The organism is Streptomyces sp. NRRL S-920 (assembly GCF_000717945.1).
Taxonomy (GTDB): domain Bacteria; phylum Actinomycetota; class Actinomycetes; order Streptomycetales; family Streptomycetaceae; genus Streptomyces; species Streptomyces alboniger.
This window is the reverse complement of the sequence record NZ_JODF01000002.1, coordinates 1-113,449: the sequence shown is the minus strand read 5'-3', so window position 1 is coordinate 113,449 and position 113,449 is coordinate 1. Positions and strand designations below refer to the sequence as shown.

The following is a 113,449-nucleotide window of genomic DNA, read 5'->3' as shown; positions in this document are numbered from 1 at the left end:
GATGAGCATGCCGCCGTAGCCGAGCGTCGACGCCCCTGCCCCAGGGAGGTCCGCCGCCCCGCCCCGCAGCAGCGTGGGCGCCGCCGCGGTGACCGCGAGGCCGAGGACGGTGACGCCGAGGCTGAAGGCCGTGTGGAAGCTGGGCATCACGGGCCGCCGCAGCGCGCTCACCAGGTCGACGGCGGCGCTGTTCATCGCGACGCTGATACCGCCGTATACGGCTCCGAAGGCCAGCAGGGCGAGCCCGAGCCGCTCGCCGAGGCGCCGGTCTGTTCCTTGAGGGCGGGGATACGCACGACCCACCCGGCGAAACGAAGCCGTCGAGGGTGAAGAAGACGGTGAGCGCCACGCGCAGACGGCGCAGAGCGGGGGCGGTGGGCAGGCCGTTTCGGGGGGCGGGGCGGGTTCGTGGCGGAACGACGGATGACGCGCGAACGGCGAGGCCGTGTACGGATCATGGGAGACTCGCCCTCATGAACGGCAAGGCTGACCCCCGTGCCGAGGGGGAAGTGACCACGCGTACCCGCCTGGAGCGAGGGCGCGGCGCGCTGGGTCCCGCGCTCGAACTGGTGCACACCGGGCGGGCGCCCACCCGCGCCGTGCTCACGTCCGAGCTGGGCGTCACGCGCGCCACGGCGGGTGCCGTCGCCGCCGAGCTGGAAGCGCTCGGCCTGATCAGGATCGACGCCAAGCCGAGCGCGGCCGCGGGCTCGCAGGGCAGGCCCTCGCACCGCCTCTCGGTCGCGGACGAGGGACCCGTCGTGCTGGCGGCGCAGGTGCACGCCGACGGCTTCCGGGCCGCGCTGGTCGGGCTCGGCGGGCGTACGGTCGCGACCGCGCCCGGTTGCGAGACCGTCGACGCCGACCCCGCGCAGGTCCTCGGTTCCGTGGTCGACGCGGGCGCGCGGCTGCTGCGGGAGACCGGCAGGCGCTGCGTGGGGGCGGGCCTCGCGGTGCCGTCCGCGGTGGCCGAGCCGGAGGGCACCGCCCTCAATCCGCTGCACCTGGCCTGGCCCGCGGGCGCGCAGGTCCGTGAGATCTTCACGGAGTGCGTCCGCGCGGCGGGCATCGAGGGTCCGGCCTTCGCCGGGAACGACGTGAACCTCGCCGCGCTCGCCGAGCACCGCCACGGCGCGGGGCGCGGCGCCAGGGACCTGCTGTGCGTGGCGACCGGCCACCGTGGCGTGGGCGGGGCCCTCGTCCTCGACGGCCGCCTGCACACCGGCAGTTCGGGTCTCGCCCTGGAGGTCGGCCACCTCACCGTGAATCCCGAGGGGCGGCCGTGTTACTGCGGGAGCCGGGGCTGCCTGGACGTCGAGACGGATCCCCTCGCCTTCCTGACGGAGTCGGGCCGCGAGCCCGGACCCGAGGGGCTGCTCGTGCAGGCCCGCGCCCTGCTCCGCGACGCGTACGACGACCCGTCCGTGCGCTCGGCCGCCGAGGCGCTGATCGACCGGCTGGGGCTCGGCCTCGCGGGGCTGGTCAACCTCCTCAACCCGGACCGGATCATCCTGGGCGGCCTGCACCGCGCCCTCCTGGAGGCGGACCCGGAGCGGCTGCGCGCCGTCGTCGCCGACCGCAGCCTGTGGGGGCGCAGCGGCAGCGTACCGATCCTCGCCTGCACGCTGGACCACAACAGCCTGGTCGGAGCGGCGGAGTTGGCTTGGCAGCCGGTGCTGGACGACCCCCTGCGCGCGCTGGGCTGAGTGCCCGCAACAGCCTTTGGGTCAAGCCCACTCGACCCCGAAGGCGCGCCCCGCGTTGAGTGTGAGGATCCGCTGCGTCAGCTCCTCGCCCACGACGCTTTCGAGCCGGGGTCGCGTCCCGCGCAGCAGGTACGGCATTCCGGGCCCACCGCGCACCGACCGTGCCCCCGCCGTGGTCGTGTCGCCGCCGAGAAGCAGGCGGTCCCCGAAGCCCGCGTCGGCCAGGGAGCGCACCGCGTCCGGCATGCGCCAGTCCGTGGCGTGGTGGGCCCGGGAGGGGCCGTCGAAGGCCAGGAAGGCGCCCGCCTCGGCGGCCTGCCGGTGGAGGCGGAGGTCGGGGAAGCGGTTGAGGTGACCGAGGATCACCCGCCGCGCAGGAACCGACAACTCGCCGCAGAGCAGGTCGAGTACGTCCAGCGCGGCGGTGCCCAGCTCCAGGTGGACGGCGATCGGCGCGCCCGTCGCGCGATGGGCCTCAGCCGCGGCGGTCATCGTCCAGCGGGCGTGGTCGTCGAGCCCGTGGAAGCCGCCCGCGACCTTGACCAGTCCGGCCCGCACCCCGGAGTCCGCGATGCCTTGGGTAAGTTCGCGGACGAACAGCTCCGCGAGGTCCCCCGAGCGCAGCCGCGCCAGCAACTCCGGTACGTAGTGGGCGGCTTGATGCAACCCCGTCGCGGCGACGATACGCACGCCCGTCGCCCTGGACAGCTCCGGAAGCAGCTCCGCGCGCCGCCCCATCCCGTGCGGTGTCCACTGCACGACGCCGCTTCCCCCCGCCGTCCGGAACGCGGCCAGCTCCTCGGCCGCCGCCCCGGCCGCCTCCAGCTCCTGGCCGGGCAATTGGGGGCTGCGCAGGAAGAGATGGTCGTGGGCGTCGCAGACTCCGAGGTCCGCCGGGGCGATATCACCGAGAACCGTACGGACCTTTCCGGGGGCGGAGGTCACCATTGCCGCCCCGTCGCCAGTTTCCCGCGCTCGGGCGTCGACAGGTGCAGCACCTGGAAGACGTCCCCCGTCCCCTCGGGTGCCTCGTGCTCCCAGAGGGAGAAGTGCACCGCTTCCCAGGTCCGGGGATCAACGGCGGCGATCGCGCTCACCGCGCCATCCACCCTGACCGACGTCTCGACCCCATGGGCGAGTTGATCGGCCAGCTCAGGCAGCCGCGTGGACTCGGGGATCCTTTGGCGGCGGCGCACCGCCGCCCTCGGCGCGACCGCGGACGGAGTCGAATCCTCGTAGGCGACAGCCGACCAGTGCTGTACGACCGGTCGCCCGAAATCATCGGCGAGCCCCTGGAAGCCCGGCCCCCACAGGAAGGAATTCATGCCCGCTGCGGTGTTCCAGAGGTAGAACGGCGCGTATTGGTTGACGGGCGAGCCGTCCCTGCCGCGTTCGCGCATCAGATAGGCCTTGAAACCGAGTCCCGCGAAGGCGTCCAGGAGGTGCCCCTTCGTCTCGACGCGGTGGCGGATGACGCCCATGTCGTAGTCGGCGGGCAGGGTTATCTCGTACTGCATCGCGTGCACCGCGTACTCCCGTAATGTTAGAGGCAGTTGGGGTAGGTGTCGGCGTCGACCAGGGCGCCCCAGTCGGCGGTCGTGCCGTCCTCGGCGGCCTCGACCACGGCGAGGTGCGTCATGAACGTGCGCGGCCCCGCGCCGTGCCAGTGCGCCTCATCCGGTTCGATCCAGACCGTGTCGCCCGCCCTGATCACCTCGACGGGACCCGACTCGCGCTGCACGAGACCCTCGCCCTCGGTGACGTGCAGGACCTGGCCGTGCGGGTGGCGGTGCCAGGCGGTGCGGGCGCCCGGGGCGAAGTGGACGCTGAACATGCGCAGCCGGGAGGGGGGCGGGGGCGCGGCCAGCTCGTCGAGCCAGACCGTACCGGTGAAGTGCTCGGCGGGTCCTCGCAGGCTGTCGGACCGATCGCGGGTGATGTGCAACGTACGACTCCATGGGCGGTAGTGGCAGTGGTGGTAGGGGCGGCAGTAGCCGGAATGCCGCTAGTGACGGGTGGTGCGCGAAGAAGCGGCGCAGGCGCCGAGCAGGGTGAGCAGGCCGCGTACCGCCGCGTCGAAAGCGGCCGGCGCACCGGACGAGCGGGCGAGGACATAGCCGCCCTGCACGGTCGCGACGACCGTGGACGCGATCTCCCGGGGCACGAGCGCATCGGTGAACTCGCCCTGGGCCACCCCCTCTTCGAGAATCCCCGCGAGCCGGTCGCGCAGCCAGTCGAGGGTCTCGGTGACGGGCGCGCGCAATGCGTCGCTCGCGATGACGTCCGGGTCCATCGTGAGCCGCCCGACCGGGCAGCCCCTCAATACGTCTCGCTCGCGCAGCAGATACGCCTCCACGCGCGCGTACGCCGACCCGGAACCGCCGAGGACCGCCTCGGCGGTGGCTCGCATCTCCTCGGCCGTACGCCGGATCGCGGCGAGCGCGAGGTCGGGTTTGCCCGTGAAGTGGTGGTACATACTGCCTTGCCCCGCGCCCGCGTGCTGCTGGATGGCCTTGGGGCTCGTCCCGACATAGCCCCGCTCCCACAGCAGCTCGCGCGTGGACTCGATCAGACGCTCCGGAGTGCTCATGGAGCCAGTGTACATACTAGTAGGTACACCAATGGTGAGAACGACTCAGCGCCTTCGTGTGCCCCGTTCCGCCGGGGCGGCTCGCGGTGGTCGCGCTGGTGGGCCCGGCCGCGGGAGCCGCGGCGGGCCCGCGCCCCGCTCGGCGGGCGGCACGCCTCGATGCGCTGCGGGGACCGGGGCGACATGCCCTGTCCCGGGAGATGCCGTTCGCGGCGAGGCTGTCACCGCCCGGTCAGCCGGCAACGGCCGACCGGGCGGGAGTCTTCGCGGCCGCCCCCGCCGACCCGGCCGCCCCGTACAGGGGGTACGACGGCACGGTTGCCGAGGGGCACGGCGCGGGGAGCGTGAACCACACGGTCTTTCCCGCGTCGCCCTGCGGGCACACGCCCCAGGACTCGCTCACCGCCGCCACCATCGCGAGGCCGCGGCCACAGGTGTCGAAGGGGTCGGCCTCGTGGACCTCGGGCAGCCGAGGATCGTGGTCGTGGACGGAGACCGTGAGGCGGTCGAGCAGCAGCTTGATCTCCACGGTGCACTCCTTGTCGGGCTCGGCGTGCCGGTGGACGTTGCTGAGCAACTCGGTCACGCCGAGGGCTGCCTGGTCTATCAAGGGATCGAGATGCCAGTAGCGCAACTGCGCAGAGATGATTCTGCGGACCTGGCGGATCCGCGACGGCAGAGCTTGCAGCTCTACCGTGCAATGCCTGCTTGGTTGGCTGATCACGGCTGCGACTCCCCGAATTGAGGTCCGGAAGAAGACGACGTTCGGATCGGAGCAGGGGGCCGCGTGGTCTGCCGCCTGCTGCGTGGCCGGCGGCGGGCTGGTTCTTCAGCGTCATCGCCGGTAAACCCAGAGTGATGTGAGACCAGAGTGACTCAGGGGGTGCGGGCGTGCAACTCGCGGGTGGCGCCGCGTGACCGCCGCTCAGCCTCGCCGACGCCGCTCCGCGGCCCTGCGTACGGCCTCCATGAACCTGCGTACGGTCGGCGGACCGCCCTGGCCCGGCCCCGGTTCACGCTCGCCGAGGGTCAGCCGGTAGCGCCTGCCGTTCACTTCGGCCAGCGCGTGGTCGTCCGCGGCGAACCACGGCTTGCCCGTGCGCACCGCCTGCACCGGCGCGCTGTCGATCTCCTTGCCGTAGCTGGTGAGCAACTCCAGCCTGCCGTCGGCGATACGGACCTGGCCCGCCCGGGTGAGGGAGCGCAAGCGCCGCCCGATCCGCACGCCCGTGGCCGTGAACTCCGGCTCCGCCATGACGTTCCGCCCCCTTGTGCGCTTCGGCTTCGGTGAACCTATGGCTCCGGTGAACCTATGGGCTCCGGTGAATTCGTTCCTGCCGGGACAGGTGCCCCGTGCGGGGCAGTCTGCACGCACGCGGCGTCGAGCACCAGTCCGCACGGAGATGTCCGGACAGGCTGTCGACGCCCTCGCGTGCCCCTTCCCGCAGAGCCTGCCCGCCCGCTGCGCCAGCAGTGTCTTTGAGCCGCTCAAAGGTGTGTTTATGCAGGTGGGGAGCGTGCGAAGGGTGTTTAAGATCGAGGGGTACGGCCGCGCCGAATCGCGTCCGGCACGACGCGAAGGAGCCCCGCCGTGAGCACCCCCCGACAGGATCGAGCCGACGAGCCGATGCCCACACTCGACGTCGACCACAGCGACGAGGAGTACCGCGCCTGGCTCAAAGAAGCCGTCCGCAAGGTCCAGGCCGACGCCAACCGCTCGGCCGACACCCATCTCCTGCGCTTCCCGCTGCCCGAGCAGTGGGGCATCGACCTCTACCTCAAGGACGAGTCGACGCACCCCACCGGCAGCCTCAAGCACCGCCTGGCGCGCTCGCTCTTCCTCTACGGCCTGTGCAACGGCTGGATCAGGCCGGGCCGCCCGGTCATCGAGGCCTCCAGCGGTTCCACGGCCCTCTCCGAGGCGTACTTCGCGAAGCTGATCGGGGTGCCCTTCATCGCGGTCATGCCGCGCACGACGAGCGCCGAGAAGATCCGGCTGATCGAATTCCACGGGGGGCAGTGCCACTTCGTGGACGACTCGCGCACGATGTACGCGGAGTCGGCCGCCCTCGCCGTGGAGACCGGCGGCCACTACATGGACCAGTTCACGTACGCGGAGCGAGCCACCGACTGGCGGGGCAACAACAACATCGCCGAATCGATCTACCAGCAGCTGAGGTTGGAGCGCTACCCCGAGCCCGCGTGGATCGTCGCCACGGCCGGCACCGGCGGCACCTCGGCGACCATCGCGCGCTACGTCCACTACATGCAGCACGACACCCGCATCTGCGTCGCCGACCCGGAGAACTCCTGCTTCTTCGACGGCTGGACGAAGAACGACCCGCACGCCACCAGCGACTGCGGCTCCCGCATCGAGGGCATCGGCCGCCCCCGCATGGAACCGAGCTTCGTACCCGGGGCGATCGACCGCATGATGAAGGTGCCGGACGCGGCGTCCGTCGCCGCCGTGCGCGCCCTGGAACTGGCCATCGGCCGCAAGGCGGGCGGCTCGACCGGCACCGGTCTGTGGAGCGCCCTGAAGATCGTCGCCGAGATGGTGGCCGCGGGCCGCACGGGCAGCGTGGTCACCCTCCTGTGCGACCCGGGCGACCGTTATCTGGACAAGTACTACTCGGACGCGTGGCTGGCCGAACAGGGCCTGGACATCACGCCGTACGCCGAAGCCATCGACACGCTCCTGACCACGGGAGCGTGGCCCAAGTAGGCCGAGTCGGGCCGCGCCGACGCGTCAGCAGGCTCACCAAGTTACGCACCGGCGAGTACGCGCTACGCCTCGCTCCGCGTGAGCCGGCGGTCCAGCGCGGTGACCGCGTCGCGGAAGGCCCGGCCCAGGCCCGCGCGGCCGATCCTCAGCGAGAGGCGGAAGGGGGCGGGACCATCGGCGGCGAACGTCCACCGCACACGGGTGCCCGCCCCGGCCGGGACGAGCCGCCACTCCTCCACGAGCGCCCGCGGACCCGGCGCGTTCGTCTCGTCGACGCGGTAGGCGTACCGTTCCGGCGCGTCGGCCGCGAGGATCGTCTCCCGGAAGCGCGTACCACCCCTGAGCAGGACCTCGCGTCCCTTGCCGCCGTCGGCCGGGCGGCACCGCGTGACCGACGAGAACCACGTGGGCCAGGCCATCACATCGACGGCGAGGGCGTGGTAGACCGCCTCGGGCGGGGCGCTCAGCTCGCGCGTGAACACCAGGCGCAGCGCGGCGGACTCGATGAAGTCGAGCCCCACAGGGCTCAGTCGGCGCATCATCGAACTCTGCCCCCCCCAGCGGAGTAGTTGACCGGGAAAGCTCACCATAGCTGGCGGTTCGTCAGATGTCTGCGGAGTCCTCGTGCCGCTCAGTGACGCCGGGGTCGTCAGTGCCCTCAGTGTCCTCAGTGTCCGCGCTGCTCTCAGGGCCCGCGGTGTCCTCGACGCCCTCGCGCTCGCCCGCCACCACGAGCCGGTTCAGATGCTCGGAGATCTCCGCACGGGCCTCCGCGGGCAGCCCCGCGTCGGTCACCAGCGTGTCGACCTGCGACAGCTCAGCGAACGAACTCAGGCCCACCGTGCCCCACTTGGTGTGGTCCGCGACCACGACCACGCGCCGCGCCGACTGCACCAGGCGGCGGTTGGTCTCCGCCTCGGCCAGATTCGGCGTCGACAGGCCCGCCCCCGGCGATATGCCGTGCACACCCAGGAAGAGCACGTCGAAGTGGAGCGACGCGATCGCCTGATCCGCGACCGGCCCCACCAGCGAGTCCGACGGAGTGCGCACCCCGCCGGTCAGCACGACCGTCGCCATGCCCTGCCGCTGCCCGGAACTGCGCTGCGCGGAGTGGAAGACATCCGCGACCCGCACCGAGTTCGTCACCACCGTCAGGTCCGGCACGTCCAGGAGGTGGTGCGCCAGCGCGTACGTCGTCGTGCCGCCGGACAGCGCGATCGCCGAGCCCGGGACGGCCAGCGACGCCGCCGTCCGCGCGATGTCCTCCTTGGCGGTCGGCTCCAGGCCCGACTTCGCCTCGAACCCCGGCTCGTGCGTGCTCGCCTCGACGACCGGCACCGCCCCGCCGTGCACCTTCTCCAGCACGCCCTGACGGGCCAGCGCGTCGAGATCGCGGCGGACGGTCATGTCGGACACGCCCAGCTTCCGGGTCAGTTCATTGACACGGACCCCGCCCCTGCGGCGCACTTCGTCGAGGATCAGAGCGCGACGCTGCTCGGCGAGGAGGTTCTGATTCTCACTCACGCCCGGCCCGGCCCTTCTGCCTCGTCCACCGACCGCGCCCGACCGGCGCGCAGGGCCTCATCCTCGCATGTGCCACTGACACCGGTGCCACCCCCCGCGCGCGGTTCACGCCCACCCCGGAAGGGGGAGATTACGTGACGAGGGGTGCGCCGGGATCCGCGAGCCGGGATCCTTGTGCCCACACCACGCACATGTCGGGGGAAGCGGAACAGTGGAGCGTGCGACGCAGGACGAGACCGCCCTGGAACTCCTGGTCCATGGAGTCGGGGGCACCACACCGGAAGAGATGCTGGGCGATCCGCGGACCGTGCGGATCTCCGGCGACAACACGGCGGCCCTCTTCCGCCGCACCGAGGACGCCGACGCGGAGCAGCGCCCCGACGACTACCGCGGCAAGCCGGTCCCCGAGGCCTACGTGTGGTGCAACCTGACCTCCGGCAACGGCTCACGCGCCCTGTGGCTCCTGCTGCTGCCCTTCATGGTCGTCAACCTCGCCCACTGGATGCGCCCCACCTCACGCCACCGCCGCCCCCTCGTCCGCACCTACGGCCTCCTGGTACGGCTGACCGGACTCACCCTCACCGTGCTGCTCGTCGCCGCCGCCTGCGAGGTCGCGCTCGACCTCACGGCCTGGCAGTGCGCGGGCACCCCCCGGTGCGCCGCCGACCGCGGCTGGCTCGGCTTCCTCGCGACCGACGAGGCGGGCCGGGGCGGCTGGTGGTCGCAGCCCGGCCGACGGCTCGCCCTCGCCGCCCTGCTGCCCGCCGCCCTCACCGGCCTGCTCTGGTACCTCTCCCACCGCACCTGGAGCGCGTACGAGTCCCAGCAGCCGCTGCCCCACAAGCCCGAGGACGAGGAGGAGGAGGCGACCCGCACCGCACTCAGCAGGCCCGGATTCTGGTACGGCCGCCGCCTCGTCGCCCGGCTGCGCGCCGCCCACACCGCCGCGGGGCTGCTCACCGTCGCCGCGGCCGTCGGCGCCTCGGCCGCCCGCCACGACCGCCGCCCCGGGGGCTCCGCGCTCCTCGACCTCCTCGGCTGGACCGTCGACGCGGCGCTCGTCCTGGGCGGGGGAGCCGTCGTCTGGGTGGTGTGCCGCAGAGGGCGCAGCGAGCGCAGACTCGACCGCCGGCTGGACCGGGCCCTCGTGCGCGGACTCCCCCTGGCCGCGCTGGCCCTGCTCGTCCTGATCCTGGTCTACGCGAGCTGGTCGCGCCCCGGCTGGCGGTCCGAGGGACGGCTGCCGGGCGACGCCACTTTCGGCGGCATCGCGATCGCCCAGGGCCTGCTGGTCGTCGCCCTCGCGGTGGTGGCGCACTCCCTGTACCGCACCTCGCCCGACGCCCGCACCGCCATCCGCGGCCTCGGCGGCCCCGCCGTCGCCATGCTGTCCTGCGCGCTGGGCGGGGTGATGTCCGGCGGCGGCGCACAGCGCGTGGCCGACTGGCTGGACGGCGCCCACGGCTCGATCGACGGACCGCCCGTGCTGCTCACCTGGCAGGCGTCCGTGATCCCGCCGCTCCTCGTCGTCGTCGCCGTGCTGTGCGCCTGGCTGGGCCTGCGCACCCTCCAGCGCAAGCGCCGCGAGATGACGAAGGTGACGCTCGACTACCCCGGCGAGCCCAAGGACTCCGCGCGCACCCGCCGCATCGCGGGCACACGCGCGCGTGCCGCCCTCACCGACCGCGCCCCCCTGCTCGTCGGCATCATCTCCGCCGTCACACTGCTGTTCGGCGCCGGAGCCCTCATCGGCGCATGGCTGACGGAGAAGGTCCCCGCACAAGCCGTCCAGGGCACGCCCGATGTCGTCGAGGGCGCGGGGGAGACGGCCCAGGCACTCGGCTCCTGGCTGATCGGGTTCGGCTTCATACTGTTCGTCACCTGGGGCCGCCGCGCCTACAAGGACGCCTCGGCCCGCCGCACCATCGGCATCCTCTGGGACGTCGGTACGTTCTGGCCGCGCGCCGCCCACCCCTTCGCCCCGCCCTGCTACGCCGAGCGCGCGGTCCCCGACCTTACCTGGCGCATGGCGGCCTGGACCCGTGCCACCAGTGCCACGGGCGGGCGCCTCGTCATCTCCGGGCACTCCCAGGGCAGCGTCCTCGCGGCGGCCGCCGCCTGGCAGCTGCGCCCCTCGGTCCGCAGGCGCGTCGCCCTGCTGACCTACGGCTCACCCCTGGAGCGTCTCTACGGCCGCTGGTTCCCCGCCCACTTCGGCCCGGCGGCGCTCACCTCCCTGCACCGCGAGGTCGACTGCTGGCGCAATCTGCACCGCCCCACCGACCCGATCGGCGGCCCCATCAACCTCCGCGGCGCCTGCGGCCCCCAAGTCGACCGCGCCGCCCTCAAGGACCCCCTGGCCTACGGCCGTACGGAGACCCACCCGCTCCCGGCACCCATCCACGGCCACGGCGGCTACCAGACCGACCCCGCCTTCGCCGAGGAACGCGCACGGCTCCTCGCGCGCCTCAAGGCGGTCGTGCCGCCCCCGAGGCCGGCGGCGCGGGAAGCGGTCACACCAGCTCCGGCAGATCCTCCGGATACAGCAGGGTGAGATCGTCCGTGCTCGGCTCGGGCAGCTGGGCGACCCGGCCCGCGTGCCGCTCCACCATCGCCTCGAACGTCTGCCGCGCGGTGCGGCCGTTGCCGAACGCCGGGCCCTTCGGGAGCGCCGTGAAGTACTTCAACAGCGCCTCGCCCGCGCCCGTGCCCAGCCGGTACTCGTGCTCCTCGGCCTGCTGCTCCACGATCCGCAGCAACTCCTCGGGAACGTAGTCGCTGAAGGTGATGGTCCGCGAGAAGCGGGACGCCACACCCGGATTGACGGAGAGGAAGCGCCGCATCTCCTCGGTGTAGCCCGCGACGATCACCACGACGGCCTCGCGGTGGTCCTCCATCAGCTTCACCAGCGTATCGATGGCCTCACGGCCGAAGTCACGCCCGGAGTCCTCGGGGGAGAGGGCGTACGCCTCGTCGATGAACAGCACGCCGCCCCGCGCCCGGTCGAAGGCCTCCTGGGTGCGGATCGCCGTCGAGCCGATGTGCTCCCCGACCAGGTCGACGCGCGAGACCTCGACGAGATGACCGCTCTCCAGGACGCCGAGCGAGGCGAGGATCTCGCCGTAGAGCCGCGCGACGGTCGTCTTGCCCGTACCCGGCGACCCCGTGAAGACCAGGTGGCGGCGGACGGAGGCGGCCTTGAGCCCGGCCTGCTGCCTGCGGCGGCCCACCTCGATCATGTCGGTGAGGGCGCGCACCTCCCGCTTGACGCTGTCCAGGCCGACCAGCGCGTCGAGTTCGCCGAGGACCTCCTTGGAGGCGCGGGCGCCCTTCTCGGGAGCCGTCGGCTGCGGGGCCTGCTGGACGGGGACGGAGCCGAGCAGCCCGGCGGTCTGCGTGAGCGTCTGCGCGGCGGGCGTCTCCAGCGGCGCCGACCCCGGTGCGGGCACGCCACCGCTCTGGTCGCTCGCGCAGTCCTCGACGAGCGGACCCTCCTCCGAGAACTCGAAGCCGCCGCGCGCGCACCGCTCCGTGCGGCACTTCTTCAGCGTCGTACGGCAGCCGTCGATGACATGGAAGCCGTAGCCGCCGCTGCCGCTGACCCGGCAGCCGTGGAAGCTGCCGCGGCCGCCCGCGGAGACGTAGAAGCCGGCCTCGGCGGGCGAGGTGACCGTGCAGCGCTCGATGGTGGGGTCGGCGCCCTTGGTGACGATCACTCCGGTCTGGACGGCGTCGACCGTGCAGTTGGCGAGCGTGCCGCCGCTGCCGTGGTCACGGAACCACGCGCCCGTGGCCGCCTCGCGGATACGGCAGTCGTCGAGCTGCGCGGTCGCGCCGTCGCTCACCGACACCGCCGTGTTGCGCACCTGGGAGAGGTCGCTGTCGACGACGTCGGCGCGCGAGCCGCGGTCCAGGACGAACAGCGCGTCCGGCACGTCGCGCACCCGGCACGACTCCAGGACGGCCGTCGCCCCGTCGCTGACCCACACCGCCGGATAGTCGCCCGTACTGTCGTGGATCTCGCACTGGTTGGCGTCCACCCGCGTGCCCGGGTCCCACACCGACAGGCCGTTGCGCCCGAAGCGGTGGACCGTGGAGCGCGTCAGCGTGAGTACGGAGCGCGAGCGCAGGTCGATCGCGTTCTCCGGGATGTCGTGGATGCGGCAGTCGGCCAGCGTCAGAACGGCATCCGTGTCGAGCGTGACGCCGTCGGAGGTGGTCCGGTGCACGTCGCAGTCGGTCAGATGCGCCGACGCCCGCCCGGTGACCTGGATGCCCGAGCCCTTGATCTCGTACACCTCGCAGCCGATCGCCTCCAGGCCGGTGTGCTCGCCGGTCACCGAGAGGCCGGCGCCCGAGGCGTGGTGCACCCGGCAGCGCTCCAGGCGGGGGTGCGCACCGCCGCGCACCGCGACGCCGGACTGGCCCGCCGCGACGACCTCGCACTCCTCGAAGACACCGCCGCCACCGTCGAGCACCGCGATGCCGATGCCGCCGGGGTTGTCGACGGTGCAGCGGCGCACCGTGGGACGCGCGCCGCCCCGCACCTCTATGCCGGCCGAGGAGCGGGTCACGACCCGGATGCCGGCCAGCTCCGGGGCGCCGTCCTCGACGAGCAGCGCGGGCGCGGACGAGTCCTGGCCCTCGACGTGCAGATCCTGTACGACGGCGGAGGCGCGCACCGTGAGCGGCACCCCCTCGGACGGGGCGATGCGCACGGAACCGGCGGAGCCCTCGGGGCCGCGCAAGGTCACCGCACGCTGGACGACGAGGTTCTCGCGGTAGGTGCCCGCGGCGACGGTCAGTACGTCGCCGTCGCTCGCGGCCTCCAAGGCAGCGGCGAGCGATGCGTACTCGCCGGTGCGGCGCCGCCACCGCGACGTGCCGGTGTGCGTCACCTGGACCGTGCCCTGTGCCATGGAGTTGCTCTGCCCCCACCTCGTCGTATGCGGGATCTCGCCCCGATGTGCTGCGTCGATGCGCAAGAAGCCGAAGAGTTCGGCCGGTCCACCGTAGCGCGGGTGAGCAGGGCGAGTTGACCCGATCGCCAGGCTCCCGCCCGCGGGGTCCGGCCAACGGGCGGTCAGGAACCGGCGCCGGTCCTGCCCCAGTCGGGGCCGGCCTTGGCCCATGCCTGGTCCAGGCGGGCATGACGCCCCCGCACGATGTGCCACAGGACGAGCCTGCGGGCGCCCTCGATCAGCGCGACGCTCGCCGTGGCCGCGCCGAGCCCGGCGAGGGCGGCGTGCGCGGTCGCCGTCGCGCTGTCCAGCGGGCGGCCGACGACACGGCCGCGCTCGTCGGTCCACAGCCGGAAGCGGTCGCCTGGCCGCGGGGCGTCGAGCCGAGCCACGACGACCCCCGAGCGGTCGGTGCCGTCCGGGGCCGACCAGCGCGCGAGCACGCGGCTGTGGGCGTCGCGCGCCGACGAGGTCTCGGGATCGGGGTCGAGCGGGGGAGCGGAGATTTTCCGCAGGACCGTGCCGACGATCGCGTGGCGGGCCTCGCGCTGCTCGCGCACCGAGGTGAGCAGGGCTTCCCGCGAGCGGTCGGCGGTGAGCGTGCCGATGACGGGGACGGCGACGAGGATCAGCATCAGGGCGACAAGCGCCACCCACGCCTCGGCGAGGTCGGTGCCGCGGCGCAGCGGATTGTGCCGCCAGCGCCACAGTCCGGCGATTGCCCGCACAGACCTGCACCCCCTTCCGCGTCCGTCTTGATCAGGAACGGCACGGCTCGCGCGCGGGTGGCGAGAAGAGAGAGCGAAATTACCGTGTGCGGCCGCCCCGCGAAGTCGCCCGGCGAAGTCGCGCTCCCTTCGCGTTCATGAAACTCAACGTCCTTGCTCCGCCATTGAGTTCCCCATTCGGCCACCGGTCATTCGAGGATCTTGAATGCGTCACCGACGCGGATGACGCCGGTGGATTCGGGCACCAGATTCTGCCCGAAGACGAGCTGGTCACCGACACGGCGGTGGCGGGCGAGCGTGCGCAACGGCTCCTTGCCGCGCTCCGCGGTGTTCTGGTCGGTGGTCGTCACGACACAGCGCCCGCACTTCTTGACGACGCGGAAGACGACGTCGCCTATGGCTACGCGCTTCCAGTCGTCCTCGGCCCAGGGCGGGGTGCCGTCCACGACGACGTTGGGCCTGAAGCGGTTCATCGGCAGCGGGCCCTCGTCCGCGTGATCACCCTGGGCGATCAGGGAGTTGAGGGCGTCGAGCGAGGAGAGCGCGGTGAGCAGCAGCGGGAAGCCGTCCGCGAAGCTGACTGTCTCGCCCTCCTTGCCGTACGCGAGGTCGACCGGGCGGCGCTTCGCGGGGTCGTCGAGGTGGACGAGCCGCACATCCGTGTCGAGGTGGGCACTGAACCAGGCATGCGCGTCAGCGCTCGCGGGCACCGCGTCGACCTTGTCCTTCCAGACCTCCACCGGCACCGTCTCGACGGGGTCGGGCACGGCGATGGTCAGGGCCCTCCTGCCGGGCGCGGACACGCGAAGGCCGCCGCCGGGCAGAAGCTCGGCGGCGACGAGCGCCATGCGTGGATGCGGCCGTTGGGAGACGAACCGGCCGTCCGTGTCCACCAGCATCCACCGGCGGTCACCCGCGAGCCCCCAGGGCTCCACGACGGCTTCGCGGGGGGCGTGCCCCTGCGCCGCCTTGAGCGGGTGGACGTGGATCGACAGAAGTGCTGGATTCGACATGAGGACATCCTGCCAGCAGCCACTGACAGTGATGTCCCCCGGCGTTCGGCCCCCGCGCCCCGGCGAATCAGTACCCGCGATAGGGGCGGTTGTACGGATCCTCGTACGGCGCGGGGGCGGGGCGCGGCGCCGCGGGGCGCATCGCCTCGTACCCCGTACCGGCGGCGGGCCGCTGGGGCTGGGCGCCCGGGTATCCGCGCGGGCCCGCGGCCTGCTGCGGGATGTACGGCGCGGCGGCCTGTTGCAGCGGGGCGGGCTGCTGGGCCTGGGCGTAGCCGTACGACGGCTGGTGATGGGAAGGGGCGGCCGGCAGGGCGGGCAGCGCGGCCGGGAGGGCGGGCAGGTGGCTACCCGTGTCGTACGCGGAGGGAACCCGGATCGGGGCGATCTGAGGAGTGCCCCGCTCTGCGACGAGGGAGTCGTAGATCGGAGTGTCCGTGAAGGACGGCGCGGAGTAGTAACCGCCGCCATAGGTGGAGCGGGGGGAGGTCATGCTCCATAAGTTAAGCCCTAGATGTGTTGGTTGGGGAGACCGATAAGAGGGTTGTTTTCCGTGTCGGCAGTGGTGACGGATCCCCAATGCGAGCGAACTTGGGAAAATCGGTCGCCGAACGGCGTACGGATCGTGTAAAGGCCGAGTTCCTGGCGGGTTACCCAGGGTTGGTCCGAGCGCGGACAGGAGGATCCTCCAGGACGCGATCGTGGGCCTCCCGGTGATCCGGGTAATAGGTTGGCCGCGAACGGAATCGGCGGCCCTGCCGGACGCGGCGACTTGCGATGGGGGCGGACATGACAATGCCTAAAGGATCGAATGTTCCCGTACCGGCGCCCGCCGTGCGGGTCGAATTGGGATGGGGCTCCGGCGCCGGAGTGCCCGACGCCGACGCGTCCGCCCTCTTGCTGGCCTCCTCCGGAAAGGTGCGCTCGGACGCGGACTTCGTCTTCTACAACCAGCCCGCGCACTCCTCCGGAGCGGTGCGGTACGAGGGCAAGCAGCGCTCCGACGGCGGCGTCCGCGATGTGCTGGCGGTCGACCTCGCGCGCGTGGAGCCCGCGATCGAGAGCGTGGTGATCGCCGCGTCGGCCGACGGCGGCACGTTCGGTCAGGTCCCCGGCCTGTACATCCGGGTGCTCGACGCGGCGAGCGGCGCCGAACTCGCACGCTACGACAGCGCGGACGCGACCGTGGAGACGGCGTTCGTCCTCGGCGAGCTGTACCGGCGTCAGGGCGCCTGGAAGTTCCGCGCCGTCGGCCAGGGGTACGGCAGCGGTCTTGAGGGGCTCGCGACGGACTACGGGATCACGGTGGACGAGCCGCAGCAGCGGACACCCGCTCCCGCCCCGCCCGTCACCCGGGCCGCTCCCGCCCCGCCCGTAGCCGCGAGCCCCGCCGCCCCGCCCGTGCCCGCGAGCCCCACCGCCCCGCCCGTGCCCGCGAGGCCCGCAGCCTCGCCCGCGCCCGTGCGCCTCACCAAAGTCACCCTCACGAAGGACGCCCCGTCGGTCTCCTTGACGAAACAGGGCGGCACCTCGGGCGGCATGCGCGTGAACCTCAACTGGCAGACGCGCAAGCAGTTCAAGGGCTGGGGCGCGAAGCTCGGCAGAGCCATGGCCCTGCACGCCGACCTCGACCTGGACCTCTGCGCGCTCTACGAACTCACCGACGGCCGCAAAGGAGTCGTCCAGGCCCTCGGCAACGCCTTCGGAGCCCTGCACCAGCCTCCCTACATGCTGCTCGACGGCGACGACCGCACCGGCGCCGTCGACACCGGGGAGAACCTCACCATCAACCTCGACCACATCAAGGACTTCCGGCGCATCGTCATCTTCGTGACGATCTACGAGGGCGCGCGCAGCTTCGCGGACCTCAACGCCACGGTCACCCTCATGCCCCAGCACGGCGCCCCAATCGACTTCTCGCTCGACGAGTGCACGGTCCCCTCGACGGTGTGCGCCCTGGCCCTCCTCACCAACAACGGCGGCGACCTCGTCGTACAGCGAGAGGCCCGCTACCTCGTGCCGGAGCGCGGCGTGAGCCCGCAGCGCACCATCGACCACGCCTACGGCTGGGGCATGAACTGGACCCCCGGCAGGAAGTAACCGCTCAGCGCCGCTCCGGTGCGGGCTCCGCGACGGTGTCCGGACGCGCGTACGTACGCCCCTTCCACGCCGCGCCCCGCCCCCTGTAGTGCTGCACCGCCGAGTCCATGGTCATCAGGAGGTACAGGAAGGCGGTGACGGGCAGCAGGGGAGCGAGCGGGAGCGGCTGCCGGTAGTAGCGGAGCATCGGCAGATACGTCCCGGTCATCACCAGCCAGGCCAGACCGCCTGCCGTCGCGGCCGGTGCGCTGCCGGTGGCCAGGCCCGCGACCAGGGTCACCGGGGGAGCCAGATACACCACCGCGAGTCCGGCGACCGTGACGACGAGCAGGAGCGGGTGGTACCGCAGCTGGGCGTACGCGCTCCGCGAGACCATGCGCCACAGGTCCGCGAGGCGGGGGTAGGGGCGGACGCTGTCGACCCGCTCGGCCAGCCCGAGCCAGATGTGACCGCCCGCGCGCCGCACCTCCCGCGCGAGCGCGACGTCGTCGATCACCGCGTGCCGGATGGCGTCGGGGATCCGCGCCCGCTCCGCGGTGTCGGCGCGCAGCAGGACGCAACCGCCCGCCGCGGCAGCCGTCCGCGCCCCCTTCCGCCCGATCCGGCGGAAGGGGTAGAGCTGCGCGAAGAAGTACACGAACGCCGGGACCACCAGCCGCTCCCACAGGCTCCGCACCCGCAGCCGGGCCATCTGGGAGACCAGGTCGAAACCGCCCGTGTCCGCGGCGGCCACCAACTGCCGCAGGCTGTCCGGCGCGTGGGCGATGTCCGCGTCGGTCAGGAGCAGATACTCGGGATCCCGCGCGCGGGCGAGACCCATTCCGTGGCGCACCGCCCAGAGCTTGCCCGTCCACCCGTCAGGCGGCTCACCGGGGGAGCCGACGGTCAGCGGCAGGCCGCCGTGCCGCTCGGCCAGCGCGCGGGCCAGCTCGCCCGTGCCGTCCGAGCTGCCGTCGTCGACGAGGAAGACCTCGGCCCGGCCCGGATAGTCCTGCGCCAGCAGCGACGGCAGGCTCTTGGGCAGCATGTCGGCCTCGTCCCTCGCGGGCACGACGACACAGACCGACGGCCAGTGCGCGGGGTCCCTCCGCGGTGGCAGACGCACGTCCGTACGCCAGAAGAAGCCCTGCCCCAACAGCAGCCAGAGCCACGCGGCAAGCGATCCGGCGGCGGTCCACGCAACGGCGCTCATCCGCCGAAGTCTGCCCCATGGGACGGGGCCTGTGGGGCCCATCGACTATGGTGACCGGGTGAAGATCGCGCTCATGGACTCCGGTATCGGACTGCTCGCCGCGGCGGCCGCGGTGCGTCGCCTGCGGCCCGACGCCGATCTCGTACTCTCCTCGGATCCCGACGGGATGCCGTGGGGGCCGCGCACCACGGAAGACCTCACCGCGCGGGCGCTCGCCGTCGCCGAGGCCGCCGCCGCGCACCGGCCCGACGCGCTGATCGTGGCCTGCAACACCGCGTCCGTGCACGCGCTGCCCGCGCTCAGGGCCCGCCTGGAGCCCGGCATTCCGGTCATCGGGACCGTCCCGGCGATCAAGCCCGCCGCCGCGGGCGGCGGACCCGTGGCCATCTGGGCCACGCCCGCCACCACCGGGAGCCCCTACCAGCGGGGCCTCATCGAGCAGTTCGCGAGCGATGTCGCCGTCACGGAGGTGCCCTGCCCGGGTCTCGCCGACGCCGTGCAGTACGCGGACGAGAAGGCCATCGACGAGACGATCGCCGCCGCGGCCGCCCTCACCCCGCCCGATGTAAGAGCCGTCGTCCTGGGCTGCACCCATTACGAGCTGGTCGCCGAGCGTATTCGCGCCGCCGTGCAGCAGCCCCAGCTGCCGCCCCTCGTGCTGCACGGCTCGGCCGGCGCCGTCGCGGCCCAGGCGCTGCGCAGGACCGGAGAGCGGCCCGGCGCCGCCCCCGCGGCCGTCGCCGATTCGGACGCCGCGGCTCCCGGCCTCACCGTGCTGCTCAGCGGGCGCGCGGAGCAGTTGCCGCGAGAAGCGCTCACGTACGCCGAGGGGCGCATGCTCGCGGCGGTCAGCCCCGCGCTCTGATCTCCCCAGGTCCCGGGGGTGGCGGTCACTCTTCGCGACGCGGTGCCTTCGCGCTGGAACCTGAGTAGGCTCGGAGGCATGAAGGACCCAGCCCGTGAGGAACACGGCGAGCGCGCCGTGACCGACGGCCGGCCCGAGGTCTGGACCGGCCGCGCGACCAACCGCGTCCAGTGGCTGCTGGCCAGCGCCGGCGCCGCCTGTCTGGCGCTCGGCATCGCCCTGGCGGTCGGCTCCATGTGGACCTCGGGCTTCGCCCCACTGCTCATGTCCGTCGTGGGCTGCATCGCCGCCGGCCTTCTGATGCTCTTCGGGACCCTCGCCTTCGTCCACGTGGCCGTGAAGATCGACAAGGACTTCCTGGAGGTGCGCTGCGGCCATCTGGGCCTGCCGCGCCGCCACATCCCGCTCTCCCATGTCGTGGGAGCGGACTTCGCGCCCTCGGTCACGCCCCGGCAGTGGGGCGGCTGGGGCTACCGCTGGCGTCCCGAGAAGGGCACGGCGGTCGTGGTGCGGCGCGGCGAGGGCGTGGTCATCAGGCTGGGCGACGGCCACATGTTCACGGTGACCGTCGACGACGCCGAATCCGCGGTCCGCGCGATCCGGGCCCACCTGAAGCCCAGGGCACCCCGCACCGACCCCCGTTGACGGGGCCTGCCGCCCGGGCGACCGCGCTGTCGGCGCCCGGATCACGCGCCGTACACTCCCGGAGTGACCGCCACCACCACTCCCGTAGACGAGCCGGACCAGCTCGATCCGCAGCCCGTACGGGGCTCTCGTGCCGAGCGTGTCCGGCGGGGGCTCGTGCCCGCCGCCGCGGCGGCTCTCTCCGGGGTACTGCTCTACGTCAGCTTCCCGCCCCGCACGCTGTGGTGGCTCGCGCTCCCGGCCTTCGCCGGTCTCGCCTGGTGTCTGCGCGGCCGCACCTGGAAGGCGGGCCTCGGTCTCGGCTACCTCTTCGGTCTCGGCTTCCTGCTGCCGCTGCTGGTGTGGACCGGCGTCGAGGTCGGCCCCGGTCCGTGGCTGGCGCTCGCCGCCATCGAGGCCGTCTTCGTCGCCCTGGTGGGCGCGGGCGTCGCGGCCGTCTCCCGGCTGCCGGGCTACCCCCTCTGGGCCGCGGCCCTGTGGATCGCGGGAGAGGCGGCACGCGCGCGCGTGCCGTTCAGCGGCTTTCCCTGGGGAAAGGTCGCCTTCGGTCAGGCGGACGGCGTCTTCCTGCCCCTCGCCGCGCTCGGCGGCACCCCCGTGCTCGGGTTCGCGGTCGTCCTGAGCGGCTTCGGGCTGTACGAGATCGTGCGCCGGCTCCATGACGTACGCGCCACCCGGGTCCTGCGGCGCGGGGCGGCGGCCGCTGCCGTGCTCAGCGTGCTCGTCCCGCTCGGCGGCGCCCTCGCCGCCCGCCCGCTCGTCAGCGACGAGGCCGAGGACGGCACCGCGACCGTCGCCGCGATCCAGGGCAACGTCCCGCGCGCGGGGCTCGCCTTCAACGCCCAGCGCCGCGCGGTCCTCGACCACCACGTGCGCGAGACCGAACGCCTGGCCGCCGCGGTGAAGGCGGGCACGGTCAAGCGCCCGGACCTCGTGCTGTGGCCGGAGAACTCCTCCGACATCGACCCGTTCACCAACCCCGACGCGCGCCAGGAGATCGAGGCCGCCGTCAAGGCGATCGGGGTGCCCCTCTCCGTGGGCGGCGTCGTCGAGGGGAAGGACGGCAAGCTCTTCAACGAACAGATCCTGTGGGACCCCGAGAAGGGCCCGACCGACACCTACGACAAGCGGCAGATCCAGCCGTTCGGCGAGTACATCCCGCTGCGCGGCCTCATCGGCGTCTTCAGCAGTGACGTCGACATGGTCCGCCAGGACTTCAGCCGCGGTTCCGAGCCCGGCGTCTTCACCATGGCGGGCACCAAGGTGGGCATCGCGACCTGCTACGAGGCCGCCTTCGACTGGGCCGTGCGCGACACCGTGACCGGCGGCGCCCAGCTCCTCTCGGTGCCCAGCAACAACGCCACCTTCGACCGCAGCGAGATGACCTACCAGCAGCTCGCGATGTCCCGGGTGCGCGCGGTCGAACACAGCCGCGCCGTCACGGTCCCGGTGACCAGCGGCGTCAGCGCGGTGATCATGCCGGACGGCAGGGTGAAGGCGAAGACGAAGTGGTTCACCGCCGCCTCGCTCGTCGAGGACGTGCCGCTGCGCTCCTCGCAGACCCCCGCCACCCGCCTCGGCGTGCTGCCCGAGGGCATCCTCGTCCTGGTCGCCCTCGGCGGCCTCGGCTGGGCCGTGGCGTCCACGCGGACCCGGCGGGCAGCGGCGGAATAGCCGCGACGGGGGAGACGGACCCCCGCGCTCGCGCAGAGTGGTGGCGTGACGCCGTTAGGGTCGGTTTATGGCCACTCCTGATTTCATCCGCACCCTCAGGGCCGACGCCGGCCGGCAACTCCTCTGGCTCCCCGGAGTCACCGCCATCGTCTTCGACGACGAGGGCAGAGTGCTGCTCGGGCGGCGCACCGACAACGGCAGGTGGTCGGTGATCGGCGGGATCCCGGACCCGGGGGAGCAGCCCGCGGAGTGCGCGGTGCGCGAGGTGTACGAGGAGACGGCGGTGCACTGCGTACCCGAACGCGTCGTCCTCGTACAGGCACTCGAACCGGTCACCTATCCCAACGGTGACACGTGCCAGTACATGGACACCACCCTGCGCTGCCGTGCCGTCGGCGGCGAGGCGCGCGTCAACGACGACGAGTCGCTGGAGGTGGCGTGGTTCTACGTCGACGCGCTGCCGGACCTGCACGAGTTCTCGATGTCCCGCATCAAGCTGGCGCTCGCCGACGGCCCCACGTGGTTCGAGCCGGCCGACCGGCGGTGAGGCCCGCGGGCTGACCCCCGCGCCCCGTGAGCCCTCCGTTAGCCTGAGGGCACGATGAACCGTTTGAGCACGTCATGGGGCGCGTACGACCTCACCCGCTTCCCGGAGGACCCCCGCGACCAGCTGCGCGCCTGGTCGGCGGCCGACGCCTATCTGCTGCGGCACCTCGCGGGCGAGGAGGGGTCGGCGGCCGTCGACCTCGGCGGTACCGTGGCCGTCGTCGGCGACCGGTGGGGAGCCCTGACCACCGCCCTCGCGGGGCACGCGCGCGTGCCGGTGCAGATCACCGACTCCTTCCTCGCCCAGCAGGCCACCCGGGCCAACCTGGCCCGAGCGGGACACGCACCGGACGCCGCGCGACTCCTGACGACCAGGGACACTCCGCCCGCGCGCATCGACGTACTCCTGATCCGCGTACCGAAGAGCCTCGCGCTCCTGGAGGACCAGCTCCACCGGCTCGCGCCCGCCCTGCACGAAGACACCGTCGTCATCGGCACCGGCATGGTCACCGAGATCCACACGTCGACCCTGGAACTCTTCGAGCGGCTCATCGGGCCGACGAGGACCACGCTGGCCCGGCAGAAGGCGCGGCTCATCCTCAGCACCCCGGACCCGGCACGCACCCCGGGGCCCAGCCCGTGGCCCGGCCGCTATGTGCTGCCCGCCGACTCCGGTGCGGGCGCGGGCCTGACCGTCGTCAACCACGCGGGGATCTTCTGCGCCGACCGGCTCGACATCGGCACCCGCTTCTTCCTGAAGCACCTGCCACGCGCCCGCCCCGGCGCGCACGTCGTGGACCTCGGCTGCGGCAACGGCGTGCTCGGCACCGCCGCCTCCGTGGCCGCACCCGACGCCACGGTCACCTTCATCGACGAGTCGTTCCAGGCCGTCGCCTCCGCCGAGGCCACCTTCCGGGCCAACGCGGCCGAGGGCGCCGAAGCCGGTTTCGTGGCCGGTGACGCGCTCGCCGCCGTACCCGCCGGGACCGTGGACCTCGTCCTGAACAATCCGCCGTTCCACAGCCACCAGGCCACGACCGGCGCGACCGCCCGGCGCATGTTCAGCGGCGCGCGCGCCGCGCTGCGCCCCGGCGGCGAGCTGTGGGTCATCGGCAACCGCCACCTCGGCTACCACGTGAAACTCCGCAAGCTCTTCGGCAACGCGGAAGTCATGGCGAGCGACCCGAAGTTCGTCGTGCTGCGGGCGGTGAAGGGCCGCCGCTGAGGCCCGCCCGTGCCGCACAGCCCCGCGCGGGGCCGGGGCCGGACGGGTCCCCCTCGGGGCCGCCCAGCGTTCGCGGCGGCGCCGGGGCGGTGGCAGCGTCGGGGGAGGAGAGCCGAAGCCGGTCCGTTCCGCACGACTGACCCGGCGCTCCCGTGGAACCCGCGCCCCAGCACGTACCCGCGGATCCCGCGGCACCCCCGACCCTCGCGAGGAGACCTCATGGCGCCCATGGCGAAGGAGGACCTGGCGGCACTCGACGCACACTGGCGTGCCGCCAACTACCTGTCCGTCGGCCAGATCTATCTGATGGGCAACCCTCTGCTGGCCGAGCCACTGCGGCCCGAGCACATCAAGCCGCGCCTGCTGGGCCACTGGGGCACCTCACCGGGCCTCAACCTCGTGCACACCCACCTCAACCGCGTCATCAAGGAGCGCGACCTGGACGCGCTGTGCGTGTGGGGGCCCGGCCACGGCGGGCCCGCCGTGCTCGCCAACGCGTGGCTGGAGGGCAGCTACACACAGAGGTATCCGGCCGTGACCCGGGACGCGGAGGGCATGGCGCGGCTGTTCCGCCAGTTCTCGTTCCCCGGCGGCGTGCCGAGCCACGTCGCGCCCGAGACGCCCGGCTCGATCCACGAGGGCGGCGAGCTGGGCTACTCCCTCGCACACGCGTACGGAGCTGCCTTCGACAATCCCGACCTGGTCGTGGCCTGCGTGATCGGCGACGGCGAGGCGGAGACGGGGCCGCTGGCGGGCTCCTGGCACTCCAACAAGTTCCTCGACCCCGTGCACGACGGCGCGGTCCTGCCGATCCTCCACCTCAACGGCTACAAGATCGCCAACCCGACGCTGCTCGCCCGGCTCCCCGACGCCGAACTGGACGCGCTGCTCAAGGGCTACGGCCACGAGCCCCTGTATGTCGCGGGCGACGACCCCCTCACGGTCCACCACACGATGGCCGAGGCCATGGACCAGGCGCTGGACCGGATCGCCGCCCTCCAGCGGGCGGCCCGCAACGGCGGCGCGCACACCCGGCACCGCTGGCCCGTGATCGTGCTGCGTACCCCCAAGGGCTGGACCGGCCCCCGGGCCGTGGACGGAGTGCCCGTCGAGAACACCTGGCGCTCCCACCAGGTGCCGCTCTCCGAAGTCCGCGAGAACCCGGACCACCTGCGGCAGCTGGAGCAGTGGCTGCGCTCCTACCGCCCGGACGAACTCTTCGACGCGGACGGCGGCCCCATGGAGGACGTCCTGACGTGCGTGCCCGAGGGCGAGCGCCGCCTCGGTGCCACCCCGCGCGCCAACGGCGGCCTCCTCAGCCGCCCGCTGCCCCTGCCGCCGCTGGAGCGCTTCGCCGTCACGGTCGACGAGCCCGGCGCGACCTCGCACGAGCCGACCCGGGTCGCCGGCGAGCTGCTCGCGAAGGTCATGGCCGACACCGCGGGCCGCCGCGACTTCCGTGTCGTGGGCCCCGACGAGACCGAGTCCAACCGGCTCGGCGCGCTGTACGACGCCACGGGCAAGGCCTGGCAGGAGCGGATGCTCGACACCGACGAGCACCTCGCCCGCGACGGCCGCGTCATGGAGGTCCTCTCCGAACACCTGTGCCAGGGCTGGCTGGAGGGCTACACCCTCACCGGCCGCCACGGCCTGTTCTCCTGCTACGAGGCGTTCGTCCACATCGTCGACTCGATGGTCAACCAGCACATCAAGTGGCTGAAGACCTCGCGGTCCCTGCCGTGGCGCGCGCCGGTGCCGTCCCTCAACTACCTGCTCACCTCGCACGTGTGGCGCCAGGACCACAACGGCTTCTCGCACCAGGACCCCGGCTTCGTGGACCACGTGCTCAACAAGAGTCCCGACGTCGTACGCGTCTATCTGCCGCCGGACGCCAACACCCTGCTCTCGGTGACCGAGCACGTCCTGGGCAGCCGCGACTACGTGAACGTGGTCGTCGCGGGGAAGCAGCCCTGCTTCGACTGGCTCTCCCTCGACGCGGCCCGCGCTCACTGCGCGCGCGGCGCGGGCGTCTGGGAGTGGGCGGGCACGGACGACGGCACGCGCGATCCCGACGTGGTCCTGGCGTGTGCGGGCGATGTGCCGACGCAGGAGGTCATGGCCGCCGCGGGGCTGCTGCGGGAGCTGCTGCCCGAGCTGGCCGTCCGCGTCGTCAACGTCGTCGACATCGCCCGCCTGATGCCCCGCGAGGAGCATCCGCACGGCATGCCTGACTCCGAGTTCGACGCGCTGTTCACCCGGGACCGGCCCGTGATCTTCGCCTACCACGGCTATCCGTGGCTGATCCACCGGCTCGCCTACCGCCGCGACGGGCACGCGAACCTGCATGTACGCGGGTACAAGGAGGCTGGCACGACGACCACGCCGTTCGACATGGTCGTCCGCAACGACCTCGACCGCTACCGCCTCGTCATGGACGTCATCGACCGCGTGCCGGGCCTCGCCGTCCGTGCCACGTCCGTGCGGCAGGCGATGACCGACGCCCGTACGCGCCACCACGCCTGGATCCGCGAGCACGGCACCGACCTGCCCGAGGTGGCCGACTGGACGTGGCCGCACAGCAGTGGCGGATGAGCTGTTCCCCCGGGCCCGCACCGACCTCGGTCCGGGGGCCGTGCATCTGCCGGACTGGCTGACCCCGTCGGCGCAGCTGCGGCTGGTCGAGGCGTGCCGGCGGTGGGCGAGGCCGCCCGCGGGGCTGCGGCCGGTCAGGACGCCCTGGGGCGGCACGATGACGGCGCGGCAGTTCTGCCTCGGCTGGCACTGGTTTCCGTACGGGTACGCGCGCGAGGCCGTCGACGGGGACGGGGCGCCGGTGAAACCGATGCCGTCGTGGCTCGCCGCGCTGGGCCGTTCGGCGGCCGAGGCGGCCGGGTTCGCGGGCGAGGAGGCGTACGACATCGCGCTGGTCAACTTCTACGACGCCGACGCCCGCATGGGCATGCACCGCGACAGCGACGAGAAGTCCGGCGCCCCCGTGGTGTCGCTGAGCCTCGGCGATTCGTGCGTGTTCCGCTTCGGGAACCCGCAGACCCCGAAGGCACGGACGAAGCCGTACACGGACATCGAGCTGCGCAGCGGTGACCTCGTGGTCTTCGGGGGGCCGTCCCGTCTGGCGTACCACGGGGTACCGCGGGTGCTGCCCGGCACCGCGCCGCCGGGTCTCGGCCTGACCGGGCGGCTGAACATCACGTTGCGGGTGAGCGGCCTCGGGGAGGACGGGCCCTGACGGCGTCGCTGCGTTGACGGAAGCGTTCCGCTTGTGCGTCGAGCTGTTCGAGATGCCGGCCGAGACGGTCGAGCGCTTGCTCTCCCCGCGGGCCGAGGCCCGTGCGTTCCATTAGGCGCAGGGTATGCAGCAGGGGGCGCAGGACCTGGTCGCGGTGGGTGGCGAGGTCGTAGATGCCGGAGACGGCGATGCGGGCGGCACGGGTGTGGAAGCCGGGGATGCCGTGGCCGGGCATGGTGAAGTCGCAGATGACGTCGGTGACAGCCTGGGTGAAGAGGTCGGGTGCGAGGTCGAGACCGTCGGCGCACAGGTCACGGTAGAAGAGCATGTGCAGGTTCTCGTCGGCGGCGATGCGGCTCATGAGCTGCTCGCCCAGTGGATCACCGCAGGCACGGCCGGTGTTGCGGTGGGCCTCCCGGGTGGCCATCTCCTGCACCATCAGATAGGCCAGCATGTGAGGAACGTCGTGGTGTTCGCTGCGATAGCCGGCCGAGACGTGGTGCATGCGGTCGCGTTCCAGGCGTACGGGGTCGACGGCCCGGCGCGCGTGCAGGTACGTGCGCAGAGCGTCGGCGTGGCGGGCCTCCTCGGCCGTCCACCGGTGCAGCCAGGTGAGCCAGGCTCCCTCGCGTCCGAACTGGCCCTGGATCTCGTGGTGATAGCTGGGCAGGTTGTCCTCGGTCAGGAGGTTGACGACCAGCGCGTCACGTACGGCGTTCGGAAGGGGAGAGTCGTCAGGGCGCCAGGGGGATCCGGCCAGCGGGCCATCGAAGTCGCGGGCCTGCGACCACGGAACGTAGGTGTGCGGGAACCACTCACGGGCCGTGGCCAGATGCCTGTCGAGACGGCGCTCGACGCCGGGTTCGAGTTCGGCGAGGATGTCGATCTGGCCACGGGCGTGGGGGCGTGGCGTGGGGAGGGACATCGCGGCAGCTCCTTGGCGCGGGCGGCTGGTTCAGCAGCTTTGGAAGACCAGGGCGGCGTTCTGCCCCCCGAAGCCGAATGAGGTGGTGGCCACCGCTCGCATACGCCGCGGACGGGGAACCTTGGTCACGACGTCCAGGTCGATGCCGGTCTCGGGCTGGTCGAGGTTGGCGGTCGGATGGATCAGCTGGTGTCTCAGCGTGAGCGCGCTGACCGCGGCCTCGATGGCTCCGGCCGCGCCCAGGGAGTGCCCCAGGACGCTTTTTGTGGCGGTGACCGGCGGCGGCGTGCCGAAAACGCCGTGCAGCGCGCGGGCTTCCACGCGGTCGTTGAGCGTCGTCGAGGTGGCGTGCGCGTTGACGTGGTCGATGTCCTGCGGGGACAGACCGGCGTCGGTGAGGGCGGCGCGGACCGCGCGCTGCGCGCCCAGGCCCTCCGGGTGCGGTGCCGTGGCGTGGTAGGCGTCGCCGGTCGCGCCGTACCCGGTCAGCAGCGCGTAGGGGCGGGCGCGGCGGGAGCGGGCGTCGGAGGCGCGTTCGAGGACGAGGACGCCCGCGCCCTCGCCCAGAACGAATCCGTCGCGTTCGGAGTCGAAGGGACGGGAGGCGCCTGCCGGGTCGTGGGTTCGGGTGGACAGCGCTCCCATGCGCCAGAAGGACGCCGAGGTGACAGGGCTCGCGCTCTCACTCCCGCCGGCGATGGCGATGTCGCACATCCCCGCGCGCAGGAGGAGGGCGGCGGTCCCGATGGCGGTCGCTCCCGACGCGCATGCCGTGCTGGTGCACAAGGTGGGGCCCTGGGCGCTGAGCAGCATGCCGACGTATCCGGCGGCCATGTTGGGCGCGCTGCGCGGCACGAGTGTGGGCGGGATGGCCTGGAAGCGGCCCTTCTCCATGGCGGTGCACGTGGCCGGTGAGTGGTCGTGGGTCGTGCCGCCCACGCCGATGACAACCGCCACGCGGGGTGCGTCCCAGGCGTCCGGATCCAGGCCCGCGTCGGCGACGGCTTCCCGGGCGGCCGCCACCGCGAAGCTGATGAACGGGTCGGCTCGCCAGGCGAGACCGGGTGCGGCCGCCTTGACGGGGGCGGCGGGGACACGGCAGGCGAACGGAACGGGCAGACCCGTGAGTTCGGGGTCCGGCGCCGCGGTCGATGTGCCTTCGCACAGACGCCGCCAGGTGTCGGAGACGCCCACACCGGCGGCGGTGACCAGACCGATGCCGGTGACAGCGATCTCCGCGGCCGCGCTCATTCGGGTACCAGGTCGCCGGCGCCCACGACGGGGGCCTCCGCCACGGCCTGGATCACGACCCGCGCCGCCTCGCTGTAGGGCATGCCGGGGGTGATCGGCAGGTCGAGGGTGGAGATCTCCTTGTGTGTCTGGGCCTCGATGGCCACCAGGAGTTCCAGGAGTCCCAGGGAATCGAGGCCCAGAGCCTCCAGGGTGGCGTCCTCCGCCAGCCGCTCGGCGGGGATCTCGAATTGCTCGACGACGATCGTCTTCAGCGATTCCTCGGTGAAGGGTGCTTCCGAAAAGGGTGCTTCCGAACCAGTCACGTCGGCCTTCCAGTGGTCGTGAGGATCATGAGCGGACCACCTTGGTACCGGCACTGTCGGAGCCGTGCGGCCAGACACACCCTCGGGCCGGTGAGAATCCCCGCGCCGGGGTGAATCTCTGCGGCTGCCCGGCGGCAGCCGGGGCCCGTGCTGACGGCCGCGGCCGGTGAGCGGCCCCTACTGTCCTGGCCATGGAGAACACGCGCACCGCCGCCGTCCCTGTCTCCTGGGCCGACCGCATGGCGGAGCAAGCACCCTTCGATATTTTCAGCGAGGCCTATCGCGACGACCCGAACCGCTTCACCGAACGGCTGCGCGGTCGGCACGGACCCGTCTACCGCCTTCCCTCCGGTGCGCTGGTGCTCCTCGGTTACGCCGAGTGCGCCGCCGTGCTGCGTGATCCACGGTTCGGACACGGGGCTGCCACCGCGCGTGACATCACCGGCTACGGCGTGCCCGCGCGCTCCTTCCTGCTCACCGATCCGCCCGCTCACGACCGCCAACGGGGCCAGGTCAGCGGCGCCTTCACCGCCCGGGCCACCGACCAGCTCCGTCCCGGGATGGAACAGCGTGTCGCCGAGCTGATCGACCAGGCCTGGCGACAGCGCGAGGTGGACGTCGTCGCCGACCTCGCGCGACCACTGGCGGCCTCGGCGCTCTCGGAGGTGCTGGGCCTGCCACCCGGACACGAGCGCCACTTCGGGGAGATCGCGGAACTCCTCGTGCGCGGCACCGACCCGCAACAGCCCACCGATCCCGCTACCCGGTCGCGCATCGCCCGGGCCCGCACCGACTTCGTCCGGATCTTCACCCAGGTGCTGCGCCGTCCTCCCGAGGAGTGCGGCGCCGGCGTCATCGGCTCCCTGGCCCACGGTGGCGCGCGGGGAGAGGGCCCCGTACCGCTGAGCGAGGCCGTCGCCACCTGCGGACAGATCATCGCCGCGGGGTACGAAACGACGGTAGGGCTGATCGCGAACGGCCTGTACGCCCTGTTCCGCCATCCCGAGGAGCGCGAGCGCCTGGAGGCCACCGGCTTCCACCCCGCCCCCGTGGCCACGGCCGTGGAGGAGCTGATGCGCTACGACCCGCCCATTCACCTCGCGGTGCGCACCGCGCTCACCGAGGCCGAAGTGGGTGACACCCGAGTCCCCCGAGGGACGATCCTCACCTTGATGCTCAATGCCGCCAACCGGGACCCCGGCGTCTACGCCGATCCCCACCGCCTGGACCTTCGGCGCACCGGCAGGCACCTCGCGTTCGGCCTTGGACCCCACTTCTGTCTGGGGGCGCCTCTTGCCCGGCTGGAAGCACAACTCATGCTCCCCGCCCTGCTGCGCTGCCGACCGGAGCTGGCGGAGGACCGGGTGACCTATGGCTGCGGCTTCGTGGCCCGCCGCGTCCAGCGGCTCCGCGTCCGCCTCACCAGACGGCCCGCGCTGTAGGACACGGCCGCGGCGTCGGCCGGTGCTGCCGACGCCCGCCCAAGGGCCTGGGCAGGGGCCTCAAGCAGCTTCGTGGAAGACCAGCCCGAGCGACCTGCGCAGGCCCGAGCGCACCACGCTGACACCGTGCCGCACCGGGCTCGCCGACCAGCCGCGCGCCGAGCGGACGGGGCGGTCGCGGGTGGTGAAGACCAGGCCGTGGCCCTGCTCCAGGACAGTCGACGTGCCGCGTGACTGTGCCCGAGGGCGCTGCTCGACCAGCAGGAACTCGCCGCCCGTGTAGTCGGCGCCCTGCTCGTCCAGGCCGATGACGACCTGGAGCGGGAAGACCAGGTCGCCGAAGAGGTCGCGGTGCAGGGCGTTCCAGTCGCCCTCCTCGTAGCGCAGCAGGATCTGCGCGGACTTGGTCTGGCCTGCGGCGTGGCACCGCGCCAGCCACTCGTCGAGGGAGTCGGGCCAGGGCGCCGGGCGGCCCAGGCGGTCCGCCCAGTCGCGTGCCACGGTCAGCAGGTGGGGGTAGAGGGCCGCCCGCAGCGCGGCCACCGGGCGGGGGAGGTCATGGGTGAAATAGCGGTACTGGCCGGAGCCGAAGCGGTGGCGTGCCATGTCGACCGTGGAGCGGAACCGGGCCGCGTCGTCGTAGAGCCCCGCGATCCGGCGGCACTCGGCGGGGTCGATGAGTTGCGGGGTGAGCGCGCAGCCGTGCGTGTCCAGCTCGGTGGCGAGCGCGGTCCAGTCGGCCGCGTCGACCGCCGCCGTGATCGCCCGCGCGCTGGTCATGCCGCTTCCAGGTCGAGCAGGTGGCGCTTGCGCTCCAGGCCGGCCGCGTACCCGGTCAGGGAGCCGTCGGCGCCGATCACCCGGTGGCAGGGGCGCACGACGAGCAGCGGGTTGCGGCCGATGGCCGTGCCCAGGGCCCGGACCGCGGCCCGGGACAGGCCCAGCTGTTCCGCGAGGCGTCCGTAGGTGGTCGTGGTGCCGTAGGGGACCGTGTCCAGGGCGTCCCAGACCCTGCGCTGGAAGGCGGTGCCCGCCCCGGCGGCGTACTCGATGTCGAAGTGGGTCAGGCTCCCGGCGAAGTACGAACGCAGCTGGGCGGCGATCGCTTCGAACGCGTCGTCGTCGCGGGTCCAGCCGTCCAGGACGACGGCCGCGCCCTTCTGGCCCGGCATGGACAGCGAGACGAGCGCGGTGCCGCCCTTGGCGGTGGCCGATGCCTCGCCCACCAGCAGCAACTCGCCCAGCGGGCTGTCTGTCGTCGTGTAGACGGTCATCGGACTCTCCTTGGGTGCGGGGGGTGACTGGAATCCAGTCTGCGTCCCGCGCGGGGTGGCGGCTGGCGGGATTCGGACATGGCGCTCGCCCGGCCAGAGCCCCGCCCAAGCGCCCGATCCGCCCCGGGCCCGCCCGAGCGCCCGATCCGCCCCGAGCCCGCCCGAGCGCCCGAGTCGACCCGGGCCCGCCCGAGCCGACCTGTGCCGGGCCGTGAGACGCCGCTCACGCTTTATGCAACTAGTTGCACAACACTTTGCGCGTCGTCTACAACTGTCCTGTAGACACCGCGTACGGAGGGGCCCGCATGAGCCGTTACCCGAACCTGCTCAACCCGCTCGACCTGGGCTTCACGACCCTGCCCAACCGGGTCCTGATGGGCTCCATGCACGTGGGCCTGGAGGAGGCGCCGAACGGCTTCGAGCGCATGGCGGAGTTCTACGCGACCCGCGCGCGCGGCGGCGTCGGCCTCATCGTCACCGGCGGCATCGCCCCGAACGACGCGGGACGCCCCTACCCCGGCGGCGCCAGGATGACGACCGAGGCGGAGGCCGCGCAGCACGCGGGCGTCACCGCGGCCGTACACGCCGAGGGCGGCAGGATCGCGATGCAGATCCTGCACTTCGGGCGGTACGCCTACCACCCCGACCTCGTCGCACCGAGCGCCATCCAGGCGCCGATCAGCCCCTCGGTGCCGCGCGCCCTCAGCGACGACGAGGTCGACCAGACCATCGAGGACTTCGTCCGCGCCGCGGGCCTCGCCAAGCTCGCGGGCTACGACGGCGTCGAGATCATGGGCTCCGAGGGCTACCTGATCAACGAGTTCATCGCGGCCCCCACCAACCAGCGCACCGACCGCTGGGGCGGCGCCTACGAGAACCGCATCCGCTTCCCTGTCGAGATCGTCCGCCGCACCCGCGAGCGCGTCGGCGCGGACTTCATCATCATCTACCGCCTCTCCATGCTCGACCTGGTCCCCGGCGGCTCCACCCTCGACGAGGTCGTCCAGCTCGCCAAGGAGATCGAGGCCGCGGGCGCCACGATCATCAACACCGGCATCGGCTGGCACGAGGCACGCATCCCCACCATCGCGACCTCGGTGCCGCGTGGCGCCTACAGCTTCGTCACCAAGAAGCTGATGGGCGAGGTCTCCATACCGCTCGTCACCACCAACCGCATCAACACCCCGGAGATCGCCGAGCAGTTGCTCGCCGAGGGCGCCGCCGACATGGTGTCCCTGGCCCGCCCGCTCCTCGCCGACCCCGACTTCGTCGCCAAGGCGAAGGCCGAGCGGCCCGAGGCGATCAACACCTGCATCGGCTGCAACCAGGCCTGCCTCGACCACACCTTCAACCTCCAGATCACCTCCTGCCTGGTGAACCCGCGCGCCTGCCACGAGACCGAACTGGTGCTCGCGCCGACCCGCACCAGGAAGCGTCTCGCCGTCGTCGGCGCGGGCCCCGCCGGACTCGCCTTCGCCGTCTCGGCGGCCGAGCGCGGCCACGACGTGACCCTCTTCGACGCCGCCTCCGAGATCGGCGGGCAGCTCAACGTCGCCCGCAAGGTCCCCGGCAAGGAGGAGTTCGACGAGACCCTGCGCTACTACCGCACGCAGCTCGAACTGCGTGGCGTGAGCGTCGAGTTGAACACCGTCGTGACCGCCGAGGAGCTTGTTGGTGCCGCGTACGACGACGTGGTCGTCGCCACCGGCGTCACCCCTCGCACCCCCGAGATCCCCGGCATCGACCACCCCAGCGTCGTCGGCTACCTCGACGTGCTGCGCGACAGCGCGCCCGTGGGGGAGCGGGTCGCGATCATCGGCGCGGGCGGCATCGGCTTCGACGTCGCCGAGTACCTCACCGACGGCGGCGAGAAGGCGAGCCTGGACCCGGCGACGTACTTCCGCCAGTGGGGCGTCGACATGGACTACCGCGAGCGCGGCGGGCTCACCCGGCCCGAGCGGCCCGCCCCGCCTCGCACGGTCCACCTGCTCCAGCGCAAGACGTCCAAGGTCGGCCAGGGCCTCGGCAAGACCACGGGCTGGATCCACCGCACCGAGCTGCGCCACCGCGGCGTCACGATGGTGGCGGGCGCGAGCTACGACCTCATCGACGACGCGGGCCTGCACATCACGGTCGACGGCGTGTCCTCCGTCATCCCCGTCGACACCGTCGTCCTGTGCACCGGCCAGGAACCGCGCCGCGGCCTGTACGACGAGCTGCTCGCCGCCGGGTGCAGCGCGCACCTCATCGGCGGCGCCGACGTGGCCGCCGAGCTGGACGCCAAGCGCGCCATCAAGCAGGGCACGGAGCTGGCCGCGACCCTCTGAGCCCGTCCTTAGGATTGCCCCCATGTCACTCCCGCACGCGATCCTCACCGCTCTCCTCGAGAAGCCGTCGTCGGGGCTCGAACTGACCCGCAGGTTCGACAAGTCGATCGGTTACTTCTGGTCGGCCACGCACCAGCAGATCTACCGCGAGCTGGGCAGGCTGGAGCGCGAGGGGTCGATCCGCGCGCTGCCGCGGCAGGGGGTGGCGCGCGGCCAGAAGAAGGAGTACGAGGTCCTGCCGGCGGGCCGCGCCGAACTGGCCCGCTGGACCGCGACCGGCCAGGACCCGAAGCCGATGCGCGACACCCTTCTGCTGCGCCTGCGGGCGGCGGCGGTCGTCGGCATGGACGGCATCCAGGCGGACCTGCACCGCCATCTCGCCCTGCACCGACGCCAGTTGGCGGAGTACGAGGAGATCGAGCGGCGGGACTTCCCCCCGGAGAGGGACGCGGTCGAGGACCGGCTGCGACATGTGGTGCTGCGCGCGGGCATCGACCTGGAGACGTTCTGGACGCAGTGGCTCACGCGGACGATCGAGGAACTCGAAGGGCTGTGACGCCGGGGCGCTGGGGCGCTGGCCGAGGTCTGCGCCGCCCTGGGCCCGGCTGGGGCTGGGCCGAACCCGGGGCGCGCCGGATGTCGGGTGGGTGCGGCGCCTGCCGGGGTGATGAGTACGCCGGAGGCATAGAGGTGCGGGGGGCGGTGGGTGGTCCTGGGGGTGTTCCGCGGCCCGGGGTTGGCGCCGGGGCGAGCGTGCCGGATGTCGGGTGGGTGCGGCGCCTGCCGGGGGTGGTGTGTACGTCGGAGGGGCAAGGCGCGGGGGACGGTGGGTAGTCCCGGGTGCCCCGTGGCCTGGGGCCGGGGGGAGTGTGCCGGATGCCGGATGGGCAGACGTGCGGGGGCGGCGGGTAGTCCTAGGGGCCCCGCGGCCCGGGGCGAGCGTGCCGGATGCCTGATAAGTGCGGGCCCTCCCGGAGATGGTGCGTACGCCCGAGGGGCAAAGGTGCGGGGCCGACGGGGTAGTCCTGGGGGTGCCGCACGGCCTGGCACCGGGGTGAGCGTGCCGGATGCCCGATGGGTGCGGCCCCTCTCGGGGGGCGTACGCAAAGGTGCGGGGTCGGCGTCGGGGCCGGGCCGGGGGCGAGGCTCCGCGGGCCGTGGCCAGCGGCCCGGATGTCTGATGGGTATGGCCCCTCCGGGGTGGCGCGGACGCCCGAGGGTAAAGGTGCGGGGCGACCCGCCTGCCTGCGTGGTCCTCGCGGCGGCTGCCGCCCACCCGGTGTGGTGATGGGTGGGCGGCAGCCGTAGGTGCCGCTGTTGTGCCGGGACCGGCGTCAGAGCCGGTTGCCCGCGGCGCGTCGCCGCAGGTACCAGAGGCCGCCGCCCGCGGCCGCCGTGGCCACCAGGGCCCCGCCGGTGACGAGCGTGAGCGAGCCCCGGTCCTCCGAACCGCCCCCGAGTCCACCCCGGACGCCGCGCGATGGCGTGGCCGTCGAGGAGGCCGTCGGCGTGCCGCCGACGGTGACGGTCTGAGGCCCGGCCTGCGAGCCGTCCTGACAAGCGACCAGGACCGTGTAGGAGCCGGCACTGACATTCCGCCAGGTGGCGCTGCCATTCGTCAGCGGCATCTGCTGGCCGCCCGCGAAGCTCGCGTTGCCGGCGCCCATCAGTGAGGCCGTTCCGCCGGTGGCACACGCGGCGGTGGTGACCTGCACAGTGGACCCGGTGGCGGTCACGGAGATCCCGCCGCCCGCGAACGCCGACGGAGCGGCCAGCGCCAGCGGCAGCGCGGCGGCGGCTACGGTCAGGCCGGCACGGACATATATCTGACTAGTACGCATGAGTCTGCCCTCCGGTGGCACGGGAGGCGGTACAACCCATGCGCCGCCGCGGATCGGGGAACGCCCGTGCTACCTGACGAAGAGCCAACGTGCCGTGGGCGAGGACCGCATGCGGACTGCCTCCGGGCAGGTGACGGAATCCTTCGTCCGGCGCACAGCTGACCCGCCGTCACCCGCCGCAGGCCTCACTGGGGGGCCGGCACGAGCCCGTCCGCGACCAGGCCCTCGTACACGGCCTGACCGAGCGCCTGCACCGCGGACTGCGGGCGCACCATCACCGTGAATTCCTTGATCCGGCCCTCCGCGTCGAAGTGCAGCAGGTCGATGCCGTGGATCTCCTTGCCGCGCACGGTCGTACGGAACAGCAGTACGGCCGACTCGGCCTCGCCGCCGTCGGCGCTCGTCCGCGCCTCTCCGGTGTGCGACCCGACGTACCGGAAGTCCTCGAACGTCCGCAGCAGCACGCCGAAGAGCCCGAGCACCATCGGCCTGCCCTCGAAGGGGGTGAACTTCACCGGGCTGTAGAAGCGGATGTCCGGTGTGAACAGATCCTCCAGCGCGTCGAGGTCGCGCTTCTCGACAAGGGCGCGGAAGCGCTCGGCGGTGGGATGCATGGGATGCATGGCGGTCCTCCAGGGCATAGAGCATCGGGCATAGTCATCAATCTGACTACTCAGATTGATGACTATGATGGGGTGCGAGACAGTCAAAGGGAAGGGAAGGGGGGAGCCGGGCGATGGCTCTGCGGCACGCGGTGCTCGCGGCACTGCTGGACGGCGAGTACAGCGGCTATCAGCTGGCCAAGGGCTTCGATATCGGCGTGGCCAACTTCTGGCACGCCCTGCCCCAGCAGCTCTACGCCGAACTGGCCAAGCTGGAGACGGAAGGCCTGATCACCGGCCGGGAGGTGGTCCAGGAGGGCCGTCCGAACAAGCGGCTGTTCCGCGTCACCGACGAGGGCCTCGCCGAGATGGAGCGGTTCGCGGCACGTGCCGCCAAGCCGTCCTTCATCCGCGACGACCTGCTCGTCAAGGTGCAAGCCGTCGACGGCGTCGCCGCGGGACCGGTGATCGAGCAGCTCACCGAGCGCGCCGAGATGGCCGACGCCAAGATCGAGCTTCTCGAAAAGCTCCTGGTGAAACTGCGCGGCGGCGCGGGCGAGGACGAGTTCCTGCGCACCGGCGAGCGCGTCGGCCCCTATCTGACCTGTCTGCGCGGGCTTGCCTTCGAACGCGAGTCCCGTGACTGGTGCCGGCGCACGGCGGCCCTGTTGAGCGAGCGGGCCGCCGGCGCGCGCGGGCGTCGCCGAGGGGCGGCGTCAGCCCGTGGTGACCGTCCGCCCGGGTGAGTAGGCGCCCCACGTTCCGTCGGGCAGCTTGGGCCGGATCCGCACCTGGTGCCGCTCCCCGGCCTTCCTGCCGATGTAGAAGCTGTGCTCGGCCTTGCCGCGCGGCGCCGTTCCGCCGAAGACGAGCGAGGTGGCGGTGCGGCCGTCCAGCTGGATCTGGTACTCCGTCACCGCGCCGCCCGTGCGCGGCGGCGTCCAGGACAGATCGATGTAGTACGCCCCGTCGGCGCGGTGGGTCGCGGCCCGGAACCCGATGGGTGCCGTCGCGCGCCCCGCGTCCTTTCCGGCCGCGGTGGTGAGCCGGACCTGCGGGCTCGCGGCCGAGAAGTTGTCGGCGGCGTCGCGGGCCTTGACCGTGAAGGTGTAGTCGGTGCCGGGCCGCAACCCGGTGACCAGTGTCGCGGTCTGCCCACCGCCCACGCTGTGGATCTTCGAGCTGCCCTGGTAGATCTCGTACGAGGCCACGGCCCGGTTGTCCGTCGACCTCCCCCAGGACAGCATCGCCGACCGGTTCCCCTCGGCCTCCCCGCGAAGCCGTGCGGGCCGGGTCGGCGGCTTGTGGTCGGCGGCGGCCGCGGCGGGCGTCGTGACGGTGAGCCTCCTGCTGTCCGGGCTGACGTTCCCCTCGGCGTCGCGGGCGCGCACGGTGAAGGCGTACGTGGTCGACGGTTTCAGGCCGACGATGTCCACCATGTGCTTCCTGCCGGGCACGTCCTTGACCTTCTTGGTGTCGCGGTAGACCTCGTAGCCGGTGACCTCGGTGTCGTCGGTGGCTTGGTTCCACATGACGTGGGCGGTGGTGGCGCTGCCCGCCTCCACGGTGAGGCCCCGGGGCGCCGCCGGGGGCCCGGTGTCCTGCCGGTCGTCCCGGCCGCCCCCCGCGCAACCGCTCAGCGCCACCGCGACGACGACGGTCAGCAGGGCCGACGGGGTGGACAGGTGGGGGGTCCGTCGCACGGTGCCGCCTTCCACTCGACGCCATTGGTCCGGACCTATTGGACAGGGGTGGGCGGGCCACATCAAGAGGTCGTACGTGCCCCGTTCCGGTCGGCGGGTTCGGTCGGCGGGCTCGGGTCGGCGGGCTCCGGGGGCCGTCGCTGCCGCTGGTCGCCTCCGAGGGCGGGTCACACCTTCCGGTAGGCGTACGCCTCCCGGGCCGCCGACTCGACCGCGGCGAGGTCGGCGCCGGCCGACGCGGTCACCACGGCCGCCACCGCTCCCTCCACGAACGGCGCGTCCACCAGGCGGGCACCGTCCGGGAGTTCGTCGCCCTCGGCGATGAGCGCCTTCACGGTGAGGACGGCGCTGCCGAGGTCGGCGAGGATCGCGACGCCCGCTCCCCGGTCCACCTGCGCCGCGGCCGCCGAGATCAGCTCCGCGCTCGTCCCGAGGCCCCCGTCCTCCGTCCCGCCGGCGGCGGCCACGGGGGCCGTGGTGGCGCCCCCGGCGAGCCCCGCGGCGAGGGCGGCCACCGCCTCGGCGACGGGGCCGCTGTGCGACACGAGGACGATGCCGACCAGCGGGCCGGCCAACGGATCGTCAGCCATCGCCCGCCGCCCGCCCGCCCGCGCCCGCCGCGGTGTCGGCGAGCGCCTCGAAGAGCAGCGCCGACGAGGTCGCGCCCGGGTCCTGGTGCCCGATGCTGCGCTCGCCCAGATAGCTGGCCCGGCCCTTGCGCGCCAGCAGCGGCGTGGTCGCGAGCGCGCCCTCCCGCGCGGCGTCGCGCGCCGCGCCGAACGACGTGCTGAGCGCGTCCACCCCGGGGACGAGGGCGTCCAGCATCGTCTTGTCGCCGGGCGCGGCGCCGCCGAGCGCGGCCACGGCGTCGACGCCGGTGCGCAGCGCCTCGGCGAAGCTCGCCTCGTCGACCTCGGCGTCGTCGCCGAGCGCCTTGCCGGTGCGGCGCAGCAGTGTGCCGTAGAGCGGCCCGGACGCACCGCCCACGGTGGAGATCAACTGCCGTCCCGCCAGGGTGAGGACGGCCCCCGGGGTGGTGGGCGCCTCCTTCTCCAGGGTGGCCGCGACGGCGGTGAACCCGCGCTGGAGGTTGCTGCCGTGGTCGGCGTCACCGATGGGCGAGTCCAGCTCCGTGAGCCGCGCGGCCTCACGGTCGACGGCCGAGGCGGCGGTCGTCAGCCAGCGGCGGAAGAAGTCGGCGTCGAGCACGGGTTCTCCTTTGCATGATCGGTCTTGCATGATCGGTCTTGCGCGATCGGTCTTTCGTGATCGGATCGGTTTCGCGTGATCGGTCGAGCGGGCGTGGGCCGGGTGTCAGACGCCCCAGCGGAGCGCCGCGGTCCTGACCGGCGCGTCCCAGAGCCGCAGCAGTTCCTCGTCGACCTGGCAGAGCGTGACGGATGCCCCGGCCATGTCCAGCGAGGTCACGTAGTTGTCGACGAGCGTGCGCGCCACGGGCACGCCCCGCTCGACGAGGACGCGCTGCACCTCGGCGTTGAAGCCGTACAGCTCCAGGAGCGGCGTGCCTCCCATGCCGTTGACGAGCAGCAGCACGGGATTGCGCGGGCGCAGGTCCTCCAGTACGGCGTTCACGGCGAAGTCGGCGATCTCGCGGGAGGTCATCATCGGGCGCCGCTCACGCCCCGGCTCGCCATGGATGCCGACGCCCAACTCCAACTGTCCTGCGGGTAGTTCGAAGGTAGGGCCACCCTTGGCCGGGGTGGTGCACGCGGTCAGGGCCACCCCGAAGCTGCGCGAGTTCTCGTTGACCCGACGGGCGACCGCCTCGACCCGCTCAAGCGGCATGCCCGCGTCGGCCGCGGCGCCCGCCAGTTTCTCGACGAAGAGTGTCGCGCCGGTACCGCGGCGCCCGGCGGTGTAGAGGCTGTCGGTGACCGCCACGTCGTCGTTGACGAGGACCTTCGCCACCTGGATGCCCTCGTCCTCGGCCAGCTCCGCCGCCATGTCGAAGTTGAGCACGTCACCGGTGTAGTTCTTCACGACGAACAGCACACCTGCGCCGCTGTCCACGGCGGCCGCGGCCCGCACCATCTGATCCGGCACGGGCGAGGTGAACACCTCCCCGGGGCAGGCGGCGGAGAGCATTCCCGGCCCCACGAACCCGCCGTGCAGCGGCTCGTGCCCGGACCCGCCGCCCGAGACGAGGGCGACCTTCCCGGCGACGGGGGCGTCCCTGCGGACGATCACGCGGTTCTCGACGTCGACCGTCAGCTCGGGGTGCGCGGCGGCCATGCCCCGCAGCGCGTCGGCGACGACCGTCTCGGCGACATTGATGAGCATCTTCACGGGGGACCTCCTGGTGAGAGGGCGGCTGCTGCAAACGGTATACGCGGGCGCGGCACGGCGCGGGGCGGTCCGGTGTGCTGCGCGGCGCGGGGCGGGGCGAGGCGGCCCGATGCGGCCACTCCGCGGATGAGCCGGGCGTTCTCCGGTCGGCTCGGCGGCTTGAAACGCCGGGCGCTCACCGGCGCACAGGGGCGTCGCGCCCGCTCCGCCGACCGCCCCTCGTGCTCCCGCGCGACGTGCGGCAACCATGGACCGGGCCCGCCCACCCCCCGACGGTTGACGCAGCATCACATCCGGCACCTGCGACAGAGGAGATGCCCGTGATCCACATCAGCGAATCCCTCGTGCTCCAGACCGTCGAGGGCTTCCTCACCCCCGACGAGCTGACCACTCTGCGCAAGATCATGGACGCCGACCCGCAACTCGCCGGCTGGGCCCCGCGCTTCGAGGCGGAGGTCGTCACCGCTCCGCCGCAGGCCCAGGAAATTCTCCAGCAGGCCACCACCAGGGCCGTGCCCGCCCTCCGGCGCGCCATCCCGTCCCTGCGGTACGCCGCGCCCTGGGCCTACACCGTCCTGACGGCCGGGCAGCGCATCCCCACGCACGTGGACGGCATACCGGACCCGGGCACCGAGCACTGCCGCCTCGGCAGGATCGGCGTCGTGCTGGAGGAGGCGGACAGCGGCGGGGAGTTCTACGTCGATACCACCGCCGACGACGGTATCTGGAGCGGGCGGGTCGTCGGCGAGAAGGAGAACTTCCTGCCCGGGACACCGCTGACCAGGAGCGTGCCGCACGCCCCCGGCCCCGACAGCTACCCGCACCACAGCGTCCCGGAATGGCTGGCCGCCGCCGATCGCACCCGCTGGCTCACGGACGCCGGCGCGGGCGTCGCCGTCGCCTACGGCGCCCAGGTCATCCACGGGGTACGGCCCGTACGCGGCGGCCGGCTGAGGAAGTTCGTCACGGACCTGCTGACCTGACGGGCGGCATGCCACCGCCGTCCCGCCCGGCTTCACGCGCCGCGCGCACCACGCGGGCCCGGTGCTCCTCCCATCAGGCCGCACTACCCGGGGCGGACGGCGGTCACCAGGAGGGCGGTGCTGAGCAGACGCACGGCGCCGTCACGCTCGTAGGGACGCAGGATCTCCGTGAGCCTGTGCCGGGCGCGGTCCTGGGCCTCGGGCGCGACCTGGCTCATCAGATGGCGTCCGGGCCCGGAGCCGAGGAGGAGGCCTGCCGCGTCCGCCGCGTCCCGCCCCCAGATTCCGTACGCCTCCACGCGCTCCGTCCCGATCCGCTCGAACCCGGCGTCCGCCAACAGACCGCGTGTCCGGTCCGCGTCCGCGAGGGAGAACATGCCGGGGCCTCCGGGTGCGCCGAAACCGCCGACGGGAAGGATGCCGCGCAGCGCGCCGAACGCCCGCAGCCATGCGTTGTCCTCGGGGTACGCGCCGCAGATGAACGCCGCGCGCCCGCCGGGGCGCAGCGCCCGGCCGATGTTGGCGAACGCCGCCACGGGGTCCGCGAAGAACAGCACGCCGTAACGGCTGATCGCGACGTCGTACGCGCCTTCCGCGAGGGCGTGGACCTGGGCGTCCCCCTGTTCGAAGGTGACGTTGTCGAGGCCCTCCTGCCGCGCGGTCAGGCGCGCGCGCTCCAGCATCGGCGCCGACAGGTCGAGGCCGAGGGCATGGCCGCGGCTCGCCCGGCGCGCGGCGAGCCCGGTCGTCCGGCCCGCCCCGCAGCCGATGTCCAGGACGCGGTCGTGCTCGTCGATCGAGGCGGCGGCCAGGAGCGGGGCGTCGAAGCCCCCGTTCACCGCGTCCCAGCGATCCTGGTTGCGCGCCCAGTGCTCGCCCTCGTAGCCGTTCCACGCCTGCGCCTGCTCGATGTTGACGATGTCCCGCACGCTGTCCGCCCCCTGGTGGCCGAGGCGCCCCACCCGACTAGTATGGGCGCTCGCCCAAACAGTATGGGCGAGCGCCCATACTGGCAAGGGGCGTCCGTGCCACAGGAGGAGAATCCATGTCACCGCGCGGAGTAGCGATCCCCGGCCTTCGGCAGCGGCTCTTCGACGCCGCCGAGCGGATCGTCGCCCGGGACGGCGCGTCGGCCCTGACCAGCAGGGCGATCACGGGCGAAGCGGGCTGCGCCAAGGGGGTGTTGCACACGCACTTCGGGGGAGTGGACGCGTTCGTCGCCGAGTTGGTGCTCGACCGGTTCGCGCGCACCGCGACAGAGGCCGCGAAGCTGCCCGCCCGCGCGGGCCGGCACACCGTCGCGGACAACCTCGTCGACGTCGCGCTGTCGCTCCTGAACTCCCTCGCCCCCGGGGTCGTGGGCCTGGCCATGGCCAGCCACGCCACCTCCCGGGCCATCCGCGAGGCGCTGGCGGCGGGCGCGCCGGGCTTCACCGCGATCCAGGATGCGCTCACCGACTACCTGGACGCCGAACTGCGCCTCGGCCGCCTGGCGGACGGTGCCGACACCGCCGCGATGGCGCTCGCCCTTGTCGGTACCGTCCACCATCTCCTGATGACCGGCTGGGCCGGCCCGCCCGACCCCCGCGAGCAGACGGAACGGCTGGTGGCACTGCTCGTATCCCGCTGAGTCCGGGCCCGGCGGTGCCGAGGCCCACCCCGGTGACGTGACGGGGCGCGCCCGTACGGGTCACCAGAACGAGCCGCGTCCGCCGCCCCGGCCTTGAATGGACAGGTGACCGCGCCTCCCGACGACTGCCTCGCGCGCAACGAGTGGATCTGCGGCGAGTATCTGAGCACCCGCCGCCAGATCCTGCTCGACGCGGTCGTCCAGCACCTCCAGCTGACCGCCCTGTCCGTACTGATCGCGCTGGTCATCGCCGTGCCCCTCGCCGTGCTCGCCCGCCGCTGGGGATGGGCGGCGGGCCCGGTCCTCGCGCTCACCACGATCCTGTACACCATCCCCTCGCTCGCGATGTTCTCGCTGCTGCTCCCGGTGTACGGGCTCTCCGCCTCCCTCGTCGTCGCGGGCCTCGTCCTCTACTCGCTCACCCTGCTCGTACGGAACATCCTCGCCGGGCTCCGAGCGGTCCCCGAGGACACCCGGCAGGCCGCCCGCGGCATGGGATACGGCCCCGTCCGCCTCCTCCTCGCCGTCGAACTGCCCCTCGCGCTGCCAGCCGCCATGGCGGGCCTGCGCATCGCCATGGTCTCCGCGGTCTCCCTGGTCACCGTCGGCGCGATCGTCGGCTTCGGCGGCCTCGGCAACCTCATCTACGCGGGCATGAACACCTACTTCAAGGCACAGGTACTCACCGCATCCGTCCTCTGTGTCGTCATCGCCGTCGCCGCCGATGTGCTGCTCCTCGGCGTACAGCGCCTCCTCACCCCCTGGGAGAGAGCGTCGGGGGCGGCCCGCCCATGAAGACACTCGGCGACGCCTGGGCGTGGCTCGCGGACTCCGCCCACTGGGCCGGCGACGACGGCATCTGGCACCGGCTCACCCAGCACCTCGTACTGACTGCCGTCTGCCTGCTGATCAGCTGCATGATCGCCCTGCCCGTCGCACTTGTCCTCGGCCACCTCGGCAAGGGCGGCGCCCTCGCGGTGAACATCTCCAACGTGGGCCGCGCGGTCCCCACCTTCGCGGTGCTCGTCCTGCTGCTCCTCACCCCGCTCGGCAAGTGGGGCGACGGCCCGACCGTCGTCGCCCTCGTCCTGTTCGCCGTGCCGCCGCTGCTCACCAACGCGTACGTGGGGATGCGCGGGGTCGACCGCGGAGTGGTGCAGGCGGCGCGCGGCATGGGGATGACCGGGCGCCAGATGCTCTGGCGGGTCGAACTGCCGCTCGCGCTTCCCCTGGTCCTCAGCGGCGTGCGCATCGCCGCCGTGCAACTCGTCGCCACCGCCACCATCGCCGCGCTCGCCGGCGGCGGCGGGCTCGGCCGGATCATCACCGCGGGCTTCAACCTGGCGAGCACCCCGCAGGTCGTGGCGGGCGCCGTGCTCGTCGCCGTGTTCGCGCTGCTCGTCGAGGGCGTCTTCGAGGTGGCCGAGCGGGTCGCGCCGAGGTGGGCGCGGGGGCGGGGGAGCGCCGGATGAGACGGCACACCGCCCTGGCCGCGGCCCTCCTCGCCCTGGTCGCGGGCTGCGCGTCCGGGCCCGCGCTGGAGAACCGGGGCGAGGTCACCGCACCCCCCGGGGACAGCAAGAACCTCGTCGTCGGCTCCGCGGGCTTCACCGAGTCCGACCTGCTCGCCCAGATGTACGCGCTGCTCCTGAAGAAAGCCGGATACGGTACGCGGATCCTCTCCGTGGCCAACCGCGAGCTGTACGAACCCGCCCTGGAGGCCGGTCAGATCGACGTCGTACCCGAGTACGCGGCGACCTTCGCGGACTGGCTCAACGCAAAGAAGAACGGCGCCGACGCGCCGCCCGTCGGTTCGCCCGACCTCGACACGACCATGAAGGCCCTGCGCCGCCTCGCCGCCCCGCGCGGCCTGACCGTCCTCGACCCCGGCAGGGCGGTCGACCAGAACGCCTTCGCCGTCGCCGCGTCGTACGCCCGGCAGCACCGGCTGAAGACCCTCGGCGACCTGGGCAGGTCGGGCCTGGGGGTACGGCTCGCGGCGGGCGACGAATGCGTACGGCGCCCCTACTGCGCGCCGGGCCTGAAGAAGGTCTACGGCATCGACATCACCGGCGTCGACCCCAAGGGCGTCGGCACGACGCAGGCCAAGAAGGCCGTGCAGAGCGGACAGGACCAGATGGTGCTCACGACGTCCACGGACGCGACGCTCGACGACTTCGGGCTCGTACTCCTCAAGGACGACAAGCGGTTGCAGAACGCCGACTACATCGTGCCCGTCGTCAACCGCTCGCGGGCGGGCAGCGAGGGCGTCGCGGCTGCGCTCGGGCGGCTCAACTCCGTGCTGACCACGGCCGACCTCGCGTCCATGAATGAGCAGGTGGACAGCTGGCGGCGGCTGCCGCAGGACGTGGCGCGGGCCTATTTGCAGGACAAGGGGCTGCTGTGAATCCTCCGCTGCGGGCGCCTCGTGGCTTGTCGCGCAGTTCCCCGCGCCCCTTACAGGGGCGCTTCACGCATCGGCCACTGAGTCGAACTCCACCTCGTCGCGCGCCACGCCCTGCGCGTCCGCGTCCACCGAGCGGCGCAGCGCCTCGTGCAGCTTCGCCGGGGTGAGGACGCCGAGGAAGCGCGCCCCGTCGAGGACCGCGACCCAGCCCGCGTCGTGCTGGAGCATCACGCCGAACGCCTGCTTGAGCGGCGCGCCCACCGGCACCCAGGAGTTCATGCGGTGCGCCAGGTCGCCGACCGTTCCGCCCGAGCCGGCCAGCGCCACCTCGTCGACGCCCACCCAGCCGTGCAGATCGCCGCCCGCGTCCAGGACGACGGCCCAGCGCGCCTCCTGCGCGCGCAACCGGGCCGCCGCCTGCGCGGCGGGCTCGTCGAGGCGGGCGATCGGCGGCTCCTCCAGGTCGTCCGACTGGATCTCGGTCACCGAGAGCCGCTTCAGACCGCGGTCGGCGCCCACGAACTCGGCGACGTACGGCGTCGCGGGCGCCCCGAGCACCGCCCCCGGAGTGTCGAACTGTTCGATACGCCCCTGTCCGTACACCGCGATGCGGTCGCCGAGGCGGACCGCCTCCTCGATGTCGTGCGTGACCAGGAGGACCGTCTTGCGGACGGCCGCCTGCATCCGTAGGAACTCGTCCTGCAACTGCTCGCGCACCACCGGGTCCACCGCGCCGAACGGCTCGTCCATGAGGAGGACGGGAGGGTCGGCCGCCAGGGCGCGCGCCACGCCGACGCGCTGGCGCTGGCCGCCGGAGAGCTGCTCGGGGTAGCGGGAGCCGAACGTCTTCGGGTCCAGGCCCACCAGGTCGAGCAGTTCGGCCGCACGGGCCCTGGCCCTGGCCTTCTTCCAGCCGATGAGGGCGGGCACCGTCGCCGTGTTGTCGAGGACCGTGCGGTGCGGGAAGAGGCCGACCTGCTGGATGACGTAACCGATGCGGCGGCGCAGGCGCACCGGGTCCACGCCCGCGACGTCCTCGCCGTTCACGAGGATGCGGCCCGACGTGGGCTCGATGAGACGGTTCACCATCATCATCGTCGTGGTCTTGCCGCAGCCGGAAGGGCCCACGAGCGTGACCAGTTCGCCCTCGGCCACCTCGAAGGAGAGGTCGTCCACGGCCGTCGTGCCGTCCGGATAGCGCTTCGTCACCTGCTCGAACCGGATCATGCCCTCACGCTAGCCGCGCCCGTCACCCGCCGCTCACCAGCACCACCTCCAGGGTGCGCGGCCCATGCACCCCCTCCACCCGGTCCAGCTCGATGTCGCTGGTGGCGGACGGTCCCGAGATCCAGGTCAGCGGCCGTCGCGGGTCGAGCCGTCCGAGGGCGCGCGGCACGGACGGGACGACCTGGCCGGGAACGCGTACGACACAGATGTGGTGGTCGGGGACGAGGGTGATGCGGCGCCGGCCCTGGTCGGGGGAGCCGTCGAGGACCAGCGTGCCGGTCTCGGCGACGGCGACCGCGCAGCCGGTGACGACGCTGTCCACCCGGTCGAGATCGCGCGCGGTGTCCGCGGCCCGGTCGGGGACGCGCGTGGCAGCGGCGGCCGCCAGCCAGTGCGGGGGCAGGCCGGGCGGCACGAGCACGGTCCTTGAGCCGCGTGCGGCGAGCAGCCGCGCCAGCAGCTCGGGCAGCTCCGCATCGGCGCAGCGGTGCACGAGCGCGCGGTAGTCCGCCAGGTTCTCCGCGAGCAGGTCGACGGTCTGTCCGGCCGTGCGCTCACCGTGCTCCCGCAGATAGTCGCGGCCCACCACCCGCTCGTACGGGGTCTCGTCGTCCGGCACATCGGCCAGTGCCCGCCGCACCCGGCCGAGGATCCGGTCCCTGCTGCTCACTCTCCGTCCCCTTCGGTCTTGCCGCCGCGCGTGCGCTGCCACCAGTCGCGGAACGGTTCCGCGGGGACCTTCGGCAGCTCCCGGGTCGCGCTCCAGGCCCGCCCCGGCCCCGGCAGCGTGCGCGGATGGAGCCGCCGGGTGCGGGACGCGAGGCGCTGGCCGAGACGCAGCACCCCGGGGCGGGTGAACGCCAGGCCCGCCGCGCGCATCGCCGCCCGCTCCGCCGCGTGCCCCTTGGCGGGCTTCAGCGTCACCCTGTTGCCGTGCCGGGTGACCGCGCCGCCCTGGACGACGCGCTCTCGCAGATGTACGAGGACCTCGGGGATGTCGATGGCGACCGGACACACCTCGTAACAGGCCCCGCAGAGCGTGGAGGCGTACGGCAGGGAGGCGTCGATCTCGCTCCGGGTGCCTCGCAGCTGCGGGCTGAGGATCGCGCCGATCGGACCCGGATACACCGAGCCGTACGCGTGGCCGCCCGCCCGCTCGTAGACCGGGCATACGTTCAGGCACGCCGAGCAGCGGATACAGCGCAGGGCCTGGCGGCCCACCTCGTCGGCGAGCGTGTCGGTGCGGCCGTTGTCGAGCAGGACCAGGTGGAAGGCGCTCGGGCCGTCCTCGTCGGTGGTTCCGGTCCACATCGAGGTGTACGGGTTCATGCGCTCGGCCGTCGAGGAGCGGGGGAGCGTCTGGAGGAAGATCTCCAGGTCGCGCCAGGCCGGGACGACCTTCTCGACGCCGACGACGGAGATCAGCGTCTCGGGAAGGGTGAGGCACATCCGGCCGTTGCCCTCCGACTCCACGACGACCATGGTGCCGGTCTCCGCGACCATGAAGTTCGCCCCGGAGATCCCCACCTTCGCGCGCAGGAACTTCTCCCGCAGGTGGCGGCGGGCCGCCTCGGCGAGTTCGCCGGGGGAGTCGGTGAGGCCCTCGGGTGCCGGGCGGCCCCAACTGCCCATCTCCCGCTCGAAGATGTCACGGATCTCGCCGCGGTTGCGGTGGATCGCGGGCACCAGGATGTGCGAGGGGCGGTCGTCGCCGAGCTGCACGATGAGTTCGGCGAGGTCCGTCTCGTAGGCGCGGATGCCCTCGGCCGCGAGCGCTTCGTTGAGGCCGATCTCCTGGGTGGCCATCGACTTGACCTTGACCACCTCCGTCTCGCCGGTCGCCTTGACCAGGCCCGCGACGACGCGGTTCGCCTCTTCGGCGTCCGCCGCCCAGTGCACGGTGCCCCCGGCGCGGACGACGGACTCCTCCAACCGCACCAAGTAGTGGTCGAGACGGCGCAGCGTGTGGTCCTTGACGCGCTTGCCCGCCTCGCGCAGCTCCGCCCAGTCGGCCAGCTCGGCGACGGCCTTCGCGCGCTTGTCGCGGATGGTGTGGGTCGCGTGGCGCAGGTTGGCGCGCAGCGTCGTGTTGCCCACCGCCTCACGGGCGGCTTCGGGGAAGGCGGGCATGCCCACGAAGGTGCCGCCGCTCATGACAGGGACTCTTGTTGCACGCTCGCCGACATCTCCGCGCTGGCCGACATCTCCGCGCTGGCCGACATCTCCGTGCTCGCCAGGATCTCCGCGATGTGGACGGGACGTACGCCGCTCCTGAGCCGTGCCATCGTGCCGCCGATGTGCGTCAGACAGGAGTTGTCCGCCGCGCACAGCACCTCGGCGCCGGTCGACTCGGCGTGGCGGACCTTGTCCACGCCCATCGCCGCGGATACATCGGAGTTCTTCACGGCGAAGGTGCCACCGAAGCCGCAGCACTCCTCGGCGCCGGGCAGCTCCACCAGTTCGAGCCCCTTGACCGCCCGGAGCAGCCGGGCGGGCCGCTCACCGAGTCCGAGGCCGCGAAGACCGTGGCAGGTCGGGTGGTAGGTGACCTTGTGCGGGTAGTACGCCCCGACGTCCGTGACCCCGAGGACGTCCACTAGGAACTCGGTCAGTTCGTACGTCTTCGGGACCACCGGCGCGAGGTGCCGCGCGAGGCCGCCTCCGCGCCCCTCGGCCCGCGCCCGCTCGCCCATGCGGGGATACGCCTCGCGGACCATCGCCCCGCACGAACCGGACGGCGTGACGATCGCGTCGTACGCATCTGCCCCGAAGACATCGGTGAAATGCCGGGCGAGCGGCTCCGCCTGATGCCGGTAGCCGGTGTTGTAGTGCGCCTGCCCGCAACAGGTCTGCGCCATCGGGAAGTTGACCTCGACGCCCAGTCTGGTCAGCAGTTTCACCACCGCGCGGCCGGTATCCGGATAGAGCGTGTCGTTGACACAGGTCAGGAACAGGGCGACACGCATCGCGGGTTCCTCCTCGTGGATCATCGGATGGATGCAGCGTACGTGGCGGTGGAGCACCGGGGGAGTCGTTCGTACGCGCCTGCGGATGTGCTGGACTGGTCCCGGGATCAGCCCTCGAACAAGTGCCCAGGAGCAGCTTTGACCCTCATGTACCGCCAGCCGGGAGTCGTCCTCGCCGACCGCCGCTTCAGCGTGCCGCTCGACCACGACGATCCGGCGGGGGAGCGGATCGAGATCTACGCCCGCGAAGTGGTCTCCGCGTCGCACGTCGGCGCGGACCTGCCCTGGCTGGTCTACCTCCAGGGCGGCCCGGGCTGCGCGGCCCCCCGCTTCCACGGCAAGGAGTCCTGGCTCGCCCGCGCCCTGCGGGACTTCCGCGTGCTCCTGCTGGACCAGCGCGGCACCGGCAACTCCTCGCCCGCCAACCGCCAGACGCTCCCGCTGCGCGGCGGCCCCCGCGAACAGGCCGACTACCTCGCGCACTTCCGCGCCGACTCCATCGTGCGCGACTGCGAGGCGATCCGCCCCGAGGTGACCGGCGGCGCCCCCTGGACCGTCCTCGGCCAGAGCTTCGGCGGCTTCTGCGTAACGCACTACCTGTCGGCGGCGCCCGAGGGCCTTGCCGCCGCGATCGTCACCGGCGGCCTGCCGCCCCTCGACGGCCACGCCGACGACGTGTACCGCGCGACCTATCCGCACATGGCGCGCAAGAGCGCCGCGCACTACGCCCGCTACCCGCAGGACGTCGAGCGCGCCCGCCGTATCGCCGCCCACCTCGCCGAGCACGAGCCGGTCCTCAACGGCGGCTACAAACTCACCGTCCCCGCCTTCCAGTCCCTCGGCATGCTGCTCGGCATGGGCGACGGGAGCGACCGCCTGCACTACCTCCTGGAGGACGCCTTCGTCCGTACGCCGTCGGGGACCGTGCTCTCCGACGCGTTCCAGGAGAACGTGCAGGCCGCCCTCTCGCACGCGGGCAACCCGCTCTTCGCCGTGCTGCACGAGGCGATCTACGGTCAGGACGAGCGGCCCACGGACTGGGCGGCCGAGCGGGTGCGGGCCCAGTTCCCGGCGTTCGACGCGGGCAAGGCGCTGGCGGGCGACGAGCCGGTGCTGTTCACCGGCGAGGCCGTGCAGCACTGGATGTTCGACACCGATCCCGCGCTGCGCCCGCTGCGCGAGACCGCCGACCTGCTCGCCGCGCGCACCGACTGGCCGCGCCTGTACGACGTGGACCGCCTCGCGGCGAACGAGGTGCCCGTGGCCGCGGCGGTCTACCACGACGACATGTACGTGGACGCCGGGCACTCGCTGCGCACCGCCCGCGCCATCCGAGGGCTGCGCACCTGGGTCACGGACGAGTTCGAACACGACGGGCTGCGGGCGGGCGGCCCGAGGGTCCTCGACCGGCTGCTCGCGATGGTGCGCGGGGAGGCGTGAGGTACGGGGAGGTGTGAGGTACGGGCAGGTGTGAGGCGCGGTCCGCTCGTTGACGCGGGCCTGGTCAGGCCGCGGGCAACTCCTCGACACGGGGCCCGGTTAGGCTGCGGTCATGACCGAGTCGCACACCGCAGCCGAGGCCGCAGCGCCCGCCCAGCTCACCCCCATGCCCGAGGACTGGCGGCGCGCGCTCGCCGTCGTCGCGCACCCCGACGACCTGGAGTACGGGTGCGCGGCGGCGATCGCGGGCTGGACGGACGGCGGCCGTGAGGTCGCGTACCTCCTGGCGAGCCGCGGCGAGGCCGGCATCGACACGATCGACCCCGCCACCTGCGCGCCGCTGCGCGAGCGGGAGCAGCGGGCGAGCGCGGCCGTCGTCGGCGTGGACACGGTGGAGTTCCTCGACCACAGGGACGGCGTCATCGAGTACGGCACGGCGCTGCGCCGCGACATCGCCGCCGCGATCCGCAGGCACCGGCCCGAGCTGGTCATCACGCTCAACTACCGCGACACGTGGGGCGGCGTCGCCTGGAACACCCCCGACCACGTGGCGGTGGGCCGGGCCACGCTCGACGCCGCGGCGGACGCGGGCAACCGCTGGATCTTCCCCGAGCTGATCGCCGAGCAGGGCCTCGAACCGTGGGACGGCGTGCGCTGGGTCGCCGTCGCCGGTTCGTCGACGCCCACGCACGCGGTGGACGCGTCGGCGGGGCTGGACCGCTCGGTGGCCTCACTCCTCGAACACCGCACCTACATCGAGGCGTTGACGGACGAGGACCCCGAGAAGTACTGCCGTACGTTCCTGACGGGCAACGCCGAGGCGCTCGCGCCGCGCTTCGGCGGCAGGCCGGCCGTCGGCTTCGAGGTCTTCAGCCGCTGAGCCTTCAGAAGAAGGAGCCGCACCCCTACCCTGACGGCCCATCAGAGACGTCGCGGCGTGGGGGTGCGGATGATCGACACCATCGGCGGGGACATCCCGGCGGGCGAGGAGCGGCTGCGCCTGGACGTCGAGGACGGGATCGGGATCCTCACCCTCTGCCGCCCCGGCAAGCTCAACGCGTGGAGCTGGGAGTCGACGCGCCAACTGGGCCTGTTCGCCGACCGGATCCGCTTCGACGACTCGATCAGGGCGGTCCTGCTGCGGGCCGAGGGCCGGGCGTTCTGCGCGGGCATCGACATCACGGCGCCGGGCGGCGCGATCACGGGCCGCTCCGGTGCCGAACGGGCCCACCGCACGTACGAGGGCGTGCGCTGGGCCCACGAGCGTTTCCGGGCCTTCGCCGGGCTTCCGCAGCCGGTGGTCGCGGCGGTACAGGGGTACTGCCTGGGCTTCGGCTTAGAGCTGGCGCTCATGGCGGACGTGCGGGTCGCCGCGGACGACGCGGTGTTCGCCTTCCCCGAGGCTCAGGTGGGCGTCGCCGTCGACGCGGGCGGCGACCTGCGCGTCGCGCGCGAGGCGGGCGCGGGCTGGGCCAAGCTCCTCGCGCTCACCGGGCGCCGCATCGACGCCGCCACGGCCGAACGGCTGCACCTGCTCCAACAGGTCGTCCCGCCAGGTGAGTTGGCGGATGCGGCGTACGCGCTGGCGGCCGAGATCGCGGCGAACGCCCCGCTCGCCGTGCGCGGCATCAAGCGCGGCATCGACGCGTACGCCGACGCGGGGCTGGCCGGGGCGCTCGACCGCGTGGCGATGAACGCGGCGATCACCCTCACCTCGGAGGACTCCCGGGAGGGGTACGGGGCGAAGGGGGAGGGGCGCACGCCGACGTTCGAGGGGAGGTGAGGCCGCGGTCAGCCCTCGAACGCCGCTCTGCCCAACTGCTCCCGGACCGTCACCACCGGCGGACTGACGAGGCCTCGCCGTTGCCAGTTGGCGCCGTCGACCACCAGAGTGTGGCCCGTGATGAAGCGGGCGTAGGGAGAGGCCAGGAAGGTGGCGGCCCAGCCCAGTTCGCGGGGCAGGCCGACCCGCAGGGCGGGCTGGCGGGAGGCTTTGTCGTCCGGCGGACGGTGCTGCTCGTGCACGCGGTGACCGCCTGCGGCCTCCGCCCGTTCGAGGTTGCCGCGGATATCCGCCGTCATGTCGTCGTGCGGCATCAGCCCCGGCACCAGGCCGTTGACCTGGATGCCGTACGGGCCCCACTCCACGGCCAGCGTCTCCACCAGGCTCTTCACGCCCGCCTTGGCGGCCGCGCTGTGTGCGAAGCCGGGGCCGCCCGTCCACGCGTACGACGCCCCGACGTCGATGATCGAGCCGGGGGTGCCCGCGGCCAGGTGGCGGCGGCCGAACTCGCGGCTCATGAGGAACGTGCCGGTGAGGGTGATGTCGACGACCGCGCTCCAGGCGCGCGGTGACATGTCCTCGGCGGGCACGGGGAAGTTCGCGGCCGCGTTGTTCACCAGGACGTCGGGCAGGCCGTACGCCTCGCCCGCCGTGTCGAAGACCTCGCGGACGCGCCGGGGGTCCCGGATGTCGCACACGGCGGCCGTCACGCGACCGCCCAGCGCCGCCAGCTCGTCCCGAGCGGCCTTCAGCCGGTCCGCGTTACGGCTCGCGATCACCAGGTCCGCCCCGAGCCGGGCGAACTCCGCGGCGATCGCCTTCCCGAGCCCCGTCCCCCCACCCGTGACCAGCACGACCGTACGGTCGTAGGTCCCCGAGGGCAACGCGCTCGCCCCCAGCGGGGGAGCCCCGAGCAGCCCCGGCAACGCGACGCCGCCTCGTGCGTTCTCGTCAGTCATGCGGGCATCGATATCGCGGACGGGGTGAATGCGCCATGGCGGCAACTTTGGCGGGGCGAGGCCCCGACCGGCCCGGAGGCGGTACCCCGGTTGCCCGCCACCGGCCGTGCCGCGGTGCCAGCCCGTCGCCGGGCGGGAAGGCCCCCCCGCAGGGCTGCGCTGAGCCCCCCGCAGCAGCGCGCCCGCGCCCCGCGGGGAGGCCCCGGCACCCCCGGACGCGCGACGCCACCCCGCGCGTTCCCGCGGTTCTAGAGGCCGCTCCCCCGACCACCCGCCACCACCCGTGCCACCGCCGCCTCCGTCTCGGGGGAGAACGCTCCCGCCCGGCGACGGGCGGTCTCCGTGTCGATGTCGGTCATCACCAGCTCGGCGTTGATCATGAGGCCGGCCCGGTAGCCCGCCGAGGCCGCGTTGATCACCTGCTCCGTGGGGCCCGCCGCGTTGCCGACCGCCCAGACGCCGGGGACCGTGGTGCGGCCCACCTCGTCGACCGCCGGGTACGGGCCGGCCGGGGTGTCCCTGGTCCCGGCGCCGAGCGCGGTGAGCAGACCGTCGCGGGGGACCGGCTTCGCGGCGACGAACAGGACCGAGCGCGGGAAGACCCGGCCGTCGGCGAGCCGTACGCCCGTCAGCCGGTCGTCCGCGACCTCCAGGCCCGCGACCTCGCCCCGCACCACCGAGACCCCGGCGGCCGCGAGGCGCTCCCACTCCGCGTCCGGAAGGTCCCGCACGGTGTGCAGGAAGAGCGTCACGTCCTTGGACCACTGGGTGACGAGCAGCGCCTGGTGGCTGTTGAACGGCTCCGGGGCGAGGACGCCGAACGCCTGGTCCCGCACCTCCCAGGCATGGCAGTACGGGCAGTGCAGCACATCGCGGCCCCAGCGCTCGGCCACCCCCGGCACCGCGGGCGGCTCGTCCACCAGGCCCGTGGCCATGACGACCCGGCGCCCGTGCGCCGCCCCGCCGTCCGCGAGCCGCACATCGAACTCACCGCCGCCGTCCGGCACCACCTCCGCGACCCGGCCCCGGATCACCTCGACCCCGTACCGCTCCAGCTCCCGCCGCCCCTCCGCGAGGAACTCCGCGGGCGGCATGCCGTCGCGCGACAGATAGCCCTGCATGTGCGCGGCGGGCGCGTTGCGGGGTTCGCCGGCGTCGACGACGAGGACCCGCCGCCGCGACCTGCCGAGCACGAGCGCCGCGCTCAGACCCGCCGCGCCGCCTCCGATGACTACTACGTCGTACATCCGCTTCCCCTCGCGTTGCGTGCGTTCCGTTTCGTTTTGTTCCGTCCGAAGACCATCTCCCCTGTGGCGCGGAAGCGACAAGTCTCTTTGCCGGTACCGCAAGAAGTGCGCCATGATGGAGCCATGAGCGAAGAGACGGACGTACCGCAAGAGATGGATCAGGTCCTCACCGAGGTCGGCCCCCGGCTGCGCCGCATCCGCAAGGAGCGCGGCGCCACCCTCGCGGCTCTCTCCGCCGCTACCGGCATCTCGGTCAGCACCCTGTCCCGCCTGGAGTCCGGCAACCGCAAGCCCAGCCTCGAACTGCTGCTCCCCATCGCCCGTGCCCACCAGGTCCCCCTGGACGAACTGGTGGGCGCCCCGCCCGTGGGCGACCCGCGCGTGCGGGCCAAGCCGATCGTCCGGCACGGCCGCACCATGTTGCCGCTCACCCGGCAGCCCGGCGGCCTCCAGGCGTACAAGGTCATCGAGCCCGCCCGCGCCTCGCAGGTGCCCGACCCGCAGACGCACGAGGGATACGAGTGGCTGTACGTCCTCTCGGGAAAGCTGCGACTGGTCCTCGGCGACCACGACGTCGTGCTCGGCCCCGGCGAGGCCGCGGAGTTCGACACCCGGGTCCCGCACTGGTTCGGGGCCACGGGCGAGGGGGGAGCCGAGTTCCTCAGCCTCTTCGGGCCGCAGGGTGAGCGGATGCACGTACGGGCGCGGCCCTCGCGGAAGGAGAAGGGCGACTGACGGTTCCCTCGCGGCAAGCGACCGCTTAGTATGCGGAACGAGCACGGTCTACGACAGCCCCGTGGAGGCCCCGCATGCAGGCATGGCAAGTGCACGAGAACGGCGAGCCGGGCGAGGTGATGCGCCTCGCCGAGGTGGACCGCCCGGAGCCAGGCGACGGGCAGGTGCTGCTGAAGGTCCGCGCCGCGAACATCAACTTCCCGGACGCGCTGCTCTGCCGCGGCCAGTACCAGATCAGGCCCCCGCTGCCCTTCACGCCGGGCGTGGAGATCTGCGGCGAGACCGAGGACGGGCGGCGCGTGATCGCCAACCCGGCACTGCCCCACGGCGGCTTCGCCGAGTACGCCGTCGCGGACGCCGCCGCCCTGCTGCCCGCACCCGACGCACTGGACGACGCCGAGGCCGCCGCGCTGCACATCGGCTACCAGACGGGATGGTTCGGCCTGCACCGCCGCGCGCACCTCCAGGAGGGCGAGACCCTGCTCGTGCACGCGGCCGCGGGCGGCGTCGGCAGCGCCGCCGTACAGCTCGGCAAGGCCGCGGGCGCCAAGGTCATCGGAGTCGTCGGCGGCGCGGACAAGGCGCGGGTCGCGCGCGAACTCGGCTGCGACCTCGTCCTCGACCGGCGCGCGGACGACGTCGTCGCCGCCGTGAAGGAGGCCACCGGCGGCCGCGGCGCCGATGTCGTCTACGACCCCGTGGGCGGTGACGCGTACACCAAGTCCGCCAAGTGCGTGGCCTTCGAGGGCCGGATTGTCGTCGTCGGTTTCGCGAGCGGCACCATCCCCTCGCCCGCGCTCAACCACGCCCTGGTGAAGAACTACACGATCATGGGCCTGCACTGGGGCCTCTACAACACCAAGGACCCGCGCTCGATCGCCCGTTGCCACGAGGAACTGACCGAACTCGCCACGAAGGGCGCCATCAAGCCGCTGATCAGCGAGCGGGTGCCGATGGCCGGCGCCGCGCAGGCCGTGCAGCGCGTCGCCGACGGCGCCACCACCGGCCGCGTGGCCGTCCTCCCCCAGGGCGGTGCCGCATGACCGACGCCACCGAACTGCGCCTGCGCACACGGGAGTTCCTCGCCGCGCACCCGCCCGCGAGCACCGACCGCGGCGACTTCCTCAAGGCCCGCTTCGATGCCGGACTCGCCTGGGTGCACTACCCCGAGGGCCTCGGCGGCCTCGGCGCGCCCCGCTCCCTGCAAGCCGTCGTGGACGCCGAGTTGGAGGCCGCGGGCGCGCCCGACAACGACCCGCGCCGGATCGGGATCGGCCTCGGCATGGCCGCGCCGACCGTCCTCGGCTTCGGCACCGAGGAACAGAAGCGCCGCTTCCTGCGGCCGCTGTGGACCGGCGAGGAGGTGTGGTGCCAGCTCTTCAGCGAGCCGGGCGCCGGATCCGACCTCGCCGCGCTCGGCACGCGCGCCGTCCGCGACGAGGCGAGCGGCGACTGGATCGTCAACGGCCAGAAGGTGTGGACCTCCAGCGCCCACAGCGCCCGCTGGGCCATCCTCATCGCCCGCACCGACCCGGAGCAGCCCAAGCACCGCGGCATCACGTACTTCGTGTGCGACATGACCGACCCGGGCGTCGACGTGCGGCCGCTGCGCCAGATCACCGGCGAGGCGGAGTTCAACGAGGTGTTCCTGACCGACGTACGCATCCCCGACGCGCACCGCCTCGGCGCGGTCGGCGAGGGCTGGAAGGTCGCCCAGACCACGCTCATGAACGAGCGCGTCTCCATCGGCGGCATGCGCATCCCGCGCGAGGGCGGCATGATCGGCCCCGTCGCCAAGGTCTGGCGCGAGCGCCCCGAGCTGCGCACCCACGACCTCCACCAGCGGCTGATGAAGCTGTGGGTCGACGCCGAGGTGGCCCGGCTCACCGGCGAGCGGCTGCGTCAGCAGCTCGTCGCGGGCCAGCCGGGACCCGAGGGCTCCGGCATGAAGCTCGGCTTCGCCCGCCTCAACCAGGAGATCAGCGGCCTGGAGGTGGAACTCCTCGGCGAGGAGGGGTTGCTGTACGACGACTGGACGATGCGCAGGCCCGAACTGGTCGACTTCACGGGCCGCGAGGCGGGCTACCGCTATCTGCGGTCCAAGGGCAACAGCATCGAGGGCGGGACCAGCGAGGTCCTGCTGAACATCGTCGCCGAGCGCGTCCTTGGCCTGCCCTCCGAGCCGCGCACCGACAAGGACGTCGCCTGGAAGGACCTCGCGCGATGACTGACCTGCTCTACTCCGAAGAGGAAGAGGCACTGCGCTCCGCGGTGCGCGACCTGCTCACCGACCACTGCGACGCCGCGTCCGTCCTCGCCCGCGCCGAGAGCAGTACCCCGCACGACCGGGAACTGTGGAAGGCGCTCACCGAGGGCATGGGCCTCGCGGGCCTCCTCGTGCCCGAGGAACTGGGCGGCCAGGGAGCCACCCATCGCGAGGCGGCCGTGGTCCTGGAGGAGCTGGGCCGGGCGGTGGCGCCCGTGCCGTATCTGACCAGCGCGGTGGTGGCGACCGAGACGCTGCTCGCCTGCGAGGGCGAGGCGGCGCGGGAACTGCTCGGCGCGCTCGCCTCCGGCCGCAGGATCGGCGTGCTCGCCATGCCACTGTCGAGTGCCCGCGGGGACAGCCGGTTCGCCGTACGGGAAGAGGGCGGCGCCCTGCACGGCCGGGTGACAGGGGTCGCGGACGCCACCGCCGCCGACCTGCTTCTGGTGCCCACCGGCAGCGGGCTCCACGCGGTGGACGCCGCCGACAGCGGCGTGGACATCGCCCCGCAGACCTCGCTCGACCTGACACGCCCCCTCGCGGCCGTCACCTTCGACGGGGCACGCGCGCGGGCCCTCGCCCCGGACGCGGGCTTCGCGGTCGGGCAAGGGCTCAGGGCCGGGGCCGCGCTGCTCGCCTCCGAGCAGCTGGGCGTCGCCGAGTGGTGCCTGACCGAGACGGTTCGGTATGTGAAGGAGCGGCACCAGTTCAACCGGCCCGTCGGCTCCTTCCAGGCGCTCAAGCACCGCCTCGCCCAGCTCTGGCTGGAGGTCGTGAACACCCGTGCCGCCGCCCGCCATGCCGCCGACGCGCTGGCCACCGGCAGCGACGAGCCCCACCTGGCATCGGCGGTGGCGCAGGCCTACGCGGCGCCGGTGGCCGTGCGCGCCGCCGAAGAGGCGCTTCAGCTGCACGGCGGCATCGGCATGACCTGGGAGCACCCCGTGCACCTCTACCTCAAGCGCGCCAAGGCCGACTCCATCGCCTACGGCACGGCCGGCCACCACCGCGCGGCAGTGGCCGATCTTGTCGCGCTTCCGGCGCCCTGACCTGGGGCCCTTACTGCGTAAGGCATAATTGCGACCCGTTCGCAACAACGCTTGATCTTCAGTAGGGGTGTGGAGCATGAGGGCCCGATCGATACGGGGCACGGGCGGCGCGGCGGCGGCCATCGCGATAGCGGTGGCGGCCTCCGCCTGCTCGGCGCCGGGCGACGGCAGCGCCGGGGGCGCCAAGGACTCGGCGGTGGTCGGCATCGCGTACGAGCCCGACACCCTCAGCCCGCTCCTCGGCTACGGCAAGGACGGCAACTCGAAGATCTTCGACGGGCTGCTCACGCACGACGCCGACATGAAGCTGCGGCCCGCGCTCGCCGCCGACCTGCCCAAGGTCGCCGACGACGGCAAGACGTACACGTACAAGCTGCGCGAGGGCGTCAAGTTCAGCGACGGCAAGCCCTTCTCCGCCAAGGACGTCGTCTTCACCTACGAGACGATCCTCGACAAGAAGACGAACAACGCCTCCAAGACCGAGCTGGACGCCGTCAAGAGCGTCGAGGCCAAGGGCGACGACACGGTCGTCTTCCACCTGAAGTACCCCTACGCGCCGTTCGCCGAGCGGACCGTCCTGCCCATCGCGCCCGAGCACATCGCGGGCAAGCAGGACGTGAACACCGGCGCCTTCACGACCAAGCCGGTCGGTACGGGCCCCTACGAACTCGTGAAGTGGTCCAAGGGCGAGAAGCTGACCTTCAAGGCCAACCCCGGCTACTGGGGCGGCGCGCCGAAGATCAAGAACTTCACGATGGCGATCATCAAGGACGACGACGTGCGCGCGACCCGGCTCGACGCCGGTGAGCTGGACGGCGCGATCCTGCCGCCGAACCTCGCGAAGAAGTACGAGGAGGACGGCGGGAAGAAGACGTACGCCGCCAAGACCTTCGACTACCGCGTCGTCACGCTGCCCACCGGCAACGAGGTTGCCGGGGACACCGACATCCGCCGCGCCCTCGACATCGGCGTGAACCGCAAGGCCATGGTCGACTCGATCCTCGACGGCGCCGGCAAGGAGGCCTACGGGCCCGTCCCGACCGACAGCCCGTGGTTCACCAAGGGCACCGAGCGCGAGTTCGACGCGGCCAAGGCCAAGAAGATCCTCGACAACGCCGGGTGGAAGCCGGGCAAGGACGGGATCCGCGAGAAGGACGGCGTCCGGGCCACGTTCCCGCTCTGGTACCTCTCCGGCGACAAGCTCCGCCAGGACCACGCCCTCGCCTACGCCTCCGACGCCAAGAAGCTCGGCATCAAGGTCGAGGTGCAGTCCGGCACATGGGAGGTCATCGAGCCCCGCATGCCGAAGGACGCCGTCCTCGCGGGCGGCGGCTCCCCGGCCGACCCCGACTTCGACCAGTACACGCTGCTGAAGTCCTCCCTCGCGGGCGACGGCTTCAACAACATGGCGCACTACGACAACAAGAAGGTCGACCAGGCCCTGGAGGACGCCCGCAAGAGCGGCGACCACGCCAAGCGCCAGAAGGCCTACGACACCATCCAGCGCGAGCTGGTGAAGAACCCCGGCTACACCTTCCTCACCCACATCGACCACCTCTACGTCGTCGACAAGCGCTTCGGCGACCTGAGCACGCAGGTCGAGCCGCACGACCACGGCCTCGCGTCCGGCCCCTGGTGGAACGTCGAGGACTGGCAGCCCGCCAAGTGACCTCCGCGATATCCAAGGCCCCGGGGAAGCGGGCCGCGCGCCGGCTTCCCTGGGCGCCGATGGCACGCCTGGTGGGACGGCGGGCCCTGTTCGCCGTACCCGTGCTGCTCGTCGTCACCTTCGGTGTCTTCGCCATCGCCGCAGCCTCGCCCTTCGACCCCGTCAAGGCGTACGCGGGCACGGCCGGACTCACCGCCTCGCAGGACAACCTCGACCAGCTGCGCGCCAACCTCGGCGTCGACCGGCCGCTGGCCGCCCGCTGGTGGGAGTGGCTGACCTCGGCCCTCACCGGGGACCTCGGGGACTCCAGCACGCTCCGCCAGCCCGTCGCCGACGTCATCGGCGAGCGCGTCGGCTGGTCCGTGCTCCTCGCCGCGACCGCGTTCCTCGTCGCGATCCTCCTCGGCACGGCGCTCGGCGTCCTCGCCGCCCGCCGCCCCGGCGGCTGGCTCGACCGGGTGGTGACCTCACTCGCGTACACCCTGGAGGCCGCGCCGCCGTTCTGGCTCGGACTGCTCGCCGTCTGGCTCTTCGCACTGAAGCTGGGCGTGCTGCCCTCGGGCGGCCTGACCGACACGGCCAGTTCCGCCGTGACCGCGGGCCAGGTCGCGACCCACCTGGTGCTGCCCGCCGGGGTGCTGGCGGTCTCGCAGCTCCCCTGGTTCGTCCTCTACGTCCGTCAAGGCGTCGGTGACGCCCTCGGCGACGACCCCGTGCGCGGGGCACGCGCGCGTGGCCTCGCCGAACGGACCGTCCTGCTCGGGCACGCCCTGCGCTCGGGCATGCTCCCGGTGCTCACGCTCATCGGCTCCCGCGTGCCCGAACTGATCACCGGGGCGCTTCTGGTGGAGACCGTCTTCAGCTGGCCCGGCATCGCCGCGGCCACCGTGCAGGCCGCGACCTCCGTCGACTTCCCGCTGCTCGCCGCCCTGACCGCGCTCGCCACGGCAGCGGTGCTGCTCGGCAACCTCGTGGCCGACCTCCTGTACGGCCTCGCCGATCCGAGGGTGGGTTTCGATGGCTGACACGACCGACATCGTCTGGCGCGCCCATGGGGGCGTGCGTCGCTCCACGCGCGCGTGGCGGGTCCGCACCAGCGCGGTGATCGTCGCCGCGGTCGTCCTCGCCGTCCTCGTCGTGCCCCCGCTCGTCAACCTCGACGAGCAGGCCGTCGACCTGGCGGCCAAGCTGCGGCCGCCGTCGCTCGCGCACCCCTTCGGCACCGACGACATCGGCCGCGACCTGCTCCTGCGCTGCGTCTACGGCCTGCGCGTCTCCCTGCTGGTGGGCGTCGTGGCGGCCGTCGTCGCCACCGTCATCGGCACCGCCGTGGGCGCCCTCGCGGCCGCCTCCGGGGGATGGGTCGACCGGGTCGTGATGCGGCTCGTGGACGTCTTCTCGTCCGTGCCGCACCTGCTGCTCGGCATCTTCATCGTCGCGATGTTCCGGCCCGGGGTCTGGCCCGTCGTCGTCTCCGTGGCGCTCACGCACTGGCTCTCCACCGCCCGCATCGTGCGCGCCGAGGTGCTGTCCCTGCGTTCGCGGCCCTACATCGACGCGGCGATCTCCGGCGGCGCCTCACGGCTGCGCGTCGCCGTGCGGCACCTGCTGCCCGGCGTCCTGCCGCAGGCCGGACTCGCCGCCGTCCTGATGGTGCCGCACGCCATCTGGCACGAGTCCGCGCTGTCCTTCCTCGGTCTCGGCCTGCCCACCCACCAGGCCAGCCTCGGCACGCTCGTGCAGAGCGCGCGCGGCTCGCTCCTCGCGGGCGACTGGTGGCCGACGCTCTTCCCCGGCCTGTTCATCATCGTGCCCACGCTGGCGATCGCGGGCCTCGCGGGCGCCTGGCGGGAACGGATCAACCCCCGGCGCCGATCGGAGCTGATGCTGTGACGGTCCCCGTCCTCTCCGTCAAGGGTCTGTCCGTACGCTTCCGCATGCGGGGCGCCACCCACGTCTCCGCCGTCACCGACGCCACCTTCGACCTCGCGGCGGGGGAGTGCCTCGCCCTGGTCGGCGAGAGCGGCTGCGGCAAGTCGGTGCTGGCCTCCGCGCTGCTCGGGCTGCTTCCCGAGAACGCGCAGACGGCCGGGTCGGCGCTGCTCGGCGACACCGATCTGCTCACCGCCGACGAGCGCACCCTCGCCCGCACCGTCCGCGGGCGGCGCGTCGGCCTCGTACCGCAGAGCCCCGCCGCGCACCTGACGCCGGTCCGCACCGTGCGCTCCCAGCTGGAGGAGACCCTGCGCGAGCTGACCGGGGTGCGCAAGCCGCGGCTGCGGGCCGCCGCCGAGGACGCCGCCGAGCGGGCCGCGTTCCCCGCGGGCCACCTCGACCGCTACCCCCACGAACTCTCCGGCGGCCTCGCCCAGCGCGCCGCCACCGCGCTCGCCCTCATCGGCGACGCACCGCTGCTGCTCGCCGACGAGCCCACCACCGGCCTCGACCGCGAACTCGTCGACCGCACCGTCGACGAACTGCGCCGGCACGTCGGGGAGGACCGCGCGCTGCTCCTGATCACCCACGACCTGGCCGCCGCCGAGCGCATCGCCGACCGGGTCGCCGTCATGTACGCGAGCCGTGTCGTCGAGATCGCCGACGCCGCCGACTTCTTCGGCGCGCGCGGGCCCCGGCACCCCTACGCCCGGGGGCTCCTCAACGCCCTGCCCGAGCGGGAGTTCACGCCCGTCCCCGGCATGCCGCCCGAGCTGACCGCGCTCCCCGAGGGGTGTGCGTTCGCCGCGCGCTGCGACCGGGCCGACACGGCGTGCGCCACCGTGCCCGCGCTCACCGGCGGGGCCGCCTGCCACCACCCCCACGTGGACGTGCTGGAGGCACCCCGTGCTTGAACTGCGCGCCATCACCGCCGGATACGACCGGCGCGCCCCCGTCGTCCGGTCCGTGGATCTCACCATCACCCCCGGCGAGTCCGTCGGGCTCCTCGGCCCCAGCGGCTGCGGCAAGTCGACGCTGGCGCGGGTCGCGGCGCTGCTGCACCGGCCCGACGCCGGGCAGGTCGTCATCGACGGCGAGGCCGCGCGGGGCTGGCGGCACCGCGCACCGCGCCGGCAGCGCACCGCCTTCGGCGTGGTCTTCCAGCAGCCGCGGCTGTCCGCCGACCCCCGACTATCGCTGAGGGACCTCGTCGCGGAGCCGTTGCGGGCGGTCGGCCGGTCCTCGGAGGCCGCGGACCTCGTCCCGGAACTGGCTGCCCGTGTCGGCCTCGGCAAGGACCTGCTGGGGCGGCGGCCGCACGAGGTCAGCGACGGCCAGTTGCAGCGGGCGTGCCTGGCGCGCGCGCTGGTGCTGCGTCCGCGCTGGCTCATCTGCGACGAGATGACGGCGATGCTCGACGCGTCGACGACGGCGGCACTCGTCCACGTCGTGGAGGAGTACCGGCGGGAGTCCGGTGCGGGGATGCTGGCCGTGGGCCATGACCGGGTGTTGCTCGAGCGGTGGTGCGATCGCACGGTGCGGTGGGAGGAGTTGGCCGGGTAGGGGCGTTCGCGGGGTGCGGGCCGATTGTGGCTGGTCGCGCAGTTCCCCGCGCCCCTGACGGGGCACGCCCCCGATCGGGGGCGCGATCCGCGCCGCCGTGAACGCCAGGCGTCGAGCACGCCAACTCCCGGACGGAGCAGGTGTCCTGACGAGGGCGCGGCCGCATACTCACTAGGCTCCGCTCATCGTCGTACTCCGCGGCGCACTCCGCGCCCCGCTCATCCGCCCCGGGAGGCAGACATGGCCCTCACCACCCGTCGCAGAGCCCTCACCACCCTCGGCGCCGCCCTCGCGGGCAGCGCCGTGCTCTCCACCCAGGCGCAGGCCGGCGAACGCGGCCGCCACCCGCGCCCGCGCCCCCGCCCCCTGATCCGCGCCCACGCCCACAACGACTACGAGCACCCACGGCCCCTCCTCGACGCCCTCGACCACCGCTTCGGCAGCGTCGAGGCCGACATCTTCCTCGTCGACGGACAGCTCCTGGTCGCCCACGACCCGGCGGACCTCGACCCCTCCCGCACCCTCGAATCCCTCTACCTGGACCCGCTCGCGGCCCGCATACGCGCCCATCACGGCTCCGTCTACCGCGGCTATCACCACCCGCCCTTCCAACTCCTCATCGACATCAAGACGGACGGCGCCTCGACGTACGCCGAACTCCACCGCCACCTGCGGCCCTACCGCCACCTGTTCACGTCGTACGTCCACGGAAAGGTGCGCCGTTCCGCGGTCACCGCCGTCGTCTCCGGCCACCGCGGCGCGCGCGCCCCGATGGAGGCGCAGCAGGTGCGGCACGCCTTCTACGACGGCCGCCTCGCCGACCTCGGCACCGCGGCACCCGCCTCGCTCATCCCGCTGATCAGCGACAACTGGTCGCTCAACTTCAGCTGGCAGGGCACGGGGCCGATCCCCGCGGCCGAGCGCGACAAGCTGCGCGGCATCGTCTCCTCCGCCCACAAGCGCGGGCAGCGCGTCCGGTTCTGGGCGACGCCGGACCTGCCGGGGCCGCAGCGTGACGCGGTCTGGGGCGAGCTGCTCGCCGCCGGGGTCGATCACCTCAACACCGATGACCTCGCGGGGCTCGAAGCCTTCCTCGACGCCCGCCGCGGCTGATCTCCGCGGATCAACCTCCGCGCAAGTAGAACCCGTTCGGAGCACAGGTCAGAGACCCGGACGCCCCCTCCGCTGCGCCACACTGACGGCCGGAAGCCGCGGTCCCGCGTGGCGGAGGAGGTACTTCCCATGGCCGTTTCGATCTCTGTCGTACTGCTGCTCGTGATCCTTGCGGTGGTCTTTCTGCGCAACGGAGCACTCAAGCTCTCGCACGCCATCGTCTGCTTGCTGCTCGGTTTCTACCTGGCGAGCACGAGCATGGCGCCGACCATCCAGGACGGTCTGACGGCCACCGCCGACATCGTCAGCGGAATCCAGCCGTGACCGTGCTCTTCCTTGTTCTTCCTTGCGGGTTCATGAACAACTGACCATGTTTCATGGACACTTCAAGGGGCTCGCTCTAGCTTCGGCGCATGTCCAGCAGAGCGCGCCGCCTCGTCCTCGCCAGTGTCCTGGCCCTGTCCGTGTCCCTCGCCGGCCCCGCGTACGCCGACGACATCCCCAAAGCGCCCGGGCACCGGCTCGTCAAGAGCTACGAGGGCGCGCCCGCCGCCGCCCGCCCGCTGCCCGGCACCCCGCCGCCCCAGCACCCCCACCTCGCCGCGAACGGCCGCAGCGGCATGCACGCCGACGCGGCGGGCAGCGGTACGTACCCCTGGGGCGGCCCGCTCGGGAAGCGGCCGGAGGTCGACAGCGAGAGGATGGCGGCGCTCGGCGGCGAGTGCGCGACCGTCACCTTCGACCGGGACGGCCGGATCATCACCGTCTGCGGCACCTTCACCGGCTTCCAGGTCAAGCTGCTCGACCCGAGGACGCTGGACACGCTCGCCGAGTACAAGCTGCCCCAGCGCCCCTCCACTGTCGAGGCCATCACCCGGCTGGACTTCTCCAAAATCTTCAAGGACACCTCGGGGGGCGCCTATTCCTACCTCGACGACAAGGACCGGCTCGTCCTCGCCGACTCCCGGCAGCACATCGTCCGGCTCGCGCACGAGCGGACCGCCGACGGCGGGTGGCGCTTCGTCGTCGACAAGGAGTGGGACCTGACGGCACACGTCCCGCACGACTGCGTTACCTGGTCAAATCTCTACCCCAGTGGCGAATGTGACCCGGTCACGTCCGTGATGCCGGACTGGGACGGGCGCATCTGGTGGGTGACACGGCAGGGCCGCGTAGGGACCGTCGACCCCGCCTCCGGTGACATCAGGGCCGTGCGCCTCGACGGCGAGGAGATCCAGAACTCCTTCTCGGTCGCCGAGGACGGCGTCTCCATCGTCTCCGACCACGCCCTCTACAGCTTCCGTGCCGCCCCCGACGGAACCCCGAAGATCCTCTGGCGCGAGACGTACGACCGCGGCACCGGCACCAAACCCGGCTCGGTGAACCAGGGTTCCGGCACCACCCCCGACCTCTTCGGCGCCCGCGACAAGTACGTGGCGATCACCGACAACGCCGACGACCGGATGAACGTCCTCGTCTACCGGCGCGGCGCCGACGTACCGGCCGGCGAGCGGCTCGTCTGCAAGGTCCCCGTCTTCGGCTCCGGCGCCTCCACCACCGACAACTCGCTGATCACCTGGGGAGACAGCCTCGTCGTCGAGAACAACTACGGCTACGAGAACATCACCTCGCTCACCCTCGGCCGCAGCGTCGTCGGCGGTGTCAGCCGGATCGACGTGCGCGAGGACGGCAGCGGCTGCGACACCGTCTGGAAGAGCGACGTGCGCGCCCCCTCCACCGTGCCCAAACTCTCCACCGGCAACGGCCTGCTGTACTTCTACACCAAGGAGCCCAACCGCCTCGGCGTCGACGCGTGGTACCTCACCGCCGTCGACTTCCGCACCGGCGACACCCGATGGAAGCGGCTCGCCGGTACGGGCGTCGCGTACGACAACAACTGGGCGCCCGTGACCCTGGGCCCCGACGGCACGGCCTACGTGGGCGTCTTCAACGGCCTGGTGGCGGTGCGGGACACGGAGTGAGCCCGCGGGGCGCTGCCGTCACTTCCCGGAGAAGACACCGATGCCGTTGGGGACCGGACGCTCCACCCCGCCACTCGGGTTGTTGCGCACGGTCACGGCATCGGCCCCCGGGTCCCGCGCGACCAGGGTGGACGTGGCGGACACCAGGGTGGACGAGCCGCCGCCGTCCAGGCTGAAGCCGTCGCTCGCGCCCAGCTCCCGCAAGGTCCGCGCCACCTCGGCGATCGTCAGGCCCGTCCGGAACTCCGGCGAGCCGTCGAGTGAGAGCAGCACCAGGCGCCGGCCGCCGTCGGAGATCCCGGCCGCGGTGCGCACCGCCGACGCGGTCGTGTCCAGGCCGGGCAGCGGCGCGCCGCCCCGCAGCACGGGGTAGCCGCCGATCGCGAAGCGGAAGGGAACACGCGAATCGGCGGCCACGAGGCGGTGCCTGACCCCCACCCGGTCGCCCTCCGACAGCTTGCGAAGCTCCTGCGCGCCCGCCTCGCGACCGACCAGGACCGTGCTGCCGGGGTCGATCGGGCCGGTACCCGGCGTGTCGGCCGACGCCACGACACGCCCGTGGCGGACCGTCACCTCGTGTGTGTCCGTGCTACAGGGCGCGCCGCGGCTCGTGTCCGTGCCGCACGTCGCCCGCACCCGCGAGACGGCACCCCAGTCGCTGGTGAACGCGCCGACGGAACCCACCGGCAGCGCGTACTGGTTGAGCCCGCCCAACGGGAGGCGGGAGCCCCGGGTGCGCACCTCCCCGTCCAGCGCGAGGTCGCCGAGACGCGCCCTGCGGTCGGTCCCCACTCCCAGCACGGCCCGGGTGGTGACGCCCGGCGGCATGGCGGGACCGAAGCGCTGCCCGTCCGGGACGGCGGCCTTCAGCGCGCGGCCGTCCGCGATCATCGGGCCGACCGGCGCGCCGGTCGCCTCGACGCCGGGATGCTGGGTCTCGGTGATGTTGAAGAAGTCGCCGTTGATCCCGCCGACCGCGCCGGCCCCGTCCGCGAGCGCGGAGACGGGCGAGCGCGCCGCGACCTTGCCCGGGTAGAGCAGACCGACACGGGTACGCGGATCGCGCAGGTCGACATCGAGCACATGGGCGCGTGCGGTGCCGCGCGAGGCCGGGATGTCGAAGGAGCGGTACTCGACACCCGGCGCGATCCTCGTGGCCGCCGGCTGCCGCTCCTTCGCCGCAGCGCCGCTGGCCGGTGCCGCTCCCGTGAGAGCCGCACCGGCCAGCGCGCCGAGCGTGGAGACGAGGGCGAGCGCCGCTCTGAACCGTCCGCCGTGCTGTGTCTGCCGTGTCACAGATTCCCCCCTGGGGTCGGCCGGGCCACCCAACTGTCCCAGCGGTCAGCGGAGTTCACCAGAGGTTGGCGGCTATGCCCCCACCATCCGGGAACGGATCAGAAAACGTACGCCCTCCGGCGCCTCCAGCGAGAAGCCGCTGCCGCGCCCCGGCACGACGTCCACGATCAGCCGGGTGTGACTCCACACGTCGTACTGGCTCCTCGACATCCAGAAGGTTATGGGCTCCGCCACGCCATCCACGGTCAGCGACGCGAGAAGTACGTCGGAGTCACCGGTACGGAACTCGCCCTCGGGGTAGCACATGGGTGCGCTGCCGTCGCAGCAGCCGCCGGACTGATGGAACATCAGCGGCCCGTGCGCCTCCCGCAGCCGTCGCAGCAGGCCCGCGGCGGCGGGGGTCAGCTCCACGCGGGGCGCGTCCTTGCTCTCGGGATTCTCATGACGGTCCATGACATGACTCTCCGCCTCGGCACGTTGCGACAGGGTTGCACGGGTTCACGCGGGTACACATGGACCAATCGTGGGATTGTCGGGTCGTGTCGCCGCTCGTACGGCCGCGCAGCGGTGAAGCTGGGGCGATGCGCTGGGTCACCTCGTCGATCGCCGCCCTGTCCCTGGCCGCCTCCCTCGCGGCCGTTCCGCCCCCGGCCGCGGCAGGAGCCCCGGCTCCCGAACCGCCGTGCGACGCGGGCACCGCCCCCTACCAGCGCGAACTGGAGCGCGAACTGGGGCTGCCGGTCGACGGGCGGCAGTCCCCGGCCGACTGCGCGGCCATCCGGCGCCTGCAAAAGCGCCTCGGCATCAGCCCCGCGGACGGGCGTGCCTCCCTGCGCACCTACCGGTTCGTCGTCGCGGACCGGATCCGGCGCGACCCCGCCGAGCGGCGCGACTGCCCCACCAGGTCGTACCGCGTCACCTGCGTGGACCTGACCCGGCAGATCCTGTGGACACAGACCGGACGCCGCCTGGTCTTCGACCCCGTGCCGGTCCGCAGCGGCCGCGACGGACTGGAGACCCGGCGCGGCTGGCATCGCATCTACTGGAAGAACCGCGACCACTTCTCCACCCTCTACAACGTCCCCATGCCGTTCGCGCAGTTCTTCAACGGCGGCCAGGCCCTGCACGGCACCCGCTCGGACCTCTTCTCCTCAGGCTCGGGCGGCTGCGTGAACCTCGCACTGGGCGACGCCGAGCGGCTGTACGGGCTCCTGAAGACGGACGATCACCTGTTCATCTGGGGGACGAAGCCGGGTACGGGCGGCTGACACCACCCGTACCCGGCTTCTTCACGCCTCGCGTGCTCCTACTTGCCCACCTGACCTACTTGCCCTTCTTGCCTCCGCCGCGCTCGTTGGTGAGCTTCACCGTGACGCCCGTGGCGGCATTGCCCCTGGTCACCTCGTGCGGTCCACTCACCGTCCTGCGGGGCAGCACGTAACCGTCGGGAACGGCGGTCTCCTTGAGGTAGTACGAGCCGAGGTCGAGCCCCTGGAACTCGCACCGGCCCCGGCCGTCCGTCGCACAGCCCCGGTCGACGAGGCTGTCGCGGCGCCCGCCCGTGGTCTGGAGGCCCGGGGTGCCGTTGGTCTCGCGCCACAGCTGGAAGACGGCACCGGCCAGCGGCTTGTTCGTCTTCTTGTCCTTCTTCAGGACCGTGAGCCTGCCCGTGGTGGTGGGCTCGTCCCGCGTGGCGTTGAACGCCTCTACGGAGACCCCGCCCGAAGCGCTCGCCTCGGTCAGGACCAGCGGACCGAAGACCGCCGGGTCGGGAAGGACGTAACCGTCCGGGGCCTTCGTCTCGACCCAGTAGTACGTCCCGAGGGGGACGCTCGTGCGGCACCGGCCCGCGGACCCCGTCGTGCACGGCGCGCCCGTTGCGGTGTCGGGGTCCGTGCCGCGCCGCTGGAGGCCCGGCGTGCCGTTGGTCTCACGCCACAGCTGGAAGACGGCACCGGCCAGCGGCAGGCCCGTCTTCTTGTCCTTCTTCACGACGGTGACGTCGCCCTCGGTGACGTCGTCGTCCTCCTTCTCGTTCGTCGCCGTGACCGACACGCCGTCGGAGGCGTTCGCCGCGGTCAGCACCAGCGGGCCGAAGACGTTCGGCGAGGGCAGCTCGTAGCCGCTCGGGGCCTTGGTCTCGCGCCAGTAGTACGTGCCGAGCGGCACCGTGCGCGCACACGCTCCGGCCGCCTCGGTGACGCAGTCGTCGCCGACCTTCGTGTCCGCGTCGGCGCCGCGGGTCTGCAAGCCGTCGACGCCGTTGGACTCCCGCCACAGCTCGAACTCGGCGCCCGCGAGCCGGTCCCCGTCGTCCTCGTCCTTCTTGACGACCTCGACCTGGCCGGTGGTGACGGGATCGCCGCAGTCGGGCAGGTCCCCGTCGAAGGGGTAGTTGTGGAACTCCTGGCCACCGCCGCCCGACGCCGAACTGGTGTGGGTGAGCGAGCCGGTGGTGAAGAAGCGGCCGTTCATGCCCGGCACGCTGACCGTCGTCATGGAGCGCTGGTTTCCGACCAGGACGCTGCCCTGGAACTGCCCGGTGCCCTTGAACTCGACGGACGTGGCGTCGGGGAAGTTCCACAGCAGACGGCCGCGCAGCTGGTTGAACGGGCTGCTGTCGTCGATGGTGCCGCTGTAGGTGCTGATGGCGCGGGCCGTGCCGAGCACATTGACCAGTACGGTGGCGCCGTCCGGGATACCCGTGAAGCGGATGCCCTCCTGGCCGCCGCTGCCGCTCATCATGTCGAAGTCGACGTTGAAGACCTGGAGCGCGGAGACGCCGTCACCGGCGAACAGCGTCTCGCCGCCCGCGTGCACGACCGTGCCGGTGGGCGTGCGCGTACCGCCCCCGGGGTGGGCGTAGCACTGGCTGGCCGCCGTCAGTTCGTCCCGCAGCGCGGCGTACGGGGCGGCCGCGTCGGGGTCCTTGCGCAGGGTGCCGAGGATCCTGCCGGACGTGTCGCCGGCATGGCGCACGACACCGCCCTCGGCGAGCAGCCGCTCCCCGGTGCCGACCCGCACGTCCCCTCCGGTGGTGAGCCAGTCCGAGCCCACCGGAGGCGCCACGCGGGAGCCGACACCGGCCTCGCCGACGTTGTAGACGGCGCTGAAGCCCGCCGCCTTGTCCTGGTCGAAGTCGCCGAGGACGACGACACGCCCCTCGGCCTCCGCGGCCCGCTCACGGACGAGGAAGTCCTGACCCACGTACATGTTGATGCCGGCGTCGCGCCACCGGATCGCCCCGTTGTGGACGGGCGGGTAGCCATCGGGCGGGCAGTTGCCGGGCACGCACGGGCCGAGCCCGCCGGGCAGGGGTTTCGCGGCGGCGGCCGCGGCGGCCCTGTCCGGCGCGGGGCCCGGCTTGGCGTGCGCGGCGGGCACGGCCGACAGGCCGCTTCCGGCCACGAGGCCGAGGAGACAGAGATACCTCATCCCGGACTGGATGAAGGAGGGGGAGGTCACGTGCACATCAGCTCCTCATGGGGTCAAAGAGACGTGGAGGAGGCTCGCACGGGGGAGGGCCGCTGCCGTTCAACCGATCCGTTCATGCATACGAAGAACACCGCAAAGGACGAGTCTTCGGCTCCGCGGAGCTGGCGGAGCGGTGCGCGCTCCGCCAGGATGACCCCTCGCCGGAGGCGTCCGTGGAGCCTCTGGGGGCGTCCGTGGAGCGGAGGCAGCGCGATGGGATCACACGCGGCGGCGGGACGGCGCAGACCGCTCGTACTCGGCGCGCTCGGCGTGACGCTGCTCGCCGCCCTGCTGTCCATCCCGGGCGCGGGAGGCGCACCGGTGTCGGCCGACGCCTGCCGCGACACGGGCACCTCGCTGCCGCGCGGCGACTGCGGGCCCTTCTGGCAGGTCCTGGCCGAGGACTTCAACGGCGATCGGGTGCCGCTGGGCGCGTTCAGCGACTGCGACCACCACGCGGACACCTCCGCCGCGTACTGCGCGGGCCTGAAGGGCGCCTACCGCGACAACTGGTGGGCGTACCCGACCGGTTGGCGCGACACGGCGAACGACCGGGCCCGTGCCGTCGCCGGTGTCTACCACCCCGAGGACACCGTGAGCGTGGGCCCCGCGGAGAACGGCGACGGCCGGATGCGCGTCCGGATGTGGCGGCCCGCCGACGGAGGGCCCGTCCACGCCGCGGCGGTCGTACCGCGCGCCGTCATGCAGATGAAGTACGGCAAGTACAGCGCCCGCATCAAGGTGACCAAGCAGGCCCCCGGCTACAAGTCGGCCTGGCTGCACTACGGCGGGGGCTGCGAGATGGACCACCCCGAGGGCGAGTGGACCGGGGCGCTCAGCGCCTTCCACCACCCCTGCGGGGGAGGCGGCCAGGGCTCGTTCCGCGGCGCCGACGACTGGACCGAATGGCACACCGTGTCGACCGAGTGGACCCCCGGCCACGTGCGGTTCTTCGTCGACGGCCGGGAGATCGGGCACGACACCAGGAACGTGCCGAACCGGCCCCTGTCCTGGGTCATGCAGAACGAGAGCGCGCTGGCAGGGCCCGGGGCGGCGCCCGGCAGCAGCGCGCGGCTGGAGATCACCTGGGTCGCGGCCTACGCGTACGGCTGGAAGTGAACTCCCGTACAACCCTTGTCCCCCATCCCGTGTCGAACAGGGCGCCGGACAAGGAACGGGCCCTTTCCGGCACACCCCCGCGCCTGCCCGGCCACCTTCCTTGACAGGAGCCGCTCGTGCGCAAAAACCGTTCGGCCGCCCTCGCCGCGGCCTCGTTCCTACTGCTGACCGGGGCCGGCATCGCCACCGCCCCCGCCGCCTTCGCCGGCACCCCCGGGGGTACGCACGCCGACGACCGCAACAGCGACTTCAACGGCGACGGGTACGAAGACGTGCTGGTCGGCGCCCCGGGCGCCACCGTCAGCGGCCACAAGGGCGCGGGGCTCGTCACCGTCCAGTACGGCTCGACCAGAGGCATCGGCACGACCGACGTCGACCGGTTCAGCCAGTCCACGTCCGGGGTCGCGGGCGCCGCCGAGGCGGGCGACGGCTTCGGCAAGGCCGTCGCCACGGGCGACCTGGACGGCGACGGCTTCGACGACGCGATCGTCGGCATCCCCGGCGAGGACCTCGACGGCCGGGCGGACGCCGGTGGCGTCGCGATCCTGTGGGGCTCCAAGGACGGGCTCACCGGCTCGGCCAGCGACTGGCTCCAGTCCCAGGAACCCACCGCGGGCGAGCAGTTCGGCGCGAGCCTCGCCGCGGCGCACCTCACCGGCGACACGCCGGGCGACGTGCTCGCCGTACTGGACCGCGACGAGCTGGCCCTGTTCGTGTACGACGCCTCGCCGCAGCCCGGCCAGGCACCGCTGCGCCGCCAGGACACCCAGCGGCTCGCCGCGGCCGCCGAGCGGACCATCCGGCCGAAGTCCCTCACCACCGGCGACTACGACGACAACGGCTACGCCGACCTCGTCGTCTCGGGCGTGACCGCGGGCGAGGAGGAGCCCGGCCACGGCTGGTCCCTGCACTTCTCGGGGCACGCCGAAGGGCTCACGTACGAAGGCGAACTGCGCGGCGGCCCCGCGGCCGCGTCCGGCGACATCAACAACGACGGCTACGACGACCTGGTGACCGGCGAGCCCGCCTCCCCGGACGACGGCGGCGAGACGATGACCGGCGGCCTGGTCGGCGTGCGCTACGGCACCGCCGAGGGCCTCGGCGAGGAGGCCAAGTGGTGGACGCAGGGCTCCACGGGCGTGCCCGGCAACCCCGAGCGCGGTGACGGCTGGGGCGCCGACCTGTCCGTCGCGGACACCAACGGCGACGGCTACGCGGACGTGGCGATCGGCGCGCCCGGCGAGGACATCGGCACCGTCGCCGACGCGGGCGCGGTGTGGGTGCTGCGCGGTTCCGAGAACGGCATGACGGCGACCGGCGCCAAGTCGTGGGACCAGGACTCCGCGGACATCCCGGGTGTCCCGGAGAAGGGCGACAAGTGGGGCGCGCAGGTGCGGCTCTCGGACCCGAACAACGACGGCCGCTTCGGCCTCCTCGCGGCCGCGCCCGGCGAGAACGCCGGGGACGGCGTGGTGTGGGTCCTGTCGGCCGGCACCGGCGGCGTGACCGCCACAGGGTCCTGGACGTACGGCGGTTCGTCACTGGGCGCGCCGGGCACGGGGGCGGCGTTCGGCGCGGCGATCGACGAGTGAGCGGGGCGTAGGGCCCGCCCGCCGGGCGGCTGTTCGGGCCTGTCCGCCGGGCGGGCCCGAACAGGCCATCCGGGCGCGGTCGTGAGCGGACCTCTCCGTAAGATCATGGCGATGTCACGGGGGATCGCGCCACGTGCTCACGACTGCGTTCGGAGGCTGAACAGGCATGACAGAGAGCCGAGTTGTCATCGTCACGGGCGGCGGGACCGGCATCGGTGCCGCCACCGCCCGCCAACTGCGGGCCGAGGGGCACCGCGTGGTGGTCTCGGGACGCCGCCCGGAACCGCTGCGCCGCATCGCCGAGGAGACCGGGGTGTTGGCCCACCCCGCGGACGCGGGCGACCCCGAGGGCGTCGCCGGTCTCGTCGACGCGACCGTGTCGGCGTACGGCCGGATCGACGGGCTCGTACTGAACGCCGGGGTCGGGCGCAGCGGCGCGGTCGGTGACATCACCGACGAGGACTGGGAGTTGGTGATGCGCACCAACCTCACCGGCCCGTTCCTCCTGCTGCGGGCCGCGTTGCCGCACCTGCTGGCGGCGCGCGGCTCGGTCGTCGCGGTCGCCTCGGTGGCCGCGCTGCGCAACGGCGTGGCGAACGCGGCGTACGCGACGTCGAAGGCGGCGCTCCTCCAGCTGTGCCGCTCCCTCGCCGTCGACTACGGCAAGGACGGACTGCGCGCCAACACGGTGTGCCCCAGCTGGGTGCGGACCGAGATGGCCGACCGCCGGATGACCAGGTTCGCCGAGGAGGCCGGCCTCGGGGAGGGCGGCAGCGAGGCGGCGTACGAGGAGGCGGCGCGGCTGATCCCCGCCGGCCGCCCCGGACGGCCGGAGGAGGTCTCCGAGGCGATCAGCTGGCTGCTGTCGTCCGCGGCGTCGTTCGTCAACGGCGCTGCGCTGACCGTGGACGGCGGCGTGACGGCGATCGATCCCGGCACGGTCGCGTTCGACTTCAGCATCACGCCGCGCGGCTAGCGGGCTGACCGACCGGCCGGGTCCGGGCCAGGGTGCGGCTCCTGTCCCGGGAGCCGTCAGCCGAAGCGTTCGACGCGGATCTGAGCCGGTGGGTTCGGGTAGAAGGAGGTCGTGCCCACCGACCAGAGGCCGCCGTCCGTGCCGGGGATCCGCGCGAGCGCCACGGGCAGCACCGTGGAAGTCGACTGCGGGCCCCGCTCACTCGCCCAGGCCGTGCCGTCCCAGCGCAGGTAGTGCGCGCGCTTGTCGTCCCAGAAGTCCCAGCCCGAGATCCGGTCCGGCCTGCCGTCCGCATCCCCGACGATCGAGGTCAGCATCCCGACGCCGAAGGGCTTCTGCACGTCGTTCCACCGCGTGCCGTCCCAGTGTTCGAGGCGGGCCCCCGGCGGCTTGCCGGGCGGCCCGCCGATGCCGTAGGCCCAGCCGGTCAGCCAGACGTCGTCGTGGGCGACGGGCAGCAGGCCGGACACCGAGCCGCGGATGCCGAGCAGGCGGGGTATCACCGTCCAGGCGCCGTCGTAGCGGGCGATGACGTCGCCGAAGACCCACACCTCCCCGCCGGGCGTGACGTGTACGCCGCCCGGGGTGGGCGCGGCCTCGTCCGGCAGCGGCCGGCACCAGCGCCACGTCTTGCCGTCGCCGCGCAGCAGCCCCGCGCGGTCGCCGTGCCGCCCGGACACCCAGAACCGGCCGTCGGGCGCGGCGGCGACATCCGTCAGCCGCGTTCCCGCCTCGCCGCGGCCGGGGAAGGACGTCTCCCGCCAGGTCGTGCCGTCCCAGGTGAGGAGCTGGTCGTGGTCCGCGGCGTCGGTGCCCACGGCCCAGGCCGCCCCGCCTGAGGGGCTGACGGCGACAGCCCGCAAAGTGGTGTACGTCAGATGGGACAGGTCGGTCGGTAACCAGGCCGTGCCGTCCCAGTGCCGGGCGATGGCGGCGCCCCGCTTGGTGTTGTCGATGTCCTGCTGGCCGACGGCCCAGGCCAGGCCGGGCCCCGCGGCGGCCACGCCGTAGAGGCGCGCGGCCGGTGTCCCGGCGGGGGCGGGCACTTCCTGCCAGGACGCGGCGGCCACCGCGGGCCGGGCCGCGGCCCGGCCCGCCAGGGACGCGGGAAGGGCCAGTCCCGCTCCCGCGGTGGCGAGTCCTCGGACAAAGGCACGTCTTCGCATGGGAGACCTTCTTCGGGTGCGTGGGTTCGATGTGGGCAACACACTGAACCGGGCACCGCGACGCGTCAATGCACGCGAGTGCCGACTCTGGACGGCAACTGCTGTGGTGGGCACGGCAGTTGCAGCCAGCATTTGCGCCCCGCCCGCATATGGCGGGCGCGTGAACCAGGGGCGAATATCGGTGTTTTGCTTGACAAGGCACCCAAGTCAATTGTTGACAGCGCGAGTTGGTCTAGTCCATTTTGGTGGCACGTAAGTTCGACGAGGGGCGGATGTGACAGGCGCCGCCGCGCCCGCCTTCAGACGAAACCGAACCTTGGAGCCCCCATGCCAGCTGCCGACCCCTACCTCCACCGAGCCCCCTCCGCCGTCCCGTACTTCAGCGCCGACGGCGAGACGTACCTGGCGCGGACACAGCTGCGGGACCTGACCAAGACGCAGCCGCTCAAGGTGCTGTCCGAGGAGGACTTCGCCTTCTGGCAGACGTACGGCTACGTCGTCGTGAAGCAGGCGATCCCCACCGAGGCGGCCAAGGACCTGCTGGACTTCGCCTGGGAGTTCCAGGGGCTCGACCGGGGCCGCCCGGAGACCTGGTACGAGGAGCGCGCGTTCCGTTCCGACCTCGACCGCGAGCTGCACGTCTACGGCTTCGTCGAGGCCTACCACCACCAGCTCATCTGGGACAGCCGGCAGACGCGGCGGGTCTACGAGGCGTTCACCGACGTATGGGACTGCGACGAGCTGTGGGTCACCCTGGACCGGCTCAACCTCAATCCCCCCAACGTCAAGAACCGCTCCCGCTCCCTGATCGCCCCCACCGAGCGCGGATTCGACATCAACCTCCACTGGGACGTCGACACCACCCTCGGCGTGCTGCCCCAGCGGGTGCAGGGCATCATCGCCCTGGACGACACCCGGCCCGAGCACGGCGGCTTCCAGTGCTGCCCCGAACTGTTCCGCCGCTTCGACCGGTGGAAGGCCCTCCAGCCGGACGACCGTGACCCGATCCGCCCGGCGATCGACCAGGACGACATGCCCGTCGTCCGGCCCGAGCTGGAGGCCGGCGACCTGCTGATCTGGAACGGCCTGCTCGCGCACGGCGTCGCCCCCAACACCTCGGCGAACGGCGTGCGCGCTGTCCAGTACCTGTCGATGATGCCCGCGCTGGAGACCCACGAGGAGCTGCGCCGCTCCCGCGTCGACTCCTGGCGTCACCTCACCACCCCGGACTGGAACGCCACGCTCCTCGGCGACGCCGACAAGCACGAGTCCCTGCGCTACGGCACCGCCACGCTGAACGACCTCGGCGAGAAGCTGCTGGGCCTCACGTCCTGGACCGGACAGTCCGCCGACGCCGCATCCCCCGGCGTCCACTTCGACCAGCCGATCGGGGAAGCCGCATGCGCCGCGTCTGCCTGACCCTCCCCACCGACCGGGCCTGCCCGGAGACGATCGCGGCGATCGGCGGCGAAGCGGCCTACGCCGCCGCGCACTTCGACGCCGAGGTCCACCTGCTGATCCTCGACTCCTCCGACCCAAACACCTTCGCCGCCCACACCCGGGCCGTCCACGCCCTGGGCGAGGTCCCGCGCGTCATCACCCACCACCTCGGCGAGGCGGCGCAGCGTGCCTTCCTGCGCCGGGTCATCGAGCGGGCCGAGGTCGCCAAGCCCGAGCTGATGCTGGAGCTGATGCTCCCGGCCGGGCTCTCCTACGGCGCCTGCACCAACCGCGCGTTCCTGATCGCCGCCGCGCTCGGCTGCGAGTCCGTCCACCGAAGGGACTCCGACAGCCGCTACCAACTCGCCGACGGGGAGCCCGTCTACCCCGTCCACCACGAGCTGACCTCGCTCGGCAAGCGCGCCGCCGAAGCCGCGCACGGCGCCGTGGAGACCGCACTCGACCAGCGGCACGCCCACAAGCGCGTCGCGATGGTCGGCAGCTCCTTCGTCGGGGAGCTGTCCGTGGACATCGGCGAGATACGGGACCTCGACCCCGAGGCCTACTACGACGTGGTCAGCCTCTGGGCACCCGGCGCATGGCCGAAGGAGCGGAAGCGGGAACTCGTCGACGACTCCTTCAGGGGCGCCGGCACGGAGGCGTTCACGGGCGACCGGGCGACCCTGACGCTGGTCGACCCGATGCGCGTGGACATGTGCAACATCAGCTTCCACGGCGTGCACGAACGCGTACCGCTGCCGCCCGCCACCGACACCATCGGCAGCGACTACTTCCTCATCCACCTGGTGCACGACGCGGCGCTTCCCGGTGTCCTGCACAACCGCAACATCGTCAACTTCTACACCGCGGAACGCAGGACCGACGCCGGCTTCGTCGCGTACCAGACGCGCTTCGTCAAGTTCTTCCTGTCGATGCTCTACTTCAACCACATCTACGAGCGGATGGCTTCGGCCGGTGAGGCGCTCCTCGACGACAGGGGCCAGGTGCGCGGGTCCGTCATCAGCGCCCTCGCCCGGCAGAGCGCCACGCTCGACCGCGCCGAGAACGTACACCGCCTGGACCGCGTCGATGCCGCCTACCGCGGACTGGGCGGCAGATACGCCCGGTTCGCCGATCTCCTCGCCACCCGTCGCGAACGCCTCCTGGACGAGGCGCGCGGCGACATCGAGGACTTCGCGCTGCTGACCGAGGCCTGGGAGCCCCTGGTGCGGGCGAGCAAGGCCACCGGTCCGCTGCTCCTCTCGGCGGGGCGGCCCACTTGAGCGCCACGATGACGCACGACACCGTGCCGCTCCTCGACGCCCTGGCGAACGCGGCCGAGGACCAGATCGTCTTCGACCTCCCCGGCATCGAGGAGCGCTACGACACCCTGCGCCGCGAACTGCCCGGCGTCGCCGTCCGCTTCGCCATGAAGGCCTGCCCGGTGGACGAGGTCCTCGCCCGGCTGGCCCGGCTGGGCTGCGGCGTCGACGCGGCGAGCCCCCACGAGGTGGCACAGGCCCTGCGCGCCGGGGTGCCGCCCGCCAGGATGCACTACGGCAACACCGTCAAGTCCGACGCCAACATCGCCGACGCACACCGCCTCGGCATCGGGGACTTCGCGACCGACAGCCTGGAGGACGTCACCGCCATCGCGGAACACGCCCCGGGCGCCCGGGTGTTCTGCCGTATCGCCACCAGCGGCGAGGGCGCGCTCTGGGGGCTCAGTCGCAAGTACGGATGTGCGCCCGCCGACGCCGTCGCCGTGCTGGACAGGGCACGCGAGCTGGGGCTGACCCCCGCCGGTCTGTCCGTGCACGTCGGCTCCCAGCAGATGACGGCCGACGCCTGGCACGAGGCGTTCGACCGCATCGCGGACGTCCTGGCCGCCCTCGGCCGGCGCGGCATCCGCCTGGACCACGTCAACCTCGGCGGCGGCCTGCCCGCCCTCGGCTACCGCGATCAGCGGGGCCGGCCCCTCGATCCCCCGATGGACAAGATCTTCGCCGTGATCCGCGACGGCATGGCACGCCTGAGCGGGATCCGCGGCCACCGGCTCGGCTTCGTCATCGAACCCGGCCGCTATCTGGTGGCCGACCAGGGCGCCATCCGCGCGCACGTCTCCCGGCTCTCCGCGCGGCGCGGCCCCGACGGCGAGCGCCAGTACTGGCTGTATCTGAGCTGCGGCAAGTTCAACGGCCTGTACGAGATGGACCAGGTGCAGTACCGCCTGGTCTTCCCCTCGCACCGCGAGGCCGAGTCGGTGCCGGCCGTGGTGGCGGGCCCCACCTGCGACAGCGACGACGCCTTCTCGCACGAACACGGCCTGGTCCAGGTGCCCAAGGCGCTGGCCTCCGGCGACCCCGTATGGGTGCTGTCCTGCGGCGCGTACGCGACCAGTTACATGACGCGGGGCTTCAACGGCTTCAGCCCGCTCCCGTACACCTGGATAGACGGCGGCGACGCGTGAACCACGAGATACGGACACGCCCCGTCGCCGACGGCGACTGGGACGGCATCGCCCTCCTCGAACACCGCGCCTACCACCGCCTCGGTCTGTCGGAGGGGCGGGCAGCGCTGGAGGCCAAGGCGCACGCGTCGCCGGCCACCTGCTTCGCGCTGGACCTGAGCGGGCGCCTCGCGGGCTATCTGCTGGCCCTGCCCTACCCGGAATCCGCCTACCCGCGGCTGGGCGCCACCGACGACGAGCCGACGCCCGCCTCGCGCAATCTCCATCTGCACGACATCGTCGTCGCGGAGGACCTGCGGCACCGGGGCCTCGCGCGCCACCTCCTCAACCGCCTGACCGCGACCGCCCGTTCGCACGGCTACGAGCAGATCTCCCTGGTGGCTGTCGGCGGCAGCGAGACGTTCTGGTCGGCCCGCGGTTTCACCACCGGGCGCGGGGCCGTGCCGCCGGCCGGATACGGCCCGACCGCTGTGTACATGTCCAGGGCGGTGCCGGCCGGACCGGCACCGCGCAGAGAAACAGAGAAGTGGGCTGATGTCGGTGCTCCGCGTACGTGATCCTTTCCATCGGGGCCAGTTGGCGGTCGCAGCCCTGTTCTGCTCGCTCGGCTTCCAGTACGCCACGTGGGCGTCCCGGATCCCCGCCCTCAAGAGCGGCCTCGGTCTGAGCGCGGCGGAGGTCGGCGTCCTGCTGATGGCCGCGGGCGTCGGCGCCGCGGTGTCCTTCCCCGTGGTCGCGGCGCTGATGCGGCACCTCGGCTCCCAGCGCCTCGCGCTCCTGTCGGCGCTCTGCCTGGCCCTGCTGCTCCCGGCGCTCGCCGCGGCGCCGAACTACCCCGTCGCCCTGCTGGTCATGTGCGTCGACGGCGTCCTCGTGGGCTGCCTCAACGTCGCCATGAACGCCCAGGGCGCCGCCCTCGAAACCAGATTCGAGCGCAACACCATGGCCCGGCTGCACGCGACGTTCAGCGGCGGCTCCCTGCTCGCGGCGCTGCTCGCCTCCGGCATGAACGCGGTGACGTCGGCGGTGGCCGTCCACTTCACCGCGGCCGCCGCGATCCTGCTCCTGCTGGTGGCGTACGCGCGTACCGGCCTGCTGACGGACGATCAACTCCCGGCGCAGCAGGGGGAGAAGAAGCGCACCGGGAAGTGGACCGCGCCCTCCCGCGTGACGCTGTGGATGTGTGTCGCGATGGCGTTCGGCACCGTGACCGAAGGCGCGATGAACGACTGGTCGGCGCTCTATCTGGAGGACGTCGCCGACGCCTCCGTCGAGCTGGCGCCCCTGGGCATCGCCGTCGTCTCCGGAATGATGGTCGTGGCCCGGCTCTTCGCCGACGGATGGCGCGGCCGCTGGGGCGACGGCCGCGTCGTGCTGGCCGGCAGCGCGCTGGCGGGCGTGGGCCTGCTCCTCGCCCTGCTCAGCGGCGGCCTGGTCCCCGCGCTGCTCGGTTTCGCCTGCGTGGGCCTCGGCATCGCGGCCGTCACCCCGTGCGTCTACGTGGCCGCGGCCGGGCAGGGCTCCGACTCGCTGACGCTCGTCGCCGCCATGGGGACCACGGGCCTGCTGGCCGGGCCGCCGCTGATCGGCTTCATCGCGGGCGCGAGCAGCCTGGTCTGGGGCTTCGCGGCGGTCGCCGCGTCGGCGCTCGTCGTCTGCGCGTGCAGTACGCGGATCACGTGGACGGCCGCCGAGCCCGAGCAGGTGACCCCCACGTAACTCCCGTATCCCGCCTCACTTGTGCCTACTGGAGGGTAGGCCTACCCGGCCCCCTTGTTATACGGTCTGTCTAACAACGGGGCCGTGGCGTGCCGGGAGGCGGGCGCCGCGGCCTTGCCCTGACGTCCGAGTCAAGGAGCCGCACCATGGCGAGCAGCACTGTCCGGCCGAGCGCGCAGGATGATTCCCCGGAGGGCGACATCTCCCGGCGGCTGCTCGACTCGGCCGCGGTCCTCGCGTACGACCCCGCCACCGAGGTCGACTGGGAGACCCCGCTGGACCGCGACTGCCACGGCGCGAGCCCGGAGTGGAGCACGCTCTACGGCACCGCGTACTGGCAGGAGTTGACCGAGGAGCAGCGCAAGGAGCTGACCCGGCAGGAGGCGGCGTCGGTGGCCAGCACCGGCATCTGGTTCGAGATGATCCTCCAGCAGATGGTGCTGCGCGATGTCTACGCGAAGGACCCCACCAGCGCCGAGGTCCAGTGGGCGCTCACGGAGATCGCCGAGGAGTGCCGCCACTCGATCATGTTCGCGCGCGGAGCCGAGAAGCTGGGCGCGCCCCCGTACCGGCCGCACCGGATCGCGGTCGAGCTGGGCAGGGTCTTCAAGACGGTCGCCTTCGGGGAGGCGGCGTACGCCGCGATCCTCGTCGCCGAAGAGGTGCTCGACGTCATGCAGCGCGACTGGATGCGGGACGAGCGGGTCGTGCCCTTCGTCCGCACCATCAACAACATCCATGTCGTCGAGGAGTCGCGGCACATGAAGTTCGCCCGCGACCAGACGCGCAGGCGGCTGGCCGGCGCGGGCCGGGTGCGCCGCCAGATCAACGCCCTCGTGATCGCCATCGCGTCGTACGTCATCGTCACCAGCATGGTGAACCGCGAGGTCTACGCGAACGCCGGGCTCGACGAGGAGCGCGCCCTCGCCGAGGCGAGGACCAACGAACACCACAAGTCCATGATGCGCTCCAGCTGCGCCGGCCTCATGGAGTTCCTGGCCTCGTGCGGCCTGCTCACCAAGCCCGCGCTGGCTTTCTACAAGCGCGCCCACCTCATCTGACGCCGCCACCGCCACCGCCACGGCCACCGCCACCGTCGCCTTCGCCGAGCCGAGTCCAGGAACATGACCTACGCCATCACCCAGACCTGTTGCGGCGACGCCACCTGCGTGGCCGTGTGCCCCGTCAACTGCATCCACCCCACACCGCAGGAGCGGGCGTTCGGCAGCACGGAGATGCTGCACATAGACCCCGCGACCTGCATAGGCTGCGGCGCGTGCGCCGACGCCTGCCCGGTCGACGCGGTCTTCCCCGTGGACCGCCTGCCCGCCGCCCTAAAGGAGTACGCCGCGATCAACGCGGCCTACTTCGAAGGGGCCGGGGCGCCCCAACAGGACCCGGACGGGCCGAACTTCCACGCGTGGGGCGAGCCGGACTTCCCGCGCGTCCTGCCCGCGGACTTCGCGCCGCTCAAGGTCGCCGTCGTCGGTACCGGCCCAGCCGGCATGTACGCCGCGCAGGATCTTCTGCTGCACACCAGCGCCGAGGTGACTCTGATCGACCGCCTGCCGCTGGCCGGCGGACTCGTGCGCTACGGCGTCGCGCCCGACCATCCCGCCACCAAGAAGGTGGGTGACGCCTTCGCCCGCTTCCACACGCATCCCCGAGTACGGATGCACCTGGGGCTCGACGTGGGCACCGACGTCACCGCGCAGGAGCTGGCCGCGCACCACGACGCGGTGATCTACGCCGTGGGAGCGTCCGCCGACCGCCGACTGTCCGTACCCGGCGAGGACCTGCCCGGCAGCGTCGCCGCGAGCGCGTTCGTCGCCTGGTACAACGGCCACCCCGAAGCGGCGCCAGAGGGCTTCGACCTGTCGGCGGAGCGCGTCGTCGTGGTCGGCAACGGCAACGTCGCCCTCGACGTGGCCCGCATCCTGCTCGCCGACCCGGACGACCTGGCCCGTACGGACATCGCGGGGCACGCCCTGGCGGCGTTGCGTGCCAGTGCGGTCCGCGAGGTGGTCCTGCTCGCGCGCCGCGGACCCGAACACGCCGCGTACACCACCTCCGAACTGCTCGCCCTCACGCACCTGCCCGGCGTGGAGCTGGTCGTCGACGACCACGACCCGCGGACGGCCGCCGCCGTAGAGGCGGCCGGTCCGGGGAGCAAGGCGGCCCTCCTGCGCGGCGTCACGCGCAGGCACCTCGACGGGGAGGAGCCGCCCGCGCCCGGGCGGCGTATCGTCCTACGTTTCCACAGCCGCCCCGCGGAAGTCCTCGGCGAGGGCCGGGTGGAGGCCGTGCGCGTCACCTCGGACGCGGGGGAGCGGACCCTGCGTGCGGGCATGATGCTCCGCGCGATCGGCTACCGCGGCCTGCCGGTGCCGGGACTCCCCTTCGACGAGAGCACCGGCACGGTCCCGCACGAGGGCGGGCGGGTCACCGGACAGCCGGGCACCTACGTCGTGGGCTGGATCAAACGCGGCCCCACCGGCGGCATAGGCACCAACCGCACCTGCGCCGCCGAAACGGTCTCGACCCTGCTGGCCGACGCGGTCGCCGGGACCCTGCCCACACCGACGCGGGCCTCCCGCGCCTTCCACCGCCTGGCGCGCGGCCACGGCCGCCGCGGTCGACGGCGGGCGGGGGCGGCACGCTAAGCGGGCGCCGGGCGCCACGAGGCCCGTACGCTGCCGATTCAAGGTCTCTCCAAGGTCTGCCGCAGGCCCGCGCCGCACTGTAGGACGTGGAAAGCAGTCGGCGTCCTCGGAGGGGAAACACCATGGCTGTTCGTACGTTGCTCGCAAGCGCGGGGCTGGGCGCCGCGCTGGCCCTGGGAGCCGTGGCGGCCCCCGCACAGGCCGCCCCGGCCCAGTCCGCGCCCGCGCGGTCCGCCCCGGCGCAGGCATCAGCGTCCGACGGGGGGTTCCTGTCGTGCCCGCCCGGCGCGCCGAGGCCCAGAGCGGGCTTCCGCTGCCTGTCTCCGTACTCGACGGAGCCGCGGTGCGACGCCGGTGTCCTCCAGCACATCAGGGCCACGCCCGCGACCGAGGGCTACTGCCAGCGGAGCGGCGGGACGTGGTGGGGCTTCGTCAACATCTACTGACGGGGGGTGCGGATACCGCTGACGCGGCCTGGCGGCTTCAGTCCTCCAGGGCTTCCCGGACGGCCCCGAGGTCCACGAACTTGAAGTTGGTGGAGGGGCGTTCGCCGTCCCCGGGAGCGTCGTGGCCGTCCTGCACGACGAGCAGGCCGTTCGGGTACTTGCGGCCGAGCGGCGCGGCGAGCGCGGCGGCCCCGTCGCACTCCTCCGAGCCGTCGAGGGCGGAGGAGGCGGGGGTGACGCGGAAGCCGCCCTCGTACTCGTTGGCGTCGGACAGCTCGCGGTCATAGGCGGCGAACGTGTTGTCGCCCTGGCTGGACGCCAGCAGGTGGCCGTCGCCGTCCGGCTCGGTGAGCAGCGTCAGTCCTTCGACATCGGCACTGAGGCGGGTGCCGCCGTAGCCGGGGTCGGCACCCGCCTCGCACTCCTCGGTCTCCTCGTCGTAGGTGCCGGGCACGCCGAACTCACGCACTTTGTCGATGAGTTCCGGCGTTCCGGTCAGGTCGGCGCGCATCCGCCAGATGCCGACGTCCTCCTGACCCGCGTACAGCGTGCCGTTCGCTGGGTCGACCACCATGCCCTCGACCTGGGGGAGTTCGCCGGGTTCGCCGCAGGGGGTCCACGAAGTGCCGTTGGGGAGGCGGAACGTCGCGGGCAGGTCGAGGGAGCGGACCTTGCGGTAACCGACCTTGCCGCGGGCTCCGGGAGTGATCTCCAGCAGGGCGACGCTCGTCCGCTCCCGGCGGCTGACCAGCGCGTAGGAGCGGCCCGTGGACTTGTCCGTCCAGGTGGCGAGCCCGTACGCGGTGCGCTGCTCGTCGATCTCCTCCTGCGAGGCGGAGAACACGGGCGGCGCGGCCGGGTCCGTGACGTCGGTGAGGGGGCCGCCCGCGCGGTCGCGTTCGACGCGGTAGAAGCGGAGCCGGTCCCCGCCCCGGTCGCTGGTCACGGCGAGGTCGGCGCGGCCCGAGGAAAGGCGCAGACCGTGCACCAGATCGACGTTGTTGAAGCGGCCGGGCGCGTGGTCCGGGCCCGGCGCGGGGGGCGCGGGCACGGACTGCACCTCGCGGGCGTCCAGGTCGTAGACGCGCAGGCCGCCCTGCTTGGCGGTGGCGATCACCAGGCTGCGGCCCGGGGTGGCGGCATCGCGCCAGATCGCCGGGTCGTCCGCGTCGGCGTCGCCGCCCGCCTCGTCATCGTGCAGCGGCGGCGTCTCGGCCCGCGGAGCGACGGCGGGCAGGGTGGCGCGCGGGGCGGCCGGGTCGACCGGGGTGGCCAGGGCCTCGCCGGGCAGGGCGGCCGCGGCGAGCGCCATGACCGCCGTGGCGAGGGCGAGCGTCGTCGATCGGGCATCGCGGTTCATGACCACGCGGGGCTCCTTCAAAGAGAACGCAAGACAGAGCAAGCACACGTAAGGGAACGGAAGATCGGGAGGCAAGGACGTGCAGAGTGTGTGTTCCGCGTATGAAGACTTACCGCGAGGTAACGGGTCCTCGACCGATGCGGGACGTGAACAAACGGTGAAGCAGCGGAAGTTGAGCACCTCGGGGGAGGCTGATGTCGGTGGATGAACGACCCGCTGTCGACACCGTGAGCGCGCGCACCACACTCGGCATGAGTACCGCCTACCTCGCCCCCCGCACCCCCACCGAGCAGCGCCTCGCCGCCCTCTGGAGCGCCTGTCTGGAGGTCGCGCCCATCGGGGTGGCGGACGACTTCTTCGAACTCGGCGGCGACTCCTTGCTCGCCGCCGAGCTGCAACTGGCCATCGACCAGGAGTTCGGTGTCGAAGTGCCCGCCGCCGCACTGTTTTTGACACCCACTGTCGCCGCCCTCGCGCAGGCCCTGGCAGCGGCGGCCGAGGAGGCGCAGGCGGCCCGACCGGCCGCGCCCCGGGAGCCGATGCCATGAACACGCGCTCCCCGCAGGTGAACCTCGCCGACCCGGACCTGTACGCCGTCGGCGACCCGCACGCGGTCTGGCGCACGCTGCGCGAACGCGCCCCCGTCCACTGGCAGCCGGTCGGCGATTCCCTCGGCTTCTGGTCCGTGACCCGCTACACGGACGTCGAACGGGTCCTGGAGGATCACGCGAGCTTCACCTCCGAGCGCGGCACCCTGCTCAGCCTCCTCGGCCGCCACGACCCGGCGGGGGGCCGGCAGATGGCGGTCACCGACCCGCCCCGCCACGGCCGGATGCGGGCCCCGCTGCACCGGGCGCTGCGCCTGCGGTCCGCGGAAACCCACGCCGATGAGATCCGGGCGGGCATCCGCGCACTGCTGCCCGAGGCCCCGCCCGGCACCGGGCGCTCCTTCGACTTCGCCGAGGCCTGCGCGCAGCTCCCCCTGGTGGTCCTCGGACCCCTGCTCGGACTGCCCGCCCGGGACCGCCCCCGCCTCGTTCGCCTGGCGATGATGTGCGCGGCCGAGGACGACCCCGGACACCAACTGCCCGGCGGCCCCGAGGCCACCTTGCGGCAGGCCCACCGCGAACTGTTCGCGTACTTCGCCGACCTGGTACGGGACAGGCGGCGCCGACTGGCGCGGCGGCCCGGCAAGAGCGCGGAGGACCTGGTCGACGTACTCCTGACGATGGACGCCGACGGGGAGCGGCTGACGCCCGGCGAGGTCCTGTCCAACTGCTACAGCCTGCTCCTCGGCGCCGGCGTGACACTCGCCCACGTCCCCCCGGCCGCCGTCCTCGAACTGGCCCGCACCGGCGGCTACGCCCACTGGGCCGCCCGCCCCGAACTCCTCGGCAGCGGCGTGGAGGAGGCACTGCGGTGGGCGTCGCCCGCCGGCCACTTCATGCGGCACGCGCGCCACTCCCTCGACCTGGCGGGCGTGCGGGTGGCGCGCGGTGACGCGGTCGTGGCCTGGCTGGGCTCCGCCAACCGCGACGCCACGGCCTTCGACCGGCCCGAGGTGTTCGACCCGGCCCGCCGCCCCAACCGCCATCTGGCGTTCGGCGCGGGACCGCACTACTGCGCGGGGGCGAGCGTCGCCCGGGTGACGCTGCGCCTGTTCTTCGCGGAACTGTTCGACCGGTATGCGCGGATCGAGGTGACCGGCGCGCCCCTGCGGGCCCGCTCGACGTTCCTCGCCGGCATCACGCACCTGCCCGTACACGTACAGCCGAGGCACAAGGAGGTGGCGCGGTGACCGCGGCCACGCCCAGCGCGACAGAGGGCACATGTGAAGCGACGTACGCCCAGGACCTGCTGAACCTGGTGGAGACGCTCCTGCCGGGCACCGTCCTCCAACCGGGATTCCTGGTCCGCGCGGCCTACCGCCTGTCGGGGCCGGTGGACGAGAAGGCTCTGCGCCAGGCGCTCGACGACGTGGTCGCCCGGCACGGGGCGCTGCGCACCCTGCTCCTGCGCGACGGCGAAACCCTGCGCCAGCGGGTGCTCCCGCCGAAGCCCGTCCCGCTGACCGTCACCCGCCTCGGCCCGCACGAATCGGCCGACGACTGGATCGCCGACGTCACCACCAGGCCCCACCCCCACGACGAACTTCCGCTCCTTTACGCCTACTTGGCCCGCCGCGACGACGGCGAGACGCTCCTCGCCCTCGTCGCCCACCACATCGCGTCCGACGCCTGGTCGCAGGACGTGATCGCCCACGACCTCGCCACCGCCTACACCGCCCGGCTGCGCGGCGAGGAACTCCTGTCGGCCGATGTCATGCAGTACGCCGACATCGCCGCGGAGGACCGCAGCGACGAGTGGCAGGCCCGCATCGCCGAGGCGCTGCCGTACTGGCGCGACCGCCTCGCCGACGCGCAGGGCCTCGGCCTGCCCGCCGAGACACCGGACGCCGCGCCCGGACCGAGCGCCGTGCACGCCTTCCGCGTCGACGACGCGCTGCGCCGCGCGGTGCGCGACGCCGCCCGGCGCGGGCGCACCACCCCGTTCACGCTGCTCCTGACCGCGTTCGTCGGCGCGCTGCTGCCGCCCGGCGACGCGATGGTGCCGGTGATCACCGCGGGGCGCATCCCCTCCGAGTGGAACACCGTCGGCTTCCTGCTCAACGTCCTTCAGATCCGCGTCGAGCACACCGGCCCGGACGGCCTGCACGACCTGCGCCCGCGCGTCGACCGGCGGTGCCGCGAGGCGTACGCGAACGACATCCCGCTGCTGCCCGTCCTGCGGGAGAACCCGCACCTCCTGGAGCGTATGACCGCACGCGACCGCGTCGCCCCCGTCTTCCAGATGATCGTCCGCCGGCCCGAGCGCCCCTCGGCCGAGACCTCCGCCCTCGGCCTCGACCGCCTGCCCCTGGACGCCCAGCCGCCGCTGCCGATACCGCTGCCGTTCCTGTGGACCATGCGCTGGGACGACGCACCGGGCGGATACGTCACCTACGACGCGCACCTGTTCAGCCCCGCGTGGATGGAACGCGCCGTCGACACCTACCAGGGCGTCCTGACCGAACTGGTCCGCTGACATGGGCGCGAGCGAACCACCCCACATCCTCGACCTCGTCGAGCCCCGCCTGCACGCGCCCGGACCGGCCGTCGCCGACAGCGAGGGCACCTTCGGCTACCGCGAACTGGACGCCGCCTCCCGGGCGGTGGCCCGGCTGCTGCTCGCACGCGGCGCCCGGCGCGACGAGCCGGTCGTGGTGCACGGCACCGCCTCCCGCCGGACCGTCGCCGCGCTGCTCGGCGTGGTGCGCGCGGGCTGCCGCTTCGTCCCCGTCGACGCGGGCTTCCCCGAGGAGCGCCGGCGCCTGATGGTCCGCCGCAGCGGCGCCCGCTTCCTCCTCGCGCCGGACGGCCACGCCCTCGCCCTGCCCGGCGGGCCCGAGCCCTTCCCCGGCGGCCCTGCGGACGTGGGCGCCGCGCGGGACGACTGGTTCCAGCTCCGCCGGGGCAGCCATGCCTACACCTGCTTCACCAGCGGCTCGACGGGCCTGCCCGAACCGGTGACCATCTCCGCGACCGCGCTCGGCTGGTCCACCGCCGCACGCCTGACGCATTACCCGGAGCCGGTCGGAGCCTTCCTGCTCTGCTCGTCGATCTCCTTCGACAGCTCCATGGCGGGCATCTGGTGGACCCTCGCCACCGGCGGTCTGCTCGTCATTCCGGACGGCCGCCCCGGCGACCTGCTCGCCCTGGCCCGCGCCGCCGAACTGCACGACGCCACCCACCTGTTGCTGGTCCCCTCGTTGTACGGCGCCGCGCTGCGCGGCGGCCTCGCGCCCCGGCTGCGTACCCTCACGACCGTGATCGTGGCCGGCGAGACATGCCCACCCGCCCTGGTCGCCCGCCACTACGCGGAACTGCCACGGGCGGCGCTGTACAACGAATACGGGCCGACCGAATGCACGGTATGGGCCACCGTCCACCCCTGCACACCCGCCGACGCGGCGGCACGCACGGTCCCCATCGGCAGGCCCGTCACCGGAATCACCGCGAACATCGCGCCCGACGAGGACGGCGAGGAGGGCGCCCCCGGGGAGCTGTACCTCGCCGGCCCCGGCCTGGCCGTGGCAGGCGGCAGAGCGGACCGCTTCGTGATCCGCGACGGCGTGCGCTGCTTCCGTACGGGCGACCTGGTGACGGTCAGGGGCGACGGGGCGCTGCTCTTCCACGGCCGCACCGACCACCAGCTCAAGCTGGGCGGCATGCGCGTCGAACGGGCCGAGATCGAGCAGGCCCTCACGTCCTGCGACGGCATCATCGAGGCGGGCGTCGGAGTCACCGGCACGGCCAGGACGCGCCCGATCGGCTTCGTGGTCACCGAGGGCGGCGCGCTCGACGAGCGGCGCATCCGTACGCAACTCCTGAGCAGGCTCCCCACCACCGCCCTGCCCGCCCGCGTCGTCGCCGTGCCCGCGCTGCCCCGCCTGCCCAACGGGAAGGTCGACTACCGAGCGCTGGACCACCGGGCGAGCGACCACCGATCGACCGACCCTCGCGCGACAACAAGAAGGCCCCGGTGTCCATGACGGATACCGGGGCCTTTCGCGAGCGCTGGGCAGGCCTTGCACCTGCATCTCCCTACAGGAAGTAGGGTGCCTTTCCTTGGACCACCAACGCCGGGCCTGTCACCGGTGTTTCGGTGACGAGCACAAGATCAACCTTAGCGCATGTTCGCCGGGCTCGCTGCCACCCCCTGCGTCCCGGGGGAGTTCACACGTACGTGTGATGAAGGCAACACGCTTTGCCTGCTAGCGTGTTGGCCCGTCGACGAGCGAGCACGCCTCCGAACCACGTCTCCCGCCCCATCTCCTCCGACTCCCGCTGCCGCGACCGCGCCGGGCAGTCGACCCGACGACCACCGATCACCGCGGCCGAGCCGCACCTGCGGAGGGGACAACAGGCATGACCGGACTGACCAACTCGACCCGGGCGATCCTCAAGGCCACCTACACCCAGCCCGTCCCGTCGGCCGTGCCCACCGAGCCCGAGCCGGGGGCGACAGGCGGGGCGCGCTCGTCCCTGTCGGTCTTCTCGAAGCTGAACTTCATGCGCTCCCTGCACCTGAGCGGCCAGGAGGCCGAGGCCCTGGGGGAGCGGCTGCGCGAGGAGGACACCGAGCTGTCCGCGGTGTTCGAGACCATCGCGCCGTCCCTGTCCGACAACGGCCCGGCAGCCGCGGCGAGCACCGCCCGGCTCTACGAGAGCGTCGGCCCGCAGGCGCTCGCCGCCATCGGCCGGGTGGCCGCCGCCATGCGCGCCACGGACGACAGGGAGGCAAGCGCCCAGGGCCCGGACAGCACCGAAGTCGGCCTGCTCGTCGACCGTTTCGTCGAGGAGGCCGCCATCCAGCCGGTCGGCTGGCTGCATCTGGAGCGGATCGAGATGCAACCGGTGGGTCTGGAACGCGGCGAACTGGTCTCGACCATCCCCATGGCCCCGGGCGAGACCGCCCGCGTGAGCCACAAGGAGTGGTCGACGCAGAGCGAGGAACTGTCCCGGATCATCACCGACGAGCTGGAGACGTACGCGGAGAAGGGCGTGGCCGAGAAGACGGACGTGGCCATGTCCACCACCAACGAATCCAAGCGCGACACCAACCTCAACTTCGGCGTCACGGCCAGCGGCAGCTACGGCACGGTCTCGGTCACCAGCACCCTCAACTACGGCGTGTCCACCTCCGACCACGAGTCGCGCCAGGCCAGCTCCAAGCACGCCACGGAGATCACCTCCAAGGCCTCCTCCCGCTCGCGCAAGGAGCACAAGGTCTCCTTCAGGACCGAGACCCGCCGCGGCGAGGAGGACGAAGCCGCCCGCGTCATCACCAACAACTCCCCCCGGGTGATGCGCATCGACTACTACCGCATCATGCGCAAGTGGCGCGTGGACCTCATGCGCTACGGCCTGCGCATGACGTACGACCTGGTGGTCCCCGACCCCGGCGGCGCGCTGCGGCGCCAGCTCATGGAGCTTGCCGAGATCGACAAAACCCTCGCCACCCCCTACGAATTCGCCTTCGGCATCGACCAGATCGACCGGACCAACTGGATGACCCTCGCCGCCCGTTACGGCGCGTCGGTGACCGCGCCCCCGGAGGAGTACCTCAGCCCGCCCGACTACACCTACGAGTTCCCCTCCGTCATCGGCGAGGACGAGGCCGAGACCACCCGGTACCAGTCCTGGCAGATCGACCTGCCGGAGGGCTACGAACTCGTACCGGTCCTCTTCGAGGTCAACTACTACGGCTGGCGGCCCGCCGAGCTGGCCCGCTTCGACGTGATCGGCGACGAGGCCGTGGAGGTCACGGCGACCCCGGTCGGCGCGGAGATCAAGGGCCGCTACCAATCCCAGCTCCTGCACCTGAACGGCAAGGTCGGCCACCTCTCCATCCAGTACACCCACCGCAACATCAGCTGGGCGGGATTCCGGCTCGCCGCCACCCTGCGCCTTTCGGACCAGGCATACCTGGCCTGGCAGCTCGCCACCTGGCAGAAACTGCGCGAAGCCGCCGAGCAGCAGTACTACACGCTCCAGCAGCGGGTGCGGGACCGCCGCGAACAACTCCTCGCCGAGCTGAACCGCGACGACACCCTCACACTGCGCCGCGCCGAGCGCGAGGAGCTGATGAAGCGCTCCCTGCAATGGCTCTTCGGCACCGACTTCGACACCGCCCCCGACGAGATCGACGCCGTGCTCGGCCACCTGGGCACCAGTGGGACACCGACCTGGACCGACGACATCGACCCGTCCACCCTCCCCGTCGGCGACGAGACATGGCTGAAGATCAGGAAGTTCGGCGAGTTCGTCAAGTTCCTGCACCAGGCCGTGGAATGGGAGAACGTCCTCTACTTCTTCTACCCGTACTTCTGGGGCTCGGAGAAGCTGGCCGAGACCAAGCGGCTGCTGTGGCACCCCGATCCGCTGCGCCGGGAGTTCCTGCGGGCGGGCGCCGCGCGCGTGGTCATGCCCATCCGGCCCGGCTTCGAGCGTGCCTTCTCCCGGCTGATGTCCACCGGCCGCATCGACGGCGGCGGTTCGCCGGACCCCCAGAACCCGCCGTACATGTCCATCGCCGAGGAGATCCAGGCGTACGCGCGGACGAACTACCCGGGCATCCCGCCCGCGAACCCAGACATCGCCGCACGGGCCCGCCCCCTGCTGACGGTCAACCAGCAGCGGGCATGGCGCGAGATCGAAGCCATCGTCACGGCCCTGGAGACGTACGCGGAGAAGGCCAAACAGCGGGACGACCCGACGTGGCGCGGCGCGCCGATCGAGCCGGAGTACTACCCGACGACCCGGCAGGGGCTGCGCGTCCTGCTCGACACCCGCCCGAACCTCGTCCTCACCGATCCCTGGGGACGGCCGTACCAGTACCGGAACCCCGGGCGCACCGCCCCGTTCGTCGTCCTCAGCCAGGGCGCGGACGCGTCGGAGGGCGGCACGGAAGAAGCGACGGACATCTCCACCGACGCGGAAGGGAATCTCGTCGGCACCTGGTTCGAGTACACGCCGTGCAGCGGCCTCGACATCGAGGTCGGCTCCGACTTCTCCGACAACGGATAGCGGGGTCCCATGGCCGACGTCCCCTTCCTGGACCACTACTGCGCGTTGCCGACCCGGCCGGTCGGGAGTGACGGCGAGGGAAATCGCAGCGGTGTGCGCCAGGACCTGGAGGCGCTCACCGCGGAGCTGTACGTGGCCGAGCGCTTCACCGAGTACTTCAGGCAGCGCTACCCGGACTCCGACGTGATCAGCCAGCTCAACCTCCTGGACGCCAACCGCTTTCGCGGTGCGACGGAGATCCTCGCCAAATGGATCATCGCGGAGTACCGCAACGAATTCGGCCGCGATGCCCTGAAGCAGAACATCAAGACACAGACGCCCGGCGGTCAGTTGCGCTCGGACATGCTCGGCGTCCGGTCCGAGGGGACGACCATGGTCCTCGAACTGGTCGAGGTGACCACGGTCGGCGAGGCCAAGAAGGCCGAGATCGAAGACCTTCAGCACAAGACGGACGTCCTCACGCGCTTCGTCATCGATCCGGCCCTCAAAGAAATGCTCGCCCTCCAGCGCGCCGGGCGGGTGAGCATCGGGGCCCCGACGCGGATCGAGATCCGCCGGTCGACATGGCGGCCGGCCTGGAACGAGCTGTACTACCCGCTCGTCCCGCTCCCGGGCGCGAGCGGCAACGTCAAGTACGAGTGGATCTGTTACAAGCCGACCTTCCGCCCCGACGGCATCGGCAAGGACGGCCTGGTGCTGTACGAGATCCACTCCACGCGCCTGCCGCAGGGCGTCCCCCTCGAAGTGCTCCGAAGGGTCGCCCGGCGGCTGCGCGAACTGGAGAACCAGCACCAGCTCGTGCTGCTGCCCGCGATGCAGCAGTACTGGGACGACAACGCCGCCGACAGCAGGGAGCTGAAGAAGTGGCTCGCCATCGGGCTCGGCGCGGCCCTGCTCGTCACCCTGGTGGTGCTGGCCTGGCCCACGGCGCTGCCGCTCGCCGCGGGAGCCGCCGAAGGCTCGGGGGCCGCGGCCGCGGCGGGCGCGGCGGAGGCCGCCGCAGCCGCCGAGGCCGCACAGCTGGCGAACGCGGTCCGCTACGCCGAGAGCGCGACGAAGGTCCCCGGCTACTTCGAGCGGGCCCAGGCGGCCCTGCGGCCGCTGCTGTCCGGCGGCTTGGGCCGGGGCCTCGTGGGCAGTCACTGATCCGGGGAGCCGCCCTCCAGGGCCGCGATCTCCGCCAGGGACATGCCCAGTTCGTCGTGCAGGAACCGTACGACCGTCCAGTGCGGCAGGGCGTCCTCGTCGAACGGCCCGAACGCGGCGGTGTAGAGGGGGATCCACCGCAGCGCCTCCTCGGCGGCCGTCTCGCGCCCCGGGGCCGCCTGGTAGGTGTCGTAGGAAACGCTCCGATGGTGGATGAAGTAGCCGCCGGGGAGCCGCTGTTCGCAAAGCTCCCGGTACTCGCGGGTCTGGAGAATGAGGTAATGCCAGATCTCGTCGACGTCCTGCTCGACGGGGAGGAAGAGGCCGCCGAGCCGGTCGGGGTGGCGGGAGACCAGGTAGAGGTAGCGGAGGCACTCGCGGACCTGATGCCTGACCTGGGCGGCATCGTGGGCGCCGGGCTTCTCGGCGAAGTAGCGCACCACCTCGTCGTGCAGGTCCTCGCCCAGCAGCGCTTCGGCGGTGGGAGGCGCGGCGCCCGGGGTGCTCTCCGGGGCGGTGAGCCACGCGTACTTGCCGGACCGGCCGATCGGTACGTGCGCGCGGTGCTCCACGCCGCATGCGCGGCCCGTCAACGCGCCTACGGCCGCGGCCAGTTCGGTCTCCGCCTCCGCGGCGAGGGGCTCGCCGTCGAACGTCGTGTACGCCAGTCGGCACCGGCCCTCGCCGGTCAGACGCAGCTGGTGCAGGAAGACGCGGGGGCTGACGGCGGCGACGCGGGCGTCGAGGTCGGCCTGGGCCACCGGGCCCTCGGGCGTCGCGAGGAGTTCCTTCTCGCGGCCGCAGAAGGAGACGATCCGCTCCGGGTCGGCGCTGCCGTCGCTGGTGCGCACGCAGTCACCGGAGCGGTAGCGCACCAGCGGCATGTACGGGTTGCGGACGCTGGTGACGATGAGGCTGTGGATGCCGCTGCCGGGCTCCACGGGGATCAACTCCACGCTCATCCCGTGCAGATAGGGCCGGTAGGCGCCCTCGGCGTCGCTGTAGAACAGATAGCCCAGTTCCGTACTGCCGAAGAGGTCGATCACGGGGCAGTCGAAGTGGGCGCGCAGAGAGGCGCGGACGTTCAGCGGCGTGTACTCGTAGGCGTGCACGATGCCCGAGGGCCGCGGGAAGTCGTCCCACAGCTCCCATGCGGTGACTTTGCGGACCAGGTGAGCCAGGTGGTAGCCGGAACAGTCCAGGAGATAGGAGCCCTGCGGGTGCGCGGCGGCGACCTCCCGGATCTCCGCGAGCATGTGCTCGACCTCGGCGCGGTCCCAGTCGGCCGGGTCCAGGCGGCGGTTGAGGTACAGCGTCCGCTCGTCGAGCCAGCGTTCGCCCGGTGTGCCACCCGGATTGCGGGAGTTGACGCGGGCGACGTGCTCGGTGGCGAGGACGGTGGTCAGGGAGATCCGCCGCGCACCGGAGTGCCAGAGGGGGCCGAGGTCGGGGTGCTCGCTCCACAGACGGTAGTAGGAGCGCAGCAGGAAGTAGGGCGGGCGGATCAGCTGCATCCGGGCGTGGTTGGTGCCGGTGGACAGCACGAACTCGGCGTCGCCCGTCTCCAGGGCGCGGGCCAGCTCGGGGGTCATCCAGTTGTCGGGAAAGTCCCGGGCGATCTCCGGCTTCTCGAGGATCGGGAAGTCACCGCGCTCGACGGACGCGCGGTACAGGGGGATGTCCCGGATCCGGTCCAGGACGTCGGCGCTCGGCACGGGGTTCAAGGGGGCTCCGGTGCGGGGTCGGGGAGGGGCAGGGGTTTCTCGACGCGGGCTCGGCAAGGAGCGGGACCGCCGCCACGGCGTGTACGACCGTGGCGGCGGCCCCGCGGAGCCCAGCCGGTCAGGAGATGCAGCCGGTCAAAAGACGCAACGGGTCAGGAAATGCAGCCGGTCTTGCCGGTGGCGCTGATGCACCCGCTCTTCGGCGTCGCGCTGATGCAGCCGTCCTTCGCGGCCTGCGTGGCGCCGCCGGCCGAGTTGGCGGCGACCCACTTCTGCCAGACGGACTCCTGCGTCATGCGCTTGATGAGCTGTTCCATGGTGAACCTCCATAGGTGGTGGGTAGCAACAGCAGCCGGGCACGGCGAGGCAGAACGCCGTGCCCGGACAGGTGGGGGACGGCAGGAGCGTCAGCTCCGTGCCTGGGCCTCGGCGCGCTCGGGCTGCGCCACGCGCTCGGGCTCCTCGGCCGCGACAGGCCCGGCGGCAGGCCCGGCGGCCGGGGCGGCTGCCACCGGCAGCATCCGCATCCGGACCGCTTCCGTGCCGCTGTCGTTGTGCCGCAAGGCCCAGTTCTCCAGCGTCGTGCGGCAGGCGTGGTCCAGATGGCGCACCACGGTCAGGTCCAGCTCGATGGGCCGGTCCTTGGGCAGGGCCTCCAGCGTCTCCAGGATGCGGGGCAGCCGCAGGAACGTGGCGTTGCCGGTGAGGGTCGCTATCTGCCGTCCGCCGGGCAGTTCCCGCACGTCCACGTGCACATGGGAGGTCTCCCAGGCGGACTTGACCACGGCGAGGATCAGGCCGAGCACCACGCCCTCGAACATGTTGGTCATCAGGATGGCGATCGCCGTGGCGGCCAGCACGAGGGCCTCGCCGCGGTGGGCGCGGGCGAGCGGGACGATCTCCTTGACGGGTATCAGCTTGCAGCCCGCGTGCACCAGGACGCCGGCGAGCGCGGCCAGCGGGATGATGCCGAGCGCGGTGGGCAGCAGCACGGCGAACAGCAGCAGCCACGCGCCGTGCAGGATGCGCGAGAGCGGGGTGCGGGCCCCCGCCGCGACGTTGGCGGAGCTGCGGACGATGACCGCGGTCATCGGCAGCGCGCCGAGCACGCCGCACACCGTGTTGCCGACGCCCTGGGCGACGAGTTCCTTGTCGTAGTGCGTGCGGGGCCCGTCGTGCATACGGTCCACGGCCGCCGCGCTGAACAGCGACTCGGCGGACGCGATCAGGGTGAACGCGAGAACGGTGCCGAGTACCGCCACGCTGCCCAGCTCCGCCAGGTCACCGAGCCCCGGCGGCTGCACGGCGTCGACCAGGCCCCGTACCGAGACGTTCGCCACGTCCAGGCCGAACCCGGCGACGACGGCGGTGGCCAGCGCGACGGCGGCCAGCGGGGCGGGCACCACACGCACGGCGGCGGGCAGCTGCGGCCAGAGCACGAGGATCGCGATGGTGCCGAGGCCGACGGCCGCGGCGGTCAGCGACGCGCTGTCGCTCGCGATGTCGGCGAACAGTCCGGGCAGCCCGGCGAGCTTGTCGATCCCGGAGCGGGGTTGCTTGGCCCCGGCCATGGTGTACAGCTGCCCGAGGATCAGTACGAGTCCGATGCCCGCCAACATGCCCTGGACGACGGAGACGGAGATCGCACGGAACCACCGGCCGCAGCGCAGCAGGCCGAGGGTGATCTGGAGCGCGCCGGTCAGCAGCACGATCGCGCCGAGCATGCCGAGCCCGAACTCCTGTACTGCCTCGAAGACGAGCACGGTCAGGCCGGCCGCGGGCCCGCTGACCTGGAGGGCGCTGCCCGGCAGGAAGCCGACGACGAGACCGCCGACGATGCCGGTGACCAGGCCCAGTTCGGCCGGCACACCCGAGGCGACCGCCACGCCGACGCACAACGGCAGGGCGACCAGGAAGACGACGAGTGAGGCGAGGATGTCCTGGCGCAGGACGCCGGGCTCACGCAGCGGGCGGAAATGAGCGAACGAAGAAGAGAGGAAGGAGGACATGAGGGTGGGGGGTCCTGTCGTCGGAGCGGGCCGGGCGGAGGGGCACGACGGTCCTCACAGCGGACCGAACGCCGCGCGGGCCTCGGACGACGGACGGTGGGCGGAGACGACGCCGGTGTGCACCTCGTAGTACCAGGCGTGCAGGGTGAGAGAGCCGTTGGCTGTCCGCTCGCTGACGCAGGGATAGGCGCGCAGCCTCTCCAACTGGGCGAGTACATGCGTCTGTACGGCCTCGGCCACGTCCGGCGTGCTCGCGGCGAGGGTGCGCAGGGCCGCGTCGGGAGCGACGGAGTGCTCCAGCCAGTCGCGTACGGCCGGGACGGCCGACAGGTCCTCACCCCGCACCAGGGCTCCCACCGCGCCGCAGTGCGAGTGGCCGCAGACGACGATGTCGCGGACGCCGAGCACGCGGACCGCGTACTCGATGGTGGCCGCCTCGCTCATGGGTTGTCCGGCGCGGTCCGGGTGACCCGCGGCGGGGTATGGGGGTACGACGTTGCCCGCCGTACGGAGTTCGAAGAGTTCGCCGGGGCGTGCTCCCGTGATGAGGGACGGGACGACACGCGAGTCGGAGCACGTGATGAACAGTGCTTCGGGGGACTGTCCGGTGCCGAGGGCCTCGAAGGAAGCGGCGTTCCGGGGATCCGCGACGTGCGTCGCGGCGAACGAACGGGCGTTGTCGATCAGGGACTTCATGGTGGTGGCCTGCCTCCTGCGTCTCTTCGGCTGGCGCCGGGACGCGGTGTGGTCGGGTCGATGGTGACAGTGGGGCGGGACGGGCTGCTGTGGCAGCGGACATCGCGTCGCCCCGGACACAGCCTGATCGGCTGTCATGTCCATCACTTTACCATCGCATTAAGGTTCGGCGGCAGAGGAAATTCTTGCCAAAGAATGAGTAATAACCGTCACTGACCTGCGAGTTAGTGCAGCGATCAACCGTTGGGCATGGGTTCACATGGAGATCATGTGGAGCCCTCGCGAGGCCTGTGGAGCCTGTGGAGCCTGTGGGACACGCGGGGCATGCGGGGCCTGCGGGTAGAGTCAAGTGTTTGCCGTTCAGGCCCCCCGCACACCCCCTAGTGACCCCCGGTGTGCCCGAGCACGACAGGTTCCCGCGCTTTTGTCCTCCTCCACGCTCTCCCCGGCCGCCCGGCTGCGGGGTCTTCGCCCCGACTGGCTGTCCGATCCGAAGGTGTGGCGCACCGAGGTCCTGGCGGGCCTCGTCGTCGCCCTCGCGCTGATCCCCGAGGCGATCTCGTTCTCGATCATCGCCGGAGTCGACCCCGCGATCGGCCTGTTCGCCTCCTTCACCATGGCCGTGACCCTCTCGGTCGTCGGCGGGCGCCGCGCCATGATCTCCGCGGCGACCGGCGCCGTCGCCCTGGTCATCGCCCCGCTCAACCGCGAACACGGTCTCGGCCATCTGATCGCCTGCGTGATCCTGGCCGGCGTCTTCCAGATCGTCCTCGGCGCGCTCGGCGTCGCCAAGCTGATGCGGTTCGTGCCGCGCAGCGTGATGGTCGGCTTCGTCAACGCCCTCGCCATCCTGGTCTTCATGGCGCAGGTTCCCGAGATGCGCGACGTGCCCTGGGCCGTCTACCCGCTGATCATCGGCGGCCTGGCGCTCATGGTGTTCCTCCCGAAGGTCACCAAGGTGGTCCCGGCGCCCCTCGTCTCCATCGTGGTCCTCACCTCTCTCACGGTGGGCGCGGGAATCGCCGTGCCCACCGTGGGCGACCGGGGCGACCTACCGTCCTCCCTGCCGGTGCCGGGCATTCCCGACGTGCCGTTCACCATGGAGACCCTGACGACCATCGCGCCGTACGCGCTGGCCATGGCGCTCGTCGGTCTGATGGAGTCCCTGATGACCGCGAAGCTGGTCGACGACCTCACCGACACGCACTCCTCCAAGACCCGCGAGTCGATCGGCCAGGGCATCGCCAACATCGTGACCGGCTTCCTCGGCGGCATGGGCGGCTGCGCCGTGGTCGGCCAGACGATGATCAACGTAAAGGTGTCCGGCGCCCGCACCCGCCTCTCCACCTTCCTGGCCGGTTCGTTCCTGCTGGTGCTCTGCATCGTCTTCGGCCCCGTCGTCTCCGAGATCCCCATGGCCGCCCTGGTCGCCGTCATGGTCATGGTCTGCTTCGCGACCTTCGACTGGCACTCCGTCGCCCCGAGCACGCTGAAGCGGATGCCCGCCGGCGAGATCACCGTCATGGTCGTCACGGTCGTGTGCGTGGTCTCCACCCACAACCTCGCGGTCGGCGTGATCGCCGGCTCCCTCACCGCGATGGTGATCTTCGCCCGACGCGTCGCCCACCTCGTCCACGTCACCTCCGCCCCCGGCCCCGACGGCGACAGCGTGGTCTACTCCGTCACCGGCGAGCTGTTCTTCGCCTCCTCCAACGACCTCGTAAGTCAGTTCGACTACACCGTCGACCGCGACAAGGTCGTCATCGACCTCACGGCCGCCCACATCTGGGACGCCTCCTCCGTCGCGGCCCTGGACGCGATCGAGACCAAGTACGCGCAGCGCGGCAAGACCGTCGAGATCATCGGCCTGAACCAGCCGAGCGCACACCTCCACGACAAGCTCAGCGGCGAACTCACCGGAAGCGACTGACCTGCGCCTCCCTGTTTCACCCTCGCCCGGCCGGGCACCCGACGGACCCCCGCGCGGGCGGCCGCACCAGTCGGCCGGCGCGCGGCCCCGCCACCTCCCAAGTGGTGGGAGCCGCCCCCGCGGCGGAGGGTGGGAAGGGACGAACAGGAAGGCGCGACAGATGAACGACACCCCCGGCGCGGCAGGCCGACAGGACCCGACCACACGTCATCCCCGGCCCGAGTTCCCGCAGCAGGACCAGGAGCCACCCGGCTGGACCGGCGCCATGGACCCGCCGCCCGACCACGGCGAGGAGTCGTACCGGGGCAGTGGCCTGCTGAAGGACCGCAAGGTGCTGCTGACCGGCGGCGACTCCGGCATCGGCCGGGCGGTCGCCCTCGCCTTCGCACGCGAGGGCGCGGACATCGTCTTCACCCACCTCCCCGCGGAGGCGGGCGACGCCCGGGAGACGGCACGCCTCGTCGAGGACGCCGGACGGCAGGCGTTCGCCGTGCCGTGCGACATCCGCGAGGAGGAGCAGTGCCGCAGGCTCGTGGAGCGCGCGGTGACGGAGTTCGGACGCATCGACATCCTGGTCAACAACGCCGCCTACCAGATGTCCCAGCCCGAGGGCATCGGTGACATCTCCACCGAGCAGTTCGACCGGGTCGTACGGACGAACCTGTACGGGATGTTCTGGCTCTGCAAGATGGCCGTGCCCCATATCTCGCGGGGCGGATCGATCATCAACACCACGTCCGTGCAGGCCTACAAGCCGAGCCCGCACCTCCTCGACTACGCCATGACCAAGGGCGCGATCGTCACCTTCACCCAGGGACTCGCGCAGATGCTGATCGACGACGGCATCCGCGTCAACGCGGTGGCCCCGGGCCCGGTGTGGACGCCGCTGATCCCCGCGACGCTGCCGGACACCAAGGAGTTCGGCAAGCAGGCGCCGATCGGACGGCCCGCGCAGCCCGCCGAGATGGCACCCGCCTACGTCTTCCTCGCGTCCGAGCACGCGAGCTTCATCACCGCCGAGATCATGAACGCCACCGGTGGCACCCCGCTGCCCTGAGGCGGCCCACCCGGACACGACCCCATGGAAGGAAAGAGGTGACCAGTATTCGGCGGAACGCGCTGACCCGGGAGGTCTCGGCCCTGTGGCAATCCGCGCGCAGGGCGGTCACGACCTCGGGGCCGGAACGCGACACGACCGTCCAGTCGCTCAAGGCAGCGGGTGCCGGAGTGCTCGCCTGGGCGGTGGCCGGGTGGTGGTGGAGCGCGCCGATGGCCCTCCTCGCCCCCTGGACGGCACTGTTCCTCGTGCAGAGCACCGTCTACCGCTCGCTGCGCTCGGCGATGCAGCAGATCGCGGTCGTCATGGTCGGCACGCTGCTGGCCGCGGGCGCAGCCGTCCTCACGAGTAACAACACGCTCGCCGCGATGGCGCTCGTCCTGCCCGTCACCGTGCTCCTGAGCACCTACGCCCGCTTCGGCACCCAGGGGATGTACGCCCCGACGGCGGCACTGTTCGTCCTCGCGTACGGCACGTACTCGGGCTACGACATCCTGCACCGCCTCTTCGAGACCGCGGTCGGCGCCGTGATCGGCATCGCGGTGAACGCCCTGATCCTGCCGCCGGTGCACGAGCGTGACGTCCTGCACCTGCGGAGCCGGCTGCCCCAGGAGAGCGGTGACCTGCTGCACGCCGTCGCGGACGGGATCCAGGAGGAGCCGTTCGACACGAAGAAGGCCCAAGGCTGGTACGACCGGGCACAGCGGCTGACCGACCTCGTGACGGATCTGCGCACCGCGCGGCGCTGGTCGTACGAGAGCTACCGCTTCAACCCCGCCCGCAAACTGCGCCGGTCCGTCTCCCGCGCCCCGGCCTCCGACTGGGACTTCGCCTGGGACAGGATCACGGAACACATCAGGACGACCGTACGCACCCTCGCCGAGACCGGCGAGGACCGCCCCAACGTCGCCGACCTGCCGGAAGGCGCGCCGGACATCCTCGCCGAGCTGCTGCGGGCGGCAGGGGACGTATGCGCCCTCGACGTGAGCGACGCCCCCGGGTCCGAGCGGCGGGACCGCCCGGAGACGGTGCAGGACCGCCACAGCGCGCTGCGCACGGCGCAGGAGGCCCACCAGCGGCTGACCGACCTGCTGACGGACAGCCGCTACCGGGTCACCCCCGCGCTCGGCGGCCTGGCCGCCGACACCCAACACCTGCTGAGCGACCTCACGACCCTCGCGGGGGACCCGCAGACCGACAGCACGCAGGCGTAGGACCCGGGGCCGCATATGTGGCGCGCCGCACGAGAGTGCTGTGGGCTGATGCACAAGGAGTGTCCGGATACGCAAGAGCGCCGGCCGCAAGGGCCCGGCACGGGACGAGGAGGCAGGACGTGGCCGTACGCCACCAGTTGGTCAAGAGGCCGCCCTCCCAGGTGTGGGAGGTGCTGGAAGACGGGCACCGGTACGCCGACTGGGTGGTCGGGACGCACGATTCCCGACCGCTCGACACACGGTGGCCGGCGGTCGGCTCGCGGATCGAGTACACCGTCAAGCTCGGCCCCCGGAAGGTCGCGGGACACACCGTGGTGCGCCACCTCGACAAGCCGGACCGGCTTGAGCTGGAGGCGTACAGCGGGGCGCTCGGCACCGCCCGTATCGCCATCGAGGTGCGGCAGTGGGGCGCGCACACGCTGGTGATCGTCGACGAGCATCCGCTCCAGGGCCCCGGCGGGGTGCTGCACAACGCAGCGGTCGACGCCCTCATCCAGATCCGGCACCGCAGCATGCTGAGCCGCCTGGCGCGGCTCGTCGAGGGCGACGGCGCCCCGGCTCACGCGAGCTGAAGGAGAGCGGACATGCCGGACGCGGTGGTGATCGGCGCGGGGCCCAACGGTCTCGTGGCGGCGAACGTACTGGCCGACGCGGGCTGGAGCGTCGTGGTCCTGGAGGCCCAGGACGAGCCCGGAGGCGCCGTACGCAGCGACCGCGGCGTACACCCGGACTACGTCAGCGATATGTTCAGCGCCTTCTATCCGCTGGCGGCCGCCTCGCCGGTCCTCGGCGCCATGCACCTGGAACGCGAAGGCCTCCGATGGTCGCACGCCGGGCACGTCCTGGCCCATCCGCTGGCCGACGGACGCTGCGCCGTGCTGGACCGCGACCGCGCCCTGACCCGCGCGTCGCTGGACACCTTCGCCCCGGGTGACGGCCGCGGCTGGGACCGCCTGTACGACATGTGGGAGCGCCTGCGGGAGCCGCTGATGCGGGCGCTGTTCACGCCGTTCCCGCCGGTGCGCCCCGCCCTGGGCCTGGCCGCGCGGGTCCGGGCGGGCGGCGGTCTGCGGCTGGCCCGCTCGCTGCTGCTCCCGGTGCGCCGGCTGGGCGAGGAGGAGTTCGAGGGCGAGGGCGGGCGGCTGCTGCTCGCGGGCAACGCCCTGCACGCGGATCTGGCGCCCGAGGCGGCGGGGAGCGGCGGCTTCGGCTGGCTCATGTCCATGCTGGGCCAGACGCACGGATTCCCCGTGCCGGTGGGCGGCGCGGGCGCGCTGACGGCCGCTCTCGTCCGCAGGCTCGAACGCCGGGGAGGGAGCGTGCACTGCGGCGAGCGCGTCACGGAAGTGGTGGTGCGGGGCGGGCGCGCGGTCGGGGTGCGCACCGCGGCGGGGGAGGGGGTCGTGGCACGCCGGGCGGTACTGGCCGACGTGGCCGCTCCCGCCCTGTACGGGCAGCTGGTCGACGCCGGCCATCTGCCGCCGCGCCTCCTCGGGGACCTACGGCGCTTCCAGTGGGACTTCGCCACGTTCAAGGTCGACTGGGCGCTGTCCCGGCCCATCCCCTGGACGGCACAGGACGCCCGGCGGGCCGGGACGGTCCATGTGGCCGACGGCGTGGACGACTTGACGCGGTTCGCCGCCCAGATCGCGCGGGGGCTCGTGCCGGACCGGCCGTTCGCCCTCGTCGGGCAGATGACCGCGGCCGACGCCACCCGCTCACCCGCCGGGACCGAGTCGGCCTGGGCCTACACGCACACCCCCCAGCACATCAAGGGGGACGCGGGGGTGGACTCTCTGACGGGCAGGTGGGACGAGCGGGAGTGCGAGGTGATGGCCGACCGCGTGGAGGCGCGGATCGAACGGCTCGCGCCCGGCTTCCGCGAGCGGATCATCGCCCGGCGCGTCCTGGCACCGCCCACCCTGGAAGCGCTGAACGCGAATCTGCGCAGCGGGGCCATCAACTCCGGTACGACCAGCCTGCACCAGCAGCTCGTGTTCCGGCCGCTCCCCGGGGCCGGCCGACCGGAGACCCCGGTACCCGGTCTCTATCTCGCGTCCGCCTCGGCGCATCCGGGCGGCGGGGTGCACGGCGCCCCGGGCGCCAACGCCGCGCGTGCCGCGCTGCGCGCCCGCTACGGGGCGGGCGTCTTCTTCGCGGCCCAGCGCGCGCTGGGCCGCCGCGACCGGAACGGCCGGGAGCCGGGACGGCCCTGACGCGGACCCGCGGCCGCCCATTCCGATCAGGCCCGCGGCTGCCCCGGATCCCCGGCGACCACCCTGAACTGCGCGCCGTCGGGGTCCCGCAGCGTCGCCAGCGGCGGCTGGGCCGAGAAGTCGTGGTCGACCACGTGCCCGCCGTTCTCGGCCGTGGCCCGCACACACGCCTCGACGTCGGCGACGGTGAAGTGGACCTGCCAGTGCGGGCGGACCGCCGGGTCCGGGTCCGCCTCGACGGCGCCCGAGCTGAGCCGGGCTGTGGGGCGGCCCGCGCTGTAGACCACCACTTCTTCCTGCTGGTAGCGCACCTCGCAGCACTCGGGCCGCCCGCACGCCCAGTCGAGGACCTCGCCGTAGAAGATGGCCGCGTCGAAGGCGTCGCGGGTGCGCAGCCGCAGCCACGCGGGCGCCGAGTGGAGTTCGCTGCGCCAACTGGTGAGGATCTCGCCCTCCCAGATGCCGAAGACGGCGCCGTCGCGATCGGAGAGCAGGGCCGCGCGCCCGTTGGGGAAGGGGATCGGGCCCACCGCCGTCGTGCCGCCGCGCTCCCGCACGCGGCTGACCGTCTCGTCGGCGCTCAGCACCGCGAAGTAGGGCGTCCAGGCCACCGCGATCTGGAGGGACGAGGCGATGGCGCCGACCCCGGCCACGGGGTCGCCGTGGGCCGTGGCGACGGAGAACTGCTCGCCGAGCCTGGCCGGGCGGAACTGCCACCCCATCACCGCGCCGTAGAACCTTTGTGCGGTGGAGAGGTCGCGTGCCGTCAGGCTGACCCAGCAGGGGGCGCCGACCGCCGACTCGCTCAGCACCGACCCGGTCCTGGTACTCCGGCCGTTCCCGCCCCGGGCCGTCGTCGCGTCCGGGCCCGGAGGCATCCTGTTGTCGTGGTGCATGTGCAACCCGTCCTGGAATCGAGGCGCCCTGAAAGATCAGTCTGGCACCTGTGCTTTCGGGCTCGGCGGGAGGCTCGGCGCCCTGCCGCCCTCCAGTGTGGGCAAGAGGACGGGCGCCGCGCCACTCGGCCGGGCGGCTCACCGTGCCGGTCGCGCCTGCCTCTTCGTACGGCTCCCGGCCAGGGAGGACCGCGAGAGCAGCAGCAGACTGTGCGCCTGGAGGACGACCTCGGCGTCCGCCTTGTGCTCGGCCTCGTCCGAGAGGCCCAGCGGGTCGGAGGTGTCGATGCGTGCCGTCCAGCGTTCCCCGTACGAGGCGTCCGGCAGCCGGAAGACGACCGGCTCGCGGTGGCTGTTCAGCAGGAGCAGGAAGGAGTCGTCCACCACGGGCCTGCCGCGGGAGTCGGGCTCCGCGATCGCGTCGCCGTTGAGGAAGGCGGCGACGGCGTGGGCGTCGGGCCGCTGCCAGTCGCCCTCCGTCATCTCCCGCGCGTCGGGCCGCAGCCACACGAGGTCCGCCAACGGCTGGCCCTCGTGCGTGGCGGTCTCCCCGCGGAAGAAGCGGCGCCGCCGCAGCACCGGGTGCGCGGCACGCAGCGCGATGGCCCGCCGGGTGAAGTCGACGAGGTCGCGCTGGTCGTCGTCGAGGTCCCAGTCGATCCAGGAGATCTCGTTGTCCTGGCAGTAGGCGTTGTTGTTGCCCCGCTGGGTGCGGCCCAGCTCGTCGCCGTGGGCGAGCATGGGGATGCCCTGCGAGAGCATGAGGGTGGCGAGGAAGTTGCGCTGCTGGCGTGCGCGCAGCTCCAGGATTCCCTCGTCGGTGGTGGGGCCCTCGACGCCGCAGTTCCACGAGCGGTTCGCGCTCTCGCCGTCCCGGTTGTCCTCGCCGTTGTCCTCGTTGTGCTTGTCGTTGTACGAGACCAGGTCGCGCAGGGTGAAGCCGTCGTGCGCGGTCACGAAGTTGACGCTGGCGCGCGGGCGGCGGCGGTCGTGCTGGTAGAGGTCGGACGAGCCGGTCAGGCGGGAGGCGAACTCGGCGAGCGAGTGGTCCTCGCCGCGCCAGAAGTCCCGTACGCAATCCCGGTACTTACCGTTCCACTCCGACCACAGGGGCGGGAAGTTGCCGACCTGATATCCGCCCTCGCCGACGTCCCAGGGCTCGGCGATGAGCTTGACGCGGCCCACCACCGGGTCCTGCTGCACCAGGTCGAAGAAGGCCGAGAGCCGGTCCACGTCGTGGAACTGGCGCGCGAGCGTGGCGGCCAGGTCGAAGCGGAAGCCGTCCACGTGCATCTCGGTGACCCAGTACCGCAGCGAGTCCATGACCAGCTGGAGGACGTTGGGGTGCCGCATCAGCAGGCTGTTGCCGGTGCCGGTGGTGTCGAAGTAGTGCGCCGGATCGTCCTGGGCCAGACGGTAGTACGAGGCGTTGTCGATGCCGCGGAAGGCGAGGGTAGGGCCGTTCTCGTTGCCCTCGGCGGTGTGGTTGTAGACCACGTCCAGGATCACCTCAAGACCCGCCGCGTGGAGCTTCTTGACCATCGACTTGAACTCGGTGACCTGCTGGCCGCGGGAGCCGCGCGCCGCGTAGGCGTTGTGCGGGGCGAAGAAGCCGATGGAGGTGTACCCCCAGTAGTTGGACAGACCGCGGTCGCGCAGGAAGCCGTCCTGCACGTACTGGTGCACCGGCATCAGCTCGACGGCGGTCACCCCCAGCGCGACGAGGTGGTCGATGACCGCCTCCGTGGCGAGGCCCGCGTAGGTGCCCCGCAGCTCGTCGGGGACGCCCGGGTGCGTGAGGGTCAGGCCGCGCACATGCGTCTCGTAGATCACGGTCTCGGCGTAGGGCCGCCGCAGCGGCCGGTCGCCCTCCCAGGGGAAGGACGGGTCCGTCACCACCGAGAGCAGGGTGTGGGCGGCGCTGTCGGCGGGCTCGGGCCCGTCCGCCGCGCGTTCGTAGAGAGCGGCGTCGTGGTCCACCTGCCCCTCGAACGCCTTGGCGTAGGGGTCGAGGAGGAGCTTCGCCGGATTGCACCGGTGGCCCGCCGCGGGGTCCCAGGGGCCGTGCACCCGGTAGCCGTAGCGCTGGCCCGGACCGACGCCGGGCAGGTAGCAGTGCCAGATGAAGCCGTCGACCTCGGGGAGCGTGATGTTCCGGTGGGTGCCGTCCTCGTGGACGAGGACGAGGTCGACGCGGTCGGCGACCTCGCTGAACAGGGCGAAGTTGGTTCCTTCGCCGTCGTAGGTGGCGCCCAGGGGGAAAGGGCGTCCGGTCCAGGTGCGCACGCTGCTGCCTCCGTACGGGTGAGCGTGGTCTCGGTCTGTCCGCGGCGCAGGTGAAAGCCCGAGGACGCCGCGGGCCGCGGTTTCCCCAGCGGGGTCGCCGCGGCCGCGGGCGCTGCCGAGGAGGCAGGGCGCTCACATGGTGGTCGCCGTGCGCGGCTCGGGGGACGACGCCGTGGATCGCTCCACCATCCTGGGCCAAGATGCCTCGGCGCGCTGGGTGTGGGCACCCGGGGCGGCTCCGACGACCACCGGCTCCTCCTCCGCCGGAGTCGCGAGCGCGGCGACGGGCACCTCCCGCGGCAGCGGGCGCGCCACCCGCAGCGCGGGCGCGGGCGAAGGGGGCGCCAGCGGGGCGCGTTCGGGACACCGGGCGCGGTGCGAGAACCAGATGATCTTGCCGTTGGTCGCCGGGTAGTTGCCCCAGCCGTCGCTCATCGCGGCGATCTGCGCCAGGTAGCCCTGCGGTCCGTAGTGCGGGTGCGGGAGGTCCCGCTCGTTGTCCGACACGGCGGTGATGAGGTGCTGTCCGTTCCACCACATCTCGACCACGGCGTTCTTGTCCGTTCCGTGTTCCTCGACCGCCCGGAGCAGCACACCGGCGCAGTGGCACACGGGCTCGACGAGAATCCCCAGACCCCAGTGCCGGAGATGTGCGGCCAGAATGCGCCTGACCTGATCGATCCTCTCCGGGCTGATCTCCACCTCGAGGTGGTAGTAACAGGGGATTGCAGTCTTCATCGCGCTTGGCTCCTCTCAGCGAAGCCCCGGTTTCACCGGCCCTGTGGGCCGAGCCCCGAGCACGAAGCGTGAACACTGATCGCTTCTGAGTCAGTCTCAGGGTGGGAGCACTGCTCCATTCGTGCAACACGAGCAGGTCAGACCCGGTCGTTGAAGATCCAACAGGACGCTGCGTGGTCACACGTGCACCATGGGTTGGAAGCTCGACCGTCATGGGTCGAGGGCGTGACCGTCCGGAGAACGAGAAGGTGACCAGCGTGTTGCTGCTGCCTACGAAGGCTGAGGTCGCGCGGCATCTGGACCAGTACCGGGCGTGGGAGCGCTTGTTGCTCGCCGACCCCGCGGACCCCGCCGTGCGGATGCACTTCGAGAACACCGCGTACACGCTGTGCGTACTGATGGGCGAGAACACGGCCCGGCTCGCCGCCGAGGCGGCCGAGCACTACCTGGGGCTGCGGCCGGCGCGCCGTCAGCAGCAGGCGTCCGGCGTCCGCCCGGCGGTGCGACGCGGCCGCCGTCCGCGCCCCGCGCGCCAGAGCCCGGCAGAGGAGAGAGCGATGACCCGAGCCCCGCAGCCGGGCCAGGCCGCCCCGGTGACCTCATCGGCGCACGCGGGCCCGGCCCCTCTCGGCGTGCCCGTCTGTGACGTCCGCCCCGTGATCGACTGCGGCCGCCGCCCGGTGAAAGCGGTCCCCGGCGAAACCTTCCAGGTCACGGCCACGCTCTTCGGCGAGGGACACGAGCCGGTCGGCGCCAATGTCGTGCTGCTCGGCCCCGACGGCCGGACCGGCCCCTGGACCCCCATGCGCGAACTGGCCCCCGGCAGCGACCGCTGGGGCGCGCAGGTGACGCCGGACGAGGAAGGCCGCTGGACGTACGCCGTCGAGGCGTGGGCGGACCCGGTCACCGGCTGGCGCCGCGCCGCCGAGGTCAAGATCCCGGCCGGTCTCGACACCGAGGTGATGCTCGAAGAAGGGGCGCTGCTGTACGAGCGTGCCGCCGACGGAGTGCCGGACGGCACCGGACGCCGGACGCTGCGGGCCGCCGTGGACGCGCTGCGCGACGAACTGCGGCCGCCTGACGGCCGCCTCGCGGCTTCCTGGTACGAGTTCTTCCCGCGCTCGGAGGGGGCGGTGGTCCGGGAGGGGGAGCCGCCGGTGTCGGGGACGTTCCGCACGGCTGCCGAGCGGCTGCCGGCCATCGCCGCGATGGGCTTCGACGTGGTGTACCTGCCGCCGATCCACCCGATCGGCACGACCTTTCGCAAGGGCCCGGACAACTCGCTCTCCTCGGGCCCCCAGGACGTCGGTGTGCCGTGGGCGATCGGCTCTCCGGAGGGCGGTCACGACGCCCTGCACGCGGACTTGGGGACCATGGAGGACTTCGACGCCTTCGTGCGGCGCGCGGACGGGCTGGGTCTGGAGGTCGCGCTGGACTTCGCGTTGCAGTGTTCGCCGGATCATCCGTGGGTGGACAAGCACCCGGAGTGGTTCCAGCACCGGGCGGACGGCTCCATCGCGTACGCAGAGAACCCGCCGAAGAAGTACCAGGACATCTATCCGCTCGCCTTCGACCGGGACATGCCGGGGCTGATCGCGGAGACGGTTCGGCTACCACACCAAGCCGGTCGTGTTCTGGGAGGAGGTGATCGCCCGGATCAACGGCACCGACCCGGACGTCATCTTCCTCGCCGAGGCCTTCACCCGCCCCGCCGTGGTGCGGGCGCTGGCGCAGGCTGGATTCCAGCAGTCGTACACGTATTTCACCTGGCGGAACACCAAGGCCGAACTCACCGAGTACGCCACCGAGTTGTCCCGGGAGACCGCGCACTTCCTGCGCCCGAACTTCTTCGTGAACACCCCGGACATCCTGTCCGGATACCTCCAGGACGGTGGGCGCCCGGCCTTCGAGGCGCGGGCGGTGCTGGCCGCCACGCTCGCGCCGAGCTGGGGCGTCTACGCGGGCTTCGAACTGTGCGAGAACACCGCGGCCGGACCGGGCAGTGAGGAGTACCTGCACTCGGAGAAGTACGAACTGCGCCCGCGCGACTGGGCGGCGGCCGAGCGGGAGGGCCGCACCATCGCGCCGCTCATCACCGCTCTCAACGGGATCCGCCGACGCCATCGCGCCCTGCACCAGCTCAGGAACCTCCATTTCCACCACGCCGACAACGACGCGCTCATCGTCTACAGCAAGCGCGAGGGCCAGGACCTGGTCCTGGTGGTCGTCAACCTCGACCCCCACCACACCCAGGAGGGCACGGTCCGTCTGGACCTGCCGCACCTCGGCCTCGGCCGCCACGAGACGGTGCCGGTGCGCGACGAGTTGAGCGGCGAGACCTACCAGTGGGGTGACGCCAACTACGTGCGTCTCGCTCCGGGCGGCGCCCATGTGCTCGTCCGGCCGGAGTCGGGGGAGATCGGAGGGTCACCCACATCATGATCGTCAACGAGCCCGTCCAGGACACCTTCGAGGACACGCCCGCCAGGGACCGGCATCCCGACTGGTTCAAACGC

101 protein-coding genes and 4 pseudogenes are annotated in these 113,449 nt (G+C 72.5%); 60 read left to right on the top strand and 45 right to left on the bottom strand.

The annotated features are described in order from the left end of the window. Positions 1–63 precede the first annotated feature (63 nt). Positions 64–382, bottom strand: a pseudogene (locus IG54_RS42775) (MFS transporter); the annotation flags it as partial. A gap of 91 nt (positions 383–473) precedes the next feature. On the opposite strand from IG54_RS42775, the gene IG54_RS0102000 reads away from it, so the two are divergent. Continuing rightward, complete coding sequence (locus IG54_RS0102000) at positions 474–1,706, top strand: ROK family protein (protein WP_030776433.1); 1,233 nt, start codon at positions 474–476, stop codon at positions 1,704–1,706. Between the two features lie 21 nt (positions 1,707–1,727). Here IG54_RS0102000 and IG54_RS0101995 read toward each other — a convergent pair whose 3' ends face one another. The 6 genes from IG54_RS0101995 to IG54_RS0101970 form a co-directional block, all read right to left on the bottom strand. Next, entirely contained in the window at positions 1,728–2,654 is a 927-nt protein-coding gene (locus tag IG54_RS0101995; protein ID WP_030776431.1) for a phosphotriesterase family protein, read from the bottom strand. After that, entirely contained in the window at positions 2,648–3,232 is a 585-nt protein-coding gene (locus tag IG54_RS0101990; protein ID WP_030776428.1) for a DUF4865 family protein, read from the bottom strand. Before IG54_RS0101990 ends, IG54_RS0101995 begins: the two co-directional genes overlap by 7 nt. A 17-nt stretch (positions 3,233–3,249) precedes the next feature. After that, positions 3,250–3,651, bottom strand: a complete 402-nt coding sequence (locus tag IG54_RS0101985; protein WP_030776425.1) for a cupin domain-containing protein — start codon at positions 3,649–3,651, stop codon at positions 3,250–3,252. Positions 3,652–3,711: 60 nt separating this feature from the next. Further along, a complete protein-coding gene (locus IG54_RS0101980) occupies positions 3,712–4,296 on the bottom strand; it encodes a TetR/AcrR family transcriptional regulator (RefSeq protein WP_234335928.1) in 585 nt (194 codons plus the stop codon). Positions 4,297–4,528: 232 nt separating this feature from the next. Continuing rightward, positions 4,529–5,020 carry an ATP-binding protein gene (locus tag IG54_RS0101975; protein WP_030776420.1) on the bottom strand — a complete coding sequence of 164 codons (492 nt, stop codon included), beginning with the start codon at positions 5,018–5,020 and terminating at the stop codon, positions 4,529–4,531. 201 nt (positions 5,021–5,221) lie between these two features. Continuing rightward, the gene (locus IG54_RS0101970) at positions 5,222–5,551 is read right to left on the bottom strand and encodes a hypothetical protein (RefSeq protein ID WP_030776419.1); all 330 of its coding nucleotides are present in this window, start codon (positions 5,549–5,551) and stop codon (positions 5,222–5,224) included. Between the two features lie 372 nt (positions 5,552–5,923). Here IG54_RS0101970 and IG54_RS0101965 point away from each other — a divergent pair, with 372 nt between their 5' ends. After that, the gene (locus tag IG54_RS0101965) at positions 5,924–7,021 is read left to right on the top strand and encodes a PLP-dependent cysteine synthase family protein (protein ID WP_051819202.1); all 1,098 of its coding nucleotides are present in this window, start codon (positions 5,924–5,926) and stop codon (positions 7,019–7,021) included. A gap of 62 nt (positions 7,022–7,083) precedes the next feature. Here IG54_RS0101965 and IG54_RS0101960 read toward each other — a convergent pair whose 3' ends face one another. After that, the gene (locus IG54_RS0101960) at positions 7,084–7,563 is read right to left on the bottom strand and encodes an SRPBCC family protein (RefSeq protein ID WP_030776413.1); all 480 of its coding nucleotides are present in this window, start codon (positions 7,561–7,563) and stop codon (positions 7,084–7,086) included. A 61-nt stretch (positions 7,564–7,624) separates the two neighbouring features. Further along, a complete protein-coding gene (locus IG54_RS0101955; protein ID WP_234335927.1) occupies positions 7,625–8,545 on the bottom strand; it encodes a DeoR/GlpR family DNA-binding transcription regulator in 921 nt (306 codons plus the stop codon). A gap of 211 nt (positions 8,546–8,756) precedes the next feature. On the opposite strand from IG54_RS0101955, the gene IG54_RS0101950 reads away from it, so the two are divergent. Continuing rightward, positions 8,757–11,099 carry a hypothetical protein gene (locus tag IG54_RS0101950; protein ID WP_106976923.1) on the top strand — a complete coding sequence of 781 codons (2,343 nt, stop codon included), beginning with the start codon at positions 8,757–8,759 and terminating at the stop codon, positions 11,097–11,099. Here the strand turns inward: IG54_RS0101950 and IG54_RS0101945 are convergent. The 4 genes from IG54_RS0101945 to IG54_RS0101930 all read right to left on the bottom strand — a co-directional run bounded on the left by IG54_RS0101945 (position 11,059) and on the right by IG54_RS0101930 (position 15,740). Then, complete coding sequence (locus tag IG54_RS0101945) at positions 11,059–13,464, bottom strand: right-handed parallel beta-helix repeat-containing protein (protein WP_030776406.1); 2,406 nt, start codon at positions 13,462–13,464, stop codon at positions 11,059–11,061. The genes IG54_RS0101950 and IG54_RS0101945 overlap by 41 nt on opposite strands. A 164-nt stretch (positions 13,465–13,628) precedes the next feature. Then, positions 13,629–14,234 (bottom strand): hypothetical protein, encoded by a 606-nt coding sequence (locus IG54_RS0101940; RefSeq protein ID WP_030776402.1) that lies wholly within the window; start codon positions 14,232–14,234, stop codon positions 13,629–13,631. Positions 14,235–14,422: 188 nt separating this feature from the next. Then, positions 14,423–15,247, bottom strand: a complete 825-nt coding sequence (locus IG54_RS0101935; protein ID WP_030776400.1) for an MOSC domain-containing protein — start codon at positions 15,245–15,247, stop codon at positions 14,423–14,425. A 67-nt stretch (positions 15,248–15,314) separates the two neighbouring features. After that, a complete protein-coding gene (locus IG54_RS0101930; protein WP_030776397.1) occupies positions 15,315–15,740 on the bottom strand; it encodes a DUF6643 family protein in 426 nt (141 codons plus the stop codon). Between the two features lie 296 nt (positions 15,741–16,036). Here IG54_RS0101930 and IG54_RS0101925 point away from each other — a divergent pair, with 296 nt between their 5' ends. Then, positions 16,037–17,347, top strand: coding sequence for a TerD family protein (locus IG54_RS0101925; protein ID WP_030776395.1), 1,311 nt, complete (start codon positions 16,037–16,039; stop codon positions 17,345–17,347). A 4-nt stretch (positions 17,348–17,351) separates the two neighbouring features. Here IG54_RS0101925 and IG54_RS0101920 read toward each other — a convergent pair whose 3' ends face one another. Beyond that, the gene (locus IG54_RS0101920) at positions 17,352–18,539 is read right to left on the bottom strand and encodes a glycosyltransferase (RefSeq protein ID WP_030776390.1); all 1,188 of its coding nucleotides are present in this window, start codon (positions 18,537–18,539) and stop codon (positions 17,352–17,354) included. Positions 18,540–18,597: 58 nt separating this feature from the next. Here IG54_RS0101920 and IG54_RS0101915 point away from each other — a divergent pair, with 58 nt between their 5' ends. The 7 genes from IG54_RS0101915 to IG54_RS0101885 all read left to right on the top strand — a co-directional run bounded on the left by IG54_RS0101915 (position 18,598) and on the right by IG54_RS0101885 (position 26,741). After that, positions 18,598–19,404, top strand: a complete 807-nt coding sequence (locus IG54_RS0101915; RefSeq protein WP_030776388.1) for a glutamate racemase — start codon at positions 18,598–18,600, stop codon at positions 19,402–19,404. A gap of 78 nt (positions 19,405–19,482) precedes the next feature. Then, on the top strand, positions 19,483–20,049 hold the full coding sequence (locus IG54_RS0101910) for a hypothetical protein (protein ID WP_030776386.1): 567 nt from the start codon (positions 19,483–19,485) through the stop codon (positions 20,047–20,049). A 63-nt stretch (positions 20,050–20,112) separates the two neighbouring features. Continuing rightward, positions 20,113–21,723: an apolipoprotein N-acyltransferase gene (gene lnt / locus IG54_RS0101905; RefSeq protein WP_030776383.1), complete on the top strand. Its 1,611-nt coding sequence runs from the start codon at positions 20,113–20,115 to the stop codon at positions 21,721–21,723. Positions 21,724–21,790: 67 nt separating this feature from the next. Continuing rightward, positions 21,791–22,270, top strand: coding sequence for an NUDIX hydrolase (locus tag IG54_RS0101900; RefSeq protein WP_030776380.1), 480 nt, complete (start codon positions 21,791–21,793; stop codon positions 22,268–22,270). A gap of 54 nt (positions 22,271–22,324) precedes the next feature. Continuing rightward, entirely contained in the window at positions 22,325–23,494 is a 1,170-nt protein-coding gene (locus tag IG54_RS0101895; protein WP_030776377.1) for a methyltransferase, read from the top strand. 228 nt (positions 23,495–23,722) lie between these two features. Next, on the top strand, positions 23,723–26,086 hold the full coding sequence (locus IG54_RS0101890) for a phosphoketolase (protein ID WP_030776374.1): 2,364 nt from the start codon (positions 23,723–23,725) through the stop codon (positions 26,084–26,086). Then, positions 26,076–26,741 carry an alpha-ketoglutarate-dependent dioxygenase AlkB family protein gene (locus tag IG54_RS0101885; RefSeq protein ID WP_030776372.1) on the top strand — a complete coding sequence of 222 codons (666 nt, stop codon included), beginning with the start codon at positions 26,076–26,078 and terminating at the stop codon, positions 26,739–26,741. Before IG54_RS0101890 ends, IG54_RS0101885 begins: the two co-directional genes overlap by 11 nt. Here IG54_RS0101885 and IG54_RS0101880 read toward each other — a convergent pair. Genes IG54_RS0101880 through IG54_RS0101870 form a run of 3 tightly spaced genes read right to left on the bottom strand, consistent with a single transcriptional unit; the run spans position 26,701 to position 29,222 of the window. Beyond that, the gene (locus IG54_RS0101880) at positions 26,701–27,666 is read right to left on the bottom strand and encodes an acyl-ACP desaturase (RefSeq protein WP_051819200.1); all 966 of its coding nucleotides are present in this window, start codon (positions 27,664–27,666) and stop codon (positions 26,701–26,703) included. The genes IG54_RS0101885 and IG54_RS0101880 overlap by 41 nt on opposite strands. 30 nt (positions 27,667–27,696) lie before the next feature. Further along, positions 27,697–28,917 carry a beta-ketoacyl-[acyl-carrier-protein] synthase family protein gene (locus IG54_RS0101875; protein WP_030776367.1) on the bottom strand — a complete coding sequence of 407 codons (1,221 nt, stop codon included), beginning with the start codon at positions 28,915–28,917 and terminating at the stop codon, positions 27,697–27,699. Further along, entirely contained in the window at positions 28,914–29,222 is a 309-nt protein-coding gene (locus tag IG54_RS0101870; RefSeq protein ID WP_030776364.1) for a phosphopantetheine-binding protein, read from the bottom strand. The genes IG54_RS0101875 and IG54_RS0101870 overlap by 4 nt, the downstream gene beginning before the upstream one ends. A gap of 191 nt (positions 29,223–29,413) precedes the next feature. On the opposite strand from IG54_RS0101870, the gene IG54_RS0101865 reads away from it, so the two are divergent. Further along, on the top strand, positions 29,414–30,664 hold the full coding sequence (locus IG54_RS0101865; protein WP_051819199.1) for a cytochrome P450: 1,251 nt from the start codon (positions 29,414–29,416) through the stop codon (positions 30,662–30,664). A 60-nt stretch (positions 30,665–30,724) separates the two neighbouring features. On the opposite strand, the gene IG54_RS0101860 is transcribed toward IG54_RS0101865, so the two are convergent. Beyond that, positions 30,725–31,444 carry a 2OG-Fe(II) oxygenase gene (locus IG54_RS0101860; RefSeq protein WP_030776360.1) on the bottom strand — a complete coding sequence of 240 codons (720 nt, stop codon included), beginning with the start codon at positions 31,442–31,444 and terminating at the stop codon, positions 30,725–30,727. Further along, positions 31,441–31,938: a methylated-DNA--[protein]-cysteine S-methyltransferase gene (locus tag IG54_RS0101855; RefSeq protein WP_030776358.1), complete on the bottom strand. Its 498-nt coding sequence runs from the start codon at positions 31,936–31,938 to the stop codon at positions 31,441–31,443. Before IG54_RS0101855 ends, IG54_RS0101860 begins: the two co-directional genes overlap by 4 nt. 305 nt (positions 31,939–32,243) lie before the next feature. On the opposite strand from IG54_RS0101855, the gene IG54_RS0101850 reads away from it, so the two are divergent. Together IG54_RS0101850 and IG54_RS0101845 are read left to right on the top strand one after the other, a co-directional pair. Further along, positions 32,244–34,265 carry an NADPH-dependent 2,4-dienoyl-CoA reductase gene (locus tag IG54_RS0101850; RefSeq protein WP_030776355.1) on the top strand — a complete coding sequence of 674 codons (2,022 nt, stop codon included), beginning with the start codon at positions 32,244–32,246 and terminating at the stop codon, positions 34,263–34,265. A gap of 22 nt (positions 34,266–34,287) precedes the next feature. Then, a complete protein-coding gene (locus IG54_RS0101845) occupies positions 34,288–34,821 on the top strand; it encodes a PadR family transcriptional regulator (protein ID WP_030776352.1) in 534 nt (177 codons plus the stop codon). Positions 34,822–35,599: 778 nt separating this feature from the next. On the opposite strand, the gene IG54_RS0101840 is transcribed toward IG54_RS0101845, so the two are convergent. Continuing rightward, positions 35,600–36,106 carry a hypothetical protein gene (locus IG54_RS0101840; RefSeq protein WP_030776349.1) on the bottom strand — a complete coding sequence of 169 codons (507 nt, stop codon included), beginning with the start codon at positions 36,104–36,106 and terminating at the stop codon, positions 35,600–35,602. A gap of 185 nt (positions 36,107–36,291) precedes the next feature. Continuing rightward, positions 36,292–36,720, bottom strand: a complete 429-nt coding sequence (locus IG54_RS0101835; RefSeq protein WP_030776346.1) for a nuclear transport factor 2 family protein — start codon at positions 36,718–36,720, stop codon at positions 36,292–36,294. A 122-nt stretch (positions 36,721–36,842) separates the two neighbouring features. Here IG54_RS0101835 and IG54_RS0101830 point away from each other — a divergent pair, with 122 nt between their 5' ends. Continuing rightward, positions 36,843–37,454 carry a PadR family transcriptional regulator gene (locus tag IG54_RS0101830; protein WP_051819198.1) on the top strand — a complete coding sequence of 204 codons (612 nt, stop codon included), beginning with the start codon at positions 36,843–36,845 and terminating at the stop codon, positions 37,452–37,454. Here the strand turns inward: IG54_RS0101830 and IG54_RS0101825 are convergent. The 4 genes from IG54_RS0101825 to dhaK form a co-directional block, all read right to left on the bottom strand. Beyond that, complete coding sequence (locus IG54_RS0101825; protein WP_051819217.1) at positions 37,425–38,411, bottom strand: fibronectin type III domain-containing protein; 987 nt, start codon at positions 38,409–38,411, stop codon at positions 37,425–37,427. The genes IG54_RS0101830 and IG54_RS0101825 overlap by 30 nt on opposite strands. Before the next feature lie 167 nt (positions 38,412–38,578). Further along, positions 38,579–39,001 (bottom strand): PTS-dependent dihydroxyacetone kinase phosphotransferase subunit DhaM, encoded by a 423-nt coding sequence (locus IG54_RS0101820; RefSeq protein ID WP_420712217.1) that lies wholly within the window; start codon positions 38,999–39,001, stop codon positions 38,579–38,581. Beyond that, entirely contained in the window at positions 38,994–39,620 is a 627-nt protein-coding gene (dhaL, locus tag IG54_RS0101815) for a dihydroxyacetone kinase subunit DhaL (RefSeq protein WP_030776338.1), read from the bottom strand. Before dhaL ends, IG54_RS0101820 begins: the two co-directional genes overlap by 8 nt. 105 nt (positions 39,621–39,725) lie before the next feature. Then, positions 39,726–40,718 carry a dihydroxyacetone kinase subunit DhaK gene (gene dhaK / locus IG54_RS0101810; RefSeq protein WP_030776335.1) on the bottom strand — a complete coding sequence of 331 codons (993 nt, stop codon included), beginning with the start codon at positions 40,716–40,718 and terminating at the stop codon, positions 39,726–39,728. A gap of 320 nt (positions 40,719–41,038) precedes the next feature. Between dhaK and IG54_RS0101805 the strand changes: the two genes are divergently transcribed. Beyond that, the gene (locus IG54_RS0101805) at positions 41,039–41,701 is read left to right on the top strand and encodes a hypothetical protein (protein WP_030776332.1); all 663 of its coding nucleotides are present in this window, start codon (positions 41,039–41,041) and stop codon (positions 41,699–41,701) included. Between the two features lie 83 nt (positions 41,702–41,784). Here IG54_RS0101805 and IG54_RS0101800 read toward each other — a convergent pair whose 3' ends face one another. Further along, positions 41,785–42,630, bottom strand: coding sequence for a class I SAM-dependent methyltransferase (locus tag IG54_RS0101800; protein ID WP_030776329.1), 846 nt, complete (start codon positions 42,628–42,630; stop codon positions 41,785–41,787). Positions 42,631–42,746: 116 nt separating this feature from the next. On the opposite strand from IG54_RS0101800, the gene IG54_RS0101795 reads away from it, so the two are divergent. The 4 genes from IG54_RS0101795 (at position 42,747) to IG54_RS0101780 (ending at position 45,738) form a co-directional block, all read left to right on the top strand. After that, complete coding sequence (locus tag IG54_RS0101795; protein ID WP_030776327.1) at positions 42,747–43,331, top strand: TetR/AcrR family transcriptional regulator; 585 nt, start codon at positions 42,747–42,749, stop codon at positions 43,329–43,331. A 105-nt stretch (positions 43,332–43,436) separates the two neighbouring features. Continuing rightward, complete coding sequence (locus IG54_RS0101790) at positions 43,437–44,126, top strand: ABC transporter permease (protein ID WP_030776326.1); 690 nt, start codon at positions 43,437–43,439, stop codon at positions 44,124–44,126. Continuing rightward, positions 44,123–44,803 carry an ABC transporter permease gene (locus tag IG54_RS0101785; RefSeq protein ID WP_030776323.1) on the top strand — a complete coding sequence of 227 codons (681 nt, stop codon included), beginning with the start codon at positions 44,123–44,125 and terminating at the stop codon, positions 44,801–44,803. The genes IG54_RS0101790 and IG54_RS0101785 overlap by 4 nt, the downstream gene beginning before the upstream one ends. Next, positions 44,800–45,738 carry an ABC transporter substrate-binding protein gene (locus IG54_RS0101780; RefSeq protein ID WP_030776320.1) on the top strand — a complete coding sequence of 313 codons (939 nt, stop codon included), beginning with the start codon at positions 44,800–44,802 and terminating at the stop codon, positions 45,736–45,738. Before IG54_RS0101785 ends, IG54_RS0101780 begins: the two co-directional genes overlap by 4 nt. Positions 45,739–45,801: 63 nt before the next feature. On the opposite strand, the gene IG54_RS0101775 is transcribed toward IG54_RS0101780, so the two are convergent. From IG54_RS0101775 to IG54_RS0101760, 4 genes are read right to left on the bottom strand one after another with little or no spacing between them, the layout of a single operon-like run. Beyond that, positions 45,802–46,965 (bottom strand): ABC transporter ATP-binding protein, encoded by a 1,164-nt coding sequence (locus IG54_RS0101775; protein WP_030776318.1) that lies wholly within the window; start codon positions 46,963–46,965, stop codon positions 45,802–45,804. Positions 46,966–46,987: 22 nt separating this feature from the next. After that, positions 46,988–47,635: a LutC/YkgG family protein gene (locus IG54_RS0101770; RefSeq protein ID WP_030776316.1), complete on the bottom strand. Its 648-nt coding sequence runs from the start codon at positions 47,633–47,635 to the stop codon at positions 46,988–46,990. Beyond that, positions 47,632–49,119 (bottom strand): LutB/LldF family L-lactate oxidation iron-sulfur protein, encoded by a 1,488-nt coding sequence (locus tag IG54_RS0101765; protein ID WP_030776313.1) that lies wholly within the window; start codon positions 49,117–49,119, stop codon positions 47,632–47,634. Before IG54_RS0101765 ends, IG54_RS0101770 begins: the two co-directional genes overlap by 4 nt. Beyond that, on the bottom strand, positions 49,116–49,931 hold the full coding sequence (locus IG54_RS0101760) for a (Fe-S)-binding protein (protein ID WP_051819216.1): 816 nt from the start codon (positions 49,929–49,931) through the stop codon (positions 49,116–49,118). The genes IG54_RS0101765 and IG54_RS0101760 overlap by 4 nt, the downstream gene beginning before the upstream one ends. Before the next feature lie 138 nt (positions 49,932–50,069). On the opposite strand from IG54_RS0101760, the gene IG54_RS0101755 reads away from it, so the two are divergent. The 3 genes from IG54_RS0101755 to IG54_RS0101745 all read left to right on the top strand — a co-directional run bounded on the left by IG54_RS0101755 (position 50,070) and on the right by IG54_RS0101745 (position 53,154). Continuing rightward, positions 50,070–51,371: an alpha/beta fold hydrolase gene (locus tag IG54_RS0101755; protein ID WP_030776308.1), complete on the top strand. Its 1,302-nt coding sequence runs from the start codon at positions 50,070–50,072 to the stop codon at positions 51,369–51,371. Between the two features lie 112 nt (positions 51,372–51,483). After that, on the top strand, positions 51,484–52,251 hold the full coding sequence (locus IG54_RS0101750) for a PIG-L deacetylase family protein (RefSeq protein ID WP_030776306.1): 768 nt from the start codon (positions 51,484–51,486) through the stop codon (positions 52,249–52,251). Between the two features lie 69 nt (positions 52,252–52,320). Beyond that, positions 52,321–53,154 (top strand): enoyl-CoA hydratase/isomerase family protein, encoded by an 834-nt coding sequence (locus IG54_RS0101745; RefSeq protein ID WP_030776303.1) that lies wholly within the window; start codon positions 52,321–52,323, stop codon positions 53,152–53,154. Between the two features lie 8 nt (positions 53,155–53,162). Here the strand turns inward: IG54_RS0101745 and IG54_RS0101740 are convergent, their stop codons facing one another. Together IG54_RS0101740 and IG54_RS0101735 are read right to left on the bottom strand one after the other, a co-directional pair. Then, on the bottom strand, positions 53,163–54,113 hold the full coding sequence (locus tag IG54_RS0101740) for an SDR family oxidoreductase (RefSeq protein WP_078593608.1): 951 nt from the start codon (positions 54,111–54,113) through the stop codon (positions 53,163–53,165). 248 nt (positions 54,114–54,361) lie between these two features. Next, the gene (locus tag IG54_RS0101735; protein WP_030776297.1) at positions 54,362–55,360 is read right to left on the bottom strand and encodes an NAD(P)/FAD-dependent oxidoreductase; all 999 of its coding nucleotides are present in this window, start codon (positions 55,358–55,360) and stop codon (positions 54,362–54,364) included. A 123-nt stretch (positions 55,361–55,483) separates the two neighbouring features. Here IG54_RS0101735 and IG54_RS0101730 point away from each other — a divergent pair, with 123 nt between their 5' ends. The 12 genes from IG54_RS0101730 to IG54_RS0101675 all read left to right on the top strand — a co-directional run bounded on the left by IG54_RS0101730 (position 55,484) and on the right by IG54_RS0101675 (position 67,672). Then, positions 55,484–56,095: a helix-turn-helix domain-containing protein gene (locus IG54_RS0101730; protein WP_030776295.1), complete on the top strand. Its 612-nt coding sequence runs from the start codon at positions 55,484–55,486 to the stop codon at positions 56,093–56,095. Between the two features lie 74 nt (positions 56,096–56,169). Continuing rightward, positions 56,170–57,138 (top strand): NADPH:quinone oxidoreductase family protein, encoded by a 969-nt coding sequence (locus tag IG54_RS0101725; RefSeq protein ID WP_030776292.1) that lies wholly within the window; start codon positions 56,170–56,172, stop codon positions 57,136–57,138. Continuing rightward, on the top strand, positions 57,135–58,322 hold the full coding sequence (locus IG54_RS0101720) for an acyl-CoA dehydrogenase family protein (RefSeq protein WP_030776289.1): 1,188 nt from the start codon (positions 57,135–57,137) through the stop codon (positions 58,320–58,322). The genes IG54_RS0101725 and IG54_RS0101720 overlap by 4 nt, the downstream gene beginning before the upstream one ends. Further along, positions 58,319–59,410, top strand: coding sequence for an acyl-CoA dehydrogenase family protein (locus IG54_RS0101715; protein ID WP_030776287.1), 1,092 nt, complete (start codon positions 58,319–58,321; stop codon positions 59,408–59,410). The genes IG54_RS0101720 and IG54_RS0101715 overlap by 4 nt, the downstream gene beginning before the upstream one ends. Before the next feature lie 76 nt (positions 59,411–59,486). Further along, positions 59,487–61,079, top strand: a complete 1,593-nt coding sequence (locus tag IG54_RS0101710; protein WP_030776286.1) for an ABC transporter substrate-binding protein — start codon at positions 59,487–59,489, stop codon at positions 61,077–61,079. A gap of 59 nt (positions 61,080–61,138) precedes the next feature. Further along, positions 61,139–62,104, top strand: a complete 966-nt coding sequence (locus IG54_RS0101705) for an ABC transporter permease (protein ID WP_030776283.1) — start codon at positions 61,139–61,141, stop codon at positions 62,102–62,104. After that, a complete protein-coding gene (locus tag IG54_RS0101700; RefSeq protein ID WP_030776280.1) occupies positions 62,097–62,972 on the top strand; it encodes an ABC transporter permease in 876 nt (291 codons plus the stop codon). The genes IG54_RS0101705 and IG54_RS0101700 overlap by 8 nt, the downstream gene beginning before the upstream one ends. Before the next feature lie 44 nt (positions 62,973–63,016). After that, positions 63,017–63,928, top strand: a complete 912-nt coding sequence (locus tag IG54_RS0101695) for an ABC transporter ATP-binding protein (RefSeq protein WP_078593633.1) — start codon at positions 63,017–63,019, stop codon at positions 63,926–63,928. Next, the gene (locus IG54_RS0101690; RefSeq protein WP_030776274.1) at positions 63,921–64,577 is read left to right on the top strand and encodes an ABC transporter ATP-binding protein; all 657 of its coding nucleotides are present in this window, start codon (positions 63,921–63,923) and stop codon (positions 64,575–64,577) included. Before IG54_RS0101695 ends, IG54_RS0101690 begins: the two co-directional genes overlap by 8 nt. A 240-nt stretch (positions 64,578–64,817) precedes the next feature. Continuing rightward, a complete protein-coding gene (locus IG54_RS0101685) occupies positions 64,818–65,690 on the top strand; it encodes a phosphatidylinositol-specific phospholipase C/glycerophosphodiester phosphodiesterase family protein (protein WP_030776272.1) in 873 nt (290 codons plus the stop codon). A 129-nt stretch (positions 65,691–65,819) separates the two neighbouring features. After that, on the top strand, positions 65,820–66,014 hold the full coding sequence (locus IG54_RS0101680) for a hypothetical protein (protein WP_030776270.1): 195 nt from the start codon (positions 65,820–65,822) through the stop codon (positions 66,012–66,014). A gap of 89 nt (positions 66,015–66,103) precedes the next feature. After that, positions 66,104–67,672 (top strand): hypothetical protein, encoded by a 1,569-nt coding sequence (locus IG54_RS0101675; RefSeq protein WP_030776267.1) that lies wholly within the window; start codon positions 66,104–66,106, stop codon positions 67,670–67,672. 18 nt (positions 67,673–67,690) lie between these two features. Here IG54_RS0101675 and IG54_RS0101670 read toward each other — a convergent pair whose 3' ends face one another. Beyond that, entirely contained in the window at positions 67,691–68,968 is a 1,278-nt protein-coding gene (locus tag IG54_RS0101670) for a phosphodiester glycosidase family protein (protein ID WP_030776265.1), read from the bottom strand. Between the two features lie 72 nt (positions 68,969–69,040). Further along, positions 69,041–69,421, bottom strand: coding sequence for a DUF779 domain-containing protein (locus IG54_RS0101665; protein WP_030776263.1), 381 nt, complete (start codon positions 69,419–69,421; stop codon positions 69,041–69,043). 128 nt (positions 69,422–69,549) lie between these two features. Here IG54_RS0101665 and IG54_RS0101660 point away from each other — a divergent pair, with 128 nt between their 5' ends. Next, entirely contained in the window at positions 69,550–70,236 is a 687-nt protein-coding gene (locus IG54_RS0101660) for a L,D-transpeptidase (RefSeq protein WP_030776260.1), read from the top strand. Between the two features lie 55 nt (positions 70,237–70,291). Here the strand turns inward: IG54_RS0101660 and IG54_RS42440 are convergent, their stop codons facing one another. Beyond that, positions 70,292–72,433 (bottom strand): choice-of-anchor A family protein, encoded by a 2,142-nt coding sequence (locus IG54_RS42440; RefSeq protein WP_199809484.1) that lies wholly within the window; start codon positions 72,431–72,433, stop codon positions 70,292–70,294. A 222-nt stretch (positions 72,434–72,655) separates the two neighbouring features. Here IG54_RS42440 and IG54_RS0101650 point away from each other — a divergent pair, with 222 nt between their 5' ends. From IG54_RS0101650 to IG54_RS0101640, 3 genes are all read left to right on the top strand, one after another. Beyond that, positions 72,656–73,561 carry a glycoside hydrolase family 16 protein gene (locus tag IG54_RS0101650; protein WP_030776254.1) on the top strand — a complete coding sequence of 302 codons (906 nt, stop codon included), beginning with the start codon at positions 72,656–72,658 and terminating at the stop codon, positions 73,559–73,561. A gap of 116 nt (positions 73,562–73,677) precedes the next feature. Continuing rightward, the gene (locus IG54_RS0101645) at positions 73,678–75,153 is read left to right on the top strand and encodes an integrin alpha (RefSeq protein ID WP_030776251.1); all 1,476 of its coding nucleotides are present in this window, start codon (positions 73,678–73,680) and stop codon (positions 75,151–75,153) included. 166 nt (positions 75,154–75,319) lie between these two features. Next, positions 75,320–76,129, top strand: coding sequence for an SDR family NAD(P)-dependent oxidoreductase (locus IG54_RS0101640; protein ID WP_030776248.1), 810 nt, complete (start codon positions 75,320–75,322; stop codon positions 76,127–76,129). Between the two features lie 56 nt (positions 76,130–76,185). On the opposite strand, the gene IG54_RS0101635 is transcribed toward IG54_RS0101640, so the two are convergent. After that, entirely contained in the window at positions 76,186–77,295 is a 1,110-nt protein-coding gene (locus IG54_RS0101635) for a hypothetical protein (RefSeq protein WP_030776246.1), read from the bottom strand. A 327-nt stretch (positions 77,296–77,622) separates the two neighbouring features. Here IG54_RS0101635 and IG54_RS0101630 point away from each other — a divergent pair, with 327 nt between their 5' ends. From IG54_RS0101630 to IG54_RS0101595, 8 genes are all read left to right on the top strand, one after another. Further along, a complete protein-coding gene (locus IG54_RS0101630) occupies positions 77,623–78,714 on the top strand; it encodes a phytanoyl-CoA dioxygenase family protein (protein ID WP_030776244.1) in 1,092 nt (363 codons plus the stop codon). Then, entirely contained in the window at positions 78,696–80,018 is a 1,323-nt protein-coding gene (locus tag IG54_RS0101625; RefSeq protein WP_030776241.1) for a DUF6271 family protein, read from the top strand. The genes IG54_RS0101630 and IG54_RS0101625 overlap by 19 nt, the downstream gene beginning before the upstream one ends. A gap of 8 nt (positions 80,019–80,026) precedes the next feature. Next, complete coding sequence (locus IG54_RS0101620; RefSeq protein WP_030776238.1) at positions 80,027–81,205, top strand: type III PLP-dependent enzyme; 1,179 nt, start codon at positions 80,027–80,029, stop codon at positions 81,203–81,205. Then, positions 81,202–81,762 (top strand): GNAT family N-acetyltransferase, encoded by a 561-nt coding sequence (locus IG54_RS0101615; protein WP_051819196.1) that lies wholly within the window; start codon positions 81,202–81,204, stop codon positions 81,760–81,762. The genes IG54_RS0101620 and IG54_RS0101615 overlap by 4 nt, the downstream gene beginning before the upstream one ends. Continuing rightward, positions 81,740–82,924 (top strand): MFS transporter, encoded by a 1,185-nt coding sequence (locus tag IG54_RS0101610; RefSeq protein ID WP_030776233.1) that lies wholly within the window; start codon positions 81,740–81,742, stop codon positions 82,922–82,924. Before IG54_RS0101615 ends, IG54_RS0101610 begins: the two co-directional genes overlap by 23 nt. Positions 82,925–83,070: 146 nt before the next feature. After that, on the top strand, positions 83,071–83,985 hold the full coding sequence (locus IG54_RS0101605) for an AurF N-oxygenase family protein (protein ID WP_030776231.1): 915 nt from the start codon (positions 83,071–83,073) through the stop codon (positions 83,983–83,985). Between the two features lie 63 nt (positions 83,986–84,048). Then, positions 84,049–85,587: an FAD-dependent oxidoreductase gene (locus IG54_RS0101600; RefSeq protein WP_078593606.1), complete on the top strand. Its 1,539-nt coding sequence runs from the start codon at positions 84,049–84,051 to the stop codon at positions 85,585–85,587. Between the two features lie 122 nt (positions 85,588–85,709). Next, positions 85,710–86,033: a hypothetical protein gene (locus IG54_RS0101595; protein WP_030776228.1), complete on the top strand. Its 324-nt coding sequence runs from the start codon at positions 85,710–85,712 to the stop codon at positions 86,031–86,033. 37 nt (positions 86,034–86,070) lie between these two features. On the opposite strand, the gene IG54_RS0101590 is transcribed toward IG54_RS0101595, so the two are convergent. Next, positions 86,071–87,393 carry a phytase gene (locus tag IG54_RS0101590; protein WP_030776222.1) on the bottom strand — a complete coding sequence of 441 codons (1,323 nt, stop codon included), beginning with the start codon at positions 87,391–87,393 and terminating at the stop codon, positions 86,071–86,073. 200 nt (positions 87,394–87,593) lie between these two features. Between IG54_RS0101590 and IG54_RS0101585 the strand changes: the two genes are divergently transcribed. The 6 genes from IG54_RS0101585 to IG54_RS41770 all read left to right on the top strand — a co-directional run bounded on the left by IG54_RS0101585 (position 87,594) and on the right by IG54_RS41770 (position 96,167). After that, positions 87,594–87,941, top strand: coding sequence for a phosphopantetheine-binding protein (locus IG54_RS0101585; protein WP_234335925.1), 348 nt, complete (start codon positions 87,594–87,596; stop codon positions 87,939–87,941). Then, entirely contained in the window at positions 87,938–89,191 is a 1,254-nt protein-coding gene (locus IG54_RS0101580; RefSeq protein WP_030776216.1) for a cytochrome P450, read from the top strand. Before IG54_RS0101585 ends, IG54_RS0101580 begins: the two co-directional genes overlap by 4 nt. Beyond that, on the top strand, positions 89,188–90,477 hold the full coding sequence (locus IG54_RS0101575) for a condensation domain-containing protein (RefSeq protein WP_030776213.1): 1,290 nt from the start codon (positions 89,188–89,190) through the stop codon (positions 90,475–90,477). The genes IG54_RS0101580 and IG54_RS0101575 overlap by 4 nt, the downstream gene beginning before the upstream one ends. A 1-nt stretch (position 90,478) precedes the next feature. Beyond that, complete coding sequence (locus tag IG54_RS0101570) at positions 90,479–91,984, top strand: AMP-binding protein (protein ID WP_051819195.1); 1,506 nt, start codon at positions 90,479–90,481, stop codon at positions 91,982–91,984. Positions 91,985–92,360: 376 nt separating this feature from the next. Beyond that, on the top strand, positions 92,361–95,021 hold the full coding sequence (locus IG54_RS42435; protein ID WP_030776207.1) for a type II secretion system protein GspG: 2,661 nt from the start codon (positions 92,361–92,363) through the stop codon (positions 95,019–95,021). 9 nt (positions 95,022–95,030) lie between these two features. Beyond that, positions 95,031–96,167 (top strand): hypothetical protein, encoded by a 1,137-nt coding sequence (locus tag IG54_RS41770; RefSeq protein ID WP_030776205.1) that lies wholly within the window; start codon positions 95,031–95,033, stop codon positions 96,165–96,167. Here the strand turns inward: IG54_RS41770 and IG54_RS39845 are convergent. The 5 genes and pseudogenes from IG54_RS39845 to IG54_RS0101540 form a co-directional block, all read right to left on the bottom strand. Beyond that, entirely contained in the window at positions 96,161–96,637 is a 477-nt protein-coding gene (locus IG54_RS39845; protein WP_078593629.1) for a hypothetical protein, read from the bottom strand. The genes IG54_RS41770 and IG54_RS39845 overlap by 7 nt on opposite strands. A gap of 42 nt (positions 96,638–96,679) precedes the next feature. Further along, positions 96,680–97,891: pseudogene (locus tag IG54_RS0101555) on the bottom strand (hypothetical protein); the annotation flags it as partial. Positions 97,892–98,043: 152 nt separating this feature from the next. Beyond that, positions 98,044–98,208 carry a hypothetical protein gene (locus tag IG54_RS42430; RefSeq protein WP_199809483.1) on the bottom strand — a complete coding sequence of 55 codons (165 nt, stop codon included), beginning with the start codon at positions 98,206–98,208 and terminating at the stop codon, positions 98,044–98,046. Positions 98,209–98,298: 90 nt separating this feature from the next. Further along, positions 98,299–99,900, bottom strand: a complete 1,602-nt coding sequence (locus IG54_RS0101545; protein ID WP_078593605.1) for a SulP family inorganic anion transporter — start codon at positions 99,898–99,900, stop codon at positions 98,299–98,301. Positions 99,901–99,954: 54 nt separating this feature from the next. Next, positions 99,955–100,596: a carbonic anhydrase gene (locus IG54_RS0101540; RefSeq protein WP_030776195.1), complete on the bottom strand. Its 642-nt coding sequence runs from the start codon at positions 100,594–100,596 to the stop codon at positions 99,955–99,957. A 424-nt stretch (positions 100,597–101,020) separates the two neighbouring features. Here IG54_RS0101540 and IG54_RS0101535 point away from each other — a divergent pair, with 424 nt between their 5' ends. The 5 genes from IG54_RS0101535 (at position 101,021) to IG54_RS0101515 (ending at position 107,013) form a co-directional block, all read left to right on the top strand. Beyond that, complete coding sequence (locus tag IG54_RS0101535) at positions 101,021–102,526, top strand: SulP family inorganic anion transporter (protein WP_030776191.1); 1,506 nt, start codon at positions 101,021–101,023, stop codon at positions 102,524–102,526. A 160-nt stretch (positions 102,527–102,686) separates the two neighbouring features. Further along, complete coding sequence (locus tag IG54_RS0101530) at positions 102,687–103,583, top strand: SDR family oxidoreductase (RefSeq protein ID WP_030776188.1); 897 nt, start codon at positions 102,687–102,689, stop codon at positions 103,581–103,583. Positions 103,584–103,621: 38 nt separating this feature from the next. After that, positions 103,622–104,797: an FUSC family protein gene (locus tag IG54_RS0101525; RefSeq protein ID WP_158708772.1), complete on the top strand. Its 1,176-nt coding sequence runs from the start codon at positions 103,622–103,624 to the stop codon at positions 104,795–104,797. A 119-nt stretch (positions 104,798–104,916) separates the two neighbouring features. Further along, positions 104,917–105,369: an SRPBCC family protein gene (locus IG54_RS0101520; RefSeq protein WP_030776183.1), complete on the top strand. Its 453-nt coding sequence runs from the start codon at positions 104,917–104,919 to the stop codon at positions 105,367–105,369. 12 nt (positions 105,370–105,381) lie between these two features. After that, positions 105,382–107,013, top strand: coding sequence for a phytoene desaturase family protein (locus IG54_RS0101515; RefSeq protein WP_030776180.1), 1,632 nt, complete (start codon positions 105,382–105,384; stop codon positions 107,011–107,013). Positions 107,014–107,039: 26 nt separating this feature from the next. Here the strand turns inward: IG54_RS0101515 and IG54_RS0101510 are convergent, their stop codons facing one another. The 3 genes from IG54_RS0101510 to IG54_RS0101500 form a co-directional block, all read right to left on the bottom strand. After that, positions 107,040–107,909 (bottom strand): VOC family protein, encoded by an 870-nt coding sequence (locus IG54_RS0101510; RefSeq protein ID WP_030776177.1) that lies wholly within the window; start codon positions 107,907–107,909, stop codon positions 107,040–107,042. Between the two features lie 138 nt (positions 107,910–108,047). Then, on the bottom strand, positions 108,048–110,195 hold the full coding sequence (gene glgX / locus IG54_RS0101505) for a glycogen debranching protein GlgX (protein ID WP_030776175.1): 2,148 nt from the start codon (positions 110,193–110,195) through the stop codon (positions 108,048–108,050). 132 nt (positions 110,196–110,327) lie between these two features. Beyond that, the gene (locus IG54_RS0101500; protein ID WP_078593603.1) at positions 110,328–110,933 is read right to left on the bottom strand and encodes a pep a2; all 606 of its coding nucleotides are present in this window, start codon (positions 110,931–110,933) and stop codon (positions 110,328–110,330) included. 212 nt (positions 110,934–111,145) lie between these two features. Between IG54_RS0101500 and IG54_RS39840 the strand changes: the two are divergent. Together IG54_RS39840 and IG54_RS37540 are read left to right on the top strand one after the other, a co-directional pair. Then, positions 111,146–111,325: pseudogene (locus IG54_RS39840) on the top strand (DUF5133 domain-containing protein); the annotation flags it as partial. Between the two features lie 165 nt (positions 111,326–111,490). Next, a pseudogene (locus IG54_RS37540) lies at positions 111,491–113,375 on the top strand (maltotransferase domain-containing protein). Positions 113,376–113,449 lie beyond the last annotated feature (74 nt).

Bases quoted from the DNA above. Each gene is read 5' to 3' on its own strand.
- IG54_RS0102000 (WP_030776433.1), top strand. From the start codon at position 474: ATGAACGGCAAGGCTGACCCCCGTGCCGAGGGGGAAGTGACCACGCGT.
- IG54_RS0101995 (WP_030776431.1), bottom strand. From the start codon at position 2,654: ATGGTGACCTCCGCCCCCGGAAAGGTCCGTACGGTTCTCGGTGATATC.
- IG54_RS0101980 (WP_234335928.1), bottom strand. From the start codon at position 4,296: ATGAGCACTCCGGAGCGTCTGATCGAGTCCACGCGCGAGCTGCTGTGG.
- IG54_RS0101970 (WP_030776419.1), bottom strand. From the start codon at position 5,551: ATGGCGGAGCCGGAGTTCACGGCCACGGGCGTGCGGATCGGGCGGCGC.
- IG54_RS0101965 (WP_051819202.1), top strand. From the start codon at position 5,924: ATGCCCACACTCGACGTCGACCACAGCGACGAGGAGTACCGCGCCTGG.
- IG54_RS0101960 (WP_030776413.1), bottom strand. From the start codon at position 7,563: ATGATGCGCCGACTGAGCCCTGTGGGGCTCGACTTCATCGAGTCCGCC.
- IG54_RS0101945 (WP_030776406.1), bottom strand. From the start codon at position 13,464: ATGGCACAGGGCACGGTCCAGGTGACGCACACCGGCACGTCGCGGTGG.
- IG54_RS0101935 (WP_030776400.1), bottom strand. From the start codon at position 15,247: ATGTCGAATCCAGCACTTCTGTCGATCCACGTCCACCCGCTCAAGGCG.
- IG54_RS0101930 (WP_030776397.1), bottom strand. From the start codon at position 15,740: ATGACCTCCCCCCGCTCCACCTATGGCGGCGGTTACTACTCCGCGCCG.
- IG54_RS0101925 (WP_030776395.1), top strand. From the start codon at position 16,037: ATGACAATGCCTAAAGGATCGAATGTTCCCGTACCGGCGCCCGCCGTG.
- IG54_RS0101920 (WP_030776390.1), bottom strand. From the start codon at position 18,539: ATGAGCGCCGTTGCGTGGACCGCCGCCGGATCGCTTGCCGCGTGGCTC.
- IG54_RS0101910 (WP_030776386.1), top strand. From the start codon at position 19,483: ATGAAGGACCCAGCCCGTGAGGAACACGGCGAGCGCGCCGTGACCGAC.
- IG54_RS0101900 (WP_030776380.1), top strand. From the start codon at position 21,791: ATGGCCACTCCTGATTTCATCCGCACCCTCAGGGCCGACGCCGGCCGG.
- IG54_RS0101895 (WP_030776377.1), top strand. From the start codon at position 22,325: ATGAACCGTTTGAGCACGTCATGGGGCGCGTACGACCTCACCCGCTTC.
- IG54_RS0101890 (WP_030776374.1), top strand. From the start codon at position 23,723: ATGGCGAAGGAGGACCTGGCGGCACTCGACGCACACTGGCGTGCCGCC.
- IG54_RS0101880 (WP_051819200.1), bottom strand. From the start codon at position 27,666: ATGTCCCTCCCCACGCCACGCCCCCACGCCCGTGGCCAGATCGACATC.
- IG54_RS0101875 (WP_030776367.1), bottom strand. From the start codon at position 28,917: ATGAGCGCGGCCGCGGAGATCGCTGTCACCGGCATCGGTCTGGTCACC.
- IG54_RS0101865 (WP_051819199.1), top strand. From the start codon at position 29,414: ATGGAGAACACGCGCACCGCCGCCGTCCCTGTCTCCTGGGCCGACCGC.
- IG54_RS0101860 (WP_030776360.1), bottom strand. From the start codon at position 31,444: ATGACCAGCGCGCGGGCGATCACGGCGGCGGTCGACGCGGCCGACTGG.
- IG54_RS0101855 (WP_030776358.1), bottom strand. From the start codon at position 31,938: ATGACCGTCTACACGACGACAGACAGCCCGCTGGGCGAGTTGCTGCTG.
- IG54_RS0101850 (WP_030776355.1), top strand. From the start codon at position 32,244: ATGAGCCGTTACCCGAACCTGCTCAACCCGCTCGACCTGGGCTTCACG.
- IG54_RS0101845 (WP_030776352.1), top strand. From the start codon at position 34,288: ATGTCACTCCCGCACGCGATCCTCACCGCTCTCCTCGAGAAGCCGTCG.
- IG54_RS0101840 (WP_030776349.1), bottom strand. From the start codon at position 36,106: ATGCGTACTAGTCAGATATATGTCCGTGCCGGCCTGACCGTAGCCGCC.
- IG54_RS0101835 (WP_030776346.1), bottom strand. From the start codon at position 36,720: ATGCATCCCACCGCCGAGCGCTTCCGCGCCCTTGTCGAGAAGCGCGAC.
- IG54_RS0101830 (WP_051819198.1), top strand. From the start codon at position 36,843: ATGGCTCTGCGGCACGCGGTGCTCGCGGCACTGCTGGACGGCGAGTAC.
- IG54_RS0101820 (WP_420712217.1), bottom strand. From the start codon at position 39,001: ATGGCTGACGATCCGTTGGCCGGCCCGCTGGTCGGCATCGTCCTCGTG.
- IG54_RS0101795 (WP_030776327.1), top strand. From the start codon at position 42,747: ATGTCACCGCGCGGAGTAGCGATCCCCGGCCTTCGGCAGCGGCTCTTC.
- IG54_RS0101785 (WP_030776323.1), top strand. From the start codon at position 44,123: ATGAAGACACTCGGCGACGCCTGGGCGTGGCTCGCGGACTCCGCCCAC.
- IG54_RS0101780 (WP_030776320.1), top strand. From the start codon at position 44,800: ATGAGACGGCACACCGCCCTGGCCGCGGCCCTCCTCGCCCTGGTCGCG.
- IG54_RS0101775 (WP_030776318.1), bottom strand. From the start codon at position 46,965: ATGATCCGGTTCGAGCAGGTGACGAAGCGCTATCCGGACGGCACGACG.
- IG54_RS0101765 (WP_030776313.1), bottom strand. From the start codon at position 49,119: ATGAGCGGCGGCACCTTCGTGGGCATGCCCGCCTTCCCCGAAGCCGCC.
- IG54_RS0101760 (WP_051819216.1), bottom strand. From the start codon at position 49,931: ATGCGTGTCGCCCTGTTCCTGACCTGTGTCAACGACACGCTCTATCCG.
- IG54_RS0101750 (WP_030776306.1), top strand. From the start codon at position 51,484: ATGACCGAGTCGCACACCGCAGCCGAGGCCGCAGCGCCCGCCCAGCTC.
- IG54_RS0101745 (WP_030776303.1), top strand. From the start codon at position 52,321: ATGATCGACACCATCGGCGGGGACATCCCGGCGGGCGAGGAGCGGCTG.
- IG54_RS0101740 (WP_078593608.1), bottom strand. From the start codon at position 54,113: ATGACTGACGAGAACGCACGAGGCGGCGTCGCGTTGCCGGGGCTGCTC.
- IG54_RS0101735 (WP_030776297.1), bottom strand. From the start codon at position 55,360: ATGTACGACGTAGTAGTCATCGGAGGCGGCGCGGCGGGTCTGAGCGCG.
- IG54_RS0101730 (WP_030776295.1), top strand. From the start codon at position 55,484: ATGAGCGAAGAGACGGACGTACCGCAAGAGATGGATCAGGTCCTCACC.
- IG54_RS0101725 (WP_030776292.1), top strand. From the start codon at position 56,170: ATGCAGGCATGGCAAGTGCACGAGAACGGCGAGCCGGGCGAGGTGATG.
- IG54_RS0101720 (WP_030776289.1), top strand. From the start codon at position 57,135: ATGACCGACGCCACCGAACTGCGCCTGCGCACACGGGAGTTCCTCGCC.
- IG54_RS0101715 (WP_030776287.1), top strand. From the start codon at position 58,319: ATGACTGACCTGCTCTACTCCGAAGAGGAAGAGGCACTGCGCTCCGCG.
- IG54_RS0101710 (WP_030776286.1), top strand. From the start codon at position 59,487: ATGAGGGCCCGATCGATACGGGGCACGGGCGGCGCGGCGGCGGCCATC.
- IG54_RS0101705 (WP_030776283.1), top strand. From the start codon at position 61,139: ATGGCACGCCTGGTGGGACGGCGGGCCCTGTTCGCCGTACCCGTGCTG.
- IG54_RS0101700 (WP_030776280.1), top strand. From the start codon at position 62,097: ATGGCTGACACGACCGACATCGTCTGGCGCGCCCATGGGGGCGTGCGT.
- IG54_RS0101695 (WP_078593633.1), top strand. From the start codon at position 63,017: ATGCGGGGCGCCACCCACGTCTCCGCCGTCACCGACGCCACCTTCGAC.
- IG54_RS0101685 (WP_030776272.1), top strand. From the start codon at position 64,818: ATGGCCCTCACCACCCGTCGCAGAGCCCTCACCACCCTCGGCGCCGCC.
- IG54_RS0101680 (WP_030776270.1), top strand. From the start codon at position 65,820: ATGGCCGTTTCGATCTCTGTCGTACTGCTGCTCGTGATCCTTGCGGTG.
- IG54_RS0101675 (WP_030776267.1), top strand. From the start codon at position 66,104: ATGTCCAGCAGAGCGCGCCGCCTCGTCCTCGCCAGTGTCCTGGCCCTG.
- IG54_RS0101665 (WP_030776263.1), bottom strand. From the start codon at position 69,421: ATGGACCGTCATGAGAATCCCGAGAGCAAGGACGCGCCCCGCGTGGAG.
- IG54_RS0101660 (WP_030776260.1), top strand. From the start codon at position 69,550: ATGCGCTGGGTCACCTCGTCGATCGCCGCCCTGTCCCTGGCCGCCTCC.
- IG54_RS0101650 (WP_030776254.1), top strand. From the start codon at position 72,656: ATGGGATCACACGCGGCGGCGGGACGGCGCAGACCGCTCGTACTCGGC.
- IG54_RS0101640 (WP_030776248.1), top strand. From the start codon at position 75,320: ATGACAGAGAGCCGAGTTGTCATCGTCACGGGCGGCGGGACCGGCATC.
- IG54_RS0101635 (WP_030776246.1), bottom strand. From the start codon at position 77,295: ATGCGAAGACGTGCCTTTGTCCGAGGACTCGCCACCGCGGGAGCGGGA.
- IG54_RS0101630 (WP_030776244.1), top strand. From the start codon at position 77,623: ATGCCAGCTGCCGACCCCTACCTCCACCGAGCCCCCTCCGCCGTCCCG.
- IG54_RS0101625 (WP_030776241.1), top strand. From the start codon at position 78,696: ATGCGCCGCGTCTGCCTGACCCTCCCCACCGACCGGGCCTGCCCGGAG.
- IG54_RS0101620 (WP_030776238.1), top strand. From the start codon at position 80,027: ATGACGCACGACACCGTGCCGCTCCTCGACGCCCTGGCGAACGCGGCC.
- IG54_RS0101610 (WP_030776233.1), top strand. From the start codon at position 81,740: ATGTCGGTGCTCCGCGTACGTGATCCTTTCCATCGGGGCCAGTTGGCG.
- IG54_RS0101605 (WP_030776231.1), top strand. From the start codon at position 83,071: ATGGCGAGCAGCACTGTCCGGCCGAGCGCGCAGGATGATTCCCCGGAG.
- IG54_RS0101600 (WP_078593606.1), top strand. From the start codon at position 84,049: ATGACCTACGCCATCACCCAGACCTGTTGCGGCGACGCCACCTGCGTG.
- IG54_RS0101595 (WP_030776228.1), top strand. From the start codon at position 85,710: ATGGCTGTTCGTACGTTGCTCGCAAGCGCGGGGCTGGGCGCCGCGCTG.
- IG54_RS0101590 (WP_030776222.1), bottom strand. From the start codon at position 87,393: ATGAACCGCGATGCCCGATCGACGACGCTCGCCCTCGCCACGGCGGTC.
- IG54_RS0101580 (WP_030776216.1), top strand. From the start codon at position 87,938: ATGAACACGCGCTCCCCGCAGGTGAACCTCGCCGACCCGGACCTGTAC.
- IG54_RS0101570 (WP_051819195.1), top strand. From the start codon at position 90,479: ATGGGCGCGAGCGAACCACCCCACATCCTCGACCTCGTCGAGCCCCGC.
- IG54_RS42435 (WP_030776207.1), top strand. From the start codon at position 92,361: ATGACCGGACTGACCAACTCGACCCGGGCGATCCTCAAGGCCACCTAC.
- IG54_RS41770 (WP_030776205.1), top strand. From the start codon at position 95,031: ATGGCCGACGTCCCCTTCCTGGACCACTACTGCGCGTTGCCGACCCGG.
- IG54_RS42430 (WP_199809483.1), bottom strand. From the start codon at position 98,208: ATGGAACAGCTCATCAAGCGCATGACGCAGGAGTCCGTCTGGCAGAAG.
- IG54_RS0101545 (WP_078593605.1), bottom strand. From the start codon at position 99,900: ATGTCCTCCTTCCTCTCTTCTTCGTTCGCTCATTTCCGCCCGCTGCGT.
- IG54_RS0101540 (WP_030776195.1), bottom strand. From the start codon at position 100,596: ATGAAGTCCCTGATCGACAACGCCCGTTCGTTCGCCGCGACGCACGTC.
- IG54_RS0101530 (WP_030776188.1), top strand. From the start codon at position 102,687: ATGAACGACACCCCCGGCGCGGCAGGCCGACAGGACCCGACCACACGT.
- IG54_RS0101515 (WP_030776180.1), top strand. From the start codon at position 105,382: ATGCCGGACGCGGTGGTGATCGGCGCGGGGCCCAACGGTCTCGTGGCG.
- IG54_RS0101510 (WP_030776177.1), bottom strand. From the start codon at position 107,909: ATGCACCACGACAACAGGATGCCTCCGGGCCCGGACGCGACGACGGCC.
- IG54_RS0101500 (WP_078593603.1), bottom strand. From the start codon at position 110,933: ATGAAGACTGCAATCCCCTGTTACTACCACCTCGAGGTGGAGATCAGC.